The organism is Nanhaiella sioensis (assembly GCF_046557775.1).
Taxonomy (GTDB): Bacteria; Bacillota; Bacilli; order Bacillales; family SM2101; genus Nanhaiella; species Nanhaiella sioensis.
In genome coordinates this window covers 4,890,559-4,977,299 of sequence record NZ_JBKAEG010000001.1, presented here as the reverse complement: position 1 = coordinate 4,977,299, position 86,741 = coordinate 4,890,559, and the positions used below count along the sequence as shown (strand labels likewise).

Annotated in this window: 82 protein-coding genes and 1 tRNA gene (1 of these 83 running past the window's edge); 59 read left to right on the top strand and 24 right to left on the bottom strand. The window is 34.2% G+C overall.

From position 1 onward, the window contains the following. Positions 1 to 271 precede the first annotated feature (271 nt). Entirely contained in the window at positions 272 to 799 is a 528-nt protein-coding gene (locus V1503_RS23435; RefSeq protein WP_410629354.1) for a beta-propeller fold lactonase family protein, read from the top strand. Positions 800 to 884: 85 nt separating this feature from the next. Continuing rightward, positions 885 to 1,901: a hypothetical protein gene (locus tag V1503_RS23430; RefSeq protein ID WP_410629353.1), complete on the top strand. Its 1,017-nt coding sequence runs from the start codon at positions 885 to 887 to the stop codon at positions 1,899 to 1,901. A gap of 295 nt (positions 1,902 to 2,196) precedes the next feature. Here the strand turns inward: V1503_RS23430 and V1503_RS23425 are convergent, their stop codons facing one another. The 3 genes from V1503_RS23425 to V1503_RS23415 all read right to left on the bottom strand — a co-directional run bounded on the left by V1503_RS23425 (position 2,197) and on the right by V1503_RS23415 (position 4,226). Further along, the gene (locus V1503_RS23425) at positions 2,197 to 3,252 is read right to left on the bottom strand and encodes a cytochrome D1 domain-containing protein (protein ID WP_410629352.1); all 1,056 of its coding nucleotides are present in this window, start codon (positions 3,250 to 3,252) and stop codon (positions 2,197 to 2,199) included. Positions 3,253 to 3,528: 276 nt separating this feature from the next. After that, a complete protein-coding gene (locus V1503_RS23420; RefSeq protein WP_410629351.1) occupies positions 3,529 to 3,855 on the bottom strand; it encodes a phage integrase SAM-like domain-containing protein in 327 nt (108 codons plus the stop codon). 274 nt (positions 3,856 to 4,129) lie between these two features. Continuing rightward, a tRNA-Sec gene (locus tag V1503_RS23415) sits at positions 4,130 to 4,226 on the bottom strand. Between the two features lie 634 nt (positions 4,227 to 4,860). On the opposite strand from V1503_RS23415, the gene V1503_RS23410 reads away from it, so the two are divergent. From V1503_RS23410 to selB, 3 genes are all read left to right on the top strand, one after another. Beyond that, positions 4,861 to 5,193: a DUF4257 domain-containing protein gene (locus V1503_RS23410; protein WP_214482385.1), complete on the top strand. Its 333-nt coding sequence runs from the start codon at positions 4,861 to 4,863 to the stop codon at positions 5,191 to 5,193. Positions 5,194 to 5,267: 74 nt separating this feature from the next. Beyond that, positions 5,268 to 5,471 (top strand): hypothetical protein, encoded by a 204-nt coding sequence (locus V1503_RS23405; protein WP_214482386.1) that lies wholly within the window; start codon positions 5,268 to 5,270, stop codon positions 5,469 to 5,471. A gap of 210 nt (positions 5,472 to 5,681) precedes the next feature. After that, a complete protein-coding gene (gene selB, locus V1503_RS23400; RefSeq protein ID WP_410629350.1) occupies positions 5,682 to 7,592 on the top strand; it encodes a selenocysteine-specific translation elongation factor in 1,911 nt (636 codons plus the stop codon). Positions 7,593 to 7,711: 119 nt separating this feature from the next. On the opposite strand, the gene selD is transcribed toward selB, so the two are convergent. Beyond that, positions 7,712 to 8,764, bottom strand: a complete 1,053-nt coding sequence (gene selD, locus V1503_RS23395; protein WP_214482388.1) for a selenide, water dikinase SelD — start codon at positions 8,762 to 8,764, stop codon at positions 7,712 to 7,714. A 208-nt stretch (positions 8,765 to 8,972) separates the two neighbouring features. On the opposite strand from selD, the gene V1503_RS23390 reads away from it, so the two are divergent. Next, complete coding sequence (locus V1503_RS23390; RefSeq protein ID WP_410629504.1) at positions 8,973 to 9,182, top strand: Rdx family protein; 210 nt, start codon at positions 8,973 to 8,975, stop codon at positions 9,180 to 9,182. Between the two features lie 223 nt (positions 9,183 to 9,405). Here V1503_RS23390 and V1503_RS23385 read toward each other — a convergent pair whose 3' ends face one another. Next, the gene (locus tag V1503_RS23385) at positions 9,406 to 9,786 is read right to left on the bottom strand and encodes an Hsp20/alpha crystallin family protein (RefSeq protein ID WP_410629349.1); all 381 of its coding nucleotides are present in this window, start codon (positions 9,784 to 9,786) and stop codon (positions 9,406 to 9,408) included. Between the two features lie 40 nt (positions 9,787 to 9,826). On the opposite strand from V1503_RS23385, the gene selA reads away from it, so the two are divergent. After that, a complete protein-coding gene (gene selA / locus V1503_RS23380; protein WP_410629348.1) occupies positions 9,827 to 11,305 on the top strand; it encodes an L-seryl-tRNA(Sec) selenium transferase in 1,479 nt (492 codons plus the stop codon). A 4-nt stretch (positions 11,306 to 11,309) separates the two neighbouring features. Here selA and V1503_RS23375 read toward each other — a convergent pair whose 3' ends face one another. Continuing rightward, positions 11,310 to 11,453 (bottom strand): small acid-soluble spore protein P, encoded by a 144-nt coding sequence (locus V1503_RS23375; protein WP_410629347.1) that lies wholly within the window; start codon positions 11,451 to 11,453, stop codon positions 11,310 to 11,312. 124 nt (positions 11,454 to 11,577) lie between these two features. Here V1503_RS23375 and V1503_RS23370 point away from each other — a divergent pair, with 124 nt between their 5' ends. Next, a complete protein-coding gene (locus V1503_RS23370) occupies positions 11,578 to 11,838 on the top strand; it encodes a hypothetical protein (protein WP_214482392.1) in 261 nt (86 codons plus the stop codon). A 254-nt stretch (positions 11,839 to 12,092) separates the two neighbouring features. On the opposite strand, the gene sspO is transcribed toward V1503_RS23370, so the two are convergent. Continuing rightward, the gene (gene sspO / locus V1503_RS23365; protein ID WP_214482393.1) at positions 12,093 to 12,242 is read right to left on the bottom strand and encodes a small acid-soluble spore protein SspO; all 150 of its coding nucleotides are present in this window, start codon (positions 12,240 to 12,242) and stop codon (positions 12,093 to 12,095) included. A gap of 315 nt (positions 12,243 to 12,557) precedes the next feature. Here sspO and acnA point away from each other — a divergent pair, with 315 nt between their 5' ends. The 7 genes from acnA (at position 12,558) to V1503_RS23330 (ending at position 20,559) form a co-directional block, all read left to right on the top strand. After that, positions 12,558 to 15,263, top strand: a complete 2,706-nt coding sequence (gene acnA, locus V1503_RS23360; protein WP_410629346.1) for an aconitate hydratase AcnA — start codon at positions 12,558 to 12,560, stop codon at positions 15,261 to 15,263. Between the two features lie 495 nt (positions 15,264 to 15,758). Then, a complete protein-coding gene (locus V1503_RS23355) occupies positions 15,759 to 16,769 on the top strand; it encodes an NADP-dependent oxidoreductase (protein ID WP_214482395.1) in 1,011 nt (336 codons plus the stop codon). A gap of 809 nt (positions 16,770 to 17,578) precedes the next feature. Continuing rightward, complete coding sequence (locus V1503_RS23350; protein WP_410629345.1) at positions 17,579 to 18,166, top strand: TlpA family protein disulfide reductase; 588 nt, start codon at positions 17,579 to 17,581, stop codon at positions 18,164 to 18,166. 360 nt (positions 18,167 to 18,526) lie between these two features. Continuing rightward, positions 18,527 to 18,667 carry an FbpB family small basic protein gene (locus V1503_RS23345; protein WP_410629344.1) on the top strand — a complete coding sequence of 47 codons (141 nt, stop codon included), beginning with the start codon at positions 18,527 to 18,529 and terminating at the stop codon, positions 18,665 to 18,667. 84 nt (positions 18,668 to 18,751) lie between these two features. Continuing rightward, positions 18,752 to 18,898 carry an acid-soluble spore protein N gene (locus V1503_RS23340; protein WP_214482398.1) on the top strand — a complete coding sequence of 49 codons (147 nt, stop codon included), beginning with the start codon at positions 18,752 to 18,754 and terminating at the stop codon, positions 18,896 to 18,898. A gap of 523 nt (positions 18,899 to 19,421) precedes the next feature. Continuing rightward, on the top strand, positions 19,422 to 19,652 hold the full coding sequence (gene tlp / locus V1503_RS23335; RefSeq protein ID WP_320257243.1) for a small acid-soluble spore protein Tlp: 231 nt from the start codon (positions 19,422 to 19,424) through the stop codon (positions 19,650 to 19,652). A gap of 484 nt (positions 19,653 to 20,136) precedes the next feature. Then, on the top strand, positions 20,137 to 20,559 hold the full coding sequence (locus tag V1503_RS23330) for an acyl-CoA thioesterase (protein WP_410629343.1): 423 nt from the start codon (positions 20,137 to 20,139) through the stop codon (positions 20,557 to 20,559). Positions 20,560 to 20,984: 425 nt separating this feature from the next. On the opposite strand, the gene V1503_RS23325 is transcribed toward V1503_RS23330, so the two are convergent. Further along, the gene (locus V1503_RS23325; protein ID WP_410629342.1) at positions 20,985 to 22,145 is read right to left on the bottom strand and encodes a CapA family protein; all 1,161 of its coding nucleotides are present in this window, start codon (positions 22,143 to 22,145) and stop codon (positions 20,985 to 20,987) included. Between the two features lie 704 nt (positions 22,146 to 22,849). Continuing rightward, positions 22,850 to 23,431, bottom strand: a complete 582-nt coding sequence (gene plsY, locus V1503_RS23320; protein ID WP_410629341.1) for a glycerol-3-phosphate 1-O-acyltransferase PlsY — start codon at positions 23,429 to 23,431, stop codon at positions 22,850 to 22,852. A 164-nt stretch (positions 23,432 to 23,595) separates the two neighbouring features. Between plsY and V1503_RS23315 the strand changes: the two genes are divergently transcribed. The 6 genes from V1503_RS23315 to V1503_RS23290 all read left to right on the top strand — a co-directional run bounded on the left by V1503_RS23315 (position 23,596) and on the right by V1503_RS23290 (position 32,906). After that, positions 23,596 to 25,335, top strand: a complete 1,740-nt coding sequence (locus V1503_RS23315; RefSeq protein ID WP_410629340.1) for a glycosyl hydrolase family 18 protein — start codon at positions 23,596 to 23,598, stop codon at positions 25,333 to 25,335. 143 nt (positions 25,336 to 25,478) lie between these two features. After that, a complete protein-coding gene (locus V1503_RS23310; protein WP_214482404.1) occupies positions 25,479 to 25,892 on the top strand; it encodes a CoA-binding protein in 414 nt (137 codons plus the stop codon). 783 nt (positions 25,893 to 26,675) lie between these two features. Beyond that, positions 26,676 to 28,640: a DNA topoisomerase IV subunit B gene (gene parE, locus V1503_RS23305; RefSeq protein ID WP_320257238.1), complete on the top strand. Its 1,965-nt coding sequence runs from the start codon at positions 26,676 to 26,678 to the stop codon at positions 28,638 to 28,640. A 2-nt stretch (positions 28,641 to 28,642) separates the two neighbouring features. Next, positions 28,643 to 31,069 carry a DNA topoisomerase IV subunit A gene (parC, locus tag V1503_RS23300; RefSeq protein ID WP_410629339.1) on the top strand — a complete coding sequence of 809 codons (2,427 nt, stop codon included), beginning with the start codon at positions 28,643 to 28,645 and terminating at the stop codon, positions 31,067 to 31,069. Between the two features lie 159 nt (positions 31,070 to 31,228). Then, the gene (locus V1503_RS23295) at positions 31,229 to 31,390 is read left to right on the top strand and encodes a hypothetical protein (protein WP_410629338.1); all 162 of its coding nucleotides are present in this window, start codon (positions 31,229 to 31,231) and stop codon (positions 31,388 to 31,390) included. 502 nt (positions 31,391 to 31,892) lie between these two features. Next, positions 31,893 to 32,906, top strand: a complete 1,014-nt coding sequence (locus V1503_RS23290; protein WP_410629337.1) for a catalase family protein — start codon at positions 31,893 to 31,895, stop codon at positions 32,904 to 32,906. Between the two features lie 120 nt (positions 32,907 to 33,026). Here the strand turns inward: V1503_RS23290 and yoyE are convergent, their stop codons facing one another. Beyond that, entirely contained in the window at positions 33,027 to 33,152 is a 126-nt protein-coding gene (yoyE, locus tag V1503_RS23285) for a protein YoyE (protein ID WP_284730443.1), read from the bottom strand. Positions 33,153 to 34,220: 1,068 nt separating this feature from the next. On the opposite strand from yoyE, the gene V1503_RS23280 reads away from it, so the two are divergent. The 5 genes from V1503_RS23280 to V1503_RS23260 all read left to right on the top strand — a co-directional run bounded on the left by V1503_RS23280 (position 34,221) and on the right by V1503_RS23260 (position 39,518). Next, positions 34,221 to 35,966 carry a carbon starvation CstA family protein gene (locus V1503_RS23280; protein WP_214481895.1) on the top strand — a complete coding sequence of 582 codons (1,746 nt, stop codon included), beginning with the start codon at positions 34,221 to 34,223 and terminating at the stop codon, positions 35,964 to 35,966. Positions 35,967 to 36,206: 240 nt separating this feature from the next. Continuing rightward, the gene (locus V1503_RS23275; protein ID WP_214481894.1) at positions 36,207 to 36,473 is read left to right on the top strand and encodes a cory-CC-star protein; all 267 of its coding nucleotides are present in this window, start codon (positions 36,207 to 36,209) and stop codon (positions 36,471 to 36,473) included. 29 nt (positions 36,474 to 36,502) lie between these two features. Beyond that, on the top strand, positions 36,503 to 37,420 hold the full coding sequence (locus tag V1503_RS23270; protein WP_410629336.1) for an ArsA family ATPase: 918 nt from the start codon (positions 36,503 to 36,505) through the stop codon (positions 37,418 to 37,420). 136 nt (positions 37,421 to 37,556) lie between these two features. Further along, the gene (gene deoD, locus V1503_RS23265) at positions 37,557 to 38,258 is read left to right on the top strand and encodes a purine-nucleoside phosphorylase (protein WP_214481892.1); all 702 of its coding nucleotides are present in this window, start codon (positions 37,557 to 37,559) and stop codon (positions 38,256 to 38,258) included. A gap of 357 nt (positions 38,259 to 38,615) precedes the next feature. Beyond that, complete coding sequence (locus V1503_RS23260; RefSeq protein ID WP_410629335.1) at positions 38,616 to 39,518, top strand: M15 family metallopeptidase; 903 nt, start codon at positions 38,616 to 38,618, stop codon at positions 39,516 to 39,518. Between the two features lie 315 nt (positions 39,519 to 39,833). Here the strand turns inward: V1503_RS23260 and V1503_RS23255 are convergent, their stop codons facing one another. Beyond that, the gene (locus tag V1503_RS23255; protein ID WP_410629334.1) at positions 39,834 to 40,520 is read right to left on the bottom strand and encodes a response regulator transcription factor; all 687 of its coding nucleotides are present in this window, start codon (positions 40,518 to 40,520) and stop codon (positions 39,834 to 39,836) included. 169 nt (positions 40,521 to 40,689) lie between these two features. On the opposite strand from V1503_RS23255, the gene V1503_RS23250 reads away from it, so the two are divergent. From V1503_RS23250 to V1503_RS23205, 10 genes are all read left to right on the top strand, one after another. After that, positions 40,690 to 41,583 (top strand): R2-like ligand-binding oxidase, encoded by an 894-nt coding sequence (locus V1503_RS23250; RefSeq protein ID WP_410629333.1) that lies wholly within the window; start codon positions 40,690 to 40,692, stop codon positions 41,581 to 41,583. A 344-nt stretch (positions 41,584 to 41,927) separates the two neighbouring features. After that, positions 41,928 to 43,460 (top strand): aldehyde dehydrogenase family protein, encoded by a 1,533-nt coding sequence (locus tag V1503_RS23245; protein ID WP_214481887.1) that lies wholly within the window; start codon positions 41,928 to 41,930, stop codon positions 43,458 to 43,460. A 123-nt stretch (positions 43,461 to 43,583) separates the two neighbouring features. Beyond that, positions 43,584 to 44,804: an iron-containing alcohol dehydrogenase gene (locus tag V1503_RS23240; protein ID WP_410629332.1), complete on the top strand. Its 1,221-nt coding sequence runs from the start codon at positions 43,584 to 43,586 to the stop codon at positions 44,802 to 44,804. A 456-nt stretch (positions 44,805 to 45,260) separates the two neighbouring features. After that, the gene (locus V1503_RS23235; RefSeq protein WP_410629331.1) at positions 45,261 to 45,761 is read left to right on the top strand and encodes a MarR family winged helix-turn-helix transcriptional regulator; all 501 of its coding nucleotides are present in this window, start codon (positions 45,261 to 45,263) and stop codon (positions 45,759 to 45,761) included. A gap of 165 nt (positions 45,762 to 45,926) precedes the next feature. Continuing rightward, entirely contained in the window at positions 45,927 to 46,856 is a 930-nt protein-coding gene (locus tag V1503_RS23230) for a DMT family transporter (RefSeq protein ID WP_410629330.1), read from the top strand. Further along, positions 46,853 to 47,956 carry a saccharopine dehydrogenase family protein gene (locus tag V1503_RS23225; protein WP_410629329.1) on the top strand — a complete coding sequence of 368 codons (1,104 nt, stop codon included), beginning with the start codon at positions 46,853 to 46,855 and terminating at the stop codon, positions 47,954 to 47,956. The genes V1503_RS23230 and V1503_RS23225 overlap by 4 nt, the downstream gene beginning before the upstream one ends. A gap of 286 nt (positions 47,957 to 48,242) precedes the next feature. Beyond that, the gene (locus V1503_RS23220) at positions 48,243 to 48,950 is read left to right on the top strand and encodes an SDR family oxidoreductase (RefSeq protein ID WP_410629328.1); all 708 of its coding nucleotides are present in this window, start codon (positions 48,243 to 48,245) and stop codon (positions 48,948 to 48,950) included. A 767-nt stretch (positions 48,951 to 49,717) separates the two neighbouring features. Continuing rightward, on the top strand, positions 49,718 to 50,044 hold the full coding sequence (locus V1503_RS23215; protein WP_410629327.1) for an NUDIX domain-containing protein: 327 nt from the start codon (positions 49,718 to 49,720) through the stop codon (positions 50,042 to 50,044). A 467-nt stretch (positions 50,045 to 50,511) separates the two neighbouring features. Further along, positions 50,512 to 50,904 (top strand): hypothetical protein, encoded by a 393-nt coding sequence (locus tag V1503_RS23210; RefSeq protein ID WP_410629326.1) that lies wholly within the window; start codon positions 50,512 to 50,514, stop codon positions 50,902 to 50,904. Positions 50,905 to 51,036: 132 nt separating this feature from the next. Further along, a complete protein-coding gene (locus tag V1503_RS23205) occupies positions 51,037 to 52,020 on the top strand; it encodes an alpha/beta fold hydrolase (RefSeq protein WP_410629325.1) in 984 nt (327 codons plus the stop codon). A 178-nt stretch (positions 52,021 to 52,198) separates the two neighbouring features. On the opposite strand, the gene V1503_RS23200 is transcribed toward V1503_RS23205, so the two are convergent. Beyond that, complete coding sequence (locus V1503_RS23200; RefSeq protein WP_410629324.1) at positions 52,199 to 52,705, bottom strand: hypothetical protein; 507 nt, start codon at positions 52,703 to 52,705, stop codon at positions 52,199 to 52,201. Positions 52,706 to 53,067: 362 nt separating this feature from the next. On the opposite strand from V1503_RS23200, the gene V1503_RS23195 reads away from it, so the two are divergent. Next, positions 53,068 to 54,264, top strand: coding sequence for a nitrate/nitrite transporter (locus V1503_RS23195; protein ID WP_410629323.1), 1,197 nt, complete (start codon positions 53,068 to 53,070; stop codon positions 54,262 to 54,264). A 151-nt stretch (positions 54,265 to 54,415) separates the two neighbouring features. After that, entirely contained in the window at positions 54,416 to 54,781 is a 366-nt protein-coding gene (locus V1503_RS23190) for a globin domain-containing protein (protein WP_320257219.1), read from the top strand. A gap of 331 nt (positions 54,782 to 55,112) precedes the next feature. Here V1503_RS23190 and V1503_RS23185 read toward each other — a convergent pair whose 3' ends face one another. Then, a complete protein-coding gene (locus V1503_RS23185) occupies positions 55,113 to 55,397 on the bottom strand; it encodes a hypothetical protein (RefSeq protein WP_410629322.1) in 285 nt (94 codons plus the stop codon). A 196-nt stretch (positions 55,398 to 55,593) separates the two neighbouring features. Here V1503_RS23185 and V1503_RS23180 point away from each other — a divergent pair, with 196 nt between their 5' ends. From V1503_RS23180 to vrrA, 4 genes are all read left to right on the top strand, one after another. After that, positions 55,594 to 55,686 carry a YjcZ family sporulation protein gene (locus V1503_RS23180; protein WP_214481874.1) on the top strand — a complete coding sequence of 31 codons (93 nt, stop codon included), beginning with the start codon at positions 55,594 to 55,596 and terminating at the stop codon, positions 55,684 to 55,686. Between the two features lie 43 nt (positions 55,687 to 55,729). Beyond that, on the top strand, positions 55,730 to 55,876 hold the full coding sequence (locus V1503_RS23175; protein ID WP_320210503.1) for a YjcZ family sporulation protein: 147 nt from the start codon (positions 55,730 to 55,732) through the stop codon (positions 55,874 to 55,876). A gap of 398 nt (positions 55,877 to 56,274) precedes the next feature. Then, positions 56,275 to 57,312, top strand: a complete 1,038-nt coding sequence (locus V1503_RS23170; protein ID WP_410629321.1) for a polysaccharide deacetylase family protein — start codon at positions 56,275 to 56,277, stop codon at positions 57,310 to 57,312. Between the two features lie 109 nt (positions 57,313 to 57,421). Beyond that, positions 57,422 to 58,240 carry a VrrA/YqfQ family protein gene (gene vrrA / locus V1503_RS23165; protein WP_410629320.1) on the top strand — a complete coding sequence of 273 codons (819 nt, stop codon included), beginning with the start codon at positions 57,422 to 57,424 and terminating at the stop codon, positions 58,238 to 58,240. Positions 58,241 to 58,294: 54 nt separating this feature from the next. Here the strand turns inward: vrrA and V1503_RS23160 are convergent, their stop codons facing one another. Together V1503_RS23160 and V1503_RS23155 are read right to left on the bottom strand one after the other, a co-directional pair. Further along, entirely contained in the window at positions 58,295 to 58,735 is a 441-nt protein-coding gene (locus V1503_RS23160; protein WP_410629319.1) for an Hsp20/alpha crystallin family protein, read from the bottom strand. A 176-nt stretch (positions 58,736 to 58,911) separates the two neighbouring features. Further along, positions 58,912 to 59,640: a glycerophosphodiester phosphodiesterase gene (locus V1503_RS23155; RefSeq protein ID WP_214481869.1), complete on the bottom strand. Its 729-nt coding sequence runs from the start codon at positions 59,638 to 59,640 to the stop codon at positions 58,912 to 58,914. A gap of 481 nt (positions 59,641 to 60,121) precedes the next feature. On the opposite strand from V1503_RS23155, the gene V1503_RS23150 reads away from it, so the two are divergent. Beyond that, entirely contained in the window at positions 60,122 to 60,868 is a 747-nt protein-coding gene (locus V1503_RS23150; protein WP_410629318.1) for a class I SAM-dependent methyltransferase, read from the top strand. Positions 60,869 to 60,976: 108 nt separating this feature from the next. Here V1503_RS23150 and V1503_RS23145 read toward each other — a convergent pair whose 3' ends face one another. Continuing rightward, the gene (locus V1503_RS23145; RefSeq protein WP_410629317.1) at positions 60,977 to 61,261 is read right to left on the bottom strand and encodes a hypothetical protein; all 285 of its coding nucleotides are present in this window, start codon (positions 61,259 to 61,261) and stop codon (positions 60,977 to 60,979) included. A gap of 463 nt (positions 61,262 to 61,724) precedes the next feature. On the opposite strand from V1503_RS23145, the gene V1503_RS23140 reads away from it, so the two are divergent. Together V1503_RS23140 and bshB2 are read left to right on the top strand one after the other, a co-directional pair. Further along, the gene (locus tag V1503_RS23140) at positions 61,725 to 62,066 is read left to right on the top strand and encodes a YojF family protein (RefSeq protein WP_410629503.1); all 342 of its coding nucleotides are present in this window, start codon (positions 61,725 to 61,727) and stop codon (positions 62,064 to 62,066) included. 14 nt (positions 62,067 to 62,080) lie between these two features. Further along, the gene (bshB2, locus tag V1503_RS23135; protein ID WP_214481865.1) at positions 62,081 to 62,746 is read left to right on the top strand and encodes a bacillithiol biosynthesis deacetylase BshB2; all 666 of its coding nucleotides are present in this window, start codon (positions 62,081 to 62,083) and stop codon (positions 62,744 to 62,746) included. Positions 62,747 to 62,852: 106 nt separating this feature from the next. Here the strand turns inward: bshB2 and V1503_RS23130 are convergent, their stop codons facing one another. Beyond that, complete coding sequence (locus V1503_RS23130; protein WP_410629316.1) at positions 62,853 to 63,080, bottom strand: hypothetical protein; 228 nt, start codon at positions 63,078 to 63,080, stop codon at positions 62,853 to 62,855. A 212-nt stretch (positions 63,081 to 63,292) separates the two neighbouring features. Between V1503_RS23130 and V1503_RS23125 the strand changes: the two genes are divergently transcribed. Beyond that, on the top strand, positions 63,293 to 63,889 hold the full coding sequence (locus tag V1503_RS23125) for a hypothetical protein (RefSeq protein WP_410629315.1): 597 nt from the start codon (positions 63,293 to 63,295) through the stop codon (positions 63,887 to 63,889). Positions 63,890 to 64,175: 286 nt separating this feature from the next. On the opposite strand, the gene cspD is transcribed toward V1503_RS23125, so the two are convergent. Beyond that, positions 64,176 to 64,376, bottom strand: a complete 201-nt coding sequence (gene cspD / locus V1503_RS23120; protein WP_214481863.1) for a cold-shock protein CspD — start codon at positions 64,374 to 64,376, stop codon at positions 64,176 to 64,178. Between the two features lie 240 nt (positions 64,377 to 64,616). Between cspD and murG the strand changes: the two genes are divergently transcribed. The 8 genes from murG to V1503_RS23080 all read left to right on the top strand — a co-directional run bounded on the left by murG (position 64,617) and on the right by V1503_RS23080 (position 72,016). After that, the gene (gene murG, locus V1503_RS23115) at positions 64,617 to 65,687 is read left to right on the top strand and encodes an undecaprenyldiphospho-muramoylpentapeptide beta-N-acetylglucosaminyltransferase (RefSeq protein ID WP_320257213.1); all 1,071 of its coding nucleotides are present in this window, start codon (positions 64,617 to 64,619) and stop codon (positions 65,685 to 65,687) included. Positions 65,688 to 65,892: 205 nt separating this feature from the next. After that, a complete protein-coding gene (locus V1503_RS23110) occupies positions 65,893 to 66,711 on the top strand; it encodes a VanW family protein (RefSeq protein ID WP_410629502.1) in 819 nt (272 codons plus the stop codon). A gap of 291 nt (positions 66,712 to 67,002) precedes the next feature. Next, positions 67,003 to 67,473, top strand: a complete 471-nt coding sequence (locus tag V1503_RS23105) for a hypothetical protein (protein WP_410629314.1) — start codon at positions 67,003 to 67,005, stop codon at positions 67,471 to 67,473. 354 nt (positions 67,474 to 67,827) lie between these two features. Next, positions 67,828 to 68,388: a GNAT family N-acetyltransferase gene (locus V1503_RS23100; protein WP_214481860.1), complete on the top strand. Its 561-nt coding sequence runs from the start codon at positions 67,828 to 67,830 to the stop codon at positions 68,386 to 68,388. A 902-nt stretch (positions 68,389 to 69,290) separates the two neighbouring features. Then, the gene (locus V1503_RS23095) at positions 69,291 to 69,698 is read left to right on the top strand and encodes a GntR family transcriptional regulator (protein ID WP_214481859.1); all 408 of its coding nucleotides are present in this window, start codon (positions 69,291 to 69,293) and stop codon (positions 69,696 to 69,698) included. Continuing rightward, a complete protein-coding gene (locus V1503_RS23090; RefSeq protein WP_410629313.1) occupies positions 69,695 to 70,606 on the top strand; it encodes an ATP-binding cassette domain-containing protein in 912 nt (303 codons plus the stop codon). Before V1503_RS23095 ends, V1503_RS23090 begins: the two co-directional genes overlap by 4 nt. Further along, a complete protein-coding gene (locus tag V1503_RS23085; protein WP_410629312.1) occupies positions 70,578 to 71,336 on the top strand; it encodes a hypothetical protein in 759 nt (252 codons plus the stop codon). Before V1503_RS23090 ends, V1503_RS23085 begins: the two co-directional genes overlap by 29 nt. Beyond that, the gene (locus V1503_RS23080) at positions 71,333 to 72,016 is read left to right on the top strand and encodes a hypothetical protein (RefSeq protein ID WP_410629311.1); all 684 of its coding nucleotides are present in this window, start codon (positions 71,333 to 71,335) and stop codon (positions 72,014 to 72,016) included. Before V1503_RS23085 ends, V1503_RS23080 begins: the two co-directional genes overlap by 4 nt. Before the next feature lie 83 nt (positions 72,017 to 72,099). Here the strand turns inward: V1503_RS23080 and V1503_RS23075 are convergent, their stop codons facing one another. Further along, positions 72,100 to 72,636 (bottom strand): CGNR zinc finger domain-containing protein, encoded by a 537-nt coding sequence (locus V1503_RS23075; RefSeq protein WP_410629310.1) that lies wholly within the window; start codon positions 72,634 to 72,636, stop codon positions 72,100 to 72,102. Positions 72,637 to 72,742: 106 nt separating this feature from the next. Between V1503_RS23075 and V1503_RS23070 the strand changes: the two genes are divergently transcribed. Then, complete coding sequence (locus V1503_RS23070) at positions 72,743 to 73,921, top strand: MFS transporter (RefSeq protein ID WP_410629309.1); 1,179 nt, start codon at positions 72,743 to 72,745, stop codon at positions 73,919 to 73,921. A gap of 214 nt (positions 73,922 to 74,135) precedes the next feature. Continuing rightward, the gene (locus V1503_RS23065; RefSeq protein WP_410629308.1) at positions 74,136 to 74,582 is read left to right on the top strand and encodes a flavodoxin; all 447 of its coding nucleotides are present in this window, start codon (positions 74,136 to 74,138) and stop codon (positions 74,580 to 74,582) included. Positions 74,583 to 74,745: 163 nt separating this feature from the next. Here V1503_RS23065 and V1503_RS23060 read toward each other — a convergent pair whose 3' ends face one another. Beyond that, a complete protein-coding gene (locus tag V1503_RS23060) occupies positions 74,746 to 76,119 on the bottom strand; it encodes a L,D-transpeptidase family protein (protein WP_410629307.1) in 1,374 nt (457 codons plus the stop codon). Between the two features lie 892 nt (positions 76,120 to 77,011). Here V1503_RS23060 and V1503_RS23055 point away from each other — a divergent pair. Continuing rightward, positions 77,012 to 77,446 (top strand): DUF6526 family protein, encoded by a 435-nt coding sequence (locus tag V1503_RS23055; protein WP_410629306.1) that lies wholly within the window; start codon positions 77,012 to 77,014, stop codon positions 77,444 to 77,446. Positions 77,447 to 77,814: 368 nt separating this feature from the next. Here the strand turns inward: V1503_RS23055 and V1503_RS23050 are convergent, their stop codons facing one another. The 3 genes from V1503_RS23050 to V1503_RS23040 form a co-directional block, all read right to left on the bottom strand. Then, positions 77,815 to 78,828 carry an S-layer homology domain-containing protein gene (locus V1503_RS23050; protein WP_410629305.1) on the bottom strand — a complete coding sequence of 338 codons (1,014 nt, stop codon included), beginning with the start codon at positions 78,826 to 78,828 and terminating at the stop codon, positions 77,815 to 77,817. A 695-nt stretch (positions 78,829 to 79,523) separates the two neighbouring features. Next, complete coding sequence (locus V1503_RS23045; RefSeq protein WP_410629304.1) at positions 79,524 to 80,903, bottom strand: MATE family efflux transporter; 1,380 nt, start codon at positions 80,901 to 80,903, stop codon at positions 79,524 to 79,526. A gap of 273 nt (positions 80,904 to 81,176) precedes the next feature. Beyond that, entirely contained in the window at positions 81,177 to 82,148 is a 972-nt protein-coding gene (locus tag V1503_RS23040) for a metal ABC transporter solute-binding protein, Zn/Mn family (protein ID WP_410629303.1), read from the bottom strand. Positions 82,149 to 82,400: 252 nt separating this feature from the next. On the opposite strand from V1503_RS23040, the gene V1503_RS23035 reads away from it, so the two are divergent. After that, complete coding sequence (locus tag V1503_RS23035; protein WP_214481847.1) at positions 82,401 to 82,553, top strand: YjcZ family sporulation protein; 153 nt, start codon at positions 82,401 to 82,403, stop codon at positions 82,551 to 82,553. Positions 82,554 to 83,250: 697 nt separating this feature from the next. Here the strand turns inward: V1503_RS23035 and V1503_RS23030 are convergent. Further along, positions 83,251 to 84,714, bottom strand: coding sequence for a phosphatidylinositol-specific phospholipase C domain-containing protein (locus tag V1503_RS23030; protein ID WP_410629302.1), 1,464 nt, complete (start codon positions 84,712 to 84,714; stop codon positions 83,251 to 83,253). 290 nt (positions 84,715 to 85,004) lie between these two features. Here V1503_RS23030 and V1503_RS23025 point away from each other — a divergent pair, with 290 nt between their 5' ends. Then, positions 85,005 to 86,741, top strand: the 5' portion of a protein-coding gene (locus V1503_RS23025) for a sigma 54-interacting transcriptional regulator (protein ID WP_410629301.1). It continues 333 nt past the right edge of the window; the window shows 1,737 of its 2,070 coding nt (coding positions 1-1,737); it begins with the start codon at positions 85,005 to 85,007; its stop codon lies off the right edge, out of view.

The following is an 86,741-nucleotide window of genomic DNA, read 5'->3' as shown; positions in this document are numbered from 1 at the left end:
TGATAAATTTACATGCGTTAGGAACGCTGTCATATCAACGCATGTGATCGTATGTTGGTTCCTATAGTTGCTATTATGTAAACTAGAAACGAATGACGTATACAGCGACATACACAAATCGGAGTGTGGTCGCAAGGGGAAAACGACTGACCCCCAAGCCACCTTAGCGAATAGCCCTTATCAGACGGAAAAACAATGCGGATTCAAAAAATCACTTTGACCTTGCGCTCACATACACTAGTAAAAACGATTGTAAGGAGGTCGGTACGATATGGTACTGGCTTATGTTTCAAACGGTCAATCCGGAACAATATCAATCATAGATACGAAAACACACGCTGTTATTGCTACTGTATCTGTAGGAGATACGCCGGACACTATAGCGTTCACCCCTGACGGTAAAACAGCTTATGTGTTGTTTTCAGATCCAGTTAGTGATATGGCTTTTGTAGCTGTAATAGATGTCAAAACGCACTCCGTAATTGCTACTATCCCATTAGGAATAGACTTAGATTTTGTTAACAATATAAATTTTACGGCAGACGGAAAGTTTGCTTATGTTACGAATGCTGGCTCTAATAACTTATCGGTCGTAGACACGAAAACGCACTCCGTTATTGCTACTGTGTCAGTGGGTGGAAGGCCCGTGTTTTTCGATTTTACTCCGGATGGCAAACTTGTTTATGCTGGAAATGCTATTGAGGGAACAGTTTCTGTAATCGATGTAAAAACCCATTCAGTTATCTCAACCGTCGACGTTGGAGATAGACCATTAGCTATCGCATTTACACCGCGGTAATATAACTAACCTAAACTAAATTCACGCTCGCTCATCAACCGGCGAGCTTTTTCGCGTGAACTAACACGGAAAGGAGGACGATCTTATGGCGTGGGAAAATGGCGAATGGCTCGAATACGATCAACTCCAACATAAAATCGAAGAAATAAACGACATTATTACGTTAATTGACGCTGAGTATAATTTAGCCGAGGAAATGCCGGTCGAAATTGCGCAAGACTACTTTGAATTAATCGAAAAGCTCGAACGCTATAACAGAATTCATCGCGGCGAACGCGACTTGCTTTACTTTGCATACGAATATTTCGGCGAAGACTTGAACCCGGAAAACTCCGGTAACTGGATTCCGAGTTACGATTTCGACGTGGAAAACGAACTACCGTGGAACGTATTAACAAACGCACCATCGTTTCACCATGAAATTTGCGGGCTAATGGACGAAGTATCATACGTCAAGCGCAATGATAAGGTCGGAGTCGCAGCGCCCCGATCTCACGCTAAATCGTCGTTTCTTTCAAAGGCGTACCCGATTCATGAGGTCGTGTATCGATTACGCAAATATATCATCATTATTTCGGAAACGCCGGACGTATCGAGCGCCAATATGGATTGGATTTCGAATCAGTTGAAATACAACGAAAAACTACGCGCTAACTTCGGCCCATTGCTCGACCCAAAATTGCAGGGTAACGAAAAGGACAATTCGAGCGAGTTTATCGCATGGCATCCGATCGTTGGCGAACAGCACAGACGCGAGCGAGTGGCGTTAGTTCAAGCAGCATCGACCGGTCAGCGTTTGCGTGGTCGTAACTGGGACGGAAATCGCCCTGACTTAGTTATTTGCGATGACCTAGAGGACGCAAACACCAACGCATCAACGCCGGAACTTCGAAAGAAACTTCGCGAGTGGTTCGCATCGGTTGTTATGCCACTTGGCGACCCGAAAGGCGAGTTAACAGCGTATGTTTATATGGGAACGACCGTACATCACGACGCATTACTAATGAACATTCTACATAAACGGTCGGACTTCCGAACGAAGATTTATCGTGCGATGATCGAGCAACCGAAGAATATGGCGTTATGTTGCGCAACTACTTAACGATTGGCAAGATTACCCGGAGGCAGTTGTACGGGCATTTTGTCGCCATGTTGGGTACGAGTATAAGCCGGCGGCTGAACCAACGCAATCAGCCTACGAACAAGAATTAGCGGAAGCTGTTGCGTGGGCGAAAGCGGAAGGTATATCGAATGGTGAACGGTTAGAGGAGGGGTGTACGAGGGCGCAAGTGGTTACGATGTTGTATCGGTTAGCGAATAATAAATAGGTAAGCGAGGGATTACTATAATAGACAGGTTGAACCCTCCGGAAAAAAGCCCCGTTCAAATGAGTGGGGTTAATTCGGTGTGAAGGCTATAATGAGGGGTTCCGAACCTACTGGTATGGAGGCAATGATAGAGTGAGTCTTAACGTCAACAGCTGTAACTATACCCATGCCAATTGTGTTTGGGAAATACGCTAATTTTCCATCAGGGGACAAAGCTATAAAAAGGGCGGTGCCGATTACAAAACCAGTAATTATGTTAGAAATGATAGAGTGTGTTTTAGTATCTATAACACTGATAGTATTATTATTATTGCTACCGGCAACAGAAACATAAGCGAGTTTTCCATCGGGTGTTATAGCGACATCAAACGGAATGCCACCAACCTGAATTGTTGCAATCACATTATGCGTCTTTACATCAATGACGGAAACGGAGTTACTTGCTTGAGGGCCAGTTCCAGCGTTAGTTATATAAGCGAGCTTGCCGTTTGGTGTAAACGCAATTTTAAACGCCATAAGTCCTATAGTAACAGAAGCAATTACGGAGTGTGTTTTTGTATCAATAACGGAGACAATAGAAGGGTTATTTCCATTAGAGCCAGCTACATAAGCAAGTTTCCCATCAGGTGTAAATTTGACATCTTGTGGAAATCCATCAACATTTATAGTCGCAATAACAGAGTGCGTTTTAACATCAATAGCGGATACAGTACCCGGTGCGGCCGAATTTGTCACATAAACCAGTTTTCCGTCGGGTGTAACTGAAATAAAAAATGGGCCATCACCAACATCCACAGTAGTAATCACACTGTGCGTTTTCACATCAATGACAGAAACTATAGTATCTCCTCGTCTCGTCACATAAGCGAGCTTACCGTCAGGTGTAATTTCAACGGAAGTTGGAGCCGCACCTACTTGAACATTAGCAATAATAGAATGGGTTTTCGTGTCAATAACGGAAACAGTAACATCACCGCTATTAGTTACATAAGCGAGCTTACCATCAGGAGTGAAGGATATATCTCGAGGGTTTGCACCGACTTGCACCGTAGCAATCACGCAATGGGTTTTAGTGTCTATAACAGAGACAGTACCATCGCTTAAATTCGTTACATAGGCAAACATCTTTGTACCGACCTCCTTTGTTAATTAGTTTATTCAAATGTATGCGGTAATTTCCGTCGTGAGAAGTAAAAAATCCCCGTCCATAATTAAACGGAGTCAATTGCTAGTTCAGCAAGGCGAAGTTTTATCCTTAACCGCATTCTTCGCCGGCTTTAAAATGAAAGTCAACAATCATACGAGGATTAAAAACGCAAAGTGTAAAAACATCGTCTAAATCGGCATGAGTTTCGTCCTTTACAGCGAGGTATATACTTAATCATCAATCACACCTATCATTCACTTAACTTCCTCACTTGTATATGCTTCTATTATGTCTATCGGTGCTTTAATTGGTTTAAACCGTTTATGTACCGGCTCGTCTATCCAACCTTTTTCTTCGTACGCATAGCGCACAAATGCCCTCATAGTTCTGACTCGAATATTAATATAAACTGGCGCTAGTTCCATCTCCTCAATCATGTACGCAATCCAGCTGCAAAATAATTCTGTCGTCATTTCCTCGCGTGGAAGATCTGTTTCAGCATACCGCATAAAATATTCGTAGTGAATGTAGTATTCGTCGATAGTTCTATTTGCGAGTCCTTCGGCTTTCTTGAGACACATAAAATGTTCGAACCTCTAGCTCATTGACATCGATAAATCTACGCGTTCTCTTGAGGAATTGTCGAGATTGTATCTTCTCGTAATAGTTTTTTTACGCATAAAAATAACCCCTTTCATACTGAATGAAAGCGGCCGGTTTTTAGTGGTTTCGATTCGTAACGGTATTTCCTAAAACGGGGTGAAAACCGTAACGGAAACTAGTGCTATTAAGTAATCTAAACTACATTTTAAATCAACATCCAACATACCTAGAAGTTCACAGTTATATGTATGTTGGCGGGACTGCATGGGAATCGAACCCACCAAAGACGACACGCGCCTCTCAAACGGTTTTGAAGACCGTGGCACTCACCAGATGTACACCCAGCCCCACATTGATAAAGTGTAGATTATTAATTGTAATTTACGAGTAACATTATACAATTCACTACATAATATCGGCAAGAGAAATTTTTTGCATATATTAATTTAATGGTTAATAGATTAACTCAAGGAACCTGATAATTATATATTAATAATAATACTAGTGATTTATTGAAGGATGTTAATTAAGGAATTTGTTCCAACAATATATACACTAGTACTTGAATACTATAGTAAAACAAGAGTTATGCAAGTACATATTCCTATTTTTATAATTATAAGATAAAAAAGGAAAATAATGTTTATATATATGTTATGATAATAAATAATAATATAGCCTATTAAAGGACAGTGAACAAGCTTTAGAAACGTTTGAAAAAGACTGAAAATTAAGAAAAATAAGATCTACTTTACTTTTATTACTCCAATAAATTCAATCCCCAATATATTTATTAAACCATCTACCCACTATTAAAACTATTGCTTCCAATTTCTATCAAACCTATATTATGCAATTGAATATCGAATTAACTCTTTATTAACTGCTATCTATGCAGTCACATGCTTATGTTTTGTAAAATTGTAAAGGAAGTTAAATGGAATTTTAGTGCTTTTACAACTAAAAGGAGGTTGAGGTGAGAAATGCTACTTGAAACCGTGTTAATTTCGGCGATAGTAGGGGGGGTTACGGGAATTATTGCCCATCTCATTCGTAATAAAAGAGTTCTCATCTTCCCCAAAAAAAGGACACAGCCAAAAGGTTATGATGTTGGTTTTATTGCGGATTTTTTAATAGGTTCAGTGGCTGCAATATTAGCCACAACATATTTATTTTCACCGTGTAATGTTACAGATTTAGTCGGTATTTCAATATTATCAGGAATGGCAGCTGAAAATATATTATTACATCGAGAAATTAAAACAGAGAGAACAAAAGTGGATGGACTTGAACGTGTTAAAAAAAGGTTAATGTAGTCGCATGAATGATCTAACGGTTAAAGGTTTTTATGATATAATAGCAGTACTGATAAATTAACGGAGGTCTTTTCATGCGAGGATTAGCAAAGCATCTAACTGAAGCAGAGAAAGAGCAGGTTGATGGGCTAACAGAAAAAATGAAGAATGCCTTAACAGAAGAAGAAGTACAGTATTTTGAAAACAAGATTCATGATCTACTAGATGAAGTTGAAAAACGTGCAACTAACCAAGATATGCAAAGGGCAATAGAAGAACAAGCAGCTACCATTGCGTAATAAAATGTCATGGCATATATCGCACATTATGCGCCAAGTATTCGTGTTCTGACACTCAAAAATTATGCCTTTAAGATGGTGTGATTAGTAGTTTTTTCGCCAATAGCTATCTAAAAGGTGCATAGAATAGGTTTTTACTTCATCAGTTTTAAAAATCATACAAAGAGAAATTACAATGTAATATTGTGATTGAGTTGCAGGTGATGTTACATGACAGAGCAGCATTATACGATCGGCCTAGCTGGTCATATAGATCACGGAAAAACAGCTTTAACGAAATCGTTGACAAATGTAGATACTGACAGATTGAAAGAGGAGAAGGAGCGCAAGATTACTATAGAGTTAGGTTTTGCACCTTTGCACCTTCATGAAAACATGTTGGCCTCAATCATTGATTGTCCTGGTCACGAACGGTTTATTAGGCAGATGATTTCAGGAGTGGCTGGCATAGATGTTGTTGTTATTGTAATTGCAGCCGATGAAGGTGTCATGCCACAAACGAAGGAACACCTAGAAATATTATCTTTTTTAGGAATTAAACATGGAGTTATTGCAATTTCGAAAATAGATACAGTAGATGACGAAATGCTTGAACTCGTTAAAGAAGATATTCAGTCAGAGTTACAAGGAACAGTTTTTGAATATGCTCCAGCCCTTTTAGTTGATAGTTTGTCAAACAAGGGAATAGATGAGCTTAAAGAGGTATTACTTAAACTATTACGGACTATCTCTCCACGAAATACAAGACATGCATTTCGCTTGCCAATCGACCAAGTTTTTACGTTAAAAGGTCAAGGCACAGTCGTAAGAGGAACAGTTTTTGATGGGTCTGTGCGGGAAGATGAGCAAGTAACGATACTACCTTCAAACCAAAGAGTAAATATAAGGCAAATGCAAATGCATAGCAAACCAGTAGATGAAGCTTGGGCTGGACAAAGAATAGCTATAAATGTATCGTCTTTACGTGATGAAGTGAAGCGTGGTGATGTGTTAGTTTCTTCTTCAGAATCTTATTTAGTAACTAATACGATTGATATTGCACTTTCACTTAGTAAGCATGTTAAGCAAACACTAAAACAAAGGTCTCTAGTAAAATGCCACATTGGAACAGCTGAAATAATGGCGAAAATTGTCTTCTTTGATCGTAATGAGGTTAATAGTGATGAAGATCATGCGGAAATTCTCTGTCAACTCCGTTTAGCAGAGTCTACGGTTGTGACAAGAGGAGATCGTTTTATCATTCGTAGGCCTACTCCAGTAGAAACAATTGGTGGGGGATGGGTAATTGACCCTAATGGTCAGAAATACCGATTTGGCAAAGATACAGTATCTATGTTGCATAGCAAAATGAAAGGGACTCCGAAAGAACGTTTAATAGATATGATCGAACAAGCTGGTATCATTTCCATACCTGACATTAATAAGCGTAGTTCGATTGACGAACGCCTGGTAGGTGAATTGGTCTTACATCCAGAGTTTGTTGTTATTAAAAAGAACCAAGTTACTCTAAATGCTATTATCCTTAATATCATTGAAGAGATGAAATCATATTTACATACTTACCATGTTCGTTATCCATTAAGAACAGGAATCAACAAAGCGGAATTACTTCAACACTTTTCTACCAAATATCCAACACAAGTGCTTGATTTTGTACTTAATCAAACGTCTGATCAAGATATATTTATTAAGAAAGAGCAATTTATCTCAATGCGTTGCTTTACTCCTAGTTATCCTAAACAATGGTCAAAACGAATGGAGAATATGATTCAAACGATCCGAAAGGACGGAATCACAGTTCTGTCTTGGGCAGAATATGTAAAACAATCAGGATTACCCGATAGGGAAGCTGAAGAACTAAGAAATTATTTGATATCTACTGGAAAACTAGTACGTATGAGTGATAAATACTATATTCATTTTATAGCGTTACAAGAAGCTATTACAAAGCTACGCTCACATTTTCCGAAACAGTTTGAGCTTAAAGACGCTAAAGATGTTCTACAACTATCTAGGAAGTATTTAGTACCATTACTTGAACTGATTGATAAATTAAAATATACAACGAGAGAAGACTCTAACAGAGTATGGGTTCAAATAAGAAGCAGCGGTTCAGAATAGATTCCCGCTGCTTCTACATTTTGGACCGTTTGCTATAATCATTTCATGGCTTGTGAACAACTTAGTGTGTAATCGTTTAACCATTATTTCTCGTATATACGTCCAATTAAAGTAAAAACTTACTGAACGTATATAAACTGATCTTCTTTTTCTATTACACGCCCGATAATGGCTGCGTCTTCAAGACCATTATTATGTAGCTCTTCTACATACGATTTTGCTTCGTTTATAGGCATACTTATAAAGAGCCCACCCGAAGTAATGGCATCACATAATAGTAACTGTTCCGTTTCAGTGATGTTCGTACCATATGCGACAAATTGTTTTAGCCACTTATGATTGGCTTTTGAGCCTCCTGGTATTACTCCATTTTGTGCTAGCTTATGTGCACCGTCTAATAGAGGTGTTTTCGAGTAATCAATTAACATACTTACATTGCTTCCTCGTGCCATTTCACTTGCATGTCCAAGTAATCCGAATCCCGTTATATCAGTAACAGCACTTGGTGTATATTTTTGTAACAAATCAGCTGCCAACTTGTTCAACTGAGCCATGATGGCTGTAACTTGTTTTGTCTGTTCGAGTGTAGTTTTATCGCGTTTAATGCCAGTTGTTAAAACTCCTACACCGAGTGGTTTCGTAATCACTAATACGTCTCCAGCTGTAGCACCAATATTTTTCCATATTTTATTCGGATGAACAAAGCCAGTAACGGATAACCCAAATTTAGGCTCTTGATCATCAATGGAATGCCCGCCAATAATTAGTGCATCTGCTTCTGCTACCTTATCAGCAGCTCCCTTTAAGATTTGTGCTAGAATTTCTGCCCCTAGTTTTTTGATTGGGAAACCGACAATGTTTAATGCTGTTTTTGGCGTAGCCCCCATCGCATATAGGTCGCTCAATGCATTGGCAGCTGCAATTTGACCAAACATATATGGATCGTCAACGATTGGAGTAAAGTAATCTAAAGTTTGTACTAATGCTAGTTCATCAGTTACTTTGTAGGCTCCTGCATCATCGGATGTTTCATGTCCGACCAGAAGGTTTGGATTATTCTTTTGTTCAGGTAAATAGCGCAAAACTTGCGCTAGGTCTTGTGGACCAATTTTACAGCCTCAACCAGCTTTTGTTGATAACGCAGTTAAACGGATTTTTTCATGTTCACTCATCATCTTCACCTCCGTTAATAAAAGTATAGACTGACAATAAAAAAAAACCAATAGTTTAAGTAACTTTACGATATAATAATGGATGTACTACAATAAAAGTGGTTGCAAAATATTTGCTATCCCATGTTACTTAGGCATATGCTGAAATAATTAATTTAGTACTGGAGGAATAGTTGTGAAAAATTATAAAGTATCCGTAGAATTTTGTATGCAGTGAAACTATGCACCTAGAGCTGCGAGTTTCGCAGAGAAGTTGTTTTCTCATTTTTATTCTAAAATAACAAGTCTTGAGCTTATTCCAAGTTCAGGTGGTGCTTTCGAAGTTTCAGTTAATGGTGAGAAGATTTATTCAAAACTTGAAACTGGTGAACATCCGGATCCCAATGAAATTATAAATATGATTGAGCAAAAAGAATAAATGGAATAAGATGTGAACATGTTCAAAATAACATAAACATTGGTGTATGATGTGGAGACTTTATTTCACCTGACCGAGGTTGCAAAATAGCCCATTTATCTCGGTAGCGGTACACTTATAAAGCAATCAGAGCAATTTAAAAAGCATCTGTTCACAGCTTGTGACTGATGCTTATTTTTGTGGTCAAATTTTCTACGAAATACTGTAGAAGATGAATAGGATATTACTGTATGTTAATATGTTTTGTTTGAACATTTGTTTTAGCTTCTTTACTAATATAAATTTCTAAAATGTCATTATGAAACAGTGCTTTCATTTCTTTCGATTCAATAGAAAATGGAAGAGTCACGTTTCTTTCAACTACCTCTTGCTCATCTTTGTTAACGATAATTGAAACCTCATTATTGTGTCTTGTTATATTAATATGCTGTTTGTTCACATTTGGTAATTCTGCTTCCACTATATATTCATGTTCAGTCTCAAATAAATCAACTCTAAATTGTTGCTCGTCAATCATTTGATAGAAAGAATCATGAAAAAATTGCTCCATCCAATCTTCAATACACTGGATTTGCATCGCTTTAGGATATTTGTTATTAACCATTTGAATTATCCTCCAGAAATATACTATTGGATATGATATGATGATTGAACGAAAAAGGTGTCAACAATTAAAATGGTTAAAAATAATTGATAAAAAATGGACTGGGGAAGATTTCATGAGAATTGATTTATTAAGACAAATACCACCAATACATATATTGCAAAAAAACAATCAATTTTTTACTATGTTATTAGAGTTTAATATAGACGAGCCAACGTTGACTCAAGTTATTCAAACCGAAGTGAATCAATTGAGAGAACAGCTTTTATCTAATGAATATATCATTCAATTTCATGGGCAGGCCTCCATGATTGATCATATATTTTCTAAAGTTAAAGCTAAACTACAGTCAATGTCTGAATATCATTTACAAAAGGTAGTTAATGCTACGGGAGTAATCCTACATACAAACTTAGGGAGAGCCCGCTTAAGTGATTCAGCTGTAAAGAGAGTAGCAGAAATTGCATCAAACTATTCCAATTTAGAATTTGACCTTGATTCGGGCACTAGGGGTTCTCGGCATGACATCATTGAGAACATTATTAGTAAAGTGACAGGTGCTGAGGCTGCGATGGTTGTCAATAATAATGCCGCTGCTGTATTTTTAGTATTAAGAGCATTAGCAAAGGATCGAGAGGTCATTGTGTCCAGAGGGCAGCTTGTAGAGATCGGGGGTTCATTTCGAATCTCAGCTATTATGGAGGAGAGTGGAGTATCCCTTAAGGAAGTTGGGACGACAAACAAAACTCATCTACACGATTATGAAGAAGTAATTAATGAGCAAACTGCGATGATCATGAAGGTGCATACGAGTAACTTTAAAACGATTGGATTTACTAAAACAGTACCTACACAAAATCTTGTACAGCTTAAAGAAAAGTATGAAGACATGATGTTTTATGAAGATCTAGGTAGTGGGAGTTTATTCGATTTTCAGAAAAATGACATTGGGGATGAGCCTGTAGTAAGAGACATCCTTGAACAAGGAGTTGACTTAGTATCTTTTAGTGGTGATAAATTATTAGGGGGTCCTCAAGCAGGAATAATTGTTGGGAAAAAGCCTCTTATTGATCTGTTAAAAAAACATCAGCTTGCGCGAGTCTTAAGAGTTGATAAAATGACTTTTGCAGCACTTGAAGATACACTTTTATCATACTTGAAAGGTAATATACTTGAGATCCCAACATTGCGAGATATATTGGAAACGACCGAAGCGATTAAACAACGTTCTGAGCATTTTATAGAATCGGTTAATACCAAAACAAATGATTATAAGTTCGCTTTATTAAAAGATGAATCCGAAATTGGCGGAGGAACAATGCCAGGAGTTACTCTCCCCACATATGTTGTAACAGTAGAGCACCATAGCAAATCGTCTCAACAGCTATCACAACAGTTAAGAAGGAGCACACCGAGCATTGTTACTAGAATTAATAAAGGTAAGGTCGTACTAGATTTTAGAACTGTGACTTTAGAAGAGGCAAATGTAATAGTTGATATATTACATAGGATTTCATAATTTTTTACATATCATGTCCTTTATTATGCTTCTGTCTCGTATGGTTATGATTTTTTACTTTTTTCGATCCGTCTAATGGCTCAGGCTGACCAGGTTTTTCACCATCAGGAGCATTTTTACGAATTCCTTTAGTATTATTTTCATCCATGGATAAATCTCCTCCTTCTTTTTTAGGATGACAGTATAGTTTTTTTTTATTCAATGAATAGATATTAAAAGCTTTGTCTATACTAGCTAAGAAAGTTCCATCTATTTGAAGGAGTTGACATTAAGTGCCTTATCAAAAAAATAAACAGCAAGCTTTTCAAGCTGCACAACAAGGTACAGAGGAAGTTAGGGACGTATACAATAATATCGTAGAGAATCGTGCGGATTATGGATCTGAATTAAAACATTTATCTAATGAAATAAATGAAGCTTACGAACAAATAAATAATGCACTTGAAGTTGCCTCTGAAAACCAAAAGCCGAAACTAGAGCAATTTCAGCAAGATTTACACACGATTGTAAATGAAATCAATAATACACCTTAAACCTGCCTGGGCAGGTTTTTTTGTCTTCATCATGTTAATTTCGTGTTTCTTGAAATTTTCTATATTCAATTAATGTGAGTTGAACTTATTTAATGTAATAATGAAACAACCATTTCACAAGAGAAGAGGTGTATTCTTGCGAAATGGCATTTGTCGTTGAAACTTTGTTCAGAATATTTTTATGATGTAATGTTATATAAAACAAGGTTCGTACATTAATCATGATCAAAATTTACGAAAAGGTCTGATATCTTTTATTGATTTTTCTTTCTCTTCTTATTGTTCGCTCTTTGCTCAGCAGTCAATGGCTCATTTTGCATTTCTTCATTATAACCCGCACCCATTCCTTGTGATTTTGCATCATTCATACCAGGGATGACATGGTTTGCTTTACGTTTGCCCATTTCTTCACCTCCATCATCTTTATAATTACAATTTTTGCTGATAAATTGCAGACACTACTATTTTTTATTTGCAAGGGAAAAAATATGTATAATAAGGGAAACTTATCATTTTCAATAACATTATTGATATTTACTTATAATCTTCCTTGTATTAAGATGGATGAGAAGTAATTTAGAATTGGGAGAAAAAATGATATTTTTCGATAATACTCTCAACTAATTATTGAACATATTAATAATATGTTCAAATTAATGTGCGCTCAGAATGTTTTTTGAGACTACATTCTTAAAATTTCGACACAGGGGGAAGGACAAATGACAAAGCAAGACGTTTTTCAAGCACGTTCTTCATTTGAGGTTAATGGAAAAAAGTATAATTATTTTCAATTAAGTTCTTTACAAAAATTAGGTAACATTACTCGCCTACCATATTCTATTAAAGTTTTGTTGGAATCAGTTTTACGTCAAGTTGACGGTCGAGTAATTACAAAAGATCATGTGGAAAATTTAGCTAAATGGGGTACTAAGGATATAAAAGCCATAGATGTACCTTTTAAGCCATCACGTGTTATTTTACAGGATTTCACAGGAGTACCAGCTGTCGTTGATTTAGCGTCACTGCGTAAAGCTATGGCAGATATGGGTGGAGATCCAGATAAAATTAACCCTGAAATTCCAGTAGATTTAGTAATTGATCACTCTGTACAGGTTGATAAAGCAGGTAGTGCAGATGCGTTAAACTTTAACATGGACTTAGAATTTGAGCGAAATGCAGAGCGTTATAAATTTTTAAGCTGGGCTCAAAAATCTTTTGATAATTATCGTGCTGTACCACCAGCTACTGGTATCGTTCACCAAGTAAATTTAGAGTATTTAGCAAATGTTGTTCAAGCGGTTGAAGAGGAGAATGGGGAATTTATAGCTTATCCTGATTCACTTGTAGGTACGGATTCACATACGACAATGATCAATGGTATAGGAGTTCTAGGCTGGGGTGTTGGTGGTATAGAAGCAGAGGCAGGTATGCTAGGACAACCATCTTATTTTCCAGTTCCAGAAGTCATTGGTGTGAAGCTAACAGGAGCTTTACCGAATGGCACTACAGCGACTGATTTAGCATTAAAAGTAACTCAAGTACTTCGTGCTAAAGGAGTTGTAGGAAAATTTGTTGAGTTTTATGGACCAGGTGTTGCTGAATTACCACTTGCAGATCGTGCGACAATTTCTAATATGGCTCCAGAATACGGGGCAACTTGTGGTTTCTTCCCAGTTGATGAGGAAGCGCTTGAATATATGCGTTTAACAGGACGTTCAGAAGAACAAGTGAAAGTTGTTGAAGCTTACTGTAAGGCTAATGGTATGTTCTTTACAGCTGATTCAGAAGATCCTATCTTTACTGATGTGGTTGAGATAAACTTATCAGCAATAGAAGCAAACCTATCAGGACCAAAACGTCCACAAGATTTAATACCACTTACTAAAATGAAGGAAGCATTTAATACAGCTTTAACAGCAGAAGCTGGCAACCAAGGATTTGGGTTAGATAAAGCTGAATTAGATAAAAAAGTAGCTGTCAAATTAGCAAACGGTAATGAGACAACGATGGAAACTGGTGCGATTGCGATTGCTGCTATCACTTCTTGTACGAATACTTCAAATCCATATGTTTTAGTGGGAGCTGGATTAGTAGCGAAAAAAGCAGTTGAAAAGGGCTTGCAAGTTCCTGAATATGTAAAAACATCATTAGCTCCTGGCTCTAAAGTTGTTACTGGATACCTTAAAGATGCTGGTTTACTCCCATACTTAGAGCAACTTGGTTTTAACGTAGTAGGTTATGGTTGTACAACATGTATCGGTAACTCAGGTCCATTGGCAGAGGAAATTGAAGAAGCAGTTGCGAAAAATGATTTATTAGTTACTTCAGTACTTTCTGGTAATCGAAATTTTGAAGGCCGTATTCATCCTTTAGTCAAAGGAAATTACTTAGCATCACCTCCATTAGTTGTTGCTTACGCTCTTGCAGGTACTGTTGATATTGAATTGCAAAAAGATGTAATTGGAAAAGATAAAGACGGTAACGACGTTTACATGAACGAAATTTGGCCAACTATGGAAGAAGTAAAAGAAGTTGTTAATCAAACTGTTACACCAGAATTGTTTAGAAAAGAATACGAACAAGTATTTGATGACAATGAGCGTTGGAATGAAATAGAGACTTCTGAAGAAGCATTGTATAGTTGGGATGAAGATTCTACTTATATTCAAAATCCACCGTTCTTTGAAGGGTTATCAAAAGAGCCAGGTACAGTACAAAACTTAAAAGGCTTACGTGTAGTTGCTAAATTTGGAGACTCTGTCACAACAGACCATATTTCACCTGCTGGGTCAATTGGTAAAGATACTCCTGCTGGTAAATATCTACAAGAACAAGGTGTAACGCCACGAGACTTTAACTCTTACGGTTCTCGACGTGGAAATGACCGAGTGATGACAAGAGGTACATTTGCTAATATTAGAATACGTAACCAAATCGCTCCAGGTACAGAAGGCGGTTGGACTACTCATTGGCCAACTGGCGAGATCATGTCAATATATGAAGCATGTATGAAGTATAAGGAAGATGATACAGGACTTGTTGTATTAGCTGGCAATGACTATGGAATGGGAAGTTCACGTGACTGGGCTGCTAAAGGAACGAACCTTCTAGGAATCAAAACTGTCATTGCTGAAAGCTTTGAACGTATTCATCGTAGTAATCTTGTTCTCATGGGTGTTCTACCACTACAGTTTAAACAAGGTGAAAGTGCTGAAAGCTTAGGGTTAACAGGGAAAGAAACAATCGAAGTTGCTATCGATGAATCTGTAAGCCCACGAGACCATGTAAAAGTGACAGCTACTGATGAAGCGGGTAATCAAAAAGAATTCGAAGTACTTGTGAGATTTGATAGTGAAGTTGAAATTGACTACTATCGCCACGGTGGTATTTTACAAATGGTTCTTCGTGACAAATTACACGGATAATTTAGAATATACTAAGTAAGTTAAAAAGGGTCTGACTAATTCTATATAATGTGAAAGGGAGTATACCAACATTTTTACATAATATAGTATAAAGGTCTGGCCCTTTTTCTTTATATAGCTGTTTATGATACAGTACTTAAACTTTTAACAAAAAGGGTGTTCTTAACAGCTTTTTAGCTTAAATGCAAGGACATCAAAAATGATCTTATTGTAGCAATATCAAATTAATATAATGACAACCCTGTTAAAAGTATCTAGCAATAGGTAAAAATCGTACATAAAATAATTAGTTTGAATAGTAGAAGAAAAAGGGACAACTACCTGTTTGTTTATCAAAACCCTTGGTCAGATAATATAGTCTAACTGCCAAATTTATTACGTTCAATATTTTTATTGTTATGACGAAATCAACTTCTTTTTTGTTTAGAACAGTTTAGTATATAATCTAACGGTGTAGGGTAGTTTGTAGTATAGAAAGAGAAAGGAGATTCAAATATGCGTAGTGAAGAAATTCAACTAGCTTCAAGGCCACAAGGTGTTCCAAACAATGATAACTTTAATTTTGTAGAAATTAATTTACCCGCTCTCAATTCTGGGGAAGTTCTTTTAAAAACTTTATACTTATCTGTAGATCCATATATGAGAGGAAGAATGAGGGAAGGGAAGTCTTATGCTGCCCCATATGAACTTCATCAACCAATCGTCGGTGGTGTCATAAGTGAAGTAATGGAATCAAAGTCAGAGAAATTGATAAAAGGGGATATCGTTGTAGGTTTTCAGAAATGGGCTAGAAATCAAGTTGTTCATGAATCAGAGCTCCAGAAAATTGATCCATCCCTTGCACCAATTTCGACTGCGTTAGGAATTCTCGGTATGACTGGCTTAACCGCATATTTTGGTTTACTGGATATTGGTGAACCGAAAGAAGGGGAGACTGTTGTTGTATCGGGGGCTGCAGGGGCTGTTGGTATGATCGTTGGGCAGATTGCGAAGATCAAAGGCGCTCGTACAGTTGGGATAGCAGGTTCTCAAGATAAAATCGACTACCTAGTAAATGAACTTAAATTTGATGAAGCTATAAACTATAAGAGTGAACATTTCAAAGATGAATTAGCAAGCGCATGTGCAAATGGGGTAGATGTCTACTTTGAAAATGTTGGAGGAAATGTGTCTGATGAAGTATTTAAACATTTAAATGTACATTCACGCATCCCAGTGTGTGGAGCGATTTCTGCATATAATTTGCAAGAAGACATTGGACCTCGCATTCAAACTACTTTAATTAAAAACCGCACCTTAATGAAAGGGTTTCTAGTAGGTGATTATGCACATCGTGCAAGCGAAGGGGTTCTACAATTAGCACAATGGTTAAAAGAAGGAAAATTAACATATGAAGAAACGATTATCGAAGGGTTTGAGAATACACCTGAAGCATTTATTGGCTTATTTAAAGGTACAAACTTAGGCAAATTATTAGTGAAAGTTGCTGAGCCGTCAAATCATTAACATTAGAATTACTTACAATAAAAGCGTTGATTTTTGACGCTTTTTTGTAAGGTTATTTTTACAGTTTACACATATATTGTTTTTTAATAATAAGATCTAAGCACGTTTATAACATAATAAAAATTCTATAATATAGATTAGTAACTAAATGTAAGTGGAAAAAGCAATAATGCTTACGCAAAGAGTCTTGTTAAAGACTATTTCGGTATTGATAGCTGTCTTTAATATCATTAACGTTCGGGCACCTTTTCTTCACTAAAGACTATAAAAGCACTATAATATAGATCAGTGACTCTATGTAAGGAAAATAAGCAACAAAGTGTAAGAAAAGAGCCTTAGTTAACGACAATATCCACATTGATAATTGCTTTTCGTAATAAGATTTAAACACAAATATCATTAACGTTCGAGGCATCTTTCCTTCACTAAAGACTATAAAATCTTTATAACATACATCGGTGAGTTATAGTAAGAAAAATTGCAACAAAGTGTAAGCAAAGATGCTTAGTTAACGGCAATGTCCACATTGATAATTGCTTTTCGTAATAAGATTTAATTTAAACACAAATATCATTAACGTTCGGGCACCTTTTCTTCACTAAAGACTATAAAAGCTCTATAATATACATCAGTGACTCTATGTTAGGAAAAAAAGCAACTAAGTGTGTGAATAGAGCTTGTCATAAAATGTTTATAAAGAGAAATATTATTATTACATATAAACAATTATAATAAACAATATAACGTTACAATTTTTTATTTCTAATTAGAGTTGTGAGTTTTCACCATGGTATTTAAGGAGCGTTGGAATGAAAAAAATAATAGCTGGGGTCTTAATAATCGGTTTTATTGGAGTAAGTATTTGGCAAGTAGTATCTGCTGGGAAAGATGGTAGCATTGAAGAAGTTGCCAAACATGTTGGAAATGGTACTGAAATCGTTGATGTTGATGAAAAAACTAGTAACGCAGAAGCTGCTGTTGAAGGTATTGCAGTAGGAAATAAGGCTCCTGATTTTGAATTACCTACATTAACTGGAGAATCAATTAAGCTCTCTGATCTACAGGGAAAAAAAGTAATAGTGAACTATTGGGCAACTTGGTGTCCACCATGTAAAGAAGAGATACCTGATTTTCAGTTATTTCATGAAAAATACGGCTCTGATGTTGTGATCTTAGCGGTAAATGTTGATCCAGAATATGATGTTGAGAGTTTTGTGAATGAATATGAAATGACTTTTCCTGTTCTGTTAGATGAAGATGATCAGGCAAATAGGATTTTTCAAGTATTATCAATCCCTACTACGTATTTTATTGATAGTAATGGGATAATTAGAAATAAGTTTGTGGGTCAACTGTCTTATGAAAAGATGGAAAAGTTTGTTGATGATATGAATTAGAAACGATGTTTTGCTAATTCATAAAGAAAATAAACGAGTGTAGGATGTATGCTAGAAAATGTAAGGCTTTTTAATAAACTTTGTTGTTATATATAATGGTAAAAGGACATTATAGAGTTTTAAGAGAGCTCAATAATTGTAATAGTAGCAAAGATGTCACTATTGCTAATCGACTTAGTATTAATATTTTTGAATGAACAACAATCTTTGCAAAAACAGGCAAATGTAAAAAGTGAGGAAAAGAAACTTATCAAAGATAGTTTCTTTTTTTGTGTTTGTATAATAATGATTTTTCGAAAAGTTGTAATAATTTATACGTTTATTGGGTAATACTAACGTTAAAATAATATATAAAGGATGGTGAGAAAATTGCGAAAAATTAAAAAAGTTACTTTTGAGGAATTGGTACGAGAAAATAAAAAAGAATTATTAAAAGATCAAGAGGCACTAGAGAGAATTGAATTAAAGCTTGAACAGAAAATGATCAGAAAAATCCAATAGTTTTACAGATGAAAACTTTTGCTCCTTTCATACATGAATAAGGTCAACTTGACCATAATAAATGATGAAAAGGGGGGGTTATACATGGCAAAACAGTTTAATGATAAACGTAGTCATTATACACCAAATCATATCGGAACTCAGCCTAGAGGCTTCGGTGGTAATAAAGGGAAAAAAATGCAAGATCAATCTGGTGACAAACCAGATGTCATTCAAACAAAAGGTGAATGAAGTTATTAAATATTGTGCTTTAGAGCCCTTAGTAATTAGTTAATTATAAGAAGGTTCAATATTTGTATGTATTCTCCTATAGCAAAAGTTGTCATAGTCATAAATAAGTTAGAGGCATGAAATCGCTTCTAGCTTTTTTTACTAGAATTTATTCATTAACCTTTACCATATCGAGGGTGTTTTGTTAGTTCATTATCAATATAAAGTTGAAAAAGTGCCACTTTGTTAAAGTGTAGGTGTATTACTTTTAAACATTAACAATATTGAAAAAAGCCTATGAATTAATTTGAAACTTACATCTAAACATTGCTGTCCGTTAAAGAGTAATACATGAATATACCAAACGTTCGGTGCATCTTTTCTTCTCTAGACGCTAGAAAAACATACCATACACATCAGTCATTCATATGTAAGTAACAATAGCGATTTCATTGATTTTTTTAACGGACTTCTAATCATAATTTCAAGAGGTTTGAAACACACTAGTGATGTACAATATACAATTTGTATTGGAGGGTTAGTATTGACTAATAGACCAAAGCCTGATGATCGTAGTGATAATGTAGAAAAGTTACAAGATATGGTGCAAAATACGATTGAAAATATTGAGGAAGCACATGAAACGATGGAATTTGCTAGTGATGAAGAACGAGAGCAAATCGAGGCAAAAAATCAACGTAGAGAAGAAAGCATTGCAGCGATGAGAGAAGAAATTAAAGATGAAGCTCAAGACCGTGAAAACGGTTATAAGTAATATTCTCCCCAAAGGCCGACCTAGAAGACTTTAAAGCTACAATTAAGTCACATTTAAGACATGATTTCGGGAATAACCGGGCTCATGTCTTTTATTGTTTAATGAGGTTGTTGTGAAAATAGTGATTCTGTAACTGTTGTTTGAACATACTTTTTCTAAAAATAAATATAGACATTTTTACAGAGACTCAACTTTATTCATGCTTATTTCACATATATGGTGTAGTGTTTTTATAAGCACGATATTTTACGTGCTCTTCTCTTCATGTAAAATAACAATGGGCTGTTCTCTTATTGATTATTGCAATTTGTTCTAAAATTTAAACACGCATTCTTGTAGCGTTGGTGGCATTTTCTACTTTTAAAATTTTTAAGTACTCATAAAACTCATCATATTGCTATTTCAAGTAAAGTAGTAACATACGAAAAGAGCCTAACAATTAAAATTATAAAAATAGCATTATAATTCATAGGGGGAATTAAGGTTGTTAAAATCAAAGAAAAAAATAGAAGTTCGTTATGCTGAGACAGATCAAATGGGGGTTGTTAATCATGCAAATTATTTAACATGGATGGAAGTAGGCAGAACAAAGTATATTCAAGATTTAGGATTTTCCTATGCAGCAATGGAGGATGATGGAATTTTGTGTCCAGTTCTTGAAGCACATGTTTCGTATAAAAAGCCAATACGTTATGGAGAAATTGCAGAAATTACAACTTGGGTTGAAGAATATGATGGGTTAAGAGTTGTGTATGGCTACGAAATTACCAATTCCGAAAACCAGTTAGCTGTTTGTGGCACAACGAAGCATGTGTGTGTAAAAAAAGATTCTTTCCGCCCAATCAGTATAGCTAAATATTTTCCTGAATGGCATGAAGCATATGAAAAGGTAAAAAATCAACGATAATTATATTTTATGTCGGAATGGATTAGAGAAATATTAGTTAATTGACAAAGCTTTTACAATAACATGAAGAAAAGGCATACCATAGCCACCACATATACTATTGAGACAGCTGTTACGTCTGAAAGAAAATTTCAAGTTTTTTTACTTTCAGATCGTCTTTTTTATTAAGCTGTTTTCGTAATGGTTGTTGCTTCTCGTTCTAAACAAAAGCGTCTTTTTATATAATGTCTAGCTTCACATATTTCCTTAGAAGGGAGGTGAGATCCAGCCTCACCTTCCGATACGGCTACCTTGCAAGCATTCAACAATAGTTTCGTGGCATCTTTTCTATAATATGATGATAAGTATCCAAAAATTCTTTTTACTATCGTAATGTTGTACAAATACAAATACAAAAGAGCCTATTATTACTATGAAATATTATGCTAAGGTTGTTCATCTAGCCATTGATACATATGTTCCATTGTATCTTTATACATTTGCTCATATAGATGGTCATTGTTGGAACTAACCAGTTCACTTAAAATATGTGTTTCGAAATTACTTTGATATTGATTCGATACATATGTAGGAGTAAATGTTGGATTGTCTAAGTGTATTTCATTTACATTACCTGAAAAACTTTTCGTTACAGTTATTTCAAATAATCCTCCTATATCTTTATAGTCATTATACTGTCCTGACAGAAAGTTACCTAGAGAATAAACGACTATACTCTTAGAGCTATCATCTCTTTCAATCCACTCGATTGGCTGTAGTACATGTGGATGATGACCTATAATAATGTCTACCCCTTCATTTGCTAGTAAATGAGCAAGTTCTTGCTGTTGAAAAGACGGGAACCGTTCATATTCATTTCCCCAATGCATACTTACAACGATGACATCTACATCCGCCCTCAATTTTTTAATATCCTCTTTAATCTTTGTAACATTTATTACATTAACCAAGTATTCCTTTCCTTTAGGTATAGGTAAGCCATTCGTTCCATATGTATAGGCAAGAAAACCTACTGATATCTTATTATTTACAAGTATACGTGGTTGTTCTTTATCTTTATTACTACGATATCCCCCAACATAAGCCATATTGATTTTATCATAGTAAGCAGTAGCATTTAATACGGCACGTTCTCCACGATCTAGCGTATGGTTATTTGCAATAGAAACAATATCAACGCCAGCAGCCTTTATAGTATCAGCTATGTTATAAGGGCTATTAAATCGTGGGTAAGTAGAAATTCCTAACTCTTTACCACCAATCATGGATTCTTGATTGGCAAATGTAATATCTGGTTTTGTTAGTAGGGGAAATACATTGGACATCATAGGTGTAAAATCATAGCCATCCGATGTTTTAGCATCGTTATAAACTGTACTATGCAATAATATATCACCTACTGCTCCTATCGTTAAGCTAGTCGTAAAGTCTTTTTGGGACAAGTGATGAGTTTTATTATGATGAGTATTAACGACTACCTGAACGCTTTGAGTATTAATAGATGTTAACAAAAACCAACTAAAAATGGATATACAAACTGTTACAGTTGTTCCTAATGAAACGAACAAAATTTTCCGATACATCATATGTTTACCTCTATTTCTTTGTTTACATAAATTATAACAATTATTATAAAATCAGGTAATAAAAATGCAATATATAATTAGGAATATGTTTAATTAGCAAAAAAAATTATAAAGTATATTTTAAGGGGGAATTCCCCCTCATTACATACCTATAAATAAAACCAAAGATAAAATACTCCTAAAAGAATAAAGAAAAATGTTAGCACATCTTCTCCCTCCATTTTTGTTCAAAGAAAAAGCTTAAATCTGTATCTGCTAAATATATAACCTACTAATTTAAATTCAGTACGGATGGTAAAATAAATTTTCATATCGCTGGTGATGGGTTAGTTTATGTAATTTGAAAAAATTAAGTATGTTCTATTGTCCTAAATTATTAAAAATTGTTTTATTTTACAGATTTTCACGAACGGGAAAGCCCACTCCTTAAGGTGTGGGAGTGTCAAGTCGCTTTTCTCCACAATAAAAAAGGAACTTCATATAGAAATTCCTTATAAATAGTAATATGTTGTTGTGAAACAATGATTGTTGCTTTACGTTCTAAAATTTAAGCACGTATACATCTATAGCTCGTGACATCCTTTATATTTTACAATTATTGAGTTCACATTATACTCATCATGCTTTTATTTTGTAGTGAAAAACAACAATGTTTACGAAATGAGCTTTGAGAAAAAATGTTATGTATGATTGGACTTAAAGCGTTACCATAATTTTGCTTTTGGTTCTGTTTTATTAATTAGTCGCGATATATTAGCTCTATGGCGATAAATAATAAATATTGTTAAAACACTAACTACGATAATTAACGGAACATCTTTTGTATAAAAGCTATAAAAGACTGTTAAAACACCTGCAAGCATAGAGGAGAGTGAAACATATCTTGTCATAATCAAAAGAAGAAAGAATACGATTACAGCGAACAAGAAAGTCAACGGCTGATAACCTAGCAGAACACCTCCCGATGTCGCTACTGCTTTACCACCTTTAAACTTTGCAAATACTGGAAACATATGACCGACTGATGCGAATAATCCGATTAATAATGGGTGAATATCAACTTCAATGAGAAAAGGCAGTAGTGCAGCTAACGTTCCTTTTAAAATATCCCCCAGAGTTACGATTATCCCAGCTTTTTTCCCCAATACACGAAAGGTGTTAGTACCCCCTAAATTTCCACTCCCATGATCACGTATGTCTATATTATATCCTATTTTTCCAACTATAAGCCCAAATGGGATGGAACCTAATAGATATGCAATTACAATAATCATTACTTCTGACATTTATGAATCTCCTTTGATAACAACGTTTCTATTTCTTTCATTTTACCACTTCTATCTAAAAACACCATACAATTTCATGAACATAAAAAAAATTATACGAAAGGAAGAATTTATTCTTTTCAATTTGTGAATTATTGCGTAATATGTCGATAGGAGGGGATTTTATGTCAAGGCTTGAAACATATAAAGAGAAAAAAACTAAAACACCCTATATTGTAATGGGATTAAGTATATCTTTAATTATGATAGTATCTAGTATTTTATTATATATTTATTTATTACCTTCAACAGAAAGTACTGAATACTTTCAGGCGGAAAGTGACATTATTTTTGAAGGCGAGATGATGTCTACTGCGTATGTTGTTGATGACGCAATATATTTTCCATTTTCATTTATTCAAGAAGAAATAGATTCTTCTATTGTTTTTGATGAAAACTCGAACTCTATTATTATTACTACGAGTAATAAAGTTTTGCAGCTTCCTTCAGAGTCGTTAACTTATTTTATAAATGAAGAACCATTTAAGTTAGAGGTACCTGCTTTAGTTACAGAAGCAGGTGAACGTTATATTAATATTGATCAAATATTACAAATATATCCAATAGAAGTGAAACTGAATGATGAAACATCCGCTATTATTGTTCAAAAACACGGTCAAACATTGTTAACAGGTGTTGTAAAAGATAAATTAAATGAGCATGAATCAAGATTGAGGGTAGAGCCATCTCTTAAGTCAAAATACGTTGCGGAGTTAGATGGAAATGAATCTATTGTTATTGAAAAAGATGATCATAGTGAATATTACTTCATCAGAAAGGAAAACGGGATAGCAGGGTATATTAAAAAGAATTCGATAAGTTTAAACAAACCGACGACGGTTAATTTAACGAGAGATTTGCGTGCAGAACAAAGAATGTTAATAGATGGGCCTATAAATTTAACTTGGGAAGCTGTGTACTCTAAAAATCCTGATACATCAACAATGCCACAGATGGACGGTTTAAATGTAGTTTCTCCCACTTGGTTTTCGCTGAAAAATAATGAGGGAGATGTTACAAATTTGGGTTCTACGGCATATTCCGAATGGGCTAAACAACGTAATTATCAAGTATGGGCTGTATTTTCTAACGATTTTGACCCTGAAAAAACCCATGAAGCATTTAAAGATTTTGATACAAGACAAAAAATTATTCGCCAAATACTTCAATACAGTCAAATGTATGAGCTAGATGGCATCAACATTGACATTGAAAATGTTAATTTGGAAGATGGACCACTCGTCACACAATTTGTAAGAGAAGCAACACCTTACTTGCATGAAGCAGGGCTAGTAGTAAGCATGGATGTTACTTTTATATCTGAAAGTGAGAATTGGTCTAAGTTTTATGAAAGAGAAAAGCTAGCCGATGTTGTCGATTATATGATGGTTATGGCGTATGATGAACACTGGGCATCGTCACCTATTGCAGGTAGTGTAGCAAGTTTTCCTTGGGTGGAAAATAATCTAGAAAGAATACTAGAAGTGATTCCTAACGACAGATTAATTTTAGGTGTCCCACTATATACACGAATATGGGAAGAGAAAGAGAATGATAATGGTGCTATAGAAGTATCTTCAAAGGCTCATTCTATTGAATTTGTCCGTGAGTGGATGAATGAACGTAATTTAGAACCAGCATATGACGAAAAATCTGGACAATACTACGTCGAATATATGGATGAAAAAGAACAAGCAATGTATAAAATTTGGATTGAAAATGACTATTCATTACAAAAGAGAGCTCAAATTGTACATTCGTATCAGCTGGCAGGTATAGCTACTTGGGCTAGAACGTTTGGTAATGAAGGTGCTTGGACTGCCCTTTCTGACTCGTTAAAACATATCCAAGTCACGCAAAAGTAAGAGGTGTAACATTGGTTTGTACTTTGTATGTAAATAGATAAGATTGGATAGTGATTTGTTTTAAAATACGTAAGCATTTCTATTTCTGAGCTTAAGGTGATAGTGATACAATAAGTATATAACTAATACATGGAGATGATTAGATGGCAATTGAAATTCCAAATCGAGAAGAATTGGGAGAAATCTTAAAAAAAAGTAAACGGGTTGCGGTTGTTGGTCTATCTGCCAATCCAGAAAAAACATCCTACAAAGTTAGTAAAGTTATGCAGGATGCAGGATATGAAATCATCCCAGTCAATCCAACTGTTAATGAAGTTTTAGGTGTCAAAGCAGTGAAATCTCTTCAAGAGATTGAAGGTCATGTAGATATCGTTAATGTATTTCGTCGGTCAGAGAAACTTTATGACGTTGCAAAGGAATTTGTAGAAATAGATGCTGATGTTTTTTGGGCTCAATTAGGACTTATTAATGAAGAAGCATATCATTTTTTAAATGATAAAGGATACACTGTTGTTATGGATAGGTGTATTAAAGTTGAATATGTTGCTACAAAGTAAGTTTGAACTCATTCTTCAATGACTGCTTTATTTTGCATAATTATTGTACAAATGCGACACACTATAAAAACAACATGGTTGAATGATTGTTACTTTGTCATCCATGTCGCAAAATAAGTAAATGTTCACAAATTTTCCTCCCTCTTGGAGTACTCATGAAAATTGAGTACTCTTTTTTCTGTATGTCTTAATTTCATTCAATAGGAGCATTTGAACTTTCACTTTAGATTGTTTTCGCATTAATTGTTGCTTTTTCTAAAAAACCTAAACATTAAAAGAACTAACAAACGGTGGATATCCTTTCTTCTCTATAGACTATAAGAGTCATATGATACACATCATTTACTCAAATATAAGTTCCAAAAGCACCGAAGTAAACGAAAAGAGCCTTATGTTAAATTATTTATCATTCATAGGCTAGAAAAATCAAATTTTACAAAAATGAGAGGGTTTTAAAAGAAGAAAAAATTTTTGTCCTTGTGATAAGTGGGTATTACCATATATTATATAAAATAGGAGTTGCAGTTTTATTCTGTTTCTAAAAGGTGTATAATTAGAACACCCGTTCTTTTTATGGGCAAAAAGGAACTAAAAATATGATTTAGGGGCTATAGGATAATCCACCTTTAGTGCCTATCCCCTCGAGGCCATTTCCATACATCCTATCAAGGGAAATGACTCGAATGCTTGTCAGGGATAATCGAGGCGTTTACGCATTTATTTTGTACTATAACAAGATTAAAAAGTTGTTGTGTATGTTTTTTGTATTGAGGAGGTAGTTTTTTGTCAAAGCAAAGTTTTGAATATAATGATGAAGCCATCCAGGTGCTAGAAGGGCTGGAAGCTGTAAGAAAACGTCCGGGTATGTACATAGGAAGTACAGACACACGAGGGCTACATCATTTAGTATATGAAATTGTTGATAATTCTGTAGATGAAGCTTTAGCTGGCTACGGGAACCATATAAAAGTTACGATACATAAAAATCAAAGTATTAGTGTAGTTGATAAAGGGAGAGGCATGCCAGTTGGCATGCATAAGTCAGGAAAGCCCACTCCTGAAGTTATACATACTGTTTTACATGCTGGTGGGAAGTTTGGACAAGGTGGTTATAAAACGAGTGGAGGATTACATGGTGTAGGTGCATCTGTCGTTAATGCTCTTTCTGAATGGTTAACTGTTACGATCCGTCGTGATGGAAACGTATACGAACAGAGGTTTGAACAAGGAGGAAGTGTAGTTTCTGCACTTGAAAATAAAGGGCGAACGAATCAAACGGGTACAACAACTCACTTTAAGCCAGACCCAAGCATATTTAGTACAATTACATATAACTTTAATACACTGTGTGAGAGATTGCGTGAGTCAGCATTTCTGTTAAAGGGTCTAAAGATTGAGCTCATAGACGAGCGGCACAATGAGCAAGAAATATTTCATTATGAGAATGGCATAGAGGCTTTCGTTCAATATTTAAACGAGGAAAAGGATACACTACATCCAGTGATATCATTTGAAGGGGAACAAAACGACATTGCAGTTGAATATTCCTTCCAATTTAATGATGGATTTTCAGAAAACATCCTTTCATTCGTGAATAATGTAAGAACGAAGGATGGAGGTACCCATGAATCGGGTGCCAAAACAGCAATGACGCGTGCTTTTAATGAATATGCCCGTAAGGTAGGATTATTAAAGGAAAAAGATAAAAACCTTGAGGGATCAGACATTCGTGAAGGACTTGCTGCCATCGTGTCTGTCAGAATTCCAGAGGAGTTACTTCAATTTGAAGGGCAAACGAAAGGGAAGTTAGGGACAAGTGATGCGCGCTCAGCAGTTGATGCTGTTATAACGGAGAATTTGGCGTATTTCTTTGAGGAAAATCCTGATGTTAGTTCGTTATTAGTGAAAAAAGCTATAAAAGCATATCAAGCTCGAGAAGCTGCTAGAAAAGCTCGAGAAGAAGCACGAAACGGGAAGAAACGAAAGAAATCTGAAGGTACTTTAAGTGGAAAGCTTACACCAGCTCAATCTCGAAATCCACATAAAAATGAACTTTATTTAGTTGAAGGTGATTCTGCCGGTGGATCTGCTAAGCAAGGGAGAGACCGACGATTTCAAGCTGTGCTGCCTTTACGTGGTAAGGTTATTAATACAGAAAAAGCTAAGCTTGCAGATATATTTAAAAATGAAGAAATTAATACAATTATACATGCTGTAGGTGGAGGAGTTGGCTCTGAGTTTTCTGTGGAGGATATTAATTATGATAAAGTAATCATTATGACAGATGCCGATACAGATGGAGCACATATACAAGTACTTTTACTTACATTTTTTTATAGATATATGAAACCACTCGTTGATGCAGGTAAAATATTTATCGCTCTGCCACCACTATATAAAGTAAGTAAAGGAACTGGAAAAAAAGAAGTGTTAGAATATGCTTGGTCTGAGGACGAGCTGAAATTAGCTATGGATAAGATAGGGAAAGGGTACACAATTCAGCGCTACAAAGGGCTTGGTGAAATGAACGCTGATCAGCTTTGGGAAACGACTATGAACCCTGAAACGAGAACGCTCATTCGTGTAAGGATTAATGATGCTGCAAGAGCAGAGAGACGAGTTACAACGTTAATGGGTGATAAAGTTGAACCTAGACGTAAATGGATTGAAAGTAATGTAGCTTTTGGTTTAGAGGAAGAAACGAATATTTTAGACAATGATAACTTGTCGGTCGTGGAGGAGGATTAAGAATGTCACAAATTGAAACAATTCGAGAATTACCACTAGCAGATGTTCTCGGCGACCGCTTTGGTAGATATAGTAAGTACATTATTCAGGAACGTGCTTTACCTGATGCTAGGGATGGGTTGAAGCCTGTACAAAGACGTATATTGTATTCTATGTACGTTGAAGGAAATACAGCTGACAAAGCCTTTCGTAAATCAGCAAAAACTGTAGGAAACGTGATTGGTAATTATCATCCGCATGGTGATACATCAGTCTATGATGCTATGGTGCGTATGACGCAAGATTGGAAACTGCGTAAATTGTTGGTTGAAATGCACGGGAATAACGGAAGTATTGATGGTGATCCGCCAGCTGCTATGCGTTACACAGAGGCAAGGCTTTCATCAATTGCTTCAGAGCTATTGAGAGATATTGATAAAAATACAGTAGAGTTCATACCGAATTTTGATGAAACGAGTAAAGAGCCAGTTGTGTTACCTGCTATGTTTCCTAACCTATTAGTGAACGGATCCACTGGGATTTCAGCAGGTTATGCGACCGAAATTCCTCCACATCATCTTGGAGAAGTAATAGATGGTGTAATTATGCGAATTGACCGTCCAAACTGTACAATTGATGACTTAATGACAGTTATTAAAGGCCCTGACCTGCCAACGGGAGGCATCATCCAAGGAGTAGAAGGGATTAAAAAAGCATATCAAACTGGTAAAGGCAAAATGATCATTCGAGGTAAAACGTCGATTGAATCCATTAGAGGTGGTAGGCAACAAATTGTCGTAACTGAAATCCCTTATGAAGTAAATAAAGCCAACTTAGTAAAGAAAATAGATGATTTACGCCTAGATCGTAAAGTCGAAGGGATATCAGAGGTTCGTGATGAGACCGACCGAACGGGATTGCGAATCGTTATAGAATTAAAGAAGGATGCAGATGCACAAGGTGTGTTAAATTATCTATTAAAGAATACGGACTTGCAAATTCCGTATAGCTTTAATATGGTAGCTATCCACCAAAAACGTCCGAAGCTAATGGGCTTAGCAGAGATGCTTGATGCTTACATTAAACACCAAGCAGAAGTGGTAAAAAACAGGACGCAATATGAATTAAATAAAGCAAAAGATAGACATCATGTTGTGGAAGGGCTCATGAAGGCATTATCGATATTAGATGAAGTGATCTCAACCATTCGTTCGTCAAAAGATAAAAAAGATGCCAAAATAAATCTTATTAGTGCGTTTCAATTTACTGAGCTACAAGCGGAAGCAATTGTTACATTGCAGCTATATCGCCTAACAAATACAGACATTACTCAGCTTGAACAAGAAGCAGGTGAATTATTAGATAAAATAGCTGAATTAACAGCAATTTTAACTAGTGAAAAAAGGTTATTTACTGTCATAAAAAAAGATTTAAGGAAGCTTCGAAAAATATATGCCGATAACCGACGTTCGATTATTGAAGCCGAAATAGAGGATTTAAAAATCAATTTAGAAGTGATGGTTGCACCTGAGGATGTAATTGTCACGGTTACGAAGGACGGCTATGTGAAAAGAACGAGTCTTCGTTCATATTCTGCTTCAAATGGGCAAGATTTTGCAATGAAAGAATCAGACAGGCTGTTAGGAATGTATGAAATTAATACAACTGATGTCTTATTAATTTTTACCAACAAAGGTAATTATTTGTATTGTCCTGTCCATGAATTACCTGATATACGCTGGAAAGATCTTGGACAACATATTGCAAATATCGTCAACATTGATCGAGATGAACAGATCATTAAAGCAATTCCTATTAAAGAGTTTAAGTCCAGTCAATTTTTATTATTTGTCACAAAAAACGGTATGGTGAAGAAAACCATTCTGGACCAATATAAAGCAACACGATATTCCCGAGCATTAGTAGCAATTAATTTAAAAGATCATGATGAAGTCATTGATGTTGAAATGACAGATGGGACTATGGATATTTTTCTAGCAACCTACTTTGGATATGGATTATGGTTTCATGAAAATGAAGTAAATGTTGTCGGAGCGCGTGCGGCAGGAGTGAAGGGAATCAATTTAAAAGATGGCGATTATGTCGTAAGTGGAATCATAGGTCAACAAGAACAGCAGCCTGATCTAGTAGCGATAACACACCGCGGTGCAATTAAAAGAATGAAATTGACAGGATTTGAAAAAACATCTCGTGCAAAACGTGGTGTAGTGATGTTACGTGAACTAAAAAATAACCCTCATCGTTTAGTTGGTGTTGTTTTTGTTACTCAAAAAGACGTAGTATATTTCCAAACTGAAAATGATGTGATTCATTCTGTTGATCCTATCACCCTTAGACCGACCGATCGATATAGCAATGGTTCATTTATTATAGATGTACAAGAAGAAGGTCAAGTGAGTGAGATATGGAAGGAAAATAACAAGGAATAATTAGTTTTTTAAAAACCAGTTTTTACACTGGTTTTTTTATTTTGCTTCGGTAAATATTAATTTTTTTTATTTAACTAGGCGAATACACATACAGGACAAATAGGCATTTGAATTATATGAGTAGTGATATCATTATAAAAACATACAGGAGAGGTTTATATGACAAATATATTCGTAGATCCATGCATTGACAATAAAGGTTCAGGGTGTGAAAAAAACATTGCGACAGATCATTTTTGCTGTCAATTCGCTGTACCAAACCATACAGACACAAGCTTATACATTACAAAAGGCTGTGTAGAGGTACGAAAGCAGCCATAAATATAAGAAATTATTATATTTAGCATCATTTTGTATTAGCGTTGCATAGAATAGTACAACACTTGTAAAAGGAGTAGAGGATATGAACAAATATTGTACTCATTGTTGTGCTATTTTAAGTTATAAAAGTAACAATTGTTCATTGTGTGGGAGTCATCACATTAAAGAAATTGTTATCAATATACAAAAGCAGCCAACTGAAAAAGGAGATAACTAGTCATACAAATTGTGTATACCTTACAAATTCCACGAGCAAATAATAGTAGCTTTCTGGTCATTTAGATGACTGTCACAGCCATTCTTATTTATAAGCAAGTTGCCAGTAGTTTTTGATTTCTATAACTTGTACAATAAATAACCTGCTCTATATGGAGTGAGGTTATTTTTAATTAGCCAGAAGCCTCTCAAATACTTAATTCCATTTTCAACTACAGTTTTGTTATGAATATTTATGATGTTTTTGCTAATCATATTGTTAATAACAAAAAAGGGAGATATTTCTATGGATAATGCAAATCAAGTAACTAAATTTGAATCAATACCAAATGATGAAGCATCTTTAATTGAAAGTATGGAATCGTTACTAAGAAAAAAAATGGAGAAGGAATATACTGAAGGAAATACGAAAAGAGATGCTCACCCAAAACACCTCGCATTGTTACAGGCTCAGTTTATTATTGAGCCAAATCTTCCCGATGAACTAAAAGTAGGTATTTTTGAAAAACCAAACAAATATGATGCGTGGATTCGTATATCAAATGCAAATGGTAAAATACAGTCGGATATGAAAAAAGACTTCAGAGGATTTGCGGTAAAATTAATGGGAGTTAAGGGAAAAAAATATGAGAAGGATGAAAATGAAACCCAAGATTTTGTATTAATGAGCCATCCAACTATGCCATTAGGGACAGTAAAACTATTTCATGATGCTGTTTATTATAGTTTAAAGTGGAATCCACTCGTTTTATTGTTGAAGATGACTTTGTCTGGGAAAGGAGATATTATTAAGGAATTAAATAATGGTAAAAAAAATCATTCATCTCCTTTAGATATCCGCTATTGGAGTACAACTCCTTATATGTTCGGTGATAATAAAGTAGTGAAGTATTCAATCATTCCAACATCTATATATAAAAGTACGCTACCAGAACCTTTAACTGACCGTTATTTAACTGATAATATAGAAAAGCACTTAGCTAAAGAGGAGGCTAGTTTTGACTTTTTCATTCAATTTCAAAAAGATCCACAACTTATGCCTGTGGAAGATGCTGGAATAGAGTGGAAAGAGGAGGATTCTTCATTTATAAAAGTTGCGACTATTAAAATCCCACCACAAATTTTTAGAACGAAGCAAAGAGACGAGTTAGCAGAGGATTTTACATTCTCACCTGGACATGCTCTTATTGAACATCAACCCATCGGGGGTATTAACCGGGCTAGGGTAGAAATATATCGTAATTTATCAACATATAGACATGAAAGAGATAGCAGAGAAATGGTTGAACCACATCATTAACTAGGAAGGGTCTCTTTAGAACAAAGGTCAAATGAAGATGTACAGCCAAAGAAATTACTCTTATTTTTGTAGGAGTTTTCTTTGGCTGCTTTTATTGCTAGATTTTATAAGGGTAACAAACTATTTTTTTCGCTTTTTAGCAGAAAATTCCTCACCGTGAGCTTCTTGTTCAGCTCTCGTTGCCTCTGGTGGTAGATGGTTGTTTTTTTTAGGTGCATTAATACGATTTCTATTTTTTTTACCCATGCATCATCTCTCCTTTATGATTATTACTACAGTTTATTTTTATCACTTTTCGAAGAATTTGGTTTCGTTTTATTAGACCGCGATGTTGGATTTGTTTTATTGGCATAATCTACGGCCTGCTTTATTTTTTTATTAGTCATATCAGTCATACCCCCTTGTAATTTTTTACTTAATTACAGCTTCTAGAACATTACCTAACCTGCTTAACGTTACATCGAGATTAACCAACTTCACCGTTTATACTATTCCTTTTTTGAAGAATTCTATTCGTTTTCTATAATATGTTTAGCCTTGATGGATGTTTTGCCTATTAGAAACTCTCCTTTTCAAAAGCTAGAATTTGATGTGTCTTTGCTAATTTAAATCCAGGTGTTTATATAACCGGTTACCAATCGGTCTAATTTAGAAAATAATAGCAAAGTTTACGAAAAGAGCCTTTATATACTGTTTGTGCACTATTTGTTACTTTTCGTAATAAGAGAGGTAGACATGCAATAAGTTACCTTCGTGGCATCTTTTCTATTCAATGAACTAAAGAAGCATTTAATACATATTAGTTACTCAAATATAAATGAAATAATAGCAAAGTTTACTAAAAGAGCCTTTATATTAGGTTTGTCCACTATTTGTTACTTTTCGTAATAAGAGAGGTAGACATGCAATAAGTTACCTTCGTGGCATCTTTTCTTCTCAATGAACTAAAGAAGCATTTAAACCATATTAGTTACTCAAATATAAATGAAATAATAGCAAAGTTTGCGAAAAGAGCCTTTATATACTGTTTGTGCACTATTTGTTACTTTTCGTACTAAGAGAGGTAGACATGCAATAAGTTACCTTCGTGGCATCTTTTCTTTTCAATGAACTAAAGAAGCATTTAAACCATATTAGTTACTCAAATTTAAATGAAATAATAGCAAAGTTTGCGAAAAGAGCCTTTTCTTTTAGAAAAATATAATATCGAATTGGTCACTTGAATAGTATTACTATTAACAAGGTTCAAAATGGACAAGAATGTAGTTGTTTTATCACTATTGTACAAATTTTCTTTGGTAGGGGGGAATGAAGTTGAATAGTATTTGGTTAGCGATATTCGGAATGGTAGTCTTTGCACTCGGGTATCGATATTATTCGAAGTTTATAGCGGAGAAAATTTATCGTCTTGACTCTAGTTATGTAACTCCAGCACATAAGTATGAAGACGGTGTTGATTTTGTGCCAACGAAAAAATCCATCTTATGGGGGCATCATTTTACTTCGGTAGCAGGTGCTGCACCAATTGTTGGGCCAGCTATAGCAGTTTATTGGGGATGGTTACCTGCATTGCTATGGGTTGTATTGGGAACTGTTTTTGCTGCAGGGGTACATGATTTTGGTACACTCGTTTTATCTGTTCGTCACAAAGGACAATCTGTCGGTACTTTAACGAATAAACTAATCGGGAAGCAAGCTAAGATCTTATTTCTATTTATTATCTTAATTTTAGTGCTTATGGTAAATGCAGTTTTTGCTTGGGTTATTTCAAATTTATTTATTACATTTCCAGCCAGTGTTATCCCTGTATTTATTGAAATACCTCTCGCCATATGGATAGGATATGCAGTTTATAGAAAGAAAAAAGGGATGCTTGTACCTTCAATTATTGCGCTTTTGATAATGTACGCAACTGCAGTTTTAACTAGTAAGTATCAAATTCTTCAAATAGATTTAGTGAGATATTTCGGTGGTGCAAATAACACTGTTTTATTTGGACTTGATGGTGTTTCAATGGCATTTTTTGTTTGGATCATCATTTTAATGGTGTATTTGTATATCGCTTCTATCTTACCAGTTTGGAAGTTATTACAGCCACGAGACTATATTAACTCACATCAACTTATCGTCGGGTTATTTATTTTATATGGTGGATTATTATTATTAAGGCCCGAAATAACGGCGCCTATGACAAATACAGCTGCTACAGACAAATCTTGGTTTCCATTGTTATTCATCACAATTGCATGTGGTGCTATCTCAGGGTTTCACGGATTGGTTTCGTCAGGTACAACCTCTAAACAGCTAGATAAAGAAACAGATGCTCGTTTTGTTGGTTATTTAGGGGCAATAGGTGAAGGGTCGCTAGCGTTGATTGCCATCATTGCAGTCGTGACATTTTTCGCTACACCTGGAGAATTTTTAACTGCTTATAGTAGTTTTGATAATGCTAGTAGCGGAGGTTTAAGTGCGTTTATTGGCGGGGCAGCTCAGCTAGCAACTGGGTTATTTATTCCTGAGGAAATTGCAAAAACGATAGTAACGATTATCGTCGTAAGCTTTGCGGCAACTTCGTTAGATACTTCAGTACGATTAATGAGATATATTATTTCAGAATTAGGATATGAGTACAAGATAAATCCATTAACAAAGACGCATGTTGCAACATCGGTTGCTGTAATTACAAGTGCAGCTCTAATATTGTTACCAAAAGGTCCCAATGGTTTTGGGTCAGGTGGGTACTTGCTTTGGCCATTGTTTGGTACGTCGAATCAATTATTGGCAGGTATAAGCTTGTTACTTATTTCAATTTGGCTCAAAAAACAAGGGAGAAATTATATTGTTACACTAGCTCCTATGTTGTTCATTATTATTATGACGCTTTGGGCGATGATACAACAAGTTGTTTTTCAGTGGTCAGGATATGGTGAATCAGATGCAAATTTACTTCTATTCATACTAGGTGGAGTTATATTAGTATTCGCTTTTTGGATATTGTTGATTGCCTTCTCTTCATTAACGAAAAAGGACAACACTAATAATATTAATACTCCGATGTAACTACCAAAGTCTGCTGTTCTCTTCTTAATTGGTGGTGGTGATAAAGTTATATATACGCTTATACGTAATAGTTGTAACGCCTATTTCATTCGTTGAAAAAGCTGATTTGGTAGTATTTAAAAATTTGATAATCAAAAACTGGCATAGGTGGCTATCCTTTTAAGGCAAGTCACCTTTTTTATATATAAGAAGATTGATTCTAAAAACGTAAGGTTCATTTTGTATAAGGATGGTGAAATAATGGACAAGGCATGGAATATGTTGAAAATACTCATTAGGAATTATGATGAAATGCTTAAATTACCTCACCGCATAGAAATTGCAAGGGAGCTAAGAGACGAAGATGATTTATTTGTATTACTTTGTAGTTCAGAGTTACTGGGTGTTCCTAATCCAATTTTTTATTATACGCTAGAATTATACCCATATATGATTGAAAATTTCCACGAATGGCACTTGCGCATGGGTATGGAGCACTCACCACTAGATGGCATTCGATGCTGTTAAATGATTAAAACCATAAACGGAGGTTACTAATGGATATTAAAAAAATTCTATTTGTAGGAGGCAAAGGTGGGGTAGGGAAATCAACAACAGCTGCCGCCATTGCGCTGAAACTTGCAAAAAATAACAAAAGGACATTAATCATTTCCACAGATCCAGCACATAATATTGGTGATATTTTTCATCAACAAGTAGGACATACACAAAGAGAAGTGTATTCAAACTTATTTGCGCTTGAAATAGATCCACAGCAAGAAGCTGATCGATACATTCAGACAGTTAAGGACAATATAAGGGAAACGGTTAAACCCCACATGCTTGAGGAGGTGAATCGTCAAATTGATTTAGCTAAATGCTCCCCAGGAGCGGATGAAGCAGCATTATTTGACAAATTGGTTTCAATTATCATCGAAAAAAAAGACAAGTTCGATCATTTAATTATTGATACAGCTCCTACAGGACACACACTTAGGCTATTATCGCTACCAGAATTAATGACTGTATGGATGAACGGAATGGTAAGTCGTCGAAAGAAAATAAACAGAAATTATTCTCAATTACTTAATGACGGTGAGGAAATTGAAGATCCAATTTATAAAATTTTAAAAATGAGAAAAAATAGATTTAAAGAAGTGAGAGATATTTTATTAAATAGTAAAGTTACAGGATACTTGTTCGTGTTAAATGCAGAACGACTTCCAATTATTGAAACTAAAAAAGCTGTAATGTTACTTCAAGATAATGACTTTCAAGTTGAGACAATTGTTGTTAATAAAGTATTACCTGACGATATGTCTGACACTTTTTTTCAACAACGAAAACAACAAGAAAGAGTTTATTTAGATCAAATTAAGGAACAATTTAAATCACAGAAAGTAATGTTAATCCCTTTATTTAATGAGGATATACACTCGTTCAGAATGCTTAGCAATTTTGCTGAACAAATTTGAAACATGAATGTCATAACTCCGATTAGACATCCGACGTCAGACATCCAAACAAATTTTCGCAAAATGTTCTTTTTTTTCTACATGTAACTATGTTATATTGTACTTGAACTAGTAAACAACATTAGGAGGAATTACGATGAGCGTACATATTGGAGCAAAAGAAAATGAAATCGCTGACAAAATATTACTACCAGGAGATCCATTACGTGCTAAGTATATAGCAGAAACATTTTTAGATGACACTATTTGTTATAACGAAGTACGAGGTATGCTTGGTTTTACAGGGACATATAAGGGAGAAAAAATATCAGTTCAAGGTACAGGTATGGGGGTACCTTCGATTGCTATATATATAAACGAGTTAATGCAAAGCTACAATGTTCAAACATTAATACGTGTAGGAACTTGTGGAGCGATCCAAAAAGATGTTAAAGTTCGCGATGTTATTTTAGCGATGACTTCATCTACAGACTCAAGTATGAATAAAATTAGATTTGGTGGGATTGATTATGCACCAACTGCAGACTTTGAACTATTGAAGAATGCGTACGATATAGGTGTTGAAAAAGGCTTGAATTTAAAAGCAGGTAATGTCTTTACAGCTGATCAATTCTATAACGATAATGCCGAATTTGAAAAGTGGGCTCAGTATGGAATTTTAGCAATCGAAATGGAAACAACTGCTCTATATACATTAGCTGCTAAATTCGGTCGCAAAGCACTATCAGTGTTAACGGTAAGTGATCATATACTAACAGGAGAAGAAACAACTTCTGAAGAACGCCAAACTACTTTTAATGATATGATTGAAGTTGCACTTGATGCAGCAATTAAGTAAGTATATTGAAGTTTAATATACCTTGTGATCAATAAACTTTCATGTTTTGAATATATGGAAAATGGATTTCTCCATTCAATTCATGGGTGTTAGGCTAGAGCCCTGAAAACACTATTTGGCTTTTACAAGTCCTTGCAAAGCAAGGGCTTGTTTATATATTGACTAGATTATAACCAAATCATTTTAAGCTAATATAGAGTAAAGTAAATTGTTATGTAAGGTACTAAAAGTGAATGGTTTTGCTAAAAGGTTGTTAAATAGATCGGAAAAAACTTTCCTATAATTGATTATATTTTGGTAAAATATAAAATCAGAGGTCTTATTATATAAGTTAATATGAAAAAGGGGACAACCAACATGAAATTTTTCACACTAACAAGATTATTTATTACTTCAACATTCATTGGAATACTGTTAATTTCAGGTTGTTCAAATGGAAGTGTAAATTTGCAAGATGAAGAAGTAATAGCAACTGAAGGAACGGAGACCGTAGAAGAAAACGTTTCTGACCAAGGCAACGAAAGTCAGCAAGAAAATTTAGCAGTTGAAGAAGAAGTTGAAACGACAGCAGATGAAGCCCAACAAGGCGAAGACCAAGACAAACAATCGTCCAATAATAACGAGGACCTGGTTTCCTTAGAACAATTTAATAATGTCATAGAAGAGCAAAATGGACTTAAAGTGATTATGAATCCAGAAAATATATTATCCATCGTCAATAAGGAACAAAGCTTACCTAGCGATTATATTCCTGATGACTTGGTAGTACCGAATGTAGCATTCTCATTTGGAGACCAAGTACTAGAAAAAAGCTACTTACGATCGGAAGCTGCTCTTGCCTTAGAAGAAATGTTTAAGCAGGCATCTCAAGAAAATATTACTTTATATGCTGTTTCTGGCTATCGTTCATTTGAAAGACAAAATGAACTATTCACCGCTGAGGTGGCTAAGTATGGAAAAGAGAAAGCATCACAGGCTGTTGCTGTTCCAGGTCATAGCGAACATCAAACAGGGTTAACAATGGATATAAGTAGTCAAAGTGTAAACTTTTTATTAACAACTGATTTTGCTGATACAATCGAAGGGCAATGGGTTGAAAATAACGCTCATTTGTTTGGCTTTATTGTTAGATATCCAAAAGACAAAGTAGATATCACGGGCTATCAATACGAGCCTTGGCATATCCGTTATGTAGGGAAGGATGTTGCTAAAGTGTTATATGATAATAATATTATTCTCGATGGTATCTTGAATAAATAAGAAATAGAGCGCCAATGCTAGGATAACAGAACTCTTAATAGGGTGACGAAACTACTTAAGCTAGTGGATTCAAACAATCATATAAAGATACTCCTATTTAGTTAGTTTTATGGATAGGAGTATCGAAATATCAATAAGTTATTTTGTAACCTTTGTTACTATTTTTATTTAGTTACATGATAAAAAGTGATTTAATGATTCTCAAAACTAGCTAGCAGTAGCAGATATGATGTTATGGAGTACTAATAGGTTGCTTTTTACTATAATATTTTTTGATTCTGATGACTTTATAACTATTTAAATAGCTTCAAAGTGCTAATGAATAATTTTTTCGCGTAATGCAACAGCAACAGCTTCTGTACGATGATTTACGTTAAGTTTTTTTATTGCAGAGCTAATATAATCTCTCGTTGTAAATTCACTTATTTTTAATAAAATTGCTATTTCCTTAGTACTATACCCATTTGATAGAAATTGCAGCGTTTGAACCTCTCTTCTGCTTAATATGTCTGTTAGCGATTCGGATCTCTTAACAGAATGCACTGCTAATTGGTAATATTCCATAACATTTGTTATGAGTGCATTGTCTATTGGCTTTGTACCAACATATCTGTCGATAAGAACACAGCCAAAAACATTTCGTAAGTAGCTTAATGGAATAACTAGTAAGGATGAAAGCTCAAATTGATCAATATACCTGTTAGGTATGAATTTACGAAGTTGATCAAGAAATAAGTAATGCGCTTTATTTCTTGTAATTGCAGCTTGAATAGGAGGTATTGTTCTAACATCTTCTCGAATATAGGTTATAGGATAAACACCATCAGCATCTACTCGCATTACACCTTCACCAATAAAACTCAGTTGAGAATATGAAAATATCGATGCTCTTTCAAAAGGAAAATAAGTCAAACTACCTCTGAGCATTAATTCAATCCTCTTATTAATGTTTTTCGTGTCTACTAAACGATGAATAAAATCAATTATCTCTCCATCAAACATTTACATTATTCACCCCTATATTTTCAGGAATCGAAACGATTAATTAAATCCCTTATGATAAATGTAAGCGTTTACTAGAATGATTTAACAGAAAATTTAGATATCTATCAAACTTAATTGTACAATTTTTTGAGCAATTCATCAATTTATATGTCAAAGGAGGAGCAAAATGGTTAGAAAACACGTGATTACTACTAGTGAAAGGGGAATTGTTGAAGATCTATTGCCATACCGATTATATCAAAAGGCTAAACGGTTTGGAATTTGGAATCCTCAAGATATTGATTTTTCAAAAGATCGAGAAGACTGGAAATCACTTAATGAAGTTCAGCAAGAAGATATTCTACGTGTTATTGCCCAATTTCAAGGAGGGGAAGAGGCAGTTACTTTAGATTTACTACCTCTGATCATGGCAATCGCAAAAGAAGGACGTATTGAGGAGGAAATGTTTTTAACTACCTTTCTATTTGAGGAAGCTAAACACACAGAGTTTTTCCGTAACGTACTTAATATAATTGGAGAAAAGGGTGATTTATCTCATTTCCATACACCTATTTATAAGAAGATCTTTTTTGAGATTCTTCCAAATGCAATGGAAAAAATTGTTTACGATCAATCTCCTGAAGCCATTGCAGAAGCTGCTACAGTATATAACATGTTTGTAGAAGGAGTCTTGGCAGAGACAGGGTACTATTCCTTTTACATTTCTCTTGACAAAGCGGGTGTTATGCCAGGCTTAATGAAAGGAATTGGACTGTTGAAGAGGGATGAGTCCAGACATATAGGGTACGGGACATATTTACTTCAGCGCTTAATTTCAGAGCATCCACATATTTTTGATTTAGTAAGTAACAAAATGGAAGAGTTAGCACCACTAGCATTACAGTTGAATCAAGAAGGAATAGCAGGAAGAGAATTGAGCTCATTTGGAAATCCGACTGAAGAAACAATGCAATATACGATGAAACAACTTAGTATTAGAATGGAAATTCTCTCAAGAGCAAGAGGGAAAAAAATCGAGGAAATATATAAAACGAATGAAGCGGATGTCGGTGTGATATAGGAATACATTTTTCTCTCATTATTTCAGGCTGTGTTGGGATAGTTAATGACTCCACATAAACTCTTATGTGATATCCGATTGTGACACTTTTTATATATCATTGGCAAATTCCTAACTTCACTACGTAGTTTTTTAAATATGTTATTCAAAATAGATCTTTGTTAAAAAAATGGCTGTTTTCGCATTGATTGTTGCTTTTCGTTCAATGAAAGAAATACTGATAAACGAAGCGGGCTTGGTATCTTTACAAAGAGGTCCATAAATTTTATTGTTGCAGTCCTATATTAGTCTCATTAGCAATAATGTTTATGACAAGAGCCTAAAAATTAAAAGGAGGGACAAATATGTCTATAAAAGTTGATGTAAGTACTTTCCCATTATTTATTAATGGGGAGTGGGTACCAGCTGTTAGCGGAGAAACATTTGATGTACACAATCCTGCAACAGGAGATGTGGTTGCAAAAGTTGCAAAAGGGAATAAGTATGATGTGGAAAAAGCAGTTAATGCAGCCAGCGCAGCATTTGAGCAAGCTGAGTGGCGCGATATGAACCCTAAAGATCGTTCCAAATTGTTGTATGCGATTGCGCATAAAATCATAGCAAACTCAAAAGAGCTTATTTACTTAGAAACGATTAGCTCTGGCGGAACTGTTAGAAGATTATCCTCTAGTGACGTTATGCAAATGGCTGATTTATTCCAAACTTTAGGCAAGTTTGTTCTAGAATATCCATTCTCCGAAACGTTGCCTGTACCTCCTTTCCCTGGTCCTGCACATAACTTTGTATGGAGAGAACCGATTGGCGTTTGTGCAGCGATTACCCCTTGGAATATGCCTATGTTAATTGCTACTTGGAAAATTGCACCTGCATTAGCAATGGGAAATACAATTGTCATAAAGCCAGCTAGTTATACACCACTTTCAACTCTTAAACTGGCTGAAATTATTTCCGAGGTTGTACCGAAAGGAGTTATAAACGTCGTTACCGGCTCCGGAAATGAAGTAGGTGAGCCGCTTGCTACACATCCAAAGGTTGATAAAATTGCATTTACGGGCTCTACGGAAGTTGGACGTCATATAATGAGTCTTGCTTCACATACAGTTAAGAATACTACGCTAGAGCTTGGTGGAAAATCTCCTAATATACTTCTTGAAGATGCTGACTTAAATATTGCGTTACCTGGTAGCTTATTTGGCGTTTTCCTACATTCGGGACAGCTATGTGAGTCTGGAACTAGATTATTTGTTCCTGATAGTCTATATGAAATGGTAATTGAAAAACTGGCAGAATTGGCAGGTACATTAAAGTTAGGAAATCCGCTTGATCCTGAAACTGATATGGGACCTGTTATATCTTCACAACAAAAGGAAACGATCCTTTCTTATATAGAATCAGGAAAAAAAGAAGGAGCTAGGTTAGTCTGCGGAGGAAAAGAGGCGGTAGTTGAAGGCTGTGAAAATGGCCATTTTATTGAGCCAACTATTTTTGCTGATGTCACGAATGATATGAAAATTGCGAGAGAAGAAATATTTGGACCTGTATTATCAATTATTCGTTATGGTGAGCTCGATGATGCTATTAAAATGGCGAATGATACGATTTACGGTCTAGCTGCGGGGGTTTGGACGAAAGACGTAAATAAAGCATACGAAGTAGTGCGACAACTTCGAGCAGGGGTTGTTTGGATTAATGATTGGCATTTATTAAGAAATGATGCACCATTTGGTGGATATAAGCAGAGTGGTATAGGCAGGGAGATGGGAAAATACTCATTAGATGCATATACACAGTTAAAGCATGTCCATACTTCGATGGTTCCTGACCTTCATAAACGACGTTGGAATCAATTGTTATTTTCCAACCTCCACGAGACTTAATTATAATCCTAGTTTATTGACTATCACTTATCAACTTGATACCCAACTTATTTACTTTTTACAGTAACATATTCACTTTCGAAAAAGAGGGGTTTTTCATAATTAATGAAATGAGGTGTGTATATGACATTATCATATAACCAATATATGCAAAGAACTGCCATTCATAGTGGATCAGGTACACGAGCAATGATTCCAGATTTATTTCAAAACATGCAAGCAAAAAGAGTTGTTTTATTCAGTGATAAAGGCCTTAAGGAAGCTGGAATTGTCGACAAAATAGCTGAATTGTTTTCATTAACTTCTTATGGAACGGGACCTGAATTAGCTGGTGTTTATTTAGATATTGTTCAGGATGCTGGTAGTGAATGTGTCAACGCGGCAACATGTTTTGCAAGAGAAGTAAATGCTGATGCGCTTCTTGCAGTAGGTGGGGGTAGTGTTTTAGATACGGTTAAAGGTGTGAAATATGCTTTATTTAAAGGGTTAACTGATATAAAAACTGCAATACCAGGTGGGCTTTTAATTGAAAGTTGGCCTGAAGCAGCTCATATGAGAATACCACATATTTCTGTACCTACAACAGCAGGAACTGGTTCAGAGGTTTCACCTATTGCAGTCATATACAATGAAGAACTTAGATTAAAAACGACGATGATTAATCCATTTATCAATGCTGATATGGCGGTTCTTGATCCAGACGTGACGACAGGACTTCCAGCTTTCATTACAGCATTTACAGGATTTGATGCACTGACTCATGCCATAGAAGCATTGGCATCGCCGAATGCGACTCCTTTTACAGATGCAAATGCCTTGCACACAATTCGTTTAATAGAAAAACATTTGCCAACCGTTGTTGAAAATGGGCAAGATTTAGAAGCTCGATTAGAAATGCTACAAGCAAGTACGATGGGGATTACCGCCTTCAGCTATTCTTTAAACGCGATACCTGTCCATAATTTAGCTCATGCCTACGGTGCATTGTTTAGAATTCCGCATGGGCTTGCCAATGCTGTATTTCTTCCAATTGTTATTGAATCATTACCTGACTTATACTTGCCGAAAATCGTTGAATTTGCTCAAGCCTTACAAATAGAAACAGCTGGCAAGGATCGACAAGTTCTCCTTAAAGAGGTAGTACAGAAAATTAGAGATTTACAGATGAAAGTTGGATTACCTGCGGATTTTGCAGATTACGGCATCGAAGAAGATTATTTAGAGGCAGCAGGTATGGCTGTTGCAATGGATCCAGCAGCACTTACTTTTTCCATACCTCCTGAGATTATAGAGCAAATCGGTTTGAAGGTAATAGGTGCAAGAACAAATGTCTCTAGTACGTAAGGTATATGACTAACAATTATTGATATGTAAATAAGCGCAGTTAATAAAAGATGAGGGGAACCTATCTAACTAGGTTTCCCTCAATTGTATTTAGCGGATAATAAAACCAAAATGGACGAATGCTTCATAATTGCCATTTTTTATTTCTGTAACGATTCAATAAGCTTCATATTGCGACGCATTGTGTAAAATAATTATATAATATTAGGTTCATAGTTTTTATTTGATTTTACAATTAGGCTTTTCCTTATACGTAGATATATTTCACTAATTCATGATTTAATTATCTTTTTGCATGACTGGTTTTAGCATTGATTGTTGTTTGTAGTATGAAAAATTAAAGCGCGTATACAACTACATTTCTTTTTCACTAATACTCCAGTAAACAATAGCTTTACGATCTATAGCAACAAAATATACGAAAAGAGACTTTGTAAAAAAATGTGAATAAATCACTTGCACTTATTTAGTTTAGTAACTATACTAAATGATATGAATAGTAAAAAGAAAAACACAACAGACCAAGCGAAGCATAGTAGCCATAATATAGGAAGGTTAATTTTTCAATTACAACGACTCGAACGACATCCTCGAACTTTTGGTGGAGAAATAAATCTGACGCCGAGTGAAATTCATGCGATAGATGCAATTGGAATTGAAGGTGAGATTCTAATGAGTGAACTTGCAAGGCGCTTGGACGTAACGAAAGGAGCCGTTACACAGGTTATCAGTCGTTTAGAAAGCAAGAAACTGGTTTTTCGTTCTCCGCATTATAAAGATTCTCGAGCAGTACTCATTTCATTAACAGAGAGGGGGAAGGTAGCTTTTCAAGCCCATGAGGAGCTTCACGAGCAATTTTACGCAAGAATTAGAGAAGAATTAGACCCAAAAGAAGTTGCAATCTTTGAAAGGTGTATAAAAATATTTACTGATTTATTAAAAGAAGATAAAGGATAAAATACTGACAAAACAATGCAATCAGCATACAGCTCTCTGTTGATTGTAGTTTTTTACTATTTATAGTATAGTAACTAAACTATTTTTAATGATAAGGTTTAGTATCTAAACTAATATAATCTTCAATAACATTATTCTGCATAAGAAGAATGGAGGAGGATTTATATGGGTGAGCTTTATGCTGTTTTATCAGCGTTAATGTTTGCAGTAAATAACGTGATCATTAAAAAAGGAATAATAAGAAATAACAATACAGATAATGGTTTCTTTATTACTATTTTCATAAATGTGATTTTTTTAGGGCTTCTTTGTCTCATTACAATTGCTGTGAAAGGCTGGAACATACCCTTTTCATGGACTTCTGTATTGTTTTTTTCGTTGGCTGGATTATGCACGACAGGGATCGGAAGGTTAACCTTGTTTTCTAGTATTTCTTATATTGGCCCTTCAAGGGCATCTGCAATCCGAAATACTACACCGATTTTTACAACGCTATTCGCTATCCTTTTTCTAAATGAAACAATTTCTCTATTACCAGGAGTTGGAATGATGTTGTTAATGGCGGGGATTATGAATGAAGGGTTTGGTTTACGGAAAATTGGAACATCTCATAAGCAATTAATCAAATCACAAGAGAGCTTGCATTACAAAAATAAGCAAACGTTTGGATATGGATTAGCAATTCTTTCAGCATTTACCTTTGGTGTTGGGCAAGGACTTCGGAAACAAGGTTTATTAACTATGGATCACGCTTTTTTTGGAGCGTGGGTTGGAGCAATGACATCCTTACTTTTTGTGTTGATTTATCAATCAATCCGTGGCAATTTAACAAGCAATATTAAGGGAAGCTTCATTAAATTAAATCCTTATTATTTACTTGCTGGTCTATTTACGAGTTTAGGTCCCTTATTCTTTTTTCTTGCAACACAATCGATTCAAGTATCTTATGTAAGTGTCATTACCTCTACAGAGCCCATCATCACGGTATTAATTAGTGGGATTTTGTTGAAACGTACCGATTCTATAACAATTCGTAGTTTGATAACAATCTTTATGATTTCAATAGGTGCCATATTAATGGTAGTTGCTGTATGAAGAACAAACAATCAAAGGAAGTGAGAAATGAAATGAAGGATAATATTCTTGTTATTGGTGGGTATGGACATGTTGGAAAAATAGTTTGTGAGATTCTTGGGAGGAACTTACCTGGAAAAGTGATTGCAGCTGGAAGAAATTTAAGGAAAGCGGAGGAGTTTTGTCAAACAACAAAAGGTACGGTAATACCGTTTGAATTAGATATTTCAAAGCCTGTTCCCTCAGAGTTATTAAGCAAAGTGAGAGTTGTAGTAATGTGCTTAGATCAGAGGAACTTAGACTTCGTTCGTACTTGCTTTAATCATAAAATCCATTATGTTGATATTTCTGCAAAATACACGTTTCTATCCAGTGTTAAAAGACTACAAGCTGAAGCAGAGAAAAGTAATGTATGCGCAGTTCTAAGTGTGGGGTTAGCGCCTGGACTGACGAATTTATTAGCCTCTTTTGCCAAAAGCTCCCTTGATCGTACGGAGGCAATTGATATTTATATCATGCTAGGGCTAGGAGATTATCATGGCAAAGCCGCCATTGAGTGGACGGTAAATAACTTAAATAGCACGTATCAAATTCATTCGGGTAGTGATAAGACTCAAATAGAAGCTTTTAGCGGGGGAAAGGAAACTTCATTCTGTAAAAATATTGGAAAGAGAAAGGGATTTTATTTCAATTTTTCAGACCAACATACGCTACCAGACACATTGAAGGTTCCGGCTGTTGCTACTAGGGCGTGCTTTGATTCCCGTATTATGACTAGTATGTTTGCATTGTTAAAAAGGGTTGGGGTATTTAAGCTATTAAAATATCAATCTATTCGAAAGATGATGGTGTGGTTGTTAAGTAACATTAGGTTCGGAAAAGATACGTATGCAGTGAAAGTTGACGCTTTTGGGGTGTATAACGGTAAAAAAGTAGTTGCTGAATGTGGGATTCAAGGACAAAAAGAATCTTTGATTACTGCCAAAGTAGCAGCCAAAGTAGCAGAAAATCTTTACACTGTTCAAAACCAGAAGGGGGTCTATCATATAGAAGAGTTGTATGATATACATTCCATCTATAACGATTTGCCATCTCCTGAAGTTTTTATAACGAATGTCTAAGTTATTGTTTTACCATTTAAAGTAAATTATATATAGCAAATAAAATGATATGGGAAAATGAAGCTATTATATGAAATCTGTTGGTAAATCAATTAGCAATATTGCCTCATTATTTTAACAAACAACACTTAAGTGTCTGTGGAACGTTAATTATTTGAAGTACAATAGTTTCAGCATTACGATACACAAGAAATGGTTCAAAGATATATTAAAGAGTATGACTGTTTGATCGATTCAATCATACATGAATACATGAAATAAAATAGTATGAAAGTAGAGATGGAATATGAGAGTATTAGTTCTTGGGGCAAGTGGCACTACCGGCAAACAAGTCGTCAGACAATTAATCAAAAGGCAAATCAATACACGGATTCTTATCAGAAATAGTGCAACTCTTTCCAAAGACATTAAAGAACATCCATTAGTGGAAATCAAGAAGGGTAATATCAACGACTTAAATGATTCTGAGATGAATAACCTCCTACTTAATTGTAATGTCATTATCTCCTGCCTTGGTCACAACCCTACACTTAAAGGGATGTTTGGTAAACCTCGTTATTTGGTATTTGATGTAATAAAAAGAATCAGTGAGACAGTTAAAGATACAAAAGTAAAACTCATACTTATGAGTACAACAGGTTATTCGAATACTTTATCTAGTGAGAGAAATTCTATAGGAGAAAAACTCATCCTTTCACTACTATATTTATTCCTTCCTCCTCATCGTGATAATGTCAAGGCTGCTAATTATTTGATTGAAAATATTGGTAAAGAAGATGGGAACATTGATTGGATTGCTGTACGGCCGGATACATTAGTCAACATTGATGAAGAAAGTTCTTATGAAGTTTGTGAATTTCCAATAAGAAGCCCAATTTTTAATGCTGGTAAAACGAGCAGAATAAATGTAAGTCATTTTATGGCTGAACTAGTTTCAGATGATATTATATGGGAAAAATGGGCATTTAAAACTCCTGTCATTTATAATAAATAGAAGAATGACTGCTATAAACATCAATTCAAAGAAAACCTGCTTAGTCTCGATGGTGAACTTACTGACTGCAAAGTGCACCATTGAACAATTTTAATGAAATTATGTTGTATTGTTTTAAAAACCACAAGCACTTCTCCATTCTATGTTCGTAGAAATGTATATAGTTTTATACGAAACAAGATGATTTGTGGGTTTACAAGATTAGCTTATTAATGGACAACTTGAAAATGTTTTTCAACAAATTGAACTTCTCTTGAAGGAGAGTAGCATTCTTAGGATGTTTTCGCATTGATTGCAGCTTTTCGTACTTATAAAACATGTAATAACCCAAGCATTTATGGCATCTTTTCTCATATAAAATGGGGTCAATCGCATAAAATTATTTATTGCTGCTCTAAATTAGTGTCAAGAACAACATAGTTTACTATATTTATAACACCTTTGCCGGAAGCATAAGTAAACTGTAAGTATTGAAATTTTGGACTTTATGTTTTTTAATGTAAGGTGTTTCTGGTTTCAAATATCATTTTAGTAAAGTGTGAAGAAGTTAGTCTCTCAATAATCTTTAGCAATATGGCGGAACATTTACACAAAGATCAGCAGGTGATCAGTCCATCTTTTATCTTATACCAATAATAATGAACAGTTAGATTTCTATAGGGGGGACATCCATTGATTGATAGAGTTAATATTTTGGCTTTTATTTATACAATTAATCCAGTACCTTCTTTTTTGCTTTTAAAAAGAGTTTTAAATAATGGAGGGTATTGGCAACCAGTAAGCGGTGGATAGAGATAAATGAACAACCAATACAAGCTGTAAAGAGAGAATTACATGAAGAAACTGGAATAACAAATGTAACTAATATTTTTAATTTGGATTACTCATATAAATTTGAAACAATTAAAAGCGATGTTAAGATGAGCATGATGGACATTAGCTTTGGAGTTGAAGTTCCTCAAATACAATCTGTATATTTATCAACGGAACATGAATTATATAAGTGGTGTTCAAAAACAGAAGTAAAGAAATATTTGGAATGGAAATATAGTATTTTTGCTTTTGAAAAGTTATGTGATGTTACAAATAACTAAACTGGAACAACAAAAGTAGTTATACAACACCAATTTTATAAAAGAAAATTAACTAAGGTGAAAATAATTTACATGGTAATTATTACACCTTTTTTTGTGTAACTTTTTTTTCCTTGAAGCGTCAAATAATACTGAATCCAAGTTTTAGAAAAGTCCTTCAATTTCAGGATAGGTCACAGTGTATTAGATGAGCAAATCTTGATGCTGGCATGATTCACATTACCATGCGTCAAATTAAACGAGCGGCGCGCATCTTTTACTTGAGTCTATTATAGCGCCTTGATAACTGATGTATATACGCTTAGTTAAATGAAAAATGTATGTAATCAGGAATAACTACAGAAGTGACAAGTGGGTTCATATGGAGGCAAGATACGTAATTTTATTAGGTGGATTGTACTGACAGTATAGAGTTTTACCTTATCAAGTACATATATAATCCATTCTTGAAAAGGATGAGGAAAGTTATGAATAAACAAAAGGTTACTGTAGGTAGTATTATTTTTGTTATCTTATCATTTATTATTATTATTGTTTTTCTAAGTTCTACCTTTATAAATAATAATCAAATAAAAATAACGAAGGTAGGTTATGTTATCTCAAAAGAAAAAGTAAATGATAGTGTATTTCGTATTTTAATGTCTGATCATTTAATAGCTAAACCGGGCCAGGAGGTAACTATGGAACAGATGATGCACAATGACGGATATTGGGTTGGGGGAATTACTGAGGCCGAATATGAAGAGGTGGTGGTTGGAGAAAAAATTGAGTTGGAACTTTGGCTAGATAGAAATGGTCCGACACAATTAGATATACTTCCCCCTATACTAATAACAACTAAGGTGCAAATCAAACAGTAGAATACTAACATATTTATCAACTTTTCTTTTAATCATATATCTGTTTAATATTCAGTATTTATAATATATATTACTTTCTTATGTCAGTTGGGAATATAGGGATTTTTCACATCAAAAACAAGGAGGGTATATATGATTAAAAGTAAAACACCTAGCTTTAGAGATGAACAGGGAAATTTGGTGGACGATAGTATTGCTTCATTGGAAAAAATGATGATCGGTGGAGTGAATCAGTATGTTCTCATGAGAGGGAAAAGTAAAAATGCTCCCATATTACTGTTCTTACATGGGGGCCCAGGTTCAGCTCAAATAGGATTCGCACCAAAGTTACAAAAAAAGCTTGAGGAAAGCTTTGTTGTAGTGAATTGGGATCAAAGAGGATCTGGTAAATCATATTCAGCTGATATTAGTAGGGAAACAATGAATATTAAGCAATTCACTACAGATGTTTATGAATTGATTATTACTCTTTTGAGTCGTTTCAATCAAGAAAAAGTATACTTAGTCGGACATTCTTGGGGAAGTTTTTTAGGTATCATAACAGCTTATAAGTATCCCGAACTTATACATGCATACATTGGGGTAGGTCAGATAGTTAACATGGAGCGAGGTGAGAATGTTTCTTACCAATTTACACTTGATAAAGCAAAAGAAACAAATAACATAAAAGCAATTACACAATTAGAAAACATAGGTGAGCCACCATTTGAAAGTTTAATGAAACTTCGTATACAAAGAAAGTGGTTAGAAAAATTTGGAGGAACAGTGCATAAAAGCACATTTCCAAAATTAGCGTTAAAGTCGTTTACATTACGGGAATATACAATGCTAGATTGGGTTAGGACTATTAAAAATGGTATTCTATTTTCCTTGGATAATCTATGGGAAGAGTTACTGGAAGTAGATATGTATAATCTTGCATTAAAGTTTGAAATTCCTATGTATTTCTGCGTTGGGCGTTACGATTATCAAACTCCGCACGAACTTGTTCAAGAATATTATCATTCGATTGAGGCACCAACAAAAGAGCTAGTTTGGTTTGAAAACTCTGCTCATTCTCCTAATTTTGAAGAGCCTAACAAGTTCTATGATGTATGCTTATCAGCAGTTCAATAGATTCCCCTTTTTGAAATGAGCGTTTTAAAAATTGCCTTAACGTTTTATAGTTGTTCTTCAAAGAAAGATACTAGGCAGTGATTTATTTGACCTCATAGGACAAAATGGCACTTTTATATTAACTGCCACTTGTGATCATAAGAAAAATAACAGTTAATATAAAATCAGCCTTTCATTATTATCCACGATTCATTAATAGTTTCAATACTCTGTATCCATCACTGGGCATACCTCCGTATCCCCATAAAAATGATGGATATTTTATTGGGAGGATTGTTAAAATGAATTGTGCGAGAGATGCATGCATAATCGATTTAATAAGAAAACTAGTTAACGAATTAAAGTCTAGAAATGTATATAACACATAACAAAATAAGCTTAACATAAATGAGAATAATGGACCTGATAATAAGACTAAAGCATAGTGAACACTCATACTTTTATGTTTTGGAATATGAAAAAAAGCAAATCCAAGCCAACCACTTAATGGCTGAATTTTAATTGTTAGTCTACCAAAAGTAATCCCAGTACCTTTATCGGATTTCCCTAATCTTATTTCTACAGGATCCTTACTTATTAATAAAGCTGGAAGTGCATGACCAAGTTCGTGAATGAATGTTGTAAATGGAAGTATAAGCGTGATAAATAATAAGAAAATGACTGCAACTTGTATATAACCATCCATAAATTCCTCACCTCATTATAACCATCTCACATCATATCTTCGACAAGTCTTAAAAAAACCCTTCTACTATGTGCTCAGCCCATCATTAAACTAACATAATAACAGGATTGATGACAGTGTGATTCAGGTCACTATTTAGAGTTTATGTTTACACTATAATGATAGTGTAAATGATAAAAACAAATTGGTTTAGGAGGTTTTGATAGATGAATTTACATAATGAGTTGAAAAACGCAGCTTCCACTTATTATGAAAAAAATATTGATTGCAACACGTTAACAATAGCTTAAACCTTTTTTGGAGATGAACCACTCATAAGAGAGAAACCAATTTTTTACTAGAAGAGAAGGAAGGTTTTTTGCATGCTTTCAACCACAATGAATAGTAGACCAATAGTGCAGCTATCATTACAAACCATTAGTTTAATTGCTAGTTTTATGGTGTGGGTAATATTATCGTCGTTAATGCCATTTATTTCACAGGATTTAACTTTATCCACATCTCAAATTGCTCTAATTACGTCAGCACCTGTTATATCAGGATCACTACTGCGAATTCCTATTGGGTTTCTTACAAGTAAACACGGTGCTAGCAACTTATTTATAGCAAACTTTATTATCTTGCTTATTCCCGTATATTTAGTAAGCATTTCGACATCATTTATTCACTTATTTATTCTCGGTTTAATTCTTGGTATTAGTGGCGCCACATTTTCAATTGGTGTTACTTCATTACCTAAATATTTTAATAAAGCAAAGCATGGATTAGTAAATGGTATTTTTGGATTAGGTAATATAGGTACTGCATTTACATCTTTCCTTGCCCCAATTATTGCAAATGAATTAGGATGGAGATTAACTATTCAATTTTATTTATTTTTAATTGCTTTTATGGTCATTGCAAACTTTATATTAGGGGATAAGAAAGAAAAAACTGTAAATGAGAAATTTGTAAACCCGCTCAAATATTTAAAACAAAATCAAGCAGTTTCAATGCTATCTCTTTTTTATTTCCTAACATTCGGAACGTTTGTAACGTTTACTGTGTTATTACCAACAATGCTTGTATCTAATTTTAATATACCTAAGGTGGAATCTGGGTTTATTCCGGCAATATTTATTATCATTGCTACATTAATTCGACCGATAGGCGGGTTGCTTGCAGATAAATTCAACCCTTACGTGATTCTTATTCTAGTCTTTGTTGTTATAGGGATAGTAAGTATAGTCATAGCGTTAACTAATGAGTATGCAATTTTCGTTATTGCAATTATGACCATTTCCTTCTGCTCAGGAATTGGGAATGGCGTTGTCTTTAAGCTTGTACCGTTATTAGTAAAAACACAAACAGGTACAGCGAATGGTATTGTAGCAGCTACGGGTAGCTTAGGGGGATTTTTTCCACCTCTTATCATTGCTTATATAGTGAACTTGACTAATAGCTACTCTGTTGGTTTCGCTTTTTTTACAATCCTTTCTATAGTTTGTCTTACGTTAACGGTTTCAGCGAACAAGAGATTTAAAGTGTCAATACTAAATGAAAAAGCGGCTGTTAGGTAGCGACTAGAAACTTACATTTAACAAAGGATTATAGAAACTGAAGCTTTATCAAACGTTAAGTATTATAAGTACAATTATACAAAACTATTAACTGTGAAGGCTTAGTTATAAAATAAAATCGTATTTTCTATATCATTTAGAGGTGATAGAAATGGCTAACCGCGAAGCTCTCAATCTAAATACAGAAAAGATTAAAGAACTGGTGGAGGTATTTTATCAAAATCTTTTACAAGAGCAATATTTTAAAGATACGTTTAATGCTAGAGGTGTAGACTTAAATCTATTAAAGTCAAGGCAGCAATCTTTTATTCTTGCTTTAATGGATGATACAGAGGTAAATGCTAATCATCATCAGCAAGTTCAGACACGACACCCATTTAACACGACACCAGAAAATGCGCAAATGTGGATACGAGTGATGGAGGAAAGTATGGAAGAAATATCTTTAGACGAAACAATAAAATCGAAACTATTAACTAAAATGCATATGTTAATGAAAACAATTGTTAGAGGTTAACAAACTCGTTCAAGTAAGTGTCTACTCTCAAAAAAAGTATAGCGACCTACTTATACTGATTTAGAGATGCGCTTATTAGAGCTAAAGGCTATTCAAAGTAAATATAGTAGGAATAATTTGTAATTTCGGGATGAGGCATAATCCTTGATCAAGTTAGCTATATACGTTGAGGCAGTCTAATAATTATTATATATAAAATGAACACTTCCACTTTGAAATTATGGAAGTGTTTTTTTATTAGGCTCTTTTCTTAAACTTTGTTGCTATAACATTAGATATTCTGTTTTGATCATAGTTACATAACAACAAGCATGTTGATAAAAGGCTTCGATTACCAAAAAAATAGACTAGCCAAAGCAATGCCAGTTATAGCTCCAAGGCCGATACCAACAGCTAACCCTGGGAAAAATCCACCAAATGGTCGATATAAGCCATATCCGAAGCCGCCTCTAGGACCGTATCCAAACCCTCTACTCGGAGGGCCAGCAGGCTGAAGATATACTTTATTTGGTGTAAGATGCACAATTCTACCGACGTGACGATTTCCATGGTGATCATCGATTTGAACGACTTGCCCATGGTATCTACGGCACATATTGTACCAGTGTAAACTCATATATGTCTCCTCCTTTCCATTTAGCGTATGTTTGTCAATGATGTTTGCCTGTACGCTTATCCATGTTTAACTTAAGAAAATTTTCAATAATAGTACAAATTCATCAAAAAAATGCCTTAAATTAGGTGTTTATCCCTTACGTCAAGAACCCAATTTGAATAACGTATTAAGGAATATTTGAAGGAGGTGTTTTGTAGTGGCTGCAGCAGGATTTGCAAGTGGATTTGCGTTAATCGTTGTATTGTTTATTTTATTAATTATAGTTGGTACAGCCTTTATTAGATATTAACAACTATTGTTGTTACTACACGTAATAGGAGGTGGAAAAAAGTATGGATGGTTATAAAGGAGTAAGCCCAGCTTATGGAGGGTATGGTCCTCATTATGGTTATGGGTGCTATCATGGATTTTCAAATTTTGTGTTAATCGTAGTGTTATTTATTTTATTAATCATCGTTGGAGCAGCTTTCTGTTTTTAGATACATTTTGTATTATTTTCTAAAATAAATAAAATTGTATCAATCTCTATTTGTAATTCGAGTCATTACTTCTGGCACAAAACCAATGTTAAATCGCGTTAGTTACAAATAAAGACAAGAACCCAATGACACATGCTTGGGTTCTTTTTAACATTTATATATATCTGACGTACATAAATAATTGATTAAATACGAATATGTAAATGTTGTACATAGAATAATTGTTTTTTCATATTTACTAGTTTGCTTGTTTTATTTTATTTTATTGTATTCGACAAAACGTCTTGTCATCGATATACAGTATAAATTTGTCGTTTATTGTAACCATTTTGTTACTATTTATCTCTCATTCAATTTTATAATTTTATTAACAACATAGACTAAAAGGGATGATGACGTTGAGACAGAAAAGGCAAAAAAGAAAGATTTTAAGATTAAGGGAAGGTATATTAATTTGCAGTTCAATTGTGCTATTAATAATTATTATGAGTTTAAACATTGGCAGTGATAAGCCAATTGCTTCAAATAATAAAGTAGTTGCAGCAGAACAAAGTAACAAAACTGAATCTACAACAGATATTGTAGAGGATGAAATAATTGATAATGACAATAATACAATTGCCGAACATACAGACAATGACGAAAGTCAGCAACAAAATCTCACTGTGGATGTTTCAGACGAAAACGAAAATATTCATCAGCAGGAAGATGAAAATGTTGATGAAACAACTGTAGAACAAGAAGAAATTGATGAGTCTGAACAAACACAACCAACGAATAGCTCTATCGCAACTGGCTTAGAAGTTGGAAATGAAATAAATAAAGAACAAATAGAGCATGAAAAAAAACTCGCATATTTAACTATTGACGATGGACCTTACGGTAGCTCAAAAGATATATTAGATATTTTAGAAGAATATAATGCTAAAGCTACTTTCTTTATGGTAGAACCAAAAATGAGAGAGTATCCTGAACTCGTTCGAGAAATGGTTAGAAAAGGACATGGTGTAGGCTTACATTCTGTCACACATGATAAACATCAATTTTACTCATCTCGTCAATCATTACTTAATGAACTGTCTGTTTCGAATGAAACATTAAAAGAGATTACTGGAGAAACCACACCATTAATAAGGACGCCTTATGGTAGTGCTCCTTATATGACGGACGAATATAAAGCTGCAGTTACTAATAATGGCTATATAATGTGGGATTGGAATGTCGATAGTAAAGATTGGAAATACCGAGATGAAAGGTATGTACATGATACAATTGCGCAAATAGAGAAATTAAGCGAACAAGATCATGCTCCTGTCATCTTATTACATGACAAAACTACTACTGTTAACCATTTACGTGAATTATTAGAGTACTTAACAGAAAATCATTATGAGTTACTTAAGCTTGATGCATCATTACAACCTGTTCAATTTTAAGATAGCCTATTTGTTATAAAGCAGTTTCATTTTCATTTTGAAACGAATAAACATATTATGTACCCAATAAAGATAACTTTCTGATTACTACAGAAAGGAGGATAGATATATGTTTCCATTTCAAAGGCCGACACCTCCACCAATAGCAAACCAAGCGCCAATACGACCCGGATTGTTTCGACCCCCTACAGGAGGAGCAAATATGATTGGGGGAGCTGCCAATCAAATGCAACAAGCAGCAGCTAGACCAGGAATTCTTGGTAGATTACTAGGGGGTGGAGGAGTTAACCCAGGAAATGTTGCTGGTACTGTACCAAACCAAATGTTTGGAGGCTTAGGGGGCGCTCAGCAATTAGGTGGAATGTTACCTAATGCTACTGGCGGGGCAGCAGCTGGGACACAACAGGCAGCACAAACTGGGGGGCTTTTATCAAGATTTCTTGGTGGCGGCGGGGCTACTGGTGGCTCAAACATCATGGGAATGTTAGGTAATGTTCAAAAAGTGTTAAATATGACACAACAAACAATTCCTATGGTGCAACAATATGGACCCTTGGTTAGAAACATTCCATCAATGGTTAAAATGATGAGATCACTCAATGATGATAGTGAAGACGAAGATGACACAGAATCAGAGTCAGAAAATACAGATATAACAGAAGATGAAGAAGAAGAAGAGCAGGATAATAATAGTAATAAAACGAGTCAATCAATAAAGAAAACGGGCGATCAAAATAAAAAAAATGTAAAGAAAAAAACATCGAATGAGGGGACTAAAAGTACTCCAAAGAAGAAGAAAACATCTGACAGTAATAAAAAAACAACAAAAAGAAAAACAAGTGGAAATTCCCAAGGGAAAAATCGAGAAGCACAAAGTCGCAAAGCGCAAAATACAGAGGGACAGTCTGTTCCGAAGTTATATATATAAAAATAAAACAGGGATTGGATTCACCCTGTTTTTATTTTTGTTTTTTCAATTGAATTAGTCTATGTCGATTTTTTTCCTTTTTTTCTTAGGGATTAGTACTTCCAATATACCATTTCGATGAGTAGCCGTTAATTTATGTGGTAAAACATATTCAGGAAGTGAAATAGACTTTTCATTCTTAGGTGGTCTTTGGGGTCTGAAAAACGGATTGTTGTTAGTTCTGTTATTTTTGAGTTCTCGCTTTACCTTGATTCGTAATTCATTACTTAATCTGTCAATAATAATATCCTCACGCGGTACACCTGGTAGTTCAGCTTGTATTACAAAGTGTTTTTCTGTTTCAAAGACATCTACAGGGAAAGAGTTTTCAGGGGCAGCTAGTAAAAAGTAATCATCTATTGCTGAAAAAGCAGATCTTCGCGGCCGTTCCTGAAATAATTCATTCATTAAATTCATTGGGCTTTTGTTTGGTTGACTTTTCTTTTCATTCGCCAACGTAGTTCCTCTCCTCTCAACAAATTATTGTGTGTTAGCACTAGTTTTCTCAAAAATAGGTTATGTAAATTATTTTGATTTGTATAGGTTATTCGCTGAGAAAATGAAAATAAGTTCATTCCGAGCAAGTGTATATTCTTGCTTAGTAGATGAACAGAATAAAGGGGAGACACACATTAAACTTGAAATCTTGTTTTAAAGTCTGGAAAATCTGTGACAACCCCTCTAATTTTTAATTTAGCAAGCTCGTTCATCGTATTCATGTCGTTTATTGTCCAGGCAAAGATTTCAAAATTATAGTAATGGAGATGATTTATCGTAGAGCTATTTAAGATGGTCCAGTAAGCATTCATATAATGAATAAAAGAGCGGTAACTTTCAAGTGTTTGTTTGGAAAAATCGTGAAATAAAAAATGTAATAACAACGCTTTTTTTACATTTGGTAAGAGTTTATGAAGTTTCTTTAGCGTAGAAGGATAAAACGATTGAATAATTATGTTGGAATTTTGTTGTTCAAGGTTCCGCTTTTTGAGCTCTGCAGCTAGTTTTTGTTCGATCTTTGGATATAGAAAGGGGTTGCACAATTCAATGATAATCCCTATTTTGTCAGAATATTGATCGAGCACCTCTCCTAAAGTAGGAACTTTTTCTTTTTTGAAATCTGCATGAAACCAGTTTCCCGCTTTTAATTGTTTAATAGACCTAAGAGAATAGTCTTTCACATTCCCGGTTCCATTAGTTGTACGGTCTACTGTAATATCATGTATGACGACAAGCTCTTGATCTCTTGTCATTTGTACATCTATTTCAATGTAGTCAGCCTCTAAGGCAACTGCTTTGTCAAATGCTGCAAATGTATTCTCAGGTGCATATCCAGAAGCACCTCGGTGCGCTATAAATAACATTTCCCTCACTCGCTTACATTTGTTTTTTCATTAAGCTCATTTGTAAACTTTGTTGCTATTATCACCAAGTTAACCAATAAGAAGCGGCTTTATATGTTAGTAATCATATTACAGAAGAACTGATGCCACGAAACGCTAGTTGTTCCCTGTGTATATTACATAACATGAAAAACAACAATCAAGGTGAAAACAACCTTTCATGATGCACCTATACTGAAAACACATAGAAAAAATGGCATAATCTAGATTTTCATCTGTAACCCTTAAATAGCATCTAAACGATTCAGCATTATTATATGCAGCTGATGAAATGTTGACTTGTAAAATATGAAAATATTATGTAAGTGTAAAAGAACATGATGAAATAATTATAGCCAATTGTGGATAACAGCATTCATTTTGTTGTAACTATGTTTTCATGGTACATCTTTTAAGAATATTCATATAATGCTATCATCATGATGAAAAAAGGTTGGGATCAATGAAAACTTTTAAATACATTGATTTTCTTGCAGAATTTGGTATTGGTGGAGCTCACCCTGGTGGATTTCTTTTGTCAAAAGAGGTATTATCTGAATTGCCGATTGATCAATCTAGTCGTGTGTTAGAAGTTGGGTGTGGAACAGGTCAAACGACAGCTTACATTAAAAAGAAATACAAATGTAATATGTATGCACTTGATAACCATCCTGTTATGATATCAAAAGCAAAGAAGAGATTTACTGGAAATAACTTACAAGTACACGTTCAAGAGGCTGATATTAGATACATGCCGTTTCCTAATAACTTTTTTGATATCGTAATAGCTGAATCTGTTACGTGTTTTACTGATATTTCAACATCCTTACAAGAATATAGCCGTGTATTGAAGGATAATGGTGTATTATTAGCCATTGAAATGACGACAGATAAGCTATTATTACAGCATGAAGTTAAAGAAATAAAGAGCATGTATGATATATCAGAAATATTAACAAAGAAACAATGGATAACAAAATTAACACAAACTGGTTTTGCCACAGTAGATGTGTTAAAAACATCAACTGTAAACAATTCTTTATTTAGGCAAGAGCAACCAGAATTCAATTTTTCAGCGAACATAGACCCTGAGTTATTTAAATTATGGGCAAATCATAATGATATGACCCAAAAATATCGACATATTTTAGGTTATGGAGTTTTTATAGCTAAGAAGGAAGCTATAAAAGAAGAGAAAGTACAAGGTTAGTAAAATTCTCAGCTTATTTTAAAGTAATCATAGGCAGTAAAAAATGGATCTCCAAAGGCTATAGTGCCTTTGGAGAGATGAATTCAACTGAGAGTGAAAGCAAAGTACTTACCAGAAAAAAGCGAATGCGAGTGCAGTTATTGCGACTATACCGACTATCGCAACAGCTGCAACTGCAGCAGCTCCACCGAACCCACCGTATCCACCATATCCTCCAACATATCCTAGACCATACCCGCCGAAACGTCTCGGTCCTGGGCCTAGTGGTCTAATATACACGTGTGAGGGTGTTACATTGTCTACAATACCTCGATGAACTCCTCCACCTCTTAAACGAACTTCCACAGGTCTTCCTGTATATGAACAACATCTGTGGTAAATATGTTGACACATATTGTTTGAATCTCCCCTCTAATGAATTTATTTGTGATGTAAGCATACTAGTTGTTTCAATCCAATGAATATACTATAGTTTATGTAATGATTTCATTTTTTGCGTGGGACTAACGTTGAGGGCTATCGTGGAGTTTATTTGAAAGGCCCTTTGTGTGAACATTGTTAATATTGTTACCAAATTAGTACTATATAAATGGTTTTATATTGTTAGTCATTGTTGTACAGAACAAAAGATGCCACGAACTCTATTTGAGTACGTGTTTATTCTTAATACGAAAAACAACAATTAATGCGAAAACAGCCATTTGAAATGTGAAATTCCAAGTGTTTCTTTCATTAGTATGCTATTTTGTATACTAATAAATGGAAAAAGTATACGATATTAGTTGGTAGTCCCATGTATTAAAATGTTCTCTTTATCCCTATTACATTTTTATTGGAGTGAGATACTGTGAAGCCAATTGAAAAGGAAAATGTCCAAGAGGTACTCGATAAACTCTTGAACGAAAAGTTATTCGTACATTTAGAAACAACTACTGGTGCCTATGCTAATCATTTCGATGAAAAAAATATGACAGTTGCCGCTTTTATAAGAAACGTGCCAATTTGTTTCTCACAAGCAAAAATTAAGGGCCCCGGACCGTATCGTATAGGACTAAAAATAGAACAAGGCTGGGTTTATGCAGAAGGAATTACTGATTGGGAGATTAATGACCAATCCCAAGTATTGCTTGCTGGGCATGATAAGGAAGGCCGTTTAGCCATATCATTACAGCTTAGTAAACAACCATTTAATGAGTAAGGAGGTAGAAAGAGATGGAACGACATGTACTTGTAGTATTACCACATCCAGATGATGAAGCTTTTGGTGTAGGTGGGTTAATAGCGCAATATTCTAAAAAAGGAATTCCTGTTACATATGCTTGCGCTACACTTGGAGAAATGGGTAGGAACATGGGGAGTCCGCCAATCGCAAATAGAGAGACCCTTAGAATGTTAAGAAAAACTGAACTACAAGAGGCTTGTTCTGTATTAGGAATTAAGGATTTGCGTATGTTAGGGTTTAGAGATAAAACGTTAGAATTCGAAGATGAAGCAAAACTAGTTAATAGTATAAAAGCTGTGATAGATGATGTGAACCCGTCATTGATCATTACCCACTATCCAGATCATGGTGTTCATCCTGACCATGATGCATGCGGTTTAGCTACAGTTAAAGCAGCAAAAAAAATAAAGGATGACAATAGACCGAGAGTATTAGGTCATGCAATATCAAAAAATCGTTTTGAGGTACTCGGTAACCCAACTTTCACTGCCGATGTAAATGACGTATTCGATATTAAAGTAAATGCTTTGAAGGCTCACCGTACACAAACAGAAGGTATGATTAAAAGGTATAATGAAAATAAAGAAAAACAAGAAGAGTTCAAAAAATGGTTCGGTACTGAATTGTTTTGGGACATAGACCTAGATAAATTTTAGTAGCAACAGACTAGACTCGGCTAACTAGCCGAGTTTTTATGTTATTCAATCCAATCATACTTAAGAGTAGAACTTAAGAAATGCTTTTGATGTGTCACTATTTTATTTAGGCTGTATCCTCTTCAGACTCTCTACCATCGTCAAGTAATAATGCACCATTCCGAATTAATGACTGGAATAAATCAAGCGGAAAAACACCGCCATATTTTGCATTCTCCATTTCAATCCTTACATTAGAAGCATTGATCTTTACTACTTTTAATTTTTTTGAATTATAGAAATTGGGAACAAACTTTGTCGTAATTTCAAATTGCATATTTTCTTTTAGCTCCATCATAGTCACCTTTGTATTAGTATCGTGTTTTATACAATATAAATTTTTCCTGTTATTGATTACATTAACCAATTTTTTTCTTTTTATTCAGCGAGTATATAAAATTTTTAAAAATATCCTTAGACCATATAAAAACTATAGAAATTAGGTAGTAGCGAAAAAGAGGCGAACGCATACACTAAATACGAGAAATAGGAGGAGGTAGAAACCAAATGTACTATCAGCCTGGAGGCAATTATTATACACAACAAACAAACCTTCAGTTTCCGAAGAGAATGAACAGCGTAAGAACGCCAATGCAAATGTATGTACAGCAAGTGATACAAAAGTGGAATGATGGCCCAAGAAATGAAGCTTTGAATTTCATGAAAAAATATGGCCTTCCAGATGAGGCAACACCAAGAATGATAATTTGGTATAACAATGAACCTTGGAAACGCACAGTAATATATAAAGAAACCATACCGCACAATTTTCCTAAAAAACATGTTGATTTCATTGAACAAACCATAGCCTATAGAGTACCGATACATTTATACGATAATATCGCAAGGTTTGATGGGAGTATCATATTAGATCGTACAAAAGGTGAAGTGACTGTAAGGTGTGATAATGAGGCAATGAACTATGCTGCGTTAAATATTATGCATGAAATTGTCACAAGAAAGCGTACTGAGCAAGAAGCAAGGGATTATTTAGCTAAGACAGTGAAGGAATATGAAAACAACGAGCCAACACCATATACGGAAGGGTTTTTATTTAAGTTACCCACAAAGAAGACAGCTGATCCTGATAAAGCTGTATTGTGAACATGATGCCTGCAACAATTGTAGGCATTATAAAATTGTTTAAGGCTGTTTTCACATGATTGTATACGTATTAAGTAAAAGCGCGAAATAACTAACACGTTGATTAGTCTGTAAGATGTGTGTTTTACTGCATGTGATAGTAAATCCTTCCAAATGAATTAGAAAGCACAAAATTGCAAAAGAACTTTGTTTTGGAGATTTTTTTTAAAAGCCTTAATTAAAGCTCACAACATTGTAAATGTAAAAAACCGCCTAAAGAATTAGACGGTTTAATACAGGTTAAAGCTTAAAATTTTTGAACGTTTGAAGCTTGAGGGCCACGGTTACCTTCTTCGATGTCGAAAGAAACTTCTTGACCTTCTTCTAGTGTTTTGAATCCATCACCTTGAATTGCAGAAAAGTGTACGAATACATCGTCTCCGCCTTCAACTTCGATAAATCCAAAACCTTTTTCTGAATTAAACCACTTAACTTTACCTTGTGCCATTTTTTCCTCCTGTGTGGATATCTTCCACTATGTAATGCTTATTCTTACTCCTAGTGCTCTATAATATGAACTACATTCATAAAAAGTTTTAGGAATAACAATAATTAAAATAAGTATATCATTTTTTATAACAATTTCAATATGGTTTTTTAAGTTTATTCTTCCACAAGAGTAAGTTGATATGGTAACATTTGTTTATGATTTGACATCATGATAAGCAAATAATGAGGGTGAATAAAAATGACTAATAGAATTTTGTTTACAGGAGGAGGATCAGCAGGGCATGTAACAGTAAACCTGGCACTGATTCCTTATTTTATAAAAGAAGGTTGGGAAATTGATTATATCGGTTCAATTAATGGGATTGAAAAAGAACTTACTGAGAGTATTCAGGAAGTAAATTATCATAGCATTTCAACAGGAAAGTTGCGTCGATACTTTGATTGGAATAATATTAAAGACCCTTTCAAAGTCGTAAAAGGAGTATTTCAAGCTTATACAATAATAAAAAGAAGGAAACCTAATGTCGTCTTTTCAAAAGGGGGGTTTGTTTCCGTACCTGTAATTATTGGTGCAAAATTGAACAAAGTACCTATAATCACTCATGAATCAGATTTAACACCAGGCTTAGCAAATAAACTTTCACTCCCCTTTACAACTAAGGTATGTACGACATTTCCAGAAACAAGGGATCATTTACCTACGCATAAGGTTGAACACGTTGGGGCGATTGTTCGTAAAGAAATATTTGAAGGTAATCCTGTCCAAGGAAGGGTAATCACGGGCTTTACAAAAAATAAACCTACGCTGTTAGTTGTAGGTGGAAGTCTTGGTTCTAGGCGAATTAATGAAGTTGTAAGAGCAAGTCTTGACAAGCTGTTACCACATTTTCAAATCGTGCATATTTGTGGGAAGGGACAAGTAGATAAGTTAATAAATGATCGTTCCTACAAGCAGTTTGAATATGTGAAAGAAGAATTACCTGATCTTTTATCGATGGCTGACATTGTTATATCAAGAGCAGGTTCAAATGTTATTTTCGAACTGTTAGCATTGAAAAAGCCAATGCTGCTTATTCCATTAACAAAAGAAGCAAGTCGTGGGGATCAATTGTTAAATGCCAAATCATTTGAAGATCAAGGCTTTAGTAAAGTTCTCTTTGAAGAAAAACTTTCAAAAGAATCACTACAAGCTGCAATAAAAAATGTTTATAAAGATCGACATCAATATATAGAAAAGATGGAAAGATCAAATAATGATAACTCAATTGAAAGAGTTATCAATTTAATTAAAGAGAACATGAAGAAATAATTTAATTGTGGGTTATCATACTAGGAGCTTTATAAGAATAGTCTCGTGATCGTGGCAACTGTTGTTCTATTTAGATGATAATAATCTCATAAAGAGCTTATCCAATTAATTTATTTAAACAAAAGTTGAGAAAAATTATTTACAAAAGAACGAACTTATCCAAGGCTCCTGTGTATTTATTTCATATTGGGGGAATGAAGTGAATATGAAACAACCCGTTCAGCGTTCAAAATTGAGAACAAACGTAGGAAAGATCTATTATATTTCTAAGCGTTATTTAAAATGGTATTTTAATGATACATATTTTGCAAATGAAAAACACAATGTTAAGCTTCCTATTATCATATATAAACATCAAACACCACTGTTACGCAAGTTGAAAAATGTTGATATGTGGCTACAACAAAATAAAGTTCACAACATACATTTAGCAATAAAAAATATTAACGGCATTGTTTTAAAACCTGGTGAAACATTTTCATATTGGAAATTAATAGGGAAACCTACGAAGGGTAAAGGGTATGTTAATGGAATGGTTTTGTCTCATGGCTCGTATAAAGTAGGTATAGGTGGAGGGTTATGCCAATTGTCAAATTTAATCTACTGGATGACACTCCATACCCCATTAACTGTAATTGAGAGGCATCGTCATAGCTATGACGTTTTTCCAGACTCCAATAGGACACAACCATTCGGAAGTGGAGCTACTTGCTATTTTAATTATATAGACTTACAAATAAGAAATGAAACAACACAAAACTATCAACTTCATTTATATTTAACTAACGATTATTTAGTTGGTGAGTGGCGTGCGGAAAAAGAGCCTGTACATTCCTATAAAATTTATGAAAAGGACCATTTCATTACAATGTCCACTTTTGGCAAATACGTCCGACACAATTTACTACATAGGAAAGTTTACAATAACAATGGTGATGTTTGTAAAGACGAATATATTACTGAAAACCACGCTATTATGATGTATGAGCCGTTATTAGAACAAGGGAAGGGCATAGATGATTAAACTAGACTCTTTTCGTAAACGTTGTTGCTATGGTTACTAAAATAATAGAGAAAAATGTCGTTTTACAGAAGAAAAGATGCACGACGTCTAGTTGCAAACGTGTTTATTTTTTGACAAAAAAACAATAATCTATGCAATAACAGCCTATTCAATAATGATATTCGAGGGAAATGTGCCATGTGGACAAGAATCGTACCTATAGTTTTATTACTCGTTTTAGTTGGTTGTAATCATGACATACATTCAAAAGAGCAAGCTCAAATAGCTAAACTAAAATAACGAGTTGCTCAGTTGGAAGAGCGTCTAAATGAAAAAATCAGTGAAGACCAGGTGTATGACATGATGGACTCTAAAGAAGACTTCAGAGTTGGAGTTAAAGACATGTACCTGCTTGATAACCAAAAATTAGAACAATTAGAACATTTAATAACAAAACTTCCTAGTATTGAGATTATTACTGGGTTTATAACTGACTTGCACTCTGACAATCTTGATAAATATATTACTATCGATGCTGTTAATTATTTAAGTGGAGAACAAGCGATACGAGCCATAATGGATGATGCGAATGTGTGTAGAGAGGAAGTCTTCTTACCTAATGGTTTTTATATACAAAATAAGCAAGTTGAGCAAATGAATTATCGGCTTAGTTCGGATTTATTGCTATATATAGCTGACGGTAACAATAAAAGCTACACAGAAGATCTTAACAGCTTATTGAACCATATGAGAGACTCTTTAATCATGATGAAGTCATCATGATTGAGGAGCAATATCTTCCTTGAACTTGAGGATCATAAGAAAATGCGTAGTATAGGGTGATTTTCTTCATATTGTGTGCTAGCATTTATTAACTATTGTAGTATTTCCATAGTTGTAAAAATATATATGAACAACTAGCTTTATACATACTATTTTGCTTTGCAGGAGAATTTACAAATAGAAGTAAATGATGAAAATAGATCATAATGATTCGAAAAAACCACTTATCCTATGCTCGTTTTCGATATATATCAGCAAAAAAATAGTTTAAATACAAAAAAATTATAATTTTAGAAATAAAGACATGAAATCCATCAATTATCGTATTATTGTTTAAAGAGAGAGGGAAAACGCATGGATGGTAATTTTCCAATTATTGAAACAGATAGATTAATCTTAAGAAAAGTGACAAAAAATGATGCGAATGAAATGCTTGCATATCTTTCAGATGAAGAAGTTGTGAAACATATTGGTTTAACACCTTTCCAATCATTATCCGACGTTTGGGATGAGATTAAGTGGTATGATTCTATTATAGAAGAAGGCACAGGTATTAGGTGGGGAATTACTTTAAAAGGTCATAACAAGGTGATAGGAAGTTGTGGTTTTCTAAACATGAAATCTAAACATTTCAGAGCTGAAGTTGGATTTGAATTAAGTAAAGATTTTTGGGGGAAAGGTATAGCTAGTGAAGCGTTAGGGGCTGTTATTAATTATGGGTTTCGTCATTGTCAGTTAGAAAGAATTGAGGCTTTAATAGAACCTGCTAATCTTCCATCACAAAAACTAGTAGAACGGCAAGGGTTTACTAGAGAAGGGTTGCTTAGAAGTTATGAGTATACGTGTGGTAAATTTGATGATTTATATATGTACTCAATATTAAAAGCAGATATAGATCGATATGAAAGCAATTAAAGAATTTAAGCCTGTTTTCGCAACGATTTTTGCTTTTCGTTCTAATATATAAGGACGGTCGTGCCATCCTTTCATCTTTTACAATAATGAGGTTTCATAAATACCCTTCATACTGTTCTTTTTCGGAAAAATAGCAACAAAGTTAACGAACGAGCCTCATTAAAAAAAGAGTAAGTGAGATTATTAGGGAGCCATAAATGATTGGTTCCCATTTTTATATTAAGAATATAAAATGTTAGACAACTGGGACGATTATATGCTATTTGGCTTTTAATGCCGATGACTCTCTTTGCTAATTGTCCATTCTTATACTTGACTTCTCTAAGTTGATTTATTAGCAATTCCGCTTTTCATCTTTGATATAATTGTAAACGAAACAGCGGTCACTATAGTAGTCTTTGTTGCTGGGTATGCATTGTTAGATTGTATAAAGTTGAAATCACAAACAGTAAAACCCTCTCATGTAGACAACATACTTTGTTATGCCTCGACAGTTAAACTTAGTTCATCAAATTTCATTACCCCATCTGAATTTAAAATGTCATCAGCTCTCTAAACAATTAAAGTTATGATTATTATTATGGGCTATCAACTTATGATAGGCTTATTTGTTATAAAAAAAACAAGACTCTATATTTATACATAGTAGCAACTCAGAACACAGAAAGATTGTGTTCGTTTTTAAGACATCTTTTAAAAATGTAATAATAACTACTTTGTCTTTGGACAAGGCCCTCGTGAATAAGGTTATAAGCTAATTTCATCGTTCCTGGACAAAAACGATATGTAGTTGTGTTAGTTTTTATAGCTCCATACGAAAATAAACTTTATGTTAATACACAAAAATACTGAAAGCCTATTGTGGAATATTTTAGTTTATTATATACTACATTACAACAGTAATGCACTATGTTAGAAAGGAGGCGGAGACAATTCTAAATACAGAAAGTACTAAGCCAATTTATGTGCAAATTGCTGAATGGATTGAATCAGAGATATTAAACGGTCATTTCGAAAGTGATGACAAGGTGTATTCACAGTATCAATTAGCTGACATGTATACGATTAATCCAGCAACTGCAGCTAAAGGGCTTAGTCTTCTAGTGGACGAAAATATTCTTTACAAAAAACGCGGACTTGGAATGTTTGTCTCTGGTGGAGCAAAAGACATGATTATAGCTAAAAGAAGAAATCAAACATTGAAGGGGTTAATACAGGAATTGGTTTTAGAAGCCAATCAGTTGCAAATAGAAGATAACGAGTTAATTGAAATGATAAGAGAAGAAATGGTTAAGGAGGAGAGACAATGACTGTAATTGAATGTTCTGTCTTAACTAAAAGATACGTAAGAAAAAAAGTCTTAAACAACCTATCTTTTTCCATAGAGGAAAATAAAATTACAGGATTAATTGGTCGGAATGGCGCTGGAAAAACGACCTTGTTAAAAATAATAGCAGGATTCCTAAAAGAAACATCGGGTGAAATCAAAGTTTTTTCCAACAAGCCATTCAATAATTTACACGTCTCAGGAAATGCCATTTTTGTGGATGATTTAATGAGTTTTCCTCAAGCGGTACCACTAGGTGAACTGTTAGAAGTTGCTGAAAGCTTTTATCCTAATTGGAATAAGCAATTAGCAAGTAATTTATTTAAGTATTTTTCTTTTGATCCTAAGTATTATCACACTAGACTTTCAAAAGGAAAGAAAAGTACGTTTAACATGATTATCGGTTTAGCGTCGCGTTGTCCGTTAACAATTTTTGATGAACCAACTACAGGAATGGATGAAGCGGTTAGAAAAGATTTTTATAAGGTGTTGGTGAAGGATTATATTGCTTTTCCGCGTACTATTATTCTATCCAGTCACCATTTGGGTGAAATAGAAGATATATTGGAGGATGTTTTACTTATTAAAAATGGAGAAAAACAATTGCATACGTCGATGGATGAACTGAAGGAGTGGGCAGTTGGCATAAAAGGACCGACCGATGAAATAGCAAAAATGACTAATGGAAAAGAAGTTATTTTCAAAAATCGACTAGGTAAGAATACCGATTATGTGGTTGTAAAAAACGATGGTTCTGACACTTCAACCCTTCAAGCTAGTCATCGAGGTATTGAAATCTCTCAAGTTAAAGTCAGTGATCTATGTGTTTATTTGACTAGTGAAACGAAGGGAGGTATTGAAGATGTCTTTGACGACAGTGACATTAGCTAATACTGTTAAAAACCAATATTTTTACAAGCTCAAAGCAAACATAGATTCGTTTAGTTCACTCATAGGAATCCAGGTTTTAGGTATCATCTTTTCACTTGGTGGAATTGGAACAATTTCTACGGGCAGTAATAACTTTAATATCAATATCCAGTACTATGCTGCTGATATCGTCATTGTATTTACATTAATTTGGGCTTTCTCTACAGCAATTACGATTACGACTAAACCACATAGAAACCATGATTTTACGTTTGTAACCAATCGACTTAGCAGCAGTCTCTCGAATATTCTCTTTTTAATTACGGCTACCATTGTGGGGAGCATTACAGCCATTTTATCTGGGAATGTAATACAAGTCCTTAGATATATTTTCATTGACCAACAGCTCTATGTTCTTAATACTGGAATCCAAGAACTTGTTATCGGTATAAGCGCAATCTTTTTGTATGGGCTAATTGTTTGTGCAATAGGTTACTTTATTGGAACACTGATTCAAGTAAGTAAGTTATTTATCATTGTTATTCCAGTGTCGTTGTTAGGTTTCATTTTTCTTGAGGCGACCTTACTTGAAGGGACGATAAGGGATAACTATTTATCTGTCATCAAAATTTTTCAATTTTATGTATCGGAGCCAATATTTGTATTATTTATTGTAAAAGTTTTGATAACTTCTAGCTTGTTTTTTATGGCCGCCATTAGCATCCTGAATCGAATGGAGGTAAGAAAATGATTTCCTTCGAGCTAGCTACATTTCAAATTATTTTATTTATCATTTTAGTAGGGCTGTTCTCTTTAATGATTAAAGCTGGGAAAAAGATTAGCTCTTTAAAAATAACTCACTGGCTACTTTTTATATACACAGGATTACTTTTATTAAGTTCTGTATTTATAGCATTCGTCTCCGATGATTCATTAAAACAGCAGGAAGTTAAACAAGGTGAAACAGATCATGACTTCTATTCATTATTGAGCAGTATTGAGATAGATAAGCTTGATCCAGACTATATTATAAAAGCAAAAAGCTTTGATGATTATAGAAATCAAACATTGGAAGTTAACTTTACAGAAAAGTACAGTCCCCACGTGATTGTAGAAAGAAAATTGAGTAGTGATAACAAGATCCAAGTATTTAACTTAAGTAGTGGATTGTTTGTAGATGGTATCGATTTTTCTAGTAAGTTAGCTCCAGTTGGTTTTATATTAAATGAGAATAGACTTATTATTAACTCTCCTTCACAGGATATAAATATTAAACTGGTAAAAGCTCCGTTTCCAGTTCGGCAATTTACAGAAGAGTCACTTTTTAATCAATATGATGGGAGAGTATATCAAGTTATTTATTTAAAAGTACCAAATGATGTAGAGTTAATAGAGGGTTCGTTTGTGAATTTTAGTTTTATTGAGAGATGAGACACACTTAAAATGTTCTACATGGCTAAAAAGCCGTGTAGAACATTTTAACGTGGCTAAAAATCCGTATAATGTATAGATTTCTATTTATTTCTGTTCTTCTCTCTATACCGTTTTACCTTAGATATAGTCCCACATGCTCTTCCAGTGGGACTATTTGCGTTCATATTACACCACTTTTTAGTACCACTTTTTGATTGATCATAAAAGGCCCACTTACAATCTGGACAAATTTTTAGTCGATGAAACGTTCCTGTGTTGATTAAAGTCAAAATGTCTATCAGTATATAGTCGATTAGACTTTTTCTTTTATATTTATAAATCAGGTTATAGACTGGTTTGTTGTTTTGTATTTGAACCTCGTATGTAATTTGCCTTCTGTTAATCCATTCATTGATGAGCTCTCCATCATTTTTTTCAATTGTCGTCCTTATGTCTGACCGAAATAAGATAACTTCATCTAATAAATCATCGGAATCTTCGATTGTTAGATGTTCATGAATATAATTCGAGACATCAGATATAGTTCCAAAATGATCTTTAGGTATTCTGTCTGTGTTAGGAATTTCCCAAGTGTTCAAAAAAGATAATACTTCGTTAATTTCTTTGTTCTTTTCCATAATTGTAACCACCAATCAATTTTACAGGTTGCATTCCTATTCATTATAACATAACATAAATGTAACCATCTAAATAAAAAGAAGGTTACAACTAAAGGGGGTTACTATGAATCAAACAACGAAAGTTATCTTATTTTCAGCATTCTGTATGAATCTTGCAGGGTTTGCCGTTATATCTTTTTTTGCAGTTTATTTGTCAAATACACTTTATTTCTCAGTAGTAGAGACTGGAACAGTATTATCTTTAATCGCTTTAACCTCAAGTGGGTTACCTCTTTTAACTGGAGGACTCGGAGATAAGTACGGTTATAAAAATTTAATGGGATTCGGATTGTTAATAAGGGGAACAGGCTTCATTATTTTAGCAATGTCAGAGTCCTTTTACTTCGTCTCTTGTGGAGCTGCTCTTATTGGGGTAGGATCTGCATGTTATGAACCTTCATCAAGAGCATATTTTTCATCAGTAAAGCAAGAGGAGTTAAAAAAGAGAGTGTTTACTTATTTAAACCTTTCACTAAATGCCGGAGCAATCATTGGACCTCTTATGGGAGGGGTGTTACTATTTGTTAATCCTAGCTACCCATTTGTTATTAGTGGCATTGTTTTTTACATATTATTTGTAGTCCAACTTCTGTTAGTAAAGCGTAGCGATTACACAATGAGTTTACGCCCTTCTATTCTTGTAAGCGTAAAGCATATCGCCAAAAATAAAAAATACATCCTCTATTGTGTAGCAATGATATTTTTTTGGTTCATGTTTTCTCAGCTAACAGTATCGATACCGTTACATATGTACAATTTAACCAGTAGTGAGAGTTATGTTAGTTTAATCATCACAGTCAATGCTATAACAGGATTGATGGTAATGATAATGATCAAACAATTATTTCTTAAAATGAACATATACAGCCTGCTTACAGTAGGTGTGCTCACCATGTCATTTTCTTTGTTAATGATTAGTCTCAATTCATCGCCATATTGGTTATTAATATGTATAATCGTATTTACAATAGGTGAAACGTTTGTATTACCCTCATCAGATATTGCAATTTCAGAATTTACTTCCGGGCAGTTTCAAGGTTCATATTTTGGTTTTTTTGAAATATCCTTTGCTATTGGGGCAACTTTAGGAAATTTCACAGGTACCTATTTGATGAAAAATTTTTCTAATAGTATGTTACCTTGGATTATTTTTTCTAGTGTAGGAATCATTAACTTTGTGCTTCTTACTATTTTGAGAAGAACTTCTGCTACTAGCCCCGTAATGAAGGAAGAAGTCGTATAAATGTATAGTGATGTTTAATTTTTACTTTATTTTATATGTATCTAGCATCCTTTCTTAAGAAATATTTAGTAAGGGTGGAAGTATCAATTAATTATGAAACAGAGATAGGCACAAAATTGACAATGATTATCAATATCAGTTATACTAATAACATATTAATGATAATAATTATCAATTAAATACTTCTTGCTTTTTACTTAAGGGAGGATTAACAATGTCAACAGTGCTTATCATTTACGCGAGTATGTCTGGTAATACTGAATCGATAGCTGATTTAATAGAAGAAGGGATACAGGGCGAAGGTGTAACAGTTGAAAAGAAAGATGTCTTTGATGTAGATATAAATATTTTAGATAAATATCATTCAATCATATTTGGGTCATATACTTGGGGAGATGGGGAGCTTCCAGATGAATTTTTAGATTTTTATGATGAGTTAACTGAGGTAGATTTATCAGGGAAGACGTTTGCAGTGTTTGGTTCAGGAGATAGGTCTTATAAAATATACTGCGGAGCAGTTGATATTTTTGAGTCAGCTATTTTACAACAAGGTGGAATACTCGTTCAAGAGAGCTTAAAGATAGAGGACGGTCCTCAAGACGAAGAAATAGAAAAATGTAAGCTGTTTGGAAGGGAGTTTGTTCAGAATATAAGTAGATAGGTTTATAGAATTAATGAGTTACCTTAGAACAGTGCATCTAAAAAATGATAATTGCTCATAATATATTTTTTGTAATTAAAGAGCCTAAAAGTTTTACTAGGCTCTTTTTGTTCGTAGTTTAGTATTATATTAGGTTGTGTATTTATTATTATGAAAAGCAAGGTTAAACGATCTTTACTTTAGTACCTATTGGAATTCGATCAAATAACCATTCAATTTTTTCATTTTCCATTCGAATACAACCTTGTGTTACATATTCTCCAATTGATCCAGGGTTTATCGTCCCATGTATGCCATATGTTCTGCCTGTTGTACCTGGTACACTTAGACCTAGCCATCTACTGCCTAAAGGGTTTGACGGATCTCCACCTGGAATATTTTTAGCGGTGTATGAGGGTTCAACAAACTTAGTAATGATTTCAAATATACCCGAAGGAGTTGATAGATTTTCACCCGTTGAAACTGTTGTTTTGAAAAACTCTTCACCATTTTTATATGCGATAAGAAGATTATTGGATCTATTGATTTCTATTAAATAGTTAGTATTAACAGCCGGGCTATTTCCGGTCATAGCTGTTTGATGCTGTTTGAAAATATTAGGTATGATTAATGTTTCACCAGTTTTTATTGATTCGATATTACCATTTACTTTACTTATTTGTTCAACATAATACGCTAGTTGATAATATGTATTCATAATACTATATAGCGTTTCTGCTTGTTGGACGGTATGTACTACGATCCCAGTACTAGTAGGTATTTCAATATTAATACCAGCTTTTACATCGGTTTCAGGGTTAAGTATAGCGTTATATTCCATTATGTAGTTTAATAGTTTAGATTTACTATAGAATTTTCTTGCTACTTGATATAATGTGTCACCATCTTGTACAGTATAAACAGCTAATTTATCCGGATTTGGAACAACAATTTGCATTCCTTCTTTGACATCTAATTCAGGATACGTAATATTATTATGTAATTGTAAAAATTCAGTGTTATTTTCATTGTAAAATAATTTAGAAATTTGAAAAAGTGTTACTCCCTTTGAAATCTCATATTGGATGGAAATCTGTTTATGGCTATTAATTGATGCCTCCGTAGAACTAAAAAGGGTTTCCGAAGATTGTTTACTCTCTATTTTAGTAGATTGTCCCTCTTCTGTATTTGTAGATTCAGACTCAGAAACAGGCTCTGCAACCTCTACAGTTTCTTGTACATCTTCAACAGAATCTTCACTGATACGGTTTGAACTTGTGCTGGTTTTATCTTCGGTAGAGAAGTCTTCATTTTCTTGTAGCGTTTCATTAGTATGTGAATTTAAATCTTCTACCTCGTCATTATTATTAGTATCTATTACATAATCTAACTTCTTGCTTTCGAGTTGAGCTTCAGTACTTGCTTCTGTTGGATTATTTGCTCTAAATAAATAATTACCTGTAACTATTGTTATGAAGATAATAAATAGAATTGCATAAATCGTCATTTTACGTGTTAAAAATTTGTTTTCTACACTAGCGTTTGTTGGATCTTGCAAAATATCACCTCATATGTCGAAAATATACCTCTCTTATTTTACATTTGTATGATAATCTTTCCTATAGGATGATTCACTTATTTTTCTTTATTCCTTAGGTGAACGGATACTATTGACCTACCGATTTTGAGCCTATCTACTTACGAATAAAAAATTATAAATGAAGATATGAGGAAATAATTTTTTATTTATCGTTACTTATAAGTCCAAAAAAGCTACTTTGTTGTTCAAGAGGGAATAGAGGGAAATATAGCGGTTGAAAAAATGCAGAATGAGGTTGTTACGTCAACTATGAACATTTGAATCTGTTAAGAAGTTGGAATGTGCAAACACTATGAAAAGAAACATAGTATGTATGTAGAAAGTAATGATGTAGTTGATACAATTTTTTATTTAATGTAAAGAGTCACAAATGAGAAAGAGGTGGTCCTATTTAGACAACAATTCTACAGAATAGTGAAAAAGTATGATTAATGATAGATAAATTAACATTACAAAATGAATAAAATCTTATTCTAATGGTGATGAAAGCTAAATAAAGTAGAAAAAGATAAGTAAATATCATCTTCAACAATTCAGGAGCTATGAAACAATTCAGTAAGAAAATAAGATTTAATAATGATAAGAGTTTAATGCTGTTTTGGCTGTTTTCACATTGATTAATACTTTCCATTTTTAGTATTGTACGAATAAATTTTTCGTCGTGGCAGCTTTTCTATATCATACTCAGTAATAGCAAAAAGTTTACGAAGAAATCCATTTAAATAGGAGTAGTAATTAGCTAAACTGTTAAGTACACTTGACTAAATTATCCGAATATTGTTAAAATTAAGTATATTTAACGGTATAGTAGATATTTTCTCAAATAATAAAAAGGGGTGGGGAATTTGCTATGAAAAGTCAAAATTTTAAAAACCATGTTCGTATGCATCCAATTTATCATTACATAGGAGCGCCACTTGTTACAGTGGTCTTTATTGCAACAGTTGTCAATTTAATTATGGCGATTTTTAGAGGTGAAGGGATTTTAACAGCTTTATTGTGGTTAGCGATTACATTAGGCTTATTTATAACATTTTCTTTAGTAAGACTATATTCTACGAAGATGCAAGACCGTATCATACGTTCAGAAGAGAATTTACGTCATTATACGCTTACGAATACTATGCTAAACTCAAGGTTAACGATCCAACAAATCATTGCTTTGCGTTTTGCGAGTGATGATGAGTTCCCAGCTTTATGTGAACGTGCTATTAAAGAAAATCTACAACCTAAAGATATTAAAAAAGCAGTAAAGCATTGGCGTGGAGACTATTATCGGGTATAGATATAGGTGATTTAAATGATCAAATAAATATGTTGATCATTGAGGTGATTAAGGACTATTATTAGTTCTTTTTTATAGTGTGAATTTACTGGGTATTGCCGCAAAACACAGATGGATGGGTATTCACGGAAATGGCACTATTAACGACTTAATTTAACTTTCACTGCAATGCGAAGGTGTTTACTTAGAAAATAAAACAACTATATAATATTTGGATAGGTATGAATGTACTATATTTAAGCGATACATATACAAGGCATACCACATATTAGTCCAGAAAACCGTGTGATATGCCTTGCTTTGTAGAAAGATCCTCGGTCCAACTGCATTTATTAAGTAAAAATAGTTAAAAGTGTTTGAAAAGATTCCTACTTGTCAATAAACATCTGTACCCAATAGTAACCATGTGAACCACCTTCAGCAAATCCAATACCAATTTCAGTATAGTTAGATGAAAGAATGTTTTTACGGTGACCGTCACTATTCATCCATCCTGTTACAACTGCTTCTGGTGTTGATTGCCCAGCTGCGATATTTTCTCCTGCACTAGTCCACTGTACACCGAATTGCTTCAGCATATCGAATGGACTTCCGTATGTCGGAGATGTATGTGAAAAATAGTTCTGATCACACATATCTTCAGCTTTTATTTGAGCTACTTCGGTTACTTCAGTAGAAAGTTCAAGTGGGTGTATGTTTTCTTTTGCTCGTTCTATGTTTACTAAATCTAGTACATCATAAATAAAAGAGTTTTCAACTTTGTTGGTATTTTTCTCCTGAGAATCTAGTGTTCGAATTACAAACACTGCCATTTGCGCTCGCGTTACGTACCCATTAGGTGAAAATTCAGTGGGAGATATGCCAGTCGTAATATTAGAAGCCACTAGCTTGGTAACATAAGTTGTTGCCCAATGATGATAGGGAAGATCATCGAACACTTTATTAGATTCGCCTTCAATCTTAAAAGCCTCTACTAATATTTTTGCCATTTGAGCACGAGTCAAGGGATTGTTAGGATTAAATGCATCATTTCTACCGAAAACTTCTTCATCTACTAGAGCAGCTATGTATGGGTAGGCCGAATTTGATGTGCTAACATCTAAAAAATGTGGATTTGGCCGATTATCTAGATCAATATTTAGTGACCTCCCTATAATTACTGCAGCATGAGCTCTAGTAATATATTCGTTCGGATGAAATGAGCCATCTGGATAACCATTAATAACTCCCTGTGAAGCTAAACCTTCTATTTCTTCCTTAGCCCAATGATTAGAGGGAACATCAGAAAACATAATACTAGCATGCACTTGGTTAGTATTGAAGCCAACTGTTAACAGAGTAATTGCTAGTAATATTTGAGCTATCTTTTGAAAACCTGTCATCTTCTCATCTCCTTTTCCATTCGTTATTTTTAAGGTGGTTTAATAGCTATACAGAAATTAGATCTGAAAAATCTATTAGTATAATTATCCTCAAAAGGTATTCTATCTCATTATTAACTTTATAAAAAGGCAAGAAAATAGAATTATCAATAAATGAGTAGTACGACATAGTTAACAAGTACTAGGGATTAGAACGAGAGAAGAAAGGCAAAAAGTAAAATCGTTTATGTAAGTTCTTTATAGTTTTTCATATATTTTGTTAAAATAGTTTCTAAACGGCATAAAAAAGAAAAGATTGAAATCGCTTTTTATTGAAGGAAAAAGGCTACGATTGTTTGTAAGATATTTGGTCCCTTTTATTCTTACAAAAAATTAAAATTATCTAATTGTTAAAAACAATTGCAATTATTATTTTCTTCTAACTATTAGGGTGTAATACTGTTTTATAACAAATACTGAACAAAGTTAAACAATTAAATTTATTGCTTCTATAACAAAAAATGAACCTGTTAATAAGGCATTTTACATCAAGGATATCATCTTTGCGGAATTTCACTATAAAATGTTATACAAATGAAATTGACCAAAATCCAGAAAATAAAAGCGGAGTGTATATTATGGGGCTGTATATTCATTAAAATTTAATAAAAACAATCCCCCATCTTAATGCTTAGAGAAGGGGGACAGATAAATAATTAATTTTTTCCTTGTAATAATGCCATTTTATGAGCGACAAACTTATTTCGTTGAATAAATATTAAACGTGTAAATAAACAAATTGCTCCAACCGTTAATCCTGATATTAAGCCAATCCAATAACCAAATGCACCAAATGATGTATAGTTAGCAAGTATATATCCTAGTGGAAGACCAATAATCCAATAAGACACAAATGCCAACATAAAGGTTACATTTACATCTTTATAGCCTCTGAGTGCTCCTTGAATAGGGCTCCCGATTGCATCTGATAATTGGAAAAAAATAGCAAAAAATAAAAACTGCTTAGTTAATGATAAGACCGTTGGATCAGTTGAATAGAGGCCTGCAACAGTATCTCTAAATATAAATAAACCTACAGCAGACCCAATAGCTAATATTACTGCAATGCTAATTCCTAAGTAGCTATATTGTACAGCGTCTTTATATCGATTTGCGCCTACTTCAAATCCTACCGAGATAGTTAATGCCATTGAAATACTTAACGGTAGCATGTATAAAAATGATGAAAAATTTAGTGCAGCTTGATGAGCTGCAATGGTGTCTGTATTAAATTGACTCATTAGCAAAGTGACGGCAGCAAATATACTCGTCTCAAAAAAGATCGCAAATCCAATGGGTACACCGATTTTTATTTGCTCTTTCCAAGCTGTGAATGACAATCTTTCAAACTTAGAAAAGAGTTGAAATTTAGCAAAGGGTTGTACTTTTTTAATAATAAAAATTGTAATAATTAATAAACACCAATACGTAATAGCCGAGGCATAGCCAGCTCCTACTCCGCCTAATTTTGGAAAACCAAATTTCCCAAAAATCAGTAAATAGTTCAATAGAACATTGATAGGGAGTGAAATAAGCGTAATGATCATTGTTGTTCGAGTTTGCCCAAGACCATCAATAAAGAAACGTAAAACGTTGTAAAAAAATAAAGGAAGTAAACCGAACGACAATGCTTTTAAATAGTCAAAAGCAATATTACTTACATGGTTATCTAGATCCATAGCATTAATAATCGGTTCTAAAAAGAATAATCCGATAATGAATACTACTAAGGCGATGACTAATGATAAATATACTGCTTGAATGACAGAAAAAGAGACTTTTCTTGTCTCATCAGCACCTACATATTGTGAAACTATGGGTGTTAGTGCCATAAGAATTCCTGCTAATCCTGTAAATATTGGTACCCATAGGCTTGAACCTATTGCAACACCAGCCAAGTCATTTTTTCCGGCATGACCAGACATAATTGTGTCGAAAAAATTCATCGAAAACATGCCTAGCTGAGTAATTAGAATTGGAATTAAAATGGAGGTAAACTGTTTTAGCTTTTCAGATTTTGTGTTAGTTTCTTTCATTTGTAATCTCCTCAAATAGTGGGATGAACATTTATACGGATGTAAATAGATAAAGTGGAAAACCTAACATACATTTATGAACAAATTGATTTTTACTTCGAGAACCATAAGCGGTTGTGATTTTTTGTTATGCATAGGACGAAAATGACAAAGTAATGAGAAAAATCATTATTTAGTTGGTTGTTCAAACACCTTTAATATAAACTATGATTATATCACAACTAACCCGTACCACAATACTATGATACGGGATAAACAGTTGTTATTGTTAATTTAGTTCAAGGCTATTTTAAGAGTTTCAAGGTTTTTCTCCATCAGGCTAAAATAATCTTCACCATTTGAAATGTCGTCATCAGTTAAGACAGACAAGTTATGAATTTGTAATGGAGTTGCATTAAGCTCGTTTTTAATAACATCTGTCACTTTTGGTTTTACATTTTGTTCTAATAAAATGTATTTTATTTGATGTTCGTTAGCAGTTTCAATAATTTCAGCTAATTGTTTTTGTGACGGCTCATTAGTTGAAGAAATTCCAGCAACAGCTATTTGTTTGATGCCATACCTAGATTCCCAATAACTATATGCAGCATGAGATACAAGTATTTCTCTACGTTCTGCTTGTTCTATTGTTGTCTGGAACTGATTGTCGAGATTTGTTAACTCTTCTTTTAATAATAGAAAGTTGTTTTCGAAATCATCCTTTGCCTCAGGTTTTAAGGCAGCTAAGGCATCTGTTATTTCCGCAGCCAGTTCAATCGCTAATGTCGGGTCTAGCCAAACATGTGGATTAAGATCATCGTCATGTTGGTCATGATCGCTATCTTCATGCTCATTTTCTTCCGGCTTCTCTTCTTCTGAATGATTTTGTTCCTCACTTATCAATTTGTCAGCGGTTGCCACAAATTGAACATTCTCTTTTTCTAACGCATCCTTCATTTTATCTACATAATTTTCTAGTTGATTACTGCTATAAATAAACAGATTTGCATTGGCAATTTCGATCATTTTTTTTGGGGTAGGTTCAAATGTATGTGCGTCAGCTCCAGCAGGAATGACGGATACTACTTCAACATGTTCTTTTCCTATTTTTTTTGTGAAATCCTCCAATGGATAAAGAGTCGTATAAATCTGTAAGGTTTCCTCATTTGTTGGGCTTGTTGCTACTGTATTATTCTGGTTACTACAGCCAACTAATACAAGCATAATCATTATTGCTATTGCGTATACACGATTAAGTAATGACATATATAAGTTCTTCCTTTCTTTCAAACTACTTATGTATTATATCGTAATCGTTACGATTTGCAAATAATAATGATTACGTTTTCTAAAAATATTTATTTGTGTAACAGCATAAGTATAGATCAAATTTTTCTTGTTATTCCATATTTTCATAATGTACCCAAAAAATTGTACGTTTTCATCATGTCCATTCGTACAAACAAAATACACTAATCTTTCATAGAAATATATAGATAAGAATGGGGAGGTGATATTATGTGTGGTTATGGTGGTGTAGCAGGTGCTGGCTACCCTGGGTACGGTTATGGCCCTGGTGTAGGAGGAGCATTTGGATCAGGGTTTGCGTTGATCGTTGTATTATTTATTCTACTCATTATCGTACTAGTCGGTGTGTGTGCAATTGTGTAAATAAAAAACTTGTCATTTCAAATAGGGAGGTCCAAAAACCTCTCTATTTTAATTCAAAAGCCGTTTTAGCATTGATTGTTACTTTTCGTAATAAGAGCAAAACCCCTGAGTATAACTAACGTTCGGGGCATTTCTTCTTCGCTAAAGTCCATATGAGTCATTTTATAACCATCAGATACTCAAATGTAAGTGAAAAAAGTAACAAAGTTTACGAAAAGAACCTTATTAATCGTATGAATAAAAGTTCCCTAGGATGTTTCCTCTCATTAAAGAATCAGCAGAATTCAGCAATATACCTATGGTGTTTTTGTTGGAACAACAAAGCTAACGAATAAAGCCTTAGTGGAAAGTAGTACGAAATGTTCATGTTCGAATTTCCAATTTAAATATTACTATATGAAAGTGACTGAGATGTTAGAATTTATTTTTAAGGTAACGATGGGTATACATAAACAGTTTATCCTTAAAATTTTATAACAATAACTTTTATCTTAAACATTCAATTTTTACTCCTGTATACGTATGTAACCTCCCTACTATCACAGGTGAGGTGTTTGTTTAAGTAGGGAGGCCGGATTTACAAGTGGATTAGGATATCTTATGCGAGCAAAATTGATCAGCTTGTGTAGTTGTCTTAGGTGAAATGCATATTTTAAGCCATGAATCAATTCTTCTCTTGAAAACTTTGGGAATTGATTTATTTAACAGCATATATATTAACGGTAAATGATTGACCTGATGTACTTAATGGGTCAGCAATATATAAAGAATCATTTTTTACTACTTCAGTGTAGGAACCATTTTTTAATGAGTTAAAAACGATAGGGTCAGTCCAAATGGCAACATCTTCTTTCACACTGAAGCTAATCGACTGTGCGTTAGCATTGCCAACTATCTCCCAATATAATTGTTTTGTACCAGCTGGTATATTAGTTGTGGTGAAATTGTTACTAGAACGGTGTTTTTGACCAGATTGTGGTCCACCTTCAGATGAAATAGTCCCAATCAGCGTTAAATCTTCTTTATTAGGCCCATCAAACGTGCTTCCTTCATTCATGCTTTTAATAATATCTACGATGTCTGTTTCGTGAAACCAATCTAACATGATGATGTTTAATGGTTTACTAGACCATTCATTTTGTACTAAGCTAGGAATTTCATTGTTGGCAAGCCTGACTAAATCATGTAACGAATTAACTCCTGTTGCAGAAAATGGATCAAAACCACCTAGAACTGCATCAACAATAACATCTTCATCGGCTGTTAACACACCTTGAAGTACAAAAAGCTTGTTTTGGCTTGCCGACTCTATACTTTCATTAAGCTTTTCTTTAAGGATCTCTACATCGGTTGTATTTGCCCAATCCGATTGCATACTAGATTTTCGATCCCACAACCAATTGTTAAATTCATCATCATAGAGAGCCCTTATATCTAATGTATTCGTATATCGTTGATGATCAGTACCATATAAGACAATGACACGTTTATTTTCGTTCCAAAGTTGTTCTAAAGGTACATGGACCCCATATGATGAAGGAATTAATAATTCTCCGAACGTATTTATGAGTAGGTTATTTAAGTAATCGTAGCTTTTTTGAGTCATTTCGTAAAAGTGCTGGAAGTCTAAGATTATGATTTCCTTTTCATTATTTTCAATGAATCTTTTTGACGCAGCAAGTATTTCATCTACAGATTCACCGTATAAGCCATGAAGAGTGCGTAAGTTAGTTTCTTGTATTTGATAGTCATCAAATACCGGTTGCCATACATTAGGTGCAACACGTAAATCAAAATAACGAATCCCTTCATTTAATTGTTGCTCAATAGTAAGCCCTTGTGTTTGTGACCAGTCAGCAACGATAGACTTTCCTGCTTGTGCAGCTCCGTTTTGTAACAAGTTCTTAAGATCCCAAAAATCTGGACCCGGATCTCTTGGATCATTCGCATCATCCATAGTGGCTGTCCCAGAATCATGCGTTCCTGGTAAAATAACCTCACGTAATGTTCTTTCCCCAAACTCAGGGTTTGCCATACTAACTTGCTCCATCCAATTTGAATTGTCGTTTGCTGCACTTGCAATATTGCTAGTTTTTATAATGGGGATAACTAAAAGTACAACAATCATTGTAAGTAATAATGATTTCATGTTTTTTTTCAATATAAAAACCTCCTTTAGTTTTATAATTAATATATTATATAATTATGAATTTTCTATAAACTATGAATAACATTGCTAATAGCTGAAAAACTAGCAAAAATCATCTTTTTTCGCTAAAATTCTTTAATTATTAAATAAAGTGATAAATATATTTATAAAACTTTTTAATATATTGTAATAACTGGTGACTAGATGTATACAATTGTTGTATGTATTAGAGGAAAATTGCCAATACTTATCGAAAAACGTAACAATAGGTTTTGGTATTAATAGAGTTAGAAGGTGAATGAATGTTAAGAGTAACAGATATTATGACAAAAGTAGAAGAGTTTCTTTATGAGCATAGTTCAATTTCTGAAGCAATTGATATAATGAGGAGGCTCAAATGGAATACGATTCCTGTATGTGATAATAATCAGAAATTAGTTGGTGTTTTTACGAGGAGCATTCTATATAAACAATTATTAAATCATATTAACCTTTCTACCACAATAGGAGATTTTATTCGCAAAGAAGTATATGTGCTGCCAACTAATACACCTTATGAAAAATTATATCCACTTACTTTAGAAAGCAAAGTAGGTACTGCAGTCGTAATAGATGAGAGTAGTAAAGTAGTTGGTCTCGTAACAAAAACAGATTTAGTAGTGACTTTTTTACAATCGTCACAATATTTAACGAATCAATTAGAAAAGATATTAGAAACATCTCAATTAGGTGCATGCATGACTGATGAGAACGGATATATTTCATATGTAAATGAACAGCTCTGTACCATTTTTGATCTTAATGAACAAGATGTACTTCATGAAGACGTCACAAATTACCTCCCAAAACACTATTTAAATGACTTGGAAAAAAAGCTACCGAAAAGAATGACATTCAATCATCACCACACGATTGTGAGAGTTTCGACATACAACTTAGTTAATGGAAAAAAGGGATACATCGCTTTATTTCAAAATGTAACTGAAATTGAACAAATAGCTCAAGAATTAGAGACTGTAAAAAAACTTAAAAGATTAGTAGAAACAGCGATTGATAATGCCTATGATGGAATATTGATGATAAATGAGGAAGCAAAAATTGTTTTTTTCAATTCGATGTTATGTGATTTATTTGAGTTGGACTCACATCATATAAAAAATCAACATGTTGATCAAATTCTTCCTCATTTCAATTTGCAAGAGGTTATGAAGACAGGTGTTGCTACTGTAAGTAAGGTTATGAAGATCAAAGGTATTAAATACATGCTTCATCGTATTCCTGTTTATCAAGACAACATGATTATTGGGGCAATTGGTAAAATCAGCTTTCGTCAACTAAAGGAAGTCCAAGAACAATTCAGGAAAATCGACCAGGAAAATAAAACAGTTAGCATAAGTAATCATGTAACTGAAACATCTAGGTATTCATTTGATCACATCATTACAAGAAGTGCTAATATGGAAAAGTTAATTAGAAGTGTTAGGAAAGCTGCTAAGGGGAAATCTACTATTTTAGTTCGAGGAGAAAGTGGGACAGGAAAGGAACTTTTTGCTCATGCTATTCATAGTGTCAGTATGACTAGTAATGGTCCTTTTGTTACAGTGAATTGTGCTGCGATACCTGAGCATTTGCTGGAATCTGAGTTTTTTGGTTATGAAGCTGGGGCTTTTACTGGCGCTAAACAAAAGGGGAAATACGGAAAATTCGATCATGCAAATGAGGGTACGCTGTTTTTGGATGAAGTCGGTGATATGTCTTTGCAGCTTCAAGCAAAACTATTAAGGGTATTACAAGAGAAAGAGTTTTATAGAGTTGGAGGAAATGAGAGGGTTCAAGTAAATGTTAGAATTATTGCAGCGACAAATCGGCCCTTAGAAAACATGGTAGAAAGTGGAGAATTTAGAGAAGATTTATATTATCGACTTAATGTCATTTCATTTGAAGTACCTCCCTTAAGGAAGCGGCAGGGAGATATATTAATTTTAAGTGATACTTTTATAGATGATCTCAATCAAATAAATGGCACGAGTATAACGGGG

What these genes read in the sequence shown, in the direction of transcription:
- V1503_RS23435 (WP_410629354.1), top strand. Translation starts at nt 272, where the DNA reads ATGGTACTGGCTTATGTTTCAAACGGTCAATCCGGAACAATATCAATC.
- V1503_RS23430 (WP_410629353.1), top strand. Translation starts at nt 885, where the DNA reads ATGGCGTGGGAAAATGGCGAATGGCTCGAATACGATCAACTCCAACAT.
- V1503_RS23425 (WP_410629352.1), bottom strand. Translation starts at nt 3,252, where the DNA reads ATGTTTGCCTATGTAACGAATTTAAGCGATGGTACTGTCTCTGTTATA.
- V1503_RS23420 (WP_410629351.1), bottom strand. Translation starts at nt 3,855, where the DNA reads ATGTGTCTCAAGAAAGCCGAAGGACTCGCAAATAGAACTATCGACGAA.
- V1503_RS23410 (WP_214482385.1), top strand. Translation starts at nt 4,861, where the DNA reads ATGCTACTTGAAACCGTGTTAATTTCGGCGATAGTAGGGGGGGTTACG.
- V1503_RS23405 (WP_214482386.1), top strand. Translation starts at nt 5,268, where the DNA reads ATGCGAGGATTAGCAAAGCATCTAACTGAAGCAGAGAAAGAGCAGGTT.
- selB (WP_410629350.1), top strand. Translation starts at nt 5,682, where the DNA reads ATGACAGAGCAGCATTATACGATCGGCCTAGCTGGTCATATAGATCAC.
- V1503_RS23385 (WP_410629349.1), bottom strand. Translation starts at nt 9,786, where the DNA reads ATGGTTAATAACAAATATCCTAAAGCGATGCAAATCCAGTGTATTGAA.
- selA (WP_410629348.1), top strand. Translation starts at nt 9,827, where the DNA reads ATGATTGAACGAAAAAGGTGTCAACAATTAAAATGGTTAAAAATAATT.
- V1503_RS23375 (WP_410629347.1), bottom strand. Translation starts at nt 11,453, where the DNA reads ATGGATGAAAATAATACTAAAGGAATTCGTAAAAATGCTCCTGATGGT.
- sspO (WP_214482393.1), bottom strand. Translation starts at nt 12,242, where the DNA reads ATGGGCAAACGTAAAGCAAACCATGTCATCCCTGGTATGAATGATGCA.
- acnA (WP_410629346.1), top strand. Translation starts at nt 12,558, where the DNA reads ATGACAAAGCAAGACGTTTTTCAAGCACGTTCTTCATTTGAGGTTAAT.
- V1503_RS23355 (WP_214482395.1), top strand. Translation starts at nt 15,759, where the DNA reads ATGCGTAGTGAAGAAATTCAACTAGCTTCAAGGCCACAAGGTGTTCCA.
- V1503_RS23350 (WP_410629345.1), top strand. Translation starts at nt 17,579, where the DNA reads ATGAAAAAAATAATAGCTGGGGTCTTAATAATCGGTTTTATTGGAGTA.
- V1503_RS23340 (WP_214482398.1), top strand. Translation starts at nt 18,752, where the DNA reads ATGGCAAAACAGTTTAATGATAAACGTAGTCATTATACACCAAATCAT.
- V1503_RS23325 (WP_410629342.1), bottom strand. Translation starts at nt 22,145, where the DNA reads ATGATGTATCGGAAAATTTTGTTCGTTTCATTAGGAACAACTGTAACA.
- plsY (WP_410629341.1), bottom strand. Translation starts at nt 23,431, where the DNA reads ATGTCAGAAGTAATGATTATTGTAATTGCATATCTATTAGGTTCCATC.
- V1503_RS23315 (WP_410629340.1), top strand. Translation starts at nt 23,596, where the DNA reads ATGTCAAGGCTTGAAACATATAAAGAGAAAAAAACTAAAACACCCTAT.
- V1503_RS23310 (WP_214482404.1), top strand. Translation starts at nt 25,479, where the DNA reads ATGGCAATTGAAATTCCAAATCGAGAAGAATTGGGAGAAATCTTAAAA.
- parC (WP_410629339.1), top strand. Translation starts at nt 28,643, where the DNA reads ATGTCACAAATTGAAACAATTCGAGAATTACCACTAGCAGATGTTCTC.
- V1503_RS23295 (WP_410629338.1), top strand. Translation starts at nt 31,229, where the DNA reads ATGACAAATATATTCGTAGATCCATGCATTGACAATAAAGGTTCAGGG.
- V1503_RS23290 (WP_410629337.1), top strand. Translation starts at nt 31,893, where the DNA reads ATGGATAATGCAAATCAAGTAACTAAATTTGAATCAATACCAAATGAT.
- yoyE (WP_284730443.1), bottom strand. Translation starts at nt 33,152, where the DNA reads ATGGGTAAAAAAAATAGAAATCGTATTAATGCACCTAAAAAAAACAAC.
- V1503_RS23275 (WP_214481894.1), top strand. Translation starts at nt 36,207, where the DNA reads ATGGACAAGGCATGGAATATGTTGAAAATACTCATTAGGAATTATGAT.
- V1503_RS23270 (WP_410629336.1), top strand. Translation starts at nt 36,503, where the DNA reads ATGGATATTAAAAAAATTCTATTTGTAGGAGGCAAAGGTGGGGTAGGG.
- deoD (WP_214481892.1), top strand. Translation starts at nt 37,557, where the DNA reads ATGAGCGTACATATTGGAGCAAAAGAAAATGAAATCGCTGACAAAATA.
- V1503_RS23260 (WP_410629335.1), top strand. Translation starts at nt 38,616, where the DNA reads ATGAAATTTTTCACACTAACAAGATTATTTATTACTTCAACATTCATT.
- V1503_RS23255 (WP_410629334.1), bottom strand. Translation starts at nt 40,520, where the DNA reads ATGTTTGATGGAGAGATAATTGATTTTATTCATCGTTTAGTAGACACG.
- V1503_RS23250 (WP_410629333.1), top strand. Translation starts at nt 40,690, where the DNA reads ATGGTTAGAAAACACGTGATTACTACTAGTGAAAGGGGAATTGTTGAA.
- V1503_RS23245 (WP_214481887.1), top strand. Translation starts at nt 41,928, where the DNA reads ATGTCTATAAAAGTTGATGTAAGTACTTTCCCATTATTTATTAATGGG.
- V1503_RS23240 (WP_410629332.1), top strand. Translation starts at nt 43,584, where the DNA reads ATGACATTATCATATAACCAATATATGCAAAGAACTGCCATTCATAGT.
- V1503_RS23230 (WP_410629330.1), top strand. Translation starts at nt 45,927, where the DNA reads ATGGGTGAGCTTTATGCTGTTTTATCAGCGTTAATGTTTGCAGTAAAT.
- V1503_RS23225 (WP_410629329.1), top strand. Translation starts at nt 46,853, where the DNA reads ATGAAGAACAAACAATCAAAGGAAGTGAGAAATGAAATGAAGGATAAT.
- V1503_RS23220 (WP_410629328.1), top strand. Translation starts at nt 48,243, where the DNA reads ATGAGAGTATTAGTTCTTGGGGCAAGTGGCACTACCGGCAAACAAGTC.
- V1503_RS23210 (WP_410629326.1), top strand. Translation starts at nt 50,512, where the DNA reads ATGAATAAACAAAAGGTTACTGTAGGTAGTATTATTTTTGTTATCTTA.
- V1503_RS23205 (WP_410629325.1), top strand. Translation starts at nt 51,037, where the DNA reads ATGATTAAAAGTAAAACACCTAGCTTTAGAGATGAACAGGGAAATTTG.
- V1503_RS23200 (WP_410629324.1), bottom strand. Translation starts at nt 52,705, where the DNA reads ATGGATGGTTATATACAAGTTGCAGTCATTTTCTTATTATTTATCACG.
- V1503_RS23195 (WP_410629323.1), top strand. Translation starts at nt 53,068, where the DNA reads ATGCTTTCAACCACAATGAATAGTAGACCAATAGTGCAGCTATCATTA.
- V1503_RS23190 (WP_320257219.1), top strand. Translation starts at nt 54,416, where the DNA reads ATGGCTAACCGCGAAGCTCTCAATCTAAATACAGAAAAGATTAAAGAA.
- V1503_RS23185 (WP_410629322.1), bottom strand. Translation starts at nt 55,397, where the DNA reads ATGAGTTTACACTGGTACAATATGTGCCGTAGATACCATGGGCAAGTC.
- V1503_RS23175 (WP_320210503.1), top strand. Translation starts at nt 55,730, where the DNA reads ATGGATGGTTATAAAGGAGTAAGCCCAGCTTATGGAGGGTATGGTCCT.
- vrrA (WP_410629320.1), top strand. Translation starts at nt 57,422, where the DNA reads ATGTTTCCATTTCAAAGGCCGACACCTCCACCAATAGCAAACCAAGCG.
- V1503_RS23155 (WP_214481869.1), bottom strand. Translation starts at nt 59,640, where the DNA reads ATGTTATTTATAGCGCACCGAGGTGCTTCTGGATATGCACCTGAGAAT.
- V1503_RS23150 (WP_410629318.1), top strand. Translation starts at nt 60,122, where the DNA reads ATGAAAACTTTTAAATACATTGATTTTCTTGCAGAATTTGGTATTGGT.
- V1503_RS23145 (WP_410629317.1), bottom strand. Translation starts at nt 61,261, where the DNA reads ATGTGTCAACATATTTACCACAGATGTTGTTCATATACAGGAAGACCT.
- bshB2 (WP_214481865.1), top strand. Translation starts at nt 62,081, where the DNA reads ATGGAACGACATGTACTTGTAGTATTACCACATCCAGATGATGAAGCT.
- V1503_RS23130 (WP_410629316.1), bottom strand. Translation starts at nt 63,080, where the DNA reads ATGGAGCTAAAAGAAAATATGCAATTTGAAATTACGACAAAGTTTGTT.
- V1503_RS23125 (WP_410629315.1), top strand. Translation starts at nt 63,293, where the DNA reads ATGTACTATCAGCCTGGAGGCAATTATTATACACAACAAACAAACCTT.
- cspD (WP_214481863.1), bottom strand. Translation starts at nt 64,376, where the DNA reads ATGGCACAAGGTAAAGTTAAGTGGTTTAATTCAGAAAAAGGTTTTGGA.
- murG (WP_320257213.1), top strand. Translation starts at nt 64,617, where the DNA reads ATGACTAATAGAATTTTGTTTACAGGAGGAGGATCAGCAGGGCATGTA.
- V1503_RS23110 (WP_410629502.1), top strand. Translation starts at nt 65,893, where the DNA reads ATGAAACAACCCGTTCAGCGTTCAAAATTGAGAACAAACGTAGGAAAG.
- V1503_RS23100 (WP_214481860.1), top strand. Translation starts at nt 67,828, where the DNA reads ATGGATGGTAATTTTCCAATTATTGAAACAGATAGATTAATCTTAAGA.
- V1503_RS23095 (WP_214481859.1), top strand. Translation starts at nt 69,291, where the DNA reads ATGCACTATGTTAGAAAGGAGGCGGAGACAATTCTAAATACAGAAAGT.
- V1503_RS23090 (WP_410629313.1), top strand. Translation starts at nt 69,695, where the DNA reads ATGACTGTAATTGAATGTTCTGTCTTAACTAAAAGATACGTAAGAAAA.
- V1503_RS23085 (WP_410629312.1), top strand. Translation starts at nt 70,578, where the DNA reads ATGTCTTTGACGACAGTGACATTAGCTAATACTGTTAAAAACCAATAT.
- V1503_RS23080 (WP_410629311.1), top strand. Translation starts at nt 71,333, where the DNA reads ATGATTTCCTTCGAGCTAGCTACATTTCAAATTATTTTATTTATCATT.
- V1503_RS23075 (WP_410629310.1), bottom strand. Translation starts at nt 72,636, where the DNA reads ATGGAAAAGAACAAAGAAATTAACGAAGTATTATCTTTTTTGAACACT.
- V1503_RS23070 (WP_410629309.1), top strand. Translation starts at nt 72,743, where the DNA reads ATGAATCAAACAACGAAAGTTATCTTATTTTCAGCATTCTGTATGAAT.
- V1503_RS23065 (WP_410629308.1), top strand. Translation starts at nt 74,136, where the DNA reads ATGTCAACAGTGCTTATCATTTACGCGAGTATGTCTGGTAATACTGAA.
- V1503_RS23055 (WP_410629306.1), top strand. Translation starts at nt 77,012, where the DNA reads ATGAAAAGTCAAAATTTTAAAAACCATGTTCGTATGCATCCAATTTAT.
- V1503_RS23050 (WP_410629305.1), bottom strand. Translation starts at nt 78,828, where the DNA reads ATGACAGGTTTTCAAAAGATAGCTCAAATATTACTAGCAATTACTCTG.
- V1503_RS23045 (WP_410629304.1), bottom strand. Translation starts at nt 80,903, where the DNA reads ATGAAAGAAACTAACACAAAATCTGAAAAGCTAAAACAGTTTACCTCC.
- V1503_RS23040 (WP_410629303.1), bottom strand. Translation starts at nt 82,148, where the DNA reads ATGTCATTACTTAATCGTGTATACGCAATAGCAATAATGATTATGCTT.
- V1503_RS23035 (WP_214481847.1), top strand. Translation starts at nt 82,401, where the DNA reads ATGTGTGGTTATGGTGGTGTAGCAGGTGCTGGCTACCCTGGGTACGGT.